The following is a 105162-nucleotide window of genomic DNA, read 5'->3' as shown; positions in this document are numbered from 1 at the left end:
ACCGCGGACTCACAGCTTGCCATCCACCCCTCTCACCCCAGAGCTTATTCCTAGATCTAGACACAAGCGGGCTTGCTCGCGAAAGCGGTGTGTCAGTCGAATTCAATGTGACTGACCCACCGCATTCGCGAGCAAGCCCGCTCCCACATTGGTTTTGTGGTGTTTGTGCTGAATCACAGGCACAAAAAAGCCGTGCCCGGATCACTCCGGGGCACGGCTTTTTTTACTGCGTCTTACTTGTTAACAGCGTCGGTCAGGCCTTTGGCCACAACCAGCTTGATAACTTTCTTGGCAGCGATTTCGATGGCAGCGCCAGTCGAAGGGTTACGGCCGGTACGGGCAGGACGCTCAGTCACTTTCAGTTTGCCGATACCTGGCAGAGTGATTTCGCCGCCGTTTTCCAGCTGATCGGCAACGATTTGGCCCAGTTGGTCCAGAGCGTTACGCGCGGTGGTTTTTGGCGCGTCGATAGCTTCAGCGATGTCGGCGATCAGTTGGTCTTTAGTAAGAGCCATGTAGTGTTCCTTCCCTATCAAATTCATATGGATTGCAGAGTGCAGTGTCAGCCATCGAGCCCGATCTTCTGGATCTGGCACCCTCGGCCAAATAACCACGGGATCGGGGTTATAGATACCGAAATCAGGGTTTGGTTCGACCTGACAAATGCTGAATGCACGCTTAACGCAGTGACTTCGCGTAAGACGGGGCAAAACTAGCACAGAGACGGGGAAATATCCGCCTCTAGCTACCCATTTGGTCAGCTTTATTGCTCTAAAACAGGAAAAAACTGCATAAGCAGCGGTGGTCGGCTGAAAATTGCCCTTCACCCCACCTGCAGGAGCTGCCGAAGGCTGCGATCTTTTGACCTGGACTTAAAAAAGATCGCAGCCTTCGGCAGCTCCTACGAGGGACGCGCTGCGGTACACTTGGCACTTTTTCGGGAGCCTGCCCTGCTCTCTCCAACCAGCCGCTTCAAACAGCCGAGAAGCCCATGCCGATCCGTCATTGCATCGTCCACCTGATCGACAAAAAACCCGACGGCACGCCCGCAGTTCTCCACGCTCGTGATTCGGAACTGGCCGAGTCGAGCGCCATCGAGAACATGCTTGCCGACCTCAACGAGAGCTATAACGCCAAACAAGGCAAGGCGTGGGGTTTCTTCCATGCCGAGTCCGGGGCGCATCCGTTCAGCGGCTGGCTGAAGGAATACCTCGACGGCGGCAAGGATTTCACCGCGTTCAGCCGTGTGGCGGTGGAACACCTGCAAAAACTGATGGAAGAGTCGAACCTCTCTGTGGGCGGCCACGTGCTGTTCGCGCATTATCAGCAGGGCATGACCGATTACCTGGCGATCGCGCTGCTGCACCACAGTGAAGGCGTTGCAGTGACCGATCAGCTGGACGTGACACCGTCCCGCCACCTCGACCTGGGGCAATTGCACCTGGCGGCGCGGATCAACGTCTCCGAGTGGCAGAACAACAAACAGTCCAAGCAGTACATTTCGTTCATCAAAGGCAAGAACGGGAAAAAGGTTTCGGAGTATTTCCGCGACTTCATCGGCTGCCAGGAAGGCGTCGACGGCCCCGGCGAAACCCGCACCCTGCTCAAGGCGTTCAGTGACTTCGTCGAAAGCGAAGACCTGCCGGAAGAGTCCGCCCGAGAGAAAACCAAGACCCTGGTGGATTACGCCAGCAGCCAGGCAAAAATGGGCGAACCCATGGGCCTGGAAGAGCTGTCGGAGCTGATCGACGAAGAACGCCCGAAGGCTTTCTACGATCACATCCGCAATAAAGACTACGGCCTGTCGCCAGAGATCCCGGCAGACAAACGCACCCTGAACCAGTTCCGCCGCTTCACTGGCCGTGCCGAAGGCTTGTCGATCAGCTTCGAAGCGCATCTGCTGGGCTCCAAGATCGAATACGACGAAGAAGCCGGCACGCTGATCATCAAAGGCCTGCCCACTCAGCTGACTGACCAGCTCAAGCGGCGCAACTGATGCTCGGCAGCGTACTGAAGAAATTCCTGCTGATCCTGCTGGTGGTCGTGGTCTATCAGAACTGGGGCAAGATCGAGCGGGTGTTCAACTCCTCGCAGGTGGTGTCCGAGCAGACTCAGGCCAAGGCCAGCGTCGTGCTCTACGCCACTGAATGGTGTGGTTACTGCAAACTGACCCGGCGCTATCTTGATCAGAAAGGCATTCCGTACAAGGAATTCGATATCGAGAAAGATGCCGAGGCGCGCAAGGCGTATGAGGCGTTGGGTGGCGGCGGAATTCCGATTATCGATGTGAACGGAACGTTGATTCGTGGGTATGACCCCGACGCGATCCTCGCAGCCCTGAAGTAATTCATCTGACTCACTCAATCCCTGTGGCGAGGGGGCTTGCCCCGTTGGGTAGCGAAGCGGCCCCAGCATTTCATCATCGAACCGCAGTGACAGGATTTACGACGGCTGCGCAGCCGAACGGGGCAAGCCCCCTCGCCACAACTACAAGTGTGCGTCAGCGTTTTTCGATGCGGAACCCAAACCGCGGAAAGTGCACATGCACCACGCCGCCCCGCTCGTCTTCTCGACGCAGAATCAATTCTTCCCTGCCCGCAAACGACAACTCCCCGGCCACCGGATCGACGCCATAATCGGTCGCGGCAATGACCACCTGCTGACCCGCCTCAAAACCATTCGGTTCATCGAACCGCTCATCCGGCAACGCGGCCGGTGTCGCATTGCGCGCCACTTCCAGCGCCTCTTCGGACGTCATATCGCTGAACGCGCCATGACCGAAGCCCATCACTCGCCCCAACCACGCAGAAACCGCCGGGTAAGCATCCACCAACGGCGCAGTCACCGGCGTCGCCTTGAGGAACCACAGACAATGAGCCAGGGCAAAGTCGGCAATCGACGGATCGCCGAACAGGAAATCACCCTGCTCGCGCTGAAGTTGCTGCTCCAGGCGCCCCATGATCGTCGGCCATTGATGCCGGGCTTGCTCAGCGGACAACCTGGTCGCGCTGCCACCGCTAAATAATCCGGCGCGATCGGCGACGAAGGCCTTGATCGCTTCCGGCGGCATTTTGGCGAAGCGCACGGCGATAGACTCCGGCTGAAACACCAGGCTGACCGCATGCTGGAACACCACCGAATCTGCCCAGGCGGCGAAGGCCGCCGAGATCATTTCCTGACCTTCCGGAAAAAACGCCGGTAAGGCCTTTTCCTGCTCCAGACGACGGGCGATCAGCGCGGTGTCGCAATAAATATCAGCGCCAATCTGCAACACCGGGGTCTTGCGATAGCCGCCAGTCAGGGCCGTCAGATCTGGCTTTGGCATCACCGGCGAAATGTTCACCGAGCGCCAGGACAGGCCCTTGAAGCCCAGCAACAGGCGGGCCTTTTCGGCAAAAAGGGACGTCGGGTAATGATGAAGAATCAACTCTGACATGCTCGGCTCCGCCGCACGGGTAATGAATCCGCAGCTTAGCGCGCAATCCATGAGCATCCCACCCATCTGCCTGATGGGAACTTATCAGTCAGATTGATAAGCCCGCCGCAAAGGTCGAGACCAGGCATTCCTTGGCGCTTTTCTTGAGTTTTTTGATCAGCCGTTCCTGGCGCAGCGCTTCGCTTTTATCGCGACAGGCTTCGGTGTAGACCAATGCCACGGCCGGGCTGGAGAGAAAGAAGCGCGCGCCCTTGCCGCTCTGGTGAGTGGCGAAGCGGCGGACGGGATCGTCGCTGATCCCGCAGTAGAGCGAACCATTGGCCGCGCGAACGAGGTACACGAACCACGGTTTGCTGACCGGCAGCGGTTCGGCGGCAATGACGGAGGATTCGCTCGGCGTGTTCACGTGAAGATCAAGGCTTGAAAGGAAACAAGCCGCGATCTTATCAGCGACTGGCCTGGAATGCCTTCAGCCCCTTCAAGGCCTGAGCGCGTACGGCGTTTCTCACCAGCGGCGTCCAGCCCAGCAACAAGCCTTTGAAGCCCAGTGCCTGTCGTGACCAGGCCCACAGATCGAAGCGGTCGTGGTGCTCGCAGATCTTGCCGTCACGAAACACGAACCGCGCCTGAATGTCGTTGACCACGGTGTTGCCGGTCTGGCTGAACAGGTAAGTCGCCACCCAATGCGCGCTGCCGGTGCGCTCATCGCTGCGCACGTTATCGAACGTCAGGGAAAAGTCCTTGGCGCGGGTGGTGAGCATGCGCCACATGTCACCGGCATCACGACCGCGCAGTTCGCCGAACGCCGGATCGCTGAACACCACATCGTCGGTGTAGCAGGCGCTCATGGCTTCGGCATCCAGCCGCTGAAAGGCTTGATAGAACTGGGTGATCAATGCGCTGTGGGCATCACTCATGTGCAGGCTCCCTGGGTGTGTAAACGGTTTTCGCAAGATTGCCTGCACGATAGTCAACAACGGCACGGAACACTACCGGCATTCGTGACGGGAATACCTTCTGGTGCGCTAATGCACCATGCCGCTGTCACGGGCATACGCGAAAAGATCCACATCCGTGGAAATGCCCAGCCGCTGCATGGCCATGCTTTTCTGTTTGCTGATGGTCGAGACGCTGCGTTTGAAGTAGCCGGCGATTTCGCTGACGGTCATGCCGCTGGCGAGCATTCTGACGACTTCATGTTCTTTGGCCGACAGCGAAGGTGAACCCGATTGAGCCTCGGCATCCGCCTGAACCAGCGCCGCGCGCAGGGATTCGCTGATAAACCGCCGCCCTTCGCTCACCGATTTGATTGCCAGGGGCAGCTCCGTTGCCGATGCGTCCTTGGCAATGATCACCATGACGCCTTGAGCGAAGGCCGCCCTCAGCGTCGTGACGTTGGCAAACATCGTGACCAGAATGATCGAGGTCGACGGGTAGCGACGTCGCAGCGTGCTGAGCATTTTCAGACCGTCTGCCTGTTGGTTGCCTGGCATGCAGAAGTCCGTGACCAACAGATCGCACGGCGTGGTTGAAAGTAGCCTGAACAGGCTGTCCGGGCCATCGGCTTCCCCCACGATCACACATGGTTTGCTCAGGTCGATGAGCATCCGCAAGCCGATACGAACGACCGGATGGTCGTCAGCGATGATTACGCGCATTGTCGGATTTATCCTGTTTGGTGACTGGAATGCGCGAAAAATAGCGCCGTCCGGTGTCGACCACAACGTCCAATCTTGACCGCGTAACCACCTCACCCAATGTATCCGGGGCCCTGTCCTTTCTCCGATAAAACAAAGAGAAGTGCCCTACATTTTTAAGCTACGCAGCCCACACAGAAAGACTACAGACAACAGTCCGAAAACTGACGGCATGGAGCCCGTAACACCCTTTCATACACCAAGCCGACCGTTTTCGTATTAGTTGCATTCCGCCTGGCTACCTCGATCGTTAGATTGCGCCCTGTCTGCAAAGGACAATTTCCGACAACCCTCCTTCAAGGAAGAGCGACACATGAACAAACATTTATCCCTTCTGACGGCTGCGTTGCTGCTGACTGGCGCATCGTCCGCGTTCGCTGCGTCCCAGACTGACCTCAAGGTTACAGGCACCATTACTCCGGTGGCCTGTGAACCGACACTCGCCAACGGCGGCGTCGTTGATTACGCAAAAATATCCTTCAAAGACCTGAATGAGACGACACCTACCGTACTCGGAGTAGAAACCATTCAACTCACAGTGAGCTGCACTGCATCGGCGCAGTTTGCGATCAGCACTATCGATAACCGGCCAGGCACATCATTCGTACCTGCCCAGATGGGACTAGGCCTGATTAACGGGACTGAAAAATTAGGCACCTATCAGCTGGGTTTTAAAAACCCGGTCGCGGACGTTCCAGTGCGCATTATGTCCTCGTATAACGAGGGCGATACTTGGTCAGAGTTTTTCGATGACGGCTCGATGGCAACAAACGACTGGATCGCGTTTGGTAACAACACCAGTGGCACCTGGACACCTGAGTTCGTTGAAAACGTCACAGTGGACATGTGGTTACACACCCAAATCGCCCCAACCAACAGCCTGACCCTCACCGACGAAGTCAAACTCGACGGCAACGCCACCCTGCAAATCAAATACCTGTAACCCGTCACCACTCAACGGGTAACGCCAGTCACCCGGCGTTGCCCGCTCACTCAAAGGACGACTCATCATGGAACGATGCTCCCTTGCTCTATTGGCTCCGCTGTTGCTCGCCAGCGCACCTTCAGCCCTTGCCGCCAGCAGCACCGACCTGAGCGTCACCGGGTTGATCACCCCCAAGTCCTGCACACCCATCCTCTCCAGTGGCGGCATTGTCCACCACGGAAAAGTGACGGTGAAGGATCTGAATCCGGATCAGCCCACACAGCTGGAAACCGGCACGCTGTACCTGTACGTGAACTGTGAAGGCGCCACGATGTTTACCCTGACGACCATCGACAACCGCGAAGGCTCGTCAGCCATCGACCCGCACCACCACGGCCTGGGCGTCATCAACGATGACCAGCACCTGGGCAGCGTGGCGTTTGGCCTGTTCGATGCCATAGCAGACAGCAACCCGGTGAAAACCATCATGTCCAGTAACGACGGGGCCAGCTGGCGAGTGTCGCCCTACCTGGGGCATGCCGGCCTGACCGCGTTTGCAATGCCTACCGACCTGGGCACACCGATCGCCATCAAAGACCTGCACACCCGGCTATCGGCCGTCACCACCATCGTTCGCGCGAATGACCTGACCCTGACCGATGAAGTCCCCATCGACGGGCACGTTACCGTACAGCTCAATTATTGACCGACCGGCCGGCATTGCCGGCCCCTTTTTCCGAACACTCAACGAGACACGTCATGACGATGTTTTTATCCCACACGCGCCATTTTCTGCATGGCGGTATCGCTGCGTTCGCCCTGTTTCTGGCGACCCAGGCCCAGGCTGACGGAATGGTCCCGAACACATCGGTGGTCATCGTCAACGAAGCCGATGGCGAAGCTTCCGTGACAGTGACCAACACCGATGCCAACCTGGCGCTGATGCACGTCACCATCGAAGACATTGCCGAGGACGGCGAAGCCCTGGTGTTTGTGACACCTCCGCTGGCACGCGTCGAAGCCTCGAAAACCCAGTTGGTGCGCTTCATTCTTCAAACCGAAAAACCGTTGCTTACCCAGCGTTTGAAGCGGGTGATCTTCGAAGGTATCCCTGAAGGAAAACCCGCCGCCGAAGCCGGGCATGCCCGTGTCGGCGTGACGGTGCGTCAGAATCTGCCGTTGATTATTCATCCCAAGGGGCTGGCGCCCAACCGCACGCCGTGGACCGACCTGCAATGGTCGCTGCAGGACGGTCAATTGACCGTGCGCAACGACACGCCTTACGTCGTACGCCTGGGCCAGGAAGTGCAATTACTGCCGTCAGCGGGCGGCGCGATATTGCCGAAAACCTACGTGTTGCCCGGTGAGCACATCAGCGTCAAGGCGCCTGAGGGGGCCGCGACGCAAGTGCGTTTTCAACCGGCGACGGTCTATGGTTTCGCGGTGCCGCATTACGAGGCCCCGATCAAATCCTGAACCCCCTGAGAGCGCTCATGAAGGAACAGTGAGCGTCTGTTTCGAGGCCACGGCCCTTCTGCCGTCGCCAAAGGCGTGTCTGAGCCACAGAGAATCGGTCAGCACGCCGGCATAACTCAAGTGAACCCAATGAACACAGTATTGATTTACCGTGATGGCGAAGCCGTGCCCGCTATTCAGACCGCCGCTCGCCCTCACCCTGGGCGGTGGACCACGGTTGCGCTGCTGCTGAGCAATGCGCTGATAGTGGTCGACGCCCACGGTAATGTGCCTGTGCCGGCATCGTTCGACAAAAACACACTGCTTCAGCGCGGCATCGACCCGGCGCTGGCGTCGGTGCTGATGCAAACGCCGCGATTCTCGGCAGGACGGCATCCCGTCACGCTCACAGTCAATGGCCAGAGCCATGGCCGGGTCGACGTCACGTTCGATCGCGAAGGCGCGTTGTGCTTCGATCGCGCCCTGCTCGATGCGGCCAACCTGAATGTGCCGGACCGTCTGCTGGGCGATAGTCAGTGCCACGATTTTCTCGGTCCCTCACCGCAGACCGTCATCGACCCGGATCCGACAAGCCTGGCCCTGTCACTGATCGTGCCCACCGATGCCATACGCCCCACTGCCCGGGATTTTTCGGGTTATCAAACCGGGGGCATCGCCGGTTTGCTCAACTACGACGTCAGCGGTTTGCGCAGCCAGTCCGGCGATCAGAGCAGCCGCTTCGCTTCGGCCAATACCGAAGCAGGTTTCAACGCCGGTGACTGGATCGTGCGCAGCCGTCAGGTGCAGACCTGGCAGGACGACGTTTCGCGCACCACGCACATCGCCGCCTACGCCCAACGCACGTTTGCCAGTCACGAAGCGGTGCTGCAAGCGGGCCAGATCAATCTGTATAACCCGGTGCTGGCCGGCGCGCAGATCACCGGCGTGCAAGTGTTGAATGAGGAAGCGCTGCAGATCGAAGGTCAAGGCGCGGTCATTGAAGGCATCGCCAACAGTCAGGCGCAGGTCGAAGTTCGGCAGAACGGTGCGCTGATCCATTCCACGGTGGTGCCGGCCGGGCCGTTTGCCCTGACCAATGTACGCCGGCTCAGCACCCGCTCCGACGTGGAAGTCACCATCAAGGAAGCCGATGGCAGTGAGCGCAGCTTTACCGTGCCGGCCGCGATGCTCGGCATCGGTTTGCCGGCGCCCGGTTATTCGCTCGCGGCCGGTCAGGTGCGCAGTACCGGTGACGAACAGGGCGGCGATCCTTGGGTGATCAGCGGCGGCTGGAGCGGTGCACTTACGCCGCAACTGTTGCTCAGCGCAGGCCTGACCGGTGCCGCCGATTACCGCGCGGCGGGCGTCAGCGTCGGCCTGCTGCCATCGCCCGTTACCCAGGTTCAAGCCACGCTCACCGGTGCCGCCGCCGGTGGCCGGCAAGCCAGTCAGGGGCTTCAGGCTGACTTGAGCGCATCGCACCGTTTAAGCGAGCAGTGGGCGTTCAATGCCGGCAGTTCTTACCGGACCCTTGGCTACCGTGAACTGCAAGACGCGGTGTTCGACAACACTTCCGATGACAGTAAATCCCGCTACCGCGACCAGCTAAGCGCTGCCTTGTCCTGGTCGCACCCGTGGGTCGGCGCGTTCAGCGGCGGTGTCAGCCGATCGAGCTCGTTCGACGGCCAAAGCAGCAGCCGCGCCCTCGCTTCCTGGGGCACCAACATCGGTGGTGTGTCGATTTCGGCGACGGCGGAATGGCAAGTCAGCGGCGCAAACCGCAACGACGATAGCGTCTACCTGAACCTCAGCATTCCCTTGGGCGAGAACCGCCGGGCACGCACCTGGGTGCGCAGCTCCGCTGGCGAATACCGCAGCGGTGTGGGTTTGAATGAACAGATCAACGATCAACTGGCCTACCGGGTCGGCGTCGAGCACGACACCCGGGACAAGGAAGTGCAGACCACCGCCGGCGTTTCACTGTTGCCGCGCTACACCCAACTGGATTTGAACTACACCCGCGACGATGCCGAACGCTCGAGCTATCAGGCCAGTGCCCGCGGTGGCGTCGTGCTGCATGGCGGCGGCGTGACGCTCTCGCCTTACCCGGTGAGCGACACCTTTGCCCTGCTGTCGGTGGGCGACATGGGCGCCATCAAAGTGTCGACGCCCAGCGGTCCGGTATGGACCGACTGGCAAGGCCAGGCCGTCATCCCGCAGGTGGCGGCTTACGGCCGCAGCGCGGTGGAAGTCGACACCAAAACCCTGCCGCGCAACGCCGACATTCACAACGGGCTGGCGGTGATTTCGGCCGGCCGCGGCGCCGTCGACAGCATCGAGTTCGGCCTCACCCTGACCCGCCGCGCGTTGCTCAAGGCCACCACCGCCAACGGCGCGCCCCTGCCCCGCGGCGCATCGGTGAACACCGAGGATGGCGAGTTCGTCACCCTGGTGCAGGACGGCGGCCTGGTGTTTCTGCCCAACGTCCTCGACGCCCGAGCGCTGTGGATCAGCGCACCGGGGCTGGAGCGCTGCGAACTGCATTTCGAGCTGCCGGCGGACGCCGACACCAACGCGTATTACGAAACCGCCCCCGCCAAGTGCCGAGCCCTTTGAGGATGATGTTCATGAACCTGCCCCGCTATTTGCTACTGCCTCTGGCGCTGAGCGCTTTCACCCCGTTCGCCTGGGCGTCTGCGGATGAATGCCAGTTCAACCTGAGCCAGCCCGTGCTGGATTACGGGCTGATGAACCGGGCGATACGTCCCGACTCGGCCCCCGAACGAAAGCTCGGCGAACGTCAGCTGAGCCTGAGCCTGAGCTGCTCGCAACCCACCGACATGAGCGTGTTTTATCGCGCCATGGCGGCGACGGCCGAACGTTTTCACTTTGCCGAACGTGGCAGCTATCAGGTGCGCGTTCACGACGCGGTGCTGGATGGCCAACCGGTAGAGATCGGCTTGATTGCCGGTGTGGGCCAGCCGCCTGCCGTCACGGCATCGAACCTGATCTGGCGCCCGGCGCACGGCGTCGTTCCGGTGCAGGGCGGGGCGGCGCTGCACGGTCGTACTTTTTCCGCACAAATCGAGCTGACTGCCTGGGTTCAAGAGCAAGGGATGCAGGTACGCGACGCTGTCACCTGGGAGACCACCGGCGTGTTCGACGCCGTCACTGCCGGGCGCACCCGCGAGGCGACCTTGCGCGCCCGCTTCGCGCCAGCGGCCTGCGAACCGGGGCTGTCCAACGGCGGCGTGGTCGCCTTCGGCACCCTGTCGAAAAATGACCTGAGCCCGGACAAAAGCACTCGCCTGCCGCCACGCTCATTGAATCTGAGGGTGGGCTGCGACGCGCCCACTTCGTTCGCGCTGATCATGCACGACAACCGCTCGGGCTCGGCCACCGTCGACAGCGACATTCACTACGGCCTCGGCAAGGACAACCGCAACAACAACATCGGCCTGTATTCGCTGAATGTCGACCCGGCCAGCACCAGCGCCGACGGCCTCGCGCGCCTGCACCTGATCGACTCCACCACCGGCGGCATGGCCTGGAGCACGGCCGGCTCCGTCTCTGTGCCCATCAGCAAAAGCCGCTACCTGGGCTTCACCGACAACCTCGGCATGGCCGGCCCGGCGCTGATCCAGAACCTCAGCACCACGGTGACCGTGGAGGCCGTCATCGCCCCCACCAACAGCCTGGATCTGAGCAGCGCCATCGACCTCGATGGCGCGGGAACGATCGAGATTATTTATCTGTAGCACCCAACCCGATCCTGCTGAATCCGCGGCGTACTTGAGCACCTCGGAGCAGTCAGGACACACGACAATAGAAGTGAGTAGACAATGATGAAAAAGTACTTTGCAGCACTCTCCGCCACCGCGTTGATCAGCATGGCGCCCTATGCGCTGGCGGCGTCGAGCACTGACCTGAGCGTCACCGGCACGATCACACCCAATGCTTGCGAACCGAAATTGTCCGATGGCGGGAACGTGCATCACGGCAAAATTTCGTCGAAGGATTTGAATAAGGACAGAGCAACGAGACTGACAGACAAGACATTGCAACTCACCGTGAATTGCGACTCGGCGATAGCGTTCAGGCTGAAACCAATCGATAACCAGGATGGTTCGGATTCGGATGGGGGCAGTGGATTCGGCCTGGGCCTTATCAATGGCGACGTAAACCAAAAGATCGGCTACATCGACCCAAGGTTCGTGGCGCCACTGGGAGATGGTACTGCCGTAAAGCCCATACACTCTTACAACAATGGCGGCACATGGGGAACCTGGCAAGGGTTGACACCTAGAGCCATCTCTGCATTCGCCGCCGTCGGTGGTCCAAACACTCCAATAGCGATCAAGGATTTCCAAACTGGTTTACTGATAAGGACCTCCATCGCCCGCGCCGACTCACTCGACTTGACTAACGACGTGGCGATCGACGGCTCGGTCACCCTCGAAGTCTTGTACCCATAACACCGTAGCCGACCTTGCCCGGGGTCACGCTTCGGGCAAGGACTGATTCCGCTGACCACCATAGCGAAACCTGTCCCATGAAAAAATTTCCACACGCTCTGACGATGGCGTTCATCGCCCTGACTTCACCGCTCGCCTTCGCCGCATCGAGCACTGACTTGAGCGTTACCGGCACCATCACGCCCCGTGCTTGCACACCGCTGCTGTCCGAGGGCGGGAATGTGGACCATGGCAAAATTTCGTCGAAGGATTTGAATAAGGACAAAGTCACAAAGCTGGCCATCAAGACATTGCAACTCACCGTGAATTGCGACTCGCCAATAGCGTTCAGGTTGAATCCGATCGATAACCAGCTCGGCTCTTCGATAGACACTGGATTTATGTGGGGCCTGGGGAAAATCAATGGGGATCAGAATCTCGGTGGCTATGAGCTACAACTGTCCGCGCCACTGGCGGACGGTGTAAGCGTATATCCTCTGATTTCCTATGATAATGGCAGCACTTGGACCCGCTCTAGCTTCATGGCGCCTTCTGCCATTTCTTCATTCAGCGCCACGTCTGTTCCCGCCATTCCGGTAGCTATCAAGGATCTGGTAACGAACCTCAAGGTATACACCGTCATTGCCCGCGCCGACTCACTCGACCTGACCAACGATGCCGCTATCGACGGCTCGGCCACCCTCGAAGTCTTGTACCCATAACACCTTAGCAGACCTTGCCCGGGGTCACGCTTCGGGCAAGGACTTATTCCGCTGACCCACCATTGCGAATCCTGTCCCATGAAAAAATTTCCACACGCTCTGACGATGGCGTTCATCGTCCTGACTTCACCCCTCGCCTTCGCTGCATCGAGCACTGACCTGAGCGTCACCGGCACGATCACGCCCAACGCGTGTACGCCGACGTTGTCTGACGGGGGCATCGTCAACATCGGGAAGATCTCGGCAAAGGATCTCGACCTAACTTCAAACACCTTGGTGAACACCCAGCCGATGCAACTAAATGTCAATTGCAATGCAGCAAATATGTTTGCGCTGAACGCTATCGACAACAAGGCCGCGACCTCATTGGCCGATAATTGGTTCGGTCTGGGGGAAACCAACGCACTTGAAAAACTGGGTATATTCCGAGCGGTTATCAAAAGCGCTTTGGCGGATGGGGAAACTGTTCAAGCGATCTACTCGCTAGACGGTGGAGCGGTGTGGGGGCGCACAAATCAAATAGGCCCTGGAGAGCTGACATCGGTAGGAGTTAACCACCCCCTTCCCGTTAAAGACCTGACAATGGAACTGGAAATCCAGACCTATATCGCCCGGGCGGACAGCCTGACCCTGACCGACGAGATCACCGTCGACGGTTCTGCAACATTCGAAATGAAGTACTTCTAAATGATGCCGGCTCTCCTTTACAGGAGAGCCGTTTTTTACCTCAAATGAATGAGCGCTCATTAATGAAAAACCACTTCATAACAATTGCAGCTGCAGTACTGATCAGCACAGCCCCATTTGCCTTCGCCGCGTCGAGCACTGACCTGACCGTCAAAGGCACGATCACCCCACTCGCCTGCTCACCGACACTGTCCAACAGCGGCCTCGTCAACTACGGAAAAATCTCCCGGCAAGACCTTAGCGTGGACAAGCGAACACGACTGCGCGACCAGACGCTCGACCTCAGCATCCAGTGCAAAGCGCCCGCGCGCTTCGCTCTGATGATGCACGACAACCGCGATGGCTCGGCCGTCGTCAACAGCGAGATTTACTACGGTCTGAACCACGATGGCAGCGGTAACAAAGTCGGCTTGTACTCATTGAACTTCGATCCGTCCACCACGGTGGTGGACGATCTGCCGCAGGTCTTTCGCACGGACTCCACCACCGGAGGCATAGCCTGGAGTTCATCCAACAGCCGTTCCATTCCGATTGGCGCCAGAAGTTACCTGGGGTTTACCAACGTGGCCGGCAGCAACGCCGGCCCGATTGCCATCCAGAGCCTGACGAGCCGGGTCATCCTTGAAACGGTCATCTCGCCCACTTCCGAACTGGACCTGAGCACCGATGTGCAACTCGACGGCTCGGCAACGCTGGACGTTGTGTATCTGTAGTCAGACCTTTTCGCTGACCACCTGAACGTACAACGAACGCCCGGCGCCGAGGCCGGCGAGGATGGCGCCGAGGCCGATCACGCCGAAGATCCAGCCGATGGCGTTCCAGCCGCCGGTCCAGTCGTGCACGATGCCGACCGCGAACGGCCCCATGGACGCCAGGGTGTAACCGAAGCCCTGGGCCATGCTCGACAGGTTCGCCGCCACGTGCGAATCCCGCGAGCGCAACACGATCAGGGTCAACGCCAGGCTGAACGTACCGCCCTGCCCCAGACCGAGCAGGATCGCCCAGCCCCACAGGCCTTCGATCGGCGCGTAAAGGCAACCGAACAGCCCGCCGAGGGTCAGCGCCATGACGATCACGATCGCCAGGCGCTGATCCTTGCCGCGCGTGGCCAGCCACGGTGCCGCCAGTGAACTGGCCAACTGGATGATCACCGAACCCGACAGGACGAGCCCCGCCTGGGTCGGCGTCAGGCCGCGGCCGATCAGGATCGACGGCAACCAGCCGAACACGATGTAGGCCAGCGATGATTGCAGGCCCATGTACAAGGTCACTTGCCAGGCCAACGGGTCACGCAACAAACCGCGAACACGGTAGGCAACGTTGTGCGCGCCGTGTTTCTGACCGACTTGCGGCAACCAGAAAATCGCCGCCGCCAACGCCGGAATCACCCAGAAGCCGAGGCCCAAGGCCCAGCTTTTGTCGAAGTGTTCACTCAACGGCACGGTCGCGCCCGCCGCCATGGCTGCGCCCAGGCACAGGGCCATGGTGTAGACGCCAGTCATGGTACCTGCGTGTTTGGCGAAGTCGCGTTTGACGATGCCCGGCAACAAGACGCCAATCACCCCGATGCTCGCGCCGGCCAGCACGCTGCCGGCAAACAGGCCGATTTCACCGAATGAACTGCGCAGGATGATTCCGCCCGCCAGCGTCAGAAGAATGCCCAGCACCACCCGTTCGGCGCCGAAACGGCGCGCCAGAATCGGCGCCAGCGGCGCAAACAAGCCAAGGCAAAGCACCGGCAAGGTTGTCAGCAAACCGGCCTGCGCTGCCGACAACCCCAAGGTCTTCGAGATGTCGCTGAGCATCGGCGCCATGCTCGACAGTGCCGGGCGCAGGTTTAGCGCGACCAGAATCAGGCCGAGCAATAACAGCCACGGACGCCGCAGGATCGGGTGACTCTGCTGGACCGCTTCGTCATCGGCCTCGGCATCGATCAGCAGTTCCTCGAGCTCCGCCGTGCGCTTGGCTTCAGTGATGTGACGGTTGCTGCTGGACATGGCGTTCTCGGTTTCAAGGTTCATTGATCAACTGCCTCGACAGGGCTTTGGCCCGTTCCGGGTCGCGTTGCTCGACGGCATCGAGCAGGTCGACGTGCAGGTCGAACACTTCCTGGCGGCGAGGCGTGATGCTCAAGGTCTGGCGCAGTTGTGCGCCGACGACGCTGGAGAAATAGCGATACAACTCGCTGAGGGTCGGGTTGTGCGCGGCGTCCACCAGGCGACGGTGGAACACCAGGTCGCAGGCGATGTAGCTGTCGAGATCGCCGTGATAGTGATCGCCGCTGACGTTGAGCGCTTTGCGTAATTCGATGAGGTCTTCATCGGTCCTGCGCAGGGCGGCAAGGCCGATGGCCTCGACTTCAAGGATGTGCCGTGTTTCCCGCGCCTGTTCGAGGGAGCAGCGGGACAACGCTTTCAAGGTGTCCAGCGGATCGATCACGGCCCGTAAATAGCTGCCGTCACCCTGGCGGATTTCGATCAAACCGGAAAACGCCAACACGCGCATGGCTTCGCGCACGGTGTTGCGGCTGATGCCCAGTTCTGCGGACAACTCAGGCTCGGTGGGCAGGCGTTGGCCGACAGCCCAGACGCCTTCGGTGATGCGCAGGCGCAACTGATCCAGGGCCTGATCGACCAGGGATCGCTTAACTAATGGAGACATTTCTGACATAGGATTCGCCCTTTCATCCAATCATAGGATGAATTTTCTGACATGTTAGTCAGCTTGGCCCGACAAGGCAACGGCCCACACAAACCCTGCAGGCGCCGGCTTGCTGGCGATCACCGTTTCACATTCAACATGGATGGCGGCTGTTTCAACGCCGTCGCCAGCAAGCCGGCTCCTACAGGTGCGCGGTGCGCATCCGCCTTTATGCCCTGACATGCAGGCGCCGGCTTGCTGGCGATCACCGTTTCATATTCAACATGGATGGCGGCTGTTTCAGCGCCATCGCCAGCAAGCCGGCTCCTACAGGTGCGCGGTGCACATCCGCCTTTATGCCCTGACCTGCAGGCGCCGGCTTACTGGCGATCACCGTTTCACATTCAACATGGATGGCGGCTGTTTCAGCGCCATCGCCAGCAAGCCGGCTCCTACAGGTGCGTGGTGCGCATCCGCATTTATGCCCTGACATGTAGGAGCCGGCTTGCTGGCGATGGCGATGGCATCGACACATTCAGAACTGAACTTTGAAAACGCCTCTCACTATTGCGCACTAGCCTTCTGTTTCTTTCAAAACACAGGAGGGCAATGGAGTGCCCGATCTTCCCCACGCCAATCGCTTGCGCGCCGGCCGCTATTCCCAAACCGGCCAAATCTATCTGCTGACGGCTGTCACCTGGAACCGCGCCCCCTTTTTTTACTGACTGGCGGACAGGACGCCTGGTGGTGGAGCGCTTTCGCCAGGCGCATACAGAAGAATGGGTCGATTCCCTTGCCTGGGTGGTGATGCCTGACCATTTTCATTGGCTGGTCGAACTGAAGAACAATTCGTTGTCGGCGTTGGTACTGGCAACCAAATCGCACAGCGCACGGGCGGTAAACGCGCGGTTGGAGCGCAAAGGGATGGTATGGCAGAGAGGTTTCCACGACCGTGCGATTCGCCGTGAAGAGGATCTGCAAGCGGTCGCCCGATACATCGTTGCCAACCCATTGCGTGCAGGGCTTGTCACACGCGTGCACGATTACCCATTGTGGGATGCCAAATGGTTATAACCGGGATCTCGGTGGAGGCTGTTATGCCGCCATCGCCAGCAAGCCGGCTCCTACAGTACACGGTACGCATCCGCAGTCATGTCCTGACATGACCTTGTAGGAGCCGGCTTGCTGGCGATCACCGTTTCACATTCAACATGGATGGCGGCTGTTTCACCGCCATCGCCAGCAAGCCGGCTCCTACGGTACGCGGTACGCATCCGCAGTCATGTCGGCAGGGGGAGGGTTTCATTGGGCAAAAAAAACCCGGAACAGCGTCCGGGTTTATTTCACTGCCTGGCTTCGATCAATGCAGGATCTGGCTCAAGAACAACTTGGTCCGGTCATTCTGCGGATTATCGAAGAAGTCGTTTGGCGCCGCCTGTTCAACGATCTCGCCCTTGTCCATGAAGATCACGCGGTTGGCCACGGTGCGGGCGAAGCCCATTTCGTGGGTCACGCAGAGCATGGTCATGCCGTCTTCGGCCAGGCCGATCATGGTGTCCAGCACCTCTTTCACCATCTCAGGGTCGAGTGCCGAAGTCGGTTCGTCGAACAGCATGATTTTCGGTTTCATGCACAGGGCACGGGCAATCGCCACACGCTGTTGCTGGCCGCCGGACAGTTGCCCCGGGAATTTATGCGCCTGCTCCGGAATGCGTACGCGCTCCAGGTAATGCATGGCGATTTCTTCGGCCTTGCGCTTGGGCATCTTGCGCACCCACATCGGCGCCAGCGTGCAGTTCTGCAGGATGGTCAGGTGCGGGAACAGGTTGAAGTGCTGGAACACCATGCCGACTTCACGACGGACCGATTCGATCTGCTTGAGGTCGTTGGTCAGTTCCACGCCATCGACCACGATGCGGCCTTGCTGGTGTTCTTCCAGACGATTGAGGCAACGGATGGTGGTGGATTTGCCGGAACCCGATGGGCCGCACAGGACGATACGCTCGCCCTGTTTAACGTTCAGGTTGATGTCTTTCAACACGTGGAACTGGCCGTACCACTTGTTCACGCCCTGCATCTGAATAATGCCTTCAGGGCTCACAGGCTTTTTGATTGCTTCGCTCATGACAAAACTCCTAACGCTTGTGGCCTGTATCCAGCTTACGTTCCAAATGCATGGAATAGCGGGACATACCAAAACAGAAAATCCAGAACACCAGGGCCGCGAACACATAGCCTTCAGTGGCCATGCCCAGCCATTTCGGGTCGGCGGCGGCTTGTTTGACGCTGTTGAGCAAGTCGAACAGGCCGATGATGATCACCAGGCTCGTGTCCTTGAACAGCGCAATGAAGGTGTTGACGATGCCAGGGATTACCAGCTTCAGGGCTTGCGGCAGAATCACCAGGCCCATGCTGCGCCAGTAACCGAGGCCCATCGCGGCGGCGGCTTCGTACTGACCTTTCGGGATCGCTTGCAGACCGCCCCGCACCACTTCGGCGACGTAAGCCGACTGGAACAGGATCACGCCGATCAGCGCCCGCAGCAGTTTGTCGAAGTTCATGCCTTCAGGCAGGAACAACGGCAGCATCACCGAGGACATGAACAGCACTGTGATCAACGGCACGCCGCGCCAGAATTCGATGAAGGTCACGCAGACCACTCGAATCGCCGGCATGTTCGAACGACGACCCAGGGCCAGGACAATCCCCAACGGCAACGCACCGGCAATGCCGACAGTGGCGATCACCAGAGTCAGCATCAGGCCGCCCCATTGGCTGGTCGCCACCTGGGTCAGGCCGAAAACGCCGCCATGCAACAGGCACCAGGCAATGATCGGGTACAGCACCAGAAAGCTCAGGCCATACACGGCTTTATGGTGGAAGCGCGAGATGAACAACGGTGCCACGCCGATCACCGCCAGCCACACAGTCAGGTCCACGCGCCAGCGCAGGTCCATCGGGTAGTAGCCGTACATGAACTGGCCAAAGCGCTGCTGGATGAACACCCAGCAGGCGCCTTCCTTGGTGCAATCGGCCTGGCTGGTGCCGACCCAGTTGGCGTCAATGATCGCCCATTCCAGAATCGGCGGAACGATCAGATAAATCAGGTAGAACGCGAACAGCGTCAGCAAGGTGTTGAGCCAGCTGGAGAACATGTTCGCGCGCATCCACGCCATCGGCCCGAAGACTTTGCTCGGTGGCGGCATGTCAGGTTTGAATGTATGAGTACTCATGCGCTTTTCCTTACCGCTCGATCAGCGCAATGCGCTTGTTGTACCAGTTCATCAGCAGGGAAATGCTGATACTGATCGCCAGGTACACGCTCATGGTGATGGCAATGACTTCGATCGCCTGCCCAGTCTGGTTCAGCACCGTACCGGCAAACAACGAGACCATCTCCGGATAACCGATACCGGCCGCCAGCGAAGAGTTTTTCGCCAGGTTCAGGTATTGGCTGGTCAGCGGTGGAATGATCACGCGCAGGGCTTGCGGGATGATCACTTTGCGCAGGGTCGGACCGTTGCGCAGACCCAGCGAGTGTGCCGCTTCGGTCTGGCCGTGGCTGACCGACTTGATGCCCGAACGCACGATCTCGGCGATGAACGCCGCGGTGTACACGGTCAGGGCCAGGGTCAGCGCCAGCAGTTCCGGGATCAGCACCCAGCCACCGACGAAGTTGAAGCCTTGCAGCTTGGGCATTTCCCAGTGCACGGGGGTGCCGATGATCAGAGCGCACAGCGCCGGGATCACAAGGAACAGCGCCAGGCCGACCCAGAACTTGTGGAACGGCACACCGGTCGCTTCGAAGCGTTTGGTGGCCCAGCGGCTCATCAGCACGATCGCGACAATGGCCACGACGATGCTGATCACAAACGGCCAGAAACCGTCCGCCATCAACGCGGCCGGCATGTTCAGGCCGCGGCTGCTGACGAAGAAGGTGTCGCCGAAGTTATGGCTGTTGCGTGGCCCCGGCATGGTCAGGAACACCGCGAAGTACCAGAACAGGATTTGCAGCAGCGGCGGAATGTTGCGGAAGACTTCCACATAAACAGTCGCCAGCTTAGCGATGATCCAGTTCTTCGACAGCCGTGACACGCCGACGATGAACCCGAGGATTGTCGCCAGGATCACGCCGATGAAAGTCACCAGCAGCGTGTTGAGCAGGCCGATGACAAACACCCGGGCATAGCTGTCCGATTCGGTGTAGTCGATCAGGTGTTGAGCGATGCCGAAACCGGCACTGCGCTCCAGAAAGTCGAAACCGGAGGTAATGCCCCGGTGTTGAAGGTTGGTCTGCGTGTTGTCGAACAGGTACCAGCCCATCGAGACCACCGCCACGATGGTGATGATCTGAAATAGCCACGCACGCACTTTGGGATCGCTGAGGCTGAGCCTCTGCTTTGGTGCGCCGATTGAATTTTGCATGAAGTGCCCCGGATGTAATGGAACAGAACATCACCCGGTGGTTGGCCCACCGGGTGATAGAACCATCAGCGCACTGGTGGTGCGTATTGAATGCCGCCGTTGTTCCACAGAGCGTTCAGCCCGCGGTCGATGGCCAGCGGAGTGTCCTTGCCGAGGTTTTTCTCGAACACTTCACCGTAGTTACCGACTTGCTTGACGATCTGCACGACCCAGTCTTTCTTCACTTTCAGGTCTTTGCCGTATTCACCGTCGGTACCCAGCAGACGAGCGACGTCCGGGTTCTTGGTGCCTTTGGCTTCAGCTTCGACGTTTTTCGAAGTGATGCCGGCTTCTTCAGCGTTGAGCATGGCGTAGCCAGTCCAGCGCACGATGGCCAGCCACTCGTCGTCGCCATTACGGACGACCGGGCCCAGAGGCTCCTTGGAGATGGTTTCCGGCAGAACGGTGTAGTCGTTCGGGGTCGCCAGCTTGCTGCGTTGTGCATAGAGCTGGGATTTGTCGGAGGTCAGCACGTCGCAACGACCGGATTCCAGCGACTTGGCGCTTTCGTCGGATGTGTCGAAGGTGATCGGGGTGTATTTCAGACCGTTGCCACGGAAGTAGTCGGAAACGTTCAGCTCGGTGGTGGTACCGGCTTGAATGCAGATGGTGGCGCCGTCGAGCTCTTTGGCGCTTTTCACACCCAGCGTCTTGCTGTTTACCAGGAAACCGATGCCGTCGTAGTAAGTGATGAAACCAGGGAATTTCAGACCCATGCCCGAATCACGGGAGCTGGTCATGGTGGTGTTGCGCGACAGGATGTCGATTTCGCCGGACTGCAGCGCGGTGAAGCGCTCTTTGGCGTTCAACTGACTGAACTTGACCTTGGTCGCGTCGCCGAAGACGGCAGCGGCCACAGCGCGGCAGTAGTCAGCATCGATACCGACGATCTTGCCAGTGGCGTCCGGAACCGAGAAACCAGGCAGGCCATCGCTGACGCCGCACTGTACGAAACCTTTCTTCTGCACTGCATCCAGGGTTGCACCCGCCTGAGCGAACCCGCTGACACCGAGTACTGCGGCTGCAGACACGATCGCCAGGGTGGATTTCAACATCTTCATTCAAACCTCCAGTTTTGCTCTTGTTGTGTCGGAGCTTGAGTCCTGTCGCACCCTTATGAGGCGTAGTCGACCCGTGTTGGCTTTTTTTAGGGTCAACCGACGTAGGACCTGCGCTATGAGTCTAGTAGGAGAAAATCCACATCATGGACCACTCACTTCTCACCAATCGGCCGAACGGGCTGTAGCCCTTTCACGTTCGCGAAGCCCGTAGCGGCCACTGGCGAACATCCATCACCGGATTTTTTTGCTATCCCACTACGAACAATGGCCTGATAGTGTTACCGACAGGCGTGGGATTTTTCATACAGGCTTCCTATAGCAAAGCCCGTACCAGACCGCTCGCCAAAGCGGTTTAGGGACAGGTCAATAGCAAAACTTGTAGCCTTGCGACATCTTCTTAACGGATCAACCAGACGCGCACTCATCTCTCGCACTCAATGAGAGCGCACGCACAAAATTGGAGCAGCCATGACCGAGCCCCTTATCCTTGAACCCGTCAAGCCCGCAGATGCCTGCGTCATCTGGCTGCACGGCCTGGGCGCCGACCGTTACGACTTCCTGCCGGTGGCTGAAGCGTTACAGGAAAGCCTGCTGACCACTCGCTTCGTTCTCCCTCAGGCACCGACCTGTGCCGTCACCATCAACGGTGGCTACGAGATGCCGAGCTGGTACGACATATTGGCCATGAGCCCTGCGCGCGCGATCAATCGCGAGCAGCTGGAAGCGTCGTCGGACCGAATCATTCAATTGATCGAAACGCAGCGAGCTATCGGAATAGACGCCTCGCGGATTTTCCTGGCAGGCTTTTCCCAGGGCGGCGCCGTGGTGTTACACACCGTGTTTCTGAAATGGCAGGGGCCGTTGGGTGGCGTACTTGCCCTTTCTACTTATGCACCGACTTTCAGTGACGAACTGGAGCTTTCGGCCAGCCAGCAACGCATTCCGGTGCTGTCACTGCACGGTCAGTACGATGACGTGGTGCAAAACTCGATGGGACGGACCGCCTACGAGTATCTGAAGCAGCATGGTGTCACCGTGACATGGCAGGAATACCCAATGGGTCACGAAGTGTTACCCGAGGAGATTCGCGACATCGGCGTCTGGCTTGGCGAGCGCTTGCGTTAACGGCTCAGCTGAAAAACAGCCCATTGATCCATCCCCCTACGCCGCGCCCGATTCTTGCATTACACTGGCCGCCGTATATTCCTTAACCAATTGATGAGATGACCGTGCTCAAAGCACTCAAGAAAATGTTCGGTAAAAGCGAGACTGAGCAGCTCGCGCCAGCCTCCAGCGCTCCGTCTCACAGCCCCAGCCACCGCACCGACGGTAATCAGCCTGGCCGGACCGACCCCATAGCGGCACCGAAACACGCGCCGAAGCCTGCACCGGCCACCCCCGCCGTCGAAGCCATTGCCGCTGAAGCGCCGCCCATCGAAGCCGCGAAACCTGCCAAACCGCGTCGCGAGCCCAAGCCAAAAGCGCCGGTCATCCCCTGGAAACTCGAAGATTTCGCCGTCGAACCCCAGGAAGGCAAAACCCGTTTTCACGATTTCAAACTCGCCCCGGAACTGATGCACGCCATCCAGGACCTCGGCTTCCCGTATTGCACGCCGATTCAGGCTCAAGTCCTTGGCTTCACCCTCGCGGGCAAAGATGCCATCGGTCGCGCCCAGACGGGCACCGGCAAAACCGCTGCATTCCTGATTTCGATCATCACCCAGTTGCTGCAAACCCCGCCGCCGAAAGAGCGCTACATGGGCGAGCCACGGGCGCTGATCATCGCGCCGACCCGCGAACTGGTGGTGCAGATCGCCAAGGACGCCGCCGACCTGACCAAGTACACCGGTCTCAATGTCATGACGTTTGTCGGCGGCATGGACTTCGACAAGCAGCTCAAGCATCTCGAAGCACGTCATTGCGACATCCTCGTCGCGACTCCGGGCCGCCTGCTCGACTTCAACCAGCGCGGCGACGTGCACCTGGACATGGTCGAAGTGATGGTCCTGGACGAAGCCGACCGCATGCTCGACATGGGTTTCATCCCGCAAGTGCGTCAGATCATTCGCCAGACACCGCCAAAGAACGAGCGCCAGACGCTGTTGTTCTCCGCGACGTTCACCGAAGACGTGATGAACCTCGCCAAGCAATGGACCACCGACCCGTCGATCGTCGAGATCGAGTCGCAGAACGTGGCCAGCGAAAACGTCGAGCAGCACATTTACGCGGTGGCCGGTGCCGACAAATACAAACTGCTCTACAACCTGGTCAACGACAACGGTTGGGAGCGGGTGATGGTCTTCGCCAACCGCAAGGATGAAGTGCGGCGCATCGAAGAACGCCTGGTACGTGATGGCGTCAACGCCGCGCAACTGTCCGGCGATGTGCCGCAACACAAGCGCATCAAGACGCTTGAAGGCTTTCGCGAAGGCAAGATCCGCGTGCTGGTGGCCACCGATGTCGCCGGTCGCGGCATTCACATCGACGGCATCAGCCACGTGATCAACTTCACCCTGCCGGAAGTCCCGGACGATTACGTGCACCGTATCGGCCGTACCGGACGCGCTGGCGCCGATGGCGTGTCCATCAGTTTTGCCGGGGAAGACGACTCCTACCAGCTGCCGTCCATCGAGGCGCTGCTCGGTCGCAAGATCAGCTGTGAAACGCCACCGACGCATCTGTTGCGGGCGGTTGAGCGCAAGCGTCCGTAACAGCGGGTCGCAATAAAAGAGGCGCAGCCGGCAACGGACTGCGCTTTTTTTTCGCCCCCAAATCACTGTAGGAGCGAGCTTGCTCCTACAAAAGGTGCTTGCGAGAGAAAACTAAAAGTCCATAATAGACAAATTAGTTTACTTCCAGCTCCCGGAGCCGCCCATGTCCAGCACGCCGTTTGTGATCACCCAACCCCAGGCCCGCGAATTGTTGGCGCAGGTCGACGTGCCGCAGATCCTGCGCAAGCTGTTCCGCGACCTGGCCGCCGGGCAGGCAGTGCAACCGGCGCAGCAACTGGTGGAATTTCCCAAGGGTGCCGGCGACTTCATCAACTACCTGGGCGTGCTGGCCGAAGACGGGGTTTACGGGGTCAAGACGTCGCCCTACATCGTGCGCGAACAAGGCCCGCTGGTGACTGCCTGGACCTTATTGATGTCGATGCAGACCGGTCAGCCGCTGTTGCTCTGCGATGCAGGCGAACTGACCACGGCGCGCACCGCCGCGACCACCGCCGTCGCCGTCGATGCCCTTGCCCCGTTGAACGCTCAACGCCTGGCGATCATCGGCAGTGGCAAAGTTGCCCTGGCGCACCTGCATTACGTCAAAGGTTTGCGCGACTGGCAAAGCATCCACCTTTTCTCGCCGAACCTGAGCGAACTCAGCCCTGAGGCCCTGGCCGAGATTAAGCGCCTCGATCCACGCCTGACCCTCGTCGACAGTCGTGAAGCGGCCGTCCATGACGCCGACGTCATCATGCTGTGCACTTCGTCCGCCGGCCCAGTGATCGACCCGACGAGCCTGAGCAAACCGGCGCTGATCACCTCCATCAGCACCAACGCACCACGCGCCCACGAAGTGCCGCCGCAGAGCCTCAATGACATGCAGGTGTTCTGCGACTACCGTCTGACCACTCCGGGATCGGCGGGCGAAATGCTGATTGCCGGCGAGCAACATGGCTGGGACAAGAGCGCGATTGTCGGGGACCTGCCGGACCTGATCAGCGAAAAAGTCCAGCGCCCCGATTACGACCGCCATGTGTTCTTCCGCTCCATCGGCCTGGGCCTGGAAGACATCGCGCTGGCCAATGCCATTTACCAACTACAGCACTAATCCCCCACCCTGTAGGAGCCGGCTTGCTGGCGATGCAGGCGCCGCGGTCTGTCAGACCAACTGCGGCGATGCCATCGCCAGCAAGCCGGCTCCTACAGTAGATCTATATTGCGGCTTACAGGAGACATTCATGAGCCAGGCAGATTTCATCATCATCGGCGGCGGGATTGCCGGCGCTTCCACCGGTTTCTGGCTGTCGCAGCACGCCCGGGTGATTGTGCTCGAACGCGAATCCCATCCGGCCTACCACTCCACCGGACGTTCCGCCGCGCTGTTCACTGCGGCTTATGGCACACCGCAAGTCCGGGCACTGACCCAGGCCAGCCGCGACTTCTTCGACGCCCCGCCCGTCGGTTTCTGCGAACACCCGCTGCTGACCCCGCGTGGCGAGATGACCGTGGACTTCACCGGCGACCCGGTCGAACTGAACAATCAATACCTCAGCGCCAAAGCCACGGTGCCCGAGATGCAACTGCTCAGCGCCGACGAAGCCTGCGCACGCCTGCCGATCCTGCGCCGGGAAAAAGTCCACGGCGCGATCTACGATCCGACCGCCAGCGACATCGACACCGATGCCCTGCACCAGGGTTACCTGCGCGGCATCCGGCGCAACAAAGGTGAAGTGCACACCGACAGCGAAGTCCTGAGCCTGACCCGCGACGGCGAAGGTGTGTGGCAGGTGCGAACCAACGGCCAGACCTTCAGCGCCCCGGTCATCATCAACGCCGCCGGCGCCTGGGCCGACAAGATCGGCGAACTGGCCGGCGCCAGGCCGCTGGGCCTTCAGCCCAAGCGCCGTGCGGCGTTCATCTTCGCCGGGCCGGAGGGCGTGGACATCCACCATTGGCCGATGCTGGTCAGCCTCGACGAGTCGTTCTACATGAAGCCCGACGCCGGCATGTTCCTCGGCTCGCCGGCCAACGCCGACCCGGTGGAACCGCACGACGTGCAGCCCGAAGAACTGGACATCGCCATGGGCATCTACCAGATCGAAGAAGCCACCACCCTGACCATCCGCCGCCCGACCCGCACCTGGGCCGGCCTGCGCAGCTTCGTGGCCGATGGCGACTTGCTGTCCGGTTTCGATCTGCAGGTACCCGGCCTGTTCTGGGTGGCAGCGCAAGGCGGTTACGGCATCCAGACCTCGCCCGCCATGGGCCAGGCCAGCGCCGCACTGGTGCGCGGCGAACCCTTGCCCGAGCCACTCAAGCGCTTCGGCCTGGATGCCGGGATGCTCTCCCCCGCTCGCCTGGGTTGATCCGCGTCCTCAGGTGACGTGTCGACACGATTGCGGCAAACTTCCAGCGCCCTTTTTGCAGGGCGCTGACGCTGCCTGGAGCTCCACTGTATGAACGCACCTGTAAAAGACCCGGCCCTGGACAACTTCCGCGCGATTGCCGATGCCATCGCCACGTTGTTCTTTCCCCACGCCGAGGTGGTGCTGCACGATCTGCGCACACAGAAAGTCGATTACATCGCCAATAACCTGTCGAAACGGGAAGTCGGTGACGACTCCGCGCTGGAAGACATGCTCAGCGATGACATCAGCGAACGGAACATCGGCCCGTACGAAAAACTCAATTGGGATGGTCAGAAGATTCGCAGCCTGAGCAGCGTGCTGCGCGACAGCAACGGTCATCCACTGGCCGTGCTCTGCATCAATCTGAATATTTCGCTGTTCGAAAATGCCAAGGCAGCGCTGGATCTGTTCCTGTCACCGAGCAAGTTGATCCCGCAACCGGATTCACTGTTTCGCGATGACTGGCAGGAGAGAATCAACACCTTCCTCCACGGCTGGCTGCGCGAACGTCAGCTGAGCCTGAACCTGCTGACCCGCGACCACAAACGCGAACTGGTGCTGGCCCTGCACGCCGAAGGCGCCTTCAAAGGCAAAAGCGCCTCCAACTATGTGGCGAACGTGCTGAACATGGGACGGGCGACGGTGTACAAGCATTTGAAGGAATTGAAGGGCTAAAAAACGCCCCTTGGATTGCTTGCGAAACACGCACCTGCAGGAGCCGGCTCGCTGGCGATGGCGACTTCAACATCGCTATCGCCAGCAAGCCGGCTCCTACAATGTCCGTGCAAGTCACACGATGTTGATGCGCCCCGAATCCGTAGGAGCCGGCTTGCTGGCGATGGCGCCCTCAAGGCTTGCGGAGATTGCGCGGACGCCTTCGCAGGCAAGCCTTGCTCCTACGGGTATTGTGTATTTATTCCAGCGCCGATGCCGGGCCGAAGAACTCGTAACGGCTTTGCTTCTCCGGTACACCCAAGGCTTTCAGGTGACGCTTCACCGCTGCCATGAAGCCTTTAGGCCCCAGGAAATACGCATCCAGATCGCGCTGCTGCGGCAGCCACTCGCCCAGTTGCTCCTGACTCAACAACCCGACCTTGTCCGCTGCCGGGCTGACGCCATCATCTTCGTCGTAGCAATAGAAGCGCTTGAGTTGCGGGTGACGCTCGGCCAATCCATCAATCCAGTCGCGGAAGGCGTGGACGCTACCGTTGCGTGCGCAGTGGATAAAATGCACCGGCCGCTTGGTTGCCAGCGCCGCTTCAAGCATGGCCAGTGTCGGGGTGATGCCGACGCCGCCGCTGATCAGCACCAACGGTTTGTCGCTATCGGTCAGGGTGAATTCGCCCGATGGCGGGAACAGCTGAATGCTGGCGCCGACGTGCAGTTGATCATGCAGATGGTTCGAGGCGCGGCCACCGTGTTCACGCTTGACGCTGATGCGGTACTGACCTTTGTTCGCCAGGGCTGACAGCGAATAGTTACGACGAATCTCTTCGCCATCGAGGATCAGTTTCATGCCGATGTACTGGCCGGGTTCGGCGGCGAGGATTGGCCCTTTGTCCGCCGGCTCGAAGTAGAACGAGGTGATTTCCGCACTCTCTTCAACCTTGGCCGCGACGATGAATTCCCGCGCACCGCGCCAGCCGCCCGGCGCCTGTTCTTTCTGGTCATAGATGCTGGTTTCAGCGCCGATCAGGATCTCGGCCAATTGACCGTAAGCCGCGCCCCAGGCACTCATCACTTCCGGCGTGGCAATCTCGTCACCCAACACTTCGGAAATCGCACGCAGCAGGCAGGTGCCGACAATCGGGTAGTGTTCCGGGAGGATTTGCAGGGCCACGTGCTTGTTGATGATCTTGGCCACCAGGTCGCCCAACTGGTCGAGCTGATCGATGTGGCGCGCATACATCAACACGCCGTTGGCCAGGGCGCGGGGTTGATCACCGCTGGCCTGGTGGGCCTGGTTGAACAGCGGGCGGACCTCCGGGTATTCGGAGAGCATCATGCGGTAAAAATGCGTGATCAATGCTTCGCCACCGCTTTCCAGCAACGGCACAGTGGATTTGACGATTGCACGGTCTTGAACGCTAAGCATAAGGTGACTCCTGAGCTACTTGGTTTTCTAACTGATTGCCCTATCCTTATCAGTTTCCGTGCCAACTATTTAATCGTTAAAAATCAATGCCTTATAAACGATCTAGTCATAACGACACAGTCTGACTTATAGTCATCTCGACTACATGGAGTCACTATGACTGCAAAATCGCTGCTTACCACGTTACTGCCTCTGGTCTCGGACCTGTCCCGCGAACTCCCCGAGGGCGAGCGCTATCGGCGCCTGCTCGAAGCCATGCGCGCCCTGCTCCCCTGCGATGCTGCCGCGTTACTGCGCCTCGATGGCGACTGGCTGGTGCCACTGGCCGTCGACGGCTTGAGCACCGACACCCTCGGCCGGCGTTTCAAGGTCAGCGAACACCCGCGCTTCAAAGCGCTGCTCAGCAGCCCCGGCCCGACGCGGTTTGCCGCCGACAGCGACCTGCCCGACCCTTACGACGGGTTGGTCGATGGTCTTCATGAACATCTGGAAGTTCACGACTGCATGGGCTGCCCGCTGTTTATCGACGAGCGCCCGTGGGGTTTGCTGACCCTCGATGCGCTCGACCCGGAGCGTTTCGAACCGATCGAACTGGACGCCCTGCAAGCCTTCGCCAGCCTCGCCGCCGCCACGGTCAATGCCGCCGAGCGCATCGAACGGCTGGCCAATCGTGTCGAGGACGAACATCAGCGTGCCGAGCTTTACCGTCAGGCCAGCGGACAGCAGAACCGCGAGATGATCGGCCAGAGCAAGGCCCACAAACGGCTGGTGGAAGAAATCAGCCTGGTCGGCGGCAGCGACCTGACCGTGTTGATCACAGGGGAAACCGGGGTCGGCAAGGAGCTGGTGGCCCAGGCGATTCACGCCGCCTCGCCGCGGGCCGACAAACCGATCATCAGCCTCAACTGCGCCGCGCTGCCGGACACGCTGGTGGAAAGCGAACTGTTCGGCCACGTGCGCGGCGCCTTTACCGGGGCGACCAGCGACCGCCGAGGCAAGTTCGAACTGGCCAATGGCGGCACGCTGTTTCTCGATGAAGTCGGCGAACTTTCGCTGACCGTGCAGGCCAAGTTACTGCGTGTGCTGCAAAGCGGTCAGCTGCAGCGGCTGGGTTCGGACAAGGAACATCAGGTCGACGTGCGACTCATCGCCGCGACCAATCGCGACCTCGCCGAAGAAGTGCGCAGCGGCCGTTACCGTGCCGATTTCTATCACCGTTTAAGCGTTTACCCGCTGCTGGTGCCGGCCCTGCGGGATCGCGGGCGGGACGTGCTGCTGCTCAGCGGTTTCTTCCTGGAGCAGAACCGCTCGCGCATGGGCCTCAACAGCCTGCGCCTGAACAGTGACGCCCAGGCCGCATTGCTCGCCTATGACTGGCCGGGTAATGTGCGAGAACTGGAGCATTTGATCGGTCGTAGCGCGTTGAAAGCCTTGGGGCACTGCAAGGAACGGCCGAAGATTCTCAGTTTGAGTGCGGCGGATCTGGAGTTGCCCATTGGCGGCGCTGAAGTCGTGGCTGAGCCCGCCGCTGCCGCTGCACCGGCGCTGGTGACCGGGGATTTGCGTGAAGCGACTGAAAGTTACCAACGGCAATTGATCGGCGCATGCCTGGAACGGCACCACAATAACTGGGCGAGCGCGGCGCGAGAGCTAGGCCTGGACAGGGCGAATCTCGGGCGGATGGCCAAAAGACTGGGCATGAAATAAACGCTTTTGTGTAGGAGCCGGCTTGCTGGCGATAGCATCGCCGCGGTCCGTCAGACAAACCGAGGCGATGCCATCGCCAGCAAGCCGGCTCCTACAGGTCGGGAGAGCATTTCGCTGTACATCGGCATTTAGCCTAAAGCCTGCCCCCAACAAGTCGATAACTTGGCATCTATAGCTTTTGGCGACTTTCCATTCGCCCATCACCTTTTTCTACAGAAGGTTTTTATGTCCTCCACCAAAGCCCGCGCAGACTCACTTTCGCTTCTGCTGTTTACCTTGCGCAGTGGCAAGCTGATGGCGATCAACCTGCTCAAAGTCAGTGAAATCATTCCCTGCCCGCCGCTGACCAAGCTGCCCGAGTCGCACCCCCACGTCAAAGGCATCGCCACCCTGCGCGGCGCGTCGTTGTCGGTGATCGACCTCAGCCGCGCCATTGGCGAGCGGCCGCTGGAAGACCCGAACGGCGGCTGCCTGATCGTCACTGACGTCAGCCGTTCCAAGCAGGGCCTGCACGTTCAGGCCGTGAGCAAAATCGTCCATTGCCTGACTACCGACATCCGTCCGCCGCCCTTCGGCTCTGGCGGCGTTCGCTCGTACATCACCGGTGTGACCTCGGTCGACGGTACGCTGGTGCAAGTGCTGGACATCGAAAAAGTCATCCACGGCATCGCTCCCGCACAGATCGAAATGGCCCCGACCGAACTGAGCATGGAAGACGCCGAAGTGCTGGGCAACGCGCGCATCCTGGTGGTCGACGACAGTCAGGTGGCCTTGCAGCAGTCGGTGCACACCCTGCGCAACCTCGGCCTGCAATGCCACACCGCCCGCAGCGCCAAGGAAGCCATCGACTGCCTGCTGGACCTGCAAGGCACGGCCCAGCAAATCAACCTGATCGTCTCGGACATCGAAATGTCCGAGATGGACGGCTACGCCTTCACCCGCACCTTGCGCGAAACCCCGGACTTCTCGCACCTGTATGTGCTGCTGCACACCTCGCTGGACAGCGCGATGAACAGCGAAAAGGCACGTCTTGCCGGCGCCAACGCAGTGTTGACCAAGTTCTCCTCGCCGGAGCTGACCAAGTGCCTGATCGAAGCGGCCAAGGCGGTCGCCGAACAGGGCCATTGAGTGTGACCGAGGCCTTTTGTTTTCTGATGCGGCGCAACCTGGCTGAAGTTGCGCCCGCCATCACCTGGCCTCAGGGAATCGTCCTGCACGATTACCGCCCCGAACTGGCAGAAGCCGTTCATCGCCTGATGGAACTGGGTTACCTGGAAGGTGGCGGTCGCGTGCCGGCGCTGGATACCTGGCAACAGCGATTCGAGACCGATCCCGAGTACGATCCTTCACTGTGTTTCATCGCTCTGGATGCCGACGGCATTGTTGGCGTGTGCCAGTGCTGGACCAGCGCCTACATCAAGAATCTGGTGGTGCACCCGCGCGCCCAGGGTCGGGGGCTGGGTCGGGCATTGCTGCTGCATGCATTCAACGTGTTTCAGCTGCGTCATGAAGGGGTTGTGGATTTGAAGGTGCTGGAAGACAACGTTCGGGCGCAGCGGTTGTATGAAAGTTGCGGGATGTATGTGGTCCGCCGGGAGCCGGTTCCGGCCTGACACACCGCCAGCTCCCACATTCGATCTTTGCGTACAACGAAATCCACTGTGGGAGCGGGCTTGCTCGCGAAGGGGCCGACACATTCAAACTAAAACCCTCAGGCATACTCCAAACCCCGGCCAACCCAACGCCCAAGGATGCCTGAACAATGAAAGCCACTACCCTCACCGTCCTCTGCCTCACTGCCCTCGCCACTCAAGCCCAAGCCTCCACCCCTGAAGCCTGGGCCGCCTTCGACAAAGCCATGCTCGCCAGTTGCATCAAAGCCAGCGGCCTGCAAGACGCCTCGCCCGTCGGCAAAGCCGCACAGTTCGACGACCGTGTCGACTACACCGCCGTGCTCCTGCAAGGCCGCTACCCGCAAAAACACATGAAAGGCCAGCAAGGCACCGAGCTGTGCCTCTACAACAAAAAAAGCAAAACCGCCTACGTGACCGAATGGGACTCCATCCGCGTACCCGCCAAATCCAAGTGAATGGCGCATAACTTGCTTCGAAGCAGACCTTCGCGGTGGCATTCTGTCGCCGTTTCGGACTTAGACAGGCGACTGATCCTTCGATGAATACAGCGTTTTCCTGCGTAGGTTGTGGCAAATGCTGCAATGACCACCACGTGCCCCTGACCCTGACAGAAGCCCGGATGTGGGCGGCCGACGGCGGTCAGGTGATCGTGCTGGTGGAAGGTTTCCTGGGCAATGGCCTGGGGCTGCCGGTGCAGCAACGCGAACATGCCGAACGCCGTTCGGTGGAGGTTCGAAGCGGCGCCTCCGAAGCGTTCGTGGCAATAACGTTCGCGGCCTACAACGTCGGTCCCTGCCGGAATCTTGACGAAGACAACCTCTGCCGCATCTACGAACGCCGGCCGCTGGTGTGCCGTATCTATCCGATGGAAATCAATCCGCACATCCCCCTCAACCCGGCGATCAAGGAATGCCCGCCCGAGTCGTGGGAGAAAGGACCGGACTTGATCCTTGGCGGTGAACTGGTCGATCAGGAACTCGCAGGACTTATCCAGCGCTCCCGTCAGGCAGATCGCGATGACATCCGCGCCAAGGATGCGATTTGCGCGTTGCTGGACATTCGGACTACAGCGCTCAAGGGGGATGGATTCACCGCGTACCTGCCGGACATGAGCGCATTTGCCACGGTCATCGACCACGTGGCGCAACAACCGCTGACGAACGCGAGCAGTGACTGGCAGTTCCACGTGTCCGGCGACGACATCGCCGGGCAAGTGTTGGCGGCCGGCGCAGAAGTGACTACTGAAACACCGCTCAACTACGCGTTCATTTCGTTACGCGCGGCTTAACGGCGCTCTCGCCAGAACTCCTGCGCCAACTGCCGTAAATCCCCCGCCAGCCCCGCCACGTCTTCGGAGTTGGCCTGGCTTTGCCGGCCTTCGCTCACCGTGACTTCGCAGGAGGAGCGAATGCGACTGATGTTGCGGTTGATGTCTTCGCTGACGGTGCTCTGCTCTTCCACCGCCGAGGCGATTTGCAGACTCATTTCGGTAATCTGATTGACCCGCCGACTGATCGCGTCCAGCGCATCCGCGGCGCGCCGGGCCTGTTCGACGCTGTTTTCCACCCGCTCACTGCTTTGCTGCATCACCACCACGGCGTCCCGCGTGCCGTTTTGCAGGGTGCTGATCATGCGCTGAATCTCGTTGGTCGATTGCTGGGTGCGTTGCGCCAGGCCCCGCACTTCGTCGGCCACCACCGCAAAACCGCGCCCGGCATCCCCGGCGCGCGCCGCCTCGATGGCCGCGTTGAGGGCCAGCAGATTGGTTTGCTCGGCAATGCTGCGAATCACTTCCAGCACCCCGGTGATCTCGCTGCTGTGCCCTTCCAGCTGATGAATCACCTCGGTGGCGTGCGCCAATTCCTCGGCCAGACGCAAGACGGCGTGGCGACTCTCACTCACCAGTTGATGACCTTCGCGGGTTTCGCTGCCGGCCAGATCGGCCGCCTGCGAGGCTTGCTGCGCATGGCTGGCAACCTGAGCCACGCTGGCGGACATCTGATGAATCGCCGCCACCTGATCGGTTTCAGCCTGCTGATCCAGCGTGCTGCCGTGACTGCTTTGCAAGTGCTCGACCAGTTCTGCCGCATGCCCGGCCAGACGCTGCGATGCGTCACCGATGCGCCCCACCACTGCGCCGATCTGCGCTTCGAGCATTTGAAAGGCAAACTCGATCTGACCGAACTGATCCCGGCGGCCGGTGTAAATGCCCTGGCTCAACGGGTTGTCGGCAATCTGTCGGGCGCGCTCGGTAAGCGCTGTCAGCGGGCGCAACATCAGCCCGGTTCCAATCGCCGCCAACCCGCTGCCCACGACAAACGCCAGCAGCCCGAACACGGCTGATGACGGGTTGAGCCACACCTCGACGCCCACCACACAGGCCAGCGTCACACTGAACAGCGCCACCACTTTGAGTCCCGGTGCGAGCATGGGCAGGCGTTGCAACAGTGGCACCCGACCGTCGCGAAGGTTTGCGTAAGCTATTTCCGCCGCTTCGATCTGCCGCGCCGAAGGCCGGGTCCGGACCGACTGATACTCCACGGCCTGACCGTTCTGCGTCACCGGCGTGGCATAGGCGCTCACCCAATAGTGATCGCCATTCTTGCAGCGATTTTTCACCAGCCCCATCCAGGAGCGGCCACTTTTGAGGGTCTGCCACATATGCGCGAATGCCGCTGCCGGCATGTCCGGGTGACGCAGCAGGTTGTGCGTCGAACCCAGCAACTCCTCACGGCTGTAGCCGCTGATCCTGATGAAGTCGTCGTTGGCGTAAGTAATCGCGCTGGTCAGATCAGTGGTCGAGAGGATGTTCGCATCAGCCGCAACGTCGACATTACGGCCGGTCACCGGGAGGTTGATCTTCATGGAAAGCGCGCTCGTTGTAGGGAAAGAGTCGGCAGGGCTGCTGACTCTAAGCGCACTGATTCCACAAACGTTGATCTGGCTCAGGATATGAGCACTTAGCCATCATCGCGATTGAAAACCGCGCGGATGGCCAATGGCGAGGGTTGGAAACTCAGCGCTTGCCCATCGAACGACGGGTGCCGGGAGGCGCTGCACCGGGGGTCTTGGTGTGGCCGTTCTTGGCGCCGTTCTTGTACCACGGCTGGCTGGCGGTTTTCGCGGCGGCCAGTTCACCCGGTTTGAACGGGAACTTGAATGCCGGGATCGCGGCTTTGGTTTCGCTGTCTGCGCTGGAGTCGACGCTGTCTGGCAGGTCTGCCTGGTCGTCGCTCAAGGCGTCGGCAACCGGCGGTTGTGTCGGGGAAGTCATGAAAGCTCCGGGTGATGCAATAGAGTCGGGCCCGGTCAGCGAGCCGCGAAAGGCGGCAGTATACCTGTGTCGGGGGCGGCAGGCTTCACACGGTGAGTGAGTCTGTCGGGTTTTGTATTGGCAAGTAGGCCGCCATCGCCAGCAAGCCGGCTCAACACAGGATTGGCGTTCAGCACGACCCATTGTAGGAGCCGGCTTGCTGGCGATGAGGCCAGAACAGACAACACAAACCCCAAACTGACAGCGCCGTCAGTTAGCAGTCACCTTCCTGACCGGCGAACAGGTTTATAAAGGGAGGTATAACCCTGACCAAACTCCGTCCACCCAGCCCTGGCGCCTCACTCGCATGCGAATTCAGAAAAGACCCGCCTCGATCGCCGCCCTTCTGATTGTCCTGGCAGCGTTGGGCGTGTGGTATGCCACCAGACCCGTGACGGCCAAACTCGCCGCGCCTACGGCGATTCCGGTCCGGGTGGTGAACGTCGCCGAAAAAGACGTGCCGCGCTATGTCAGCGGTATCGGCTCGGTGCTGTCTTTGCACAGTGTGGTGGTGCGTCCGCAGATCGACGGCATCCTCACCAAAATTCTGGTGAAAGAGGGCCAATTGGTCAGCAAAGGTGACCTGCTCGCCACCATTGATGACCGCTCGATCCGGGCCAGCCTCGACCAGGCCCGCGCACAACTCGGCGAAAGCCAGGCGCAGCTGCAAGTGGCGCTGGTGAACCTCAAGCGCTACAAATTGCTGAGTGTGGACGACGGCGTGTCCAAGCAGACTTACGACCAGCAACAAGCGCTGGTCAATCAGCTCAAGGCCACTGCCCAGGGCAATCAGGCTTCGATTGATGCTGCGCAAGTGCAGCTTTCCTACACGCAGATTCGCTCCCCGGTCAGCGGTCGCGTCGGTATTCGCACAGTGGACGAAGGCAACTTCCTGCGTATGACCGACGCCCAAGGCTTGTTCACGGTGACCCAGATCGATCCGATCGCCGTGGAGTTTTCCCTGCCGCAGCAAATGCTGCCGACCCTGCAAGGCCTGATCAACGATCCGGAGCACGCTCAGGTGAAGGCCTACATCGGTGCCGACACCGACGGCGAAACCGGCAACCTGCTGGGCGAGGGTCACCTGACCCTGATCGATAACCAGATCAACGCCAACACCGGGACCATCCGCGCCAAGGCCGAATTCAACAACCCAGGGCAGAAACTCTGGCCGGGCCTACTGGTGACGGTAAAGATTCAGACAGCATTGGATAAGAATGCGCTGGTGGTGCCGCCCACGGTCGTACAACGCGGGCTCGATCAACACTTCGTGTACCGGGTCAAAGGCAACAAGGTTGAAACCGTCCAGGTACAGATGGTCCATCAAGGCAGTGGCCAGGACATCATCAAAGGCGTAAATCCGGGCGACGTGCTGGTCAGCGACGGCCAATCGAGGCTCAAACCCGGCTCGACCGTGCAGGTACTGACCGAGCCACCGCAAGTGGTCCAGTCGGAGTCGAAGCCATGAAGGGCCACGGCTCGGTGTCGGCGTGGTGCATCGATCATCCCGTGGCGACGATCCTGCTGACGTTTGCCTTGGTGTTGCTCGGCGTTATCGCCTTCCCACGCCTGCCGATTGCACCGCTGCCGGAAGCCGAATTCCCGACCATCCAGGTCGCCGCACAACTCCCCGGCGCCAGCCCGGAAACCATGGCGTCGTCGGTGGCCACGCCGCTTGAAGTGCAATTCAGCGCCATCCCCGGCGTGACCCAGATGACCTCGAGCAGCGCCCTCGGCTCGACCAACCTGACCCTGCAATTCACCCTCGACAAAAGCATCGACACTGCCGCGCAGGAAGTGCAGGCCGCGATCAACACCGCCGCCGGCAAACTGCCCAAGGACATGCCGAACCTGCCAACGTGGCGCAAGGTCAACCCGGCCGATAGCCCGGTGCTGATTCTCAGCGTCAACTCAAGCCTGATGCCCGGTCCGGAACTCAGCGATCTGGTGGAAACCCTGCTGTCCCGCCAGATCAGTCAGATCGACGGTGTAGGCCAGATCGCCATCACCGGTCAGCAACGTCCGGCCATCCGGGTCCAGGCCTCGGCGGATAAACTCGCCGCCATCGGCCTGACGCTGGCGGACATTCGCCTGGCCATTCAGCAGACCAGTCTCAACCTGGCAAAAGGCGCGTTGTACGGCGAGTCGAGCATCTCGACCCTGTCGACCAACGATCAGTTGTTCCACCCCGACGAATACGGCCAACTCATCGTTTCCTACAAGGACGGTGCACCGGTTCACCTGAAGGATGTGGCCAAAGTCGTCAATGGCTCAGAAGACGCCTACGTCCAGGCCTGGGCAGACGGACAGCCAGGGGTCAACCTGGTGATCTTCCGGCAACCCGGGGCCAATATCGTCGAGACCGTCGACCGGATTCAGGCCGCCCTGCCGACACTGGAAGCCATGTTGCCGGCCTCGGTGCAGGTCAAGGTGCTGATCGACCGAACCCAGACCATCCGCGCCTCGCTGCATGAAGTGGAAATCACCCTGCTGATTGCAATCGCACTGGTGGTCGCGGTGATGGCCCTGTTCCTGCGACAACTGTCGGCGACCTTGATCGTCACCGCGGTGCTCGGTGTGTCGTTGGTCGCCAGTTTCGCCCTGATGTACATCATGGGCTTCAGCCTGAACAACTTGACGCTGGTAGCGATCGTGGTGGCCGTGGGGTTTGTGGTCGACGATGCGATTGTGGTGGTGGAGAACATTCACCGTCACCTGGAGGCCGGTGACGGCATGCGCGAAGCGGCGATCAAGGGCGCCGGCGAGATTGGTTTCACCGTGGTCTCGATCAGTTTCTCACTGGTGGCGGCGTTCATCCCGTTGCTGTTCATGGGCGGCGTGGTCGGACGGCTGTTCAAGGAGTTCGCCCTGACCGCGACGTCGACCATCATGATTTCAGTGGTGGTGTCGCTGACCCTGGCGCCGACGCTTGCGGCGCTGTTCATGCGCGCCCCGGTGCATCACGCCCACAGCAAACCCACGTTCGGCGAACGCTTGCTGGCGTGGTACGAAAAAGGACTGCGTCGCGCCCTCGCCCATCAGAAATTGATGATCGGTGTGTTTGGGTTGTCCCTCGGTCTGGCCATTGCCGGTTACATCTTCATTCCGAAAGGTTTCTTCCCGGTCCAGGACACCGGTTTTGTCCTCGGCACCACCGAAGCGGCCGCCGATATTTCCTACCCCGACATGGTGAAAAAACACCTGGCGATGGCGGAAATCGTCGCGGCAGATCCGGCAGTCGCAGCGTTTTCCCACTCCGTCGGTGTTTCGGGCAGCAACCAGACCATCGCCAACGGCCGCTTCTGGATCTCCCTGAAAAAACGCGGTGACCGCGACGTGTCGGCCAGTCAGTTCATCGACCGGATTCGTCCGCAACTGATGGCAGTGCCGGGCATCGTGCTCTATCTGCGCGCCGGTCAGGACATCAACCTCAGCTCCGGCCCGAGCCGCGCGCAATACCAATACGTGCTCAAGAGCAACGACGGCGCTGCCCTCAGCACCTGGACCCAGCGCCTGACGGAAAAACTGCGCGCCAACCCGGCGTTCCGCGACATTTCCAACGACCTGCAATTGGGCGGCAGCATTACGCACATCAGCATCGACCGCAGCGCCGCCGCGCGTTTCGGCCTGACCGCCAGCGATGTCGACGAAGCGCTGTATGACGCGTTCGGTCAGCGGCAGATCAACGAATTCCAGACCCAGATCAATCAGTACAACGTGATTCTGGAGCTGGACACCCAGCAACGCGGCAAGGCCGAAAGCCTCAACTATTTTTACCTGCGCTCCCCCCTGAGCGGGGAAATGGTGCCGCTGTCGGCACTGGCGAAGTTCGATGCGCCAACGGTCGGCCCGTTGTCCATCGCCCACGACGGCATGTTCCCGGCCGCCAACCTGTCGTTCAACCTGGCCCCCGGTGTGGCGTTGGGCGATGCGGTGATCATGCTCAATCAGGCAAAGGCTGAAATCGGCATGCCGGCGGCCATAAGCGGCAACTTCCAGGGTGCGGCCCAGGCGTTCCAGAGTTCGCTGGCCAGCCAGCCGTGGCTGATTCTGGCGGCGCTGGTGGCGGTGTACATCATTCTCGGCGTGCTCTATGAGAGCTTCGTGCATCCGCTGACCATCATTTCGACGCTGCCATCGGCGGGGCTCGGGGCGGTGATCATGTTGTGGATTTGCGGCCAGGACTTTTCGATCATGGCGCTGATCGGGCTGGTGCTGCTGATCGGGATCGTGAAGAAAAACGGCATCCTGATGATCGACTTCGCCCTCGAAGCCCAGCGCAAAGGTGGCCTGCCACCGGAAGAAGCGATTTACCAGGCCTGTATCACCCGATTCCGGCCGATCATCATGACCACCCTCGCCGCCCTGCTCGGCGCACTGCCACTGATGCTCGGCTACGGCACCGGCGCCGAGTTGCGCCAGCCATTGGGGATTGCGGTGGTCGGCGGCTTGCTGGTGAGCCAGGCGCTGACGCTGTTCACTACTCCGGTCATATACTTGTGGCTTGAGCGGCTTTTCCATCGGCCCAAACCTTCGCCCATGCCGGCGTTGGCGACCACAGACTGAGGCGGGGTCATGCGCGTTCTGATTATCGAAGACGAAGAAAAAACCGCGGATTATCTGCACCGCGGCCTGACGGAACAGGGTTACACCGTGGACCTGGCGCGGGACGGTGTTGAAGGCCTGCACCTGGCGCTGGAAAGCGACTACGCGGTGATCGTCCTCGACGTGATGTTGCCGGGCCTCGACGGCTTCGGCGTACTGCGCGCCTTGCGTGCGCGCAAACAAACCCCGGTGATCATGCTCACTGCCCGCGAGCGTGTCGAAGACCGGATCAAAGGCCTGCGCGATGGCGCCGACGATTACCTCGGCAAACCGTTTTCCTTCCTTGAACTGGTGGCGCGCCTGCAAGCGTTGACCCGTCGTAGCGGCGGCCATGAACCGGTGCAAGTAAGCATCGCCGACCTGTGGATAGATTTGATCAGCCGCAAGGCGACCCGCGCCGGCACGCGACTGGACCTGACCGCCAAGGAGTTCTCGCTGCTCAGCGTGCTGGCGCGCCGGCAAGGTGAAATCCTCTCGAAAACGGCGATTGCGGAAATGGTCTGGGACATCAATTTCGACAGTGACGCCAACGTCGTCGAAGTCGCGATCAAACGCCTGCGCGCCAAGCTCGACGGGCCGTTCGACGAGAAACTGCTGCACACGATCCGAGGCATGGGTTATGTGCTGGAGAGCCGCGGTGTCCAGTAATTCGATTGCGCTGCGCCTCAGTGGGATGTTCACGCTGGTGGCGCTGCTGGTGTTTTTGTTGATCGGCTGGGCGCTGTATCAACAGGTCGACAAGGGCCTGGGCTTGCTGCCCGAAGCCGAACTGGATGCGCGTTACAGCGTGCTCGAATCCACCGTCGGCCGTTACGGCACGCCGGAGCATTGGGTGAAGATCAACAACAAGCTCAAGTTGCTGGGCGAAGAAGACAAGCGCATCAGCTTCTGGATCATCAGCGGCGATCCGCACTATGAATACGGCAACCTGACGCCGCAGATCCGCGCCTTCGCTCAAGGGCCGCTGGGCATGCGCGACTTGCAGTTGCCGGACCAGCCTTACCCGCTGAAAGTGCTGGTCAGCCAGTTTCCGGCCAAGGATCAGCGACCGCCGTTGCGCTTCATGATCGGCATCGACACCGAGACGTTTTTCCAGACCCAGCATCATCTGCTGATTGCCCTGATCAGCCTGGCGATTGTCGGTGTGCTGCTGGCCTCGGCACTCGGTTACTGGGTGGCGCGGATTGGCCTCAAGCCGTTGATCAAGTTGTCTCAGGAGGCCCAGCGACTGGCGCCGCCATTGCGTTCCGGGCGCTTGCGTCTGTCGTCGCTGCCACCGGAACTCAATCAGTTCGTCAACTCGTTCAACTCCACGCTGGAGCGGGTCGAGCAGGCTTACTCGCGGCTTGAGTCGTTCAACGCCGATGTCGCCCACGAATTGCGCTCGCCGCTGACCAACCTGATCGGCCAGACTCAAGTGGCGCTGACGCGTGGGCGCTCGGCCGAGCATTACTTCGAAGTGCTGCAGTCGAACCTCGAAGAGCTGGAGCGGCTGCGTTCGATCATCAACGACATGTTGTTCCTCGCCAGCGCGGATCAGGGCAGCAAGGCGACCAAACTGACGTCCACCTCGCTGGCCGACGAAGTGGCGACGACGCTGGAGTATCTGGATTTCATTCTTGAAGATGCGCAGGTTCAAGTGCAGGTCAGTGGTGATGCGCAGGTGCGGATCGAGATTGCGCATCTGCGTCGGGCGCTGATCAATTTGCTCAGCAACGCGGTGCAACACACCGAGCCCGGTCAGGTGATCCAGGTGCGGATCGAGGTCGAGGAGCATCAGGTCAGCATCGGCGTCGCCAACCCCGGCTCGCCGATTGCCAGCGAGCATTTGCCGCGATTGTTCGAGCGCTTTTATCGGGTCGATGCGTCACGCAGCAACAGTGGCAACAACCACGGCCTGGGGTTGGCGATCGTCAAGGCGATTGCGCTGATGCATGGCGGCGACGTGTTTGTGCGCAGTGACCACGGCATGAATACCTTCGGCATCCACCTCCCGGTCTGATCTTTCGCAAATCTGTAGGAGCCGGCTTGCTGGCGATCGGTCTTAAGTTCTGCGATGTTTTTGAAGACGCCATCGCCAGCAAGCCGGCTCCTACAGGTAGCGATCTTTGCTTATCCCGCAACAGTCCTTTCTTGAATTGGCTCTGTTTCCCGCCGGCCAAGATCCTTATCTTTGCGCCACCAAACAGCACTTGCCAAGCAAGAAGGTTTTAAAGATGTCCAACACTATGGGTATTGCCAGCGCTTTCGTTTTGTCTTCCTTGTTCCTCTCCCCGTTCGCCGTCGCTGAAGAGTCGCAGACCTTCGTCGCGCACAATGCTGCGCGCGCCGCAGCGTATGAAGAGCAACACAGCGAAATGACGGCCAAGGCTCAGGACGCTGCGCAAACCCCTCAAACATCGACCATTCAGGCCCAGCCACGGGTCGAGAAAGATAGCTGATCGCAAAATACCGCTCTGTTTCCCTCGACACTTTCCATCGGCTCTTCCCTTTGAAAAGTTGTCTTCAAAGCCGCTGCTATCAGCGGCTTTTTTTCGTTGCGGGTTAAACACCGTCCGGTTCGTCTTCACTAACAAGAAACATTTTGCACTTCAAGCCTGTGAAGTGCCTGGTTGACCCAAGGAGCTTTACCGCAAGTGCATTTTCCTCTCCGCTTCAGCCCGCTGTTCATTGCAATCGCTGCAACGATGCCCCCCGCCGCCGACGCCGCCGCCGACGAATCCAGCCATGAAGGTTTTGCGGAAGGTTCGAGCCTCAACCTCAATGCCCGTAACTACTACATGAACCGCAACCGTCTGCAGCAGGCGGACGACAACGTCGAATGGGGCCAGGGTTTCCTGGGCATCTTTGAATCGGGTTTCACCCAGGGCACCGTCGGATTCGGCGTTGATGCCCACGCCATGCTCGGGCTCAAGCTCGACGGTGGTGGTGGTACGGATGGCTCGAGCATCCTGCCGATCGGTGATGGCAATGGTAAAGCGCCGGGGTCGTTCTCGACGGCGGGCGGCACGCTGAAAATGCGCGCCTTTGATACCGAACTGAAAGCCGGCGACCTGTTCCTCGCCAATCCGGTAATTGCCGGCGGCGAGACTCGCATGCTGCCGCAGACCTTTCGTGGCGTCAGTGTGACCAACCACAGCTTCGACGGCTTCCTGATCGAAGGTGGCCAAGCGAGCTTCACCAAGCCGTACAACCTGAGCGGTCACACCCGCATCGGCACCTCCTATGGCAGCCTGGCAGACGGTGACGACAGTCAGCACCTGAACTGGGCCGGCGTGGCCTGGAGCGGTTTACCGGGTCTGACCAGCAGCCTGTACGCATCCGAACTCAAGGACATCTGGAACCAGTACTACTACGACCTGGATTACACCTACGCGCTGAACGACCTGGTCAGCCTCAACCCAGGCCTGCACTTCTATCACACGCAAGACACCGGCGATGCGTTGTTGGGCAACATCGACAACAACACCTACAGCCTGCATTTCACCGTCGGCGTGGGCAATCACAGCGTTACCGCGGCGTATCAGCGGGTCAACGGCAACACGCCGTTCGACTACATCAGCCAGGGCGATAGCGTCTTCCTCGACAACTCCCAGCAGTATTCGGACTTCAACGGCCCGAACGAGCGCTCGTGGAAACTCAAGTACGCCTACGACTATGCCAGCCTCGGCCTGTCCGGCCTGACCTCGGCGCTGTCCTACTCCCGGGGCGAACTGAACCTGACCAAAGCCGATCCAGACAGCCGCGGCTACGCCTCGTGGTACAGCGCCGACGGCAAAAATGCCACGCACTGGGAGCGTGACATCGATCTGAAGTACGTGGTTCAGGGCGGCAAGGCCAAGGATCTGTCGGTACGCTTGCAATGGGCCACCAACCGTGGCGGCAAAGGCTACGGCGCGCTGGATCAAGACACCGACGAATACCGGGTGATCGTCGACTACCCGCTGAATGTCTTCTAAGCTTCACTAAGCAAAAGGCCAGCATGTTTTGCTGGCCTTTTTTTTATCCGGCATTTATACAAGCCCTCTGGACGCGACCGGTTTCTGGGACTCTGCCCGATTTTTGTAAGAAAACTTTCATAACGCCTTATTTGCAGAAGTCAGAACCATGAGTGTGAGCAGTGTGAAATCTCAAGATCCGATCGGCTCGACACGATCGGAGCAACTTCTGATTCTCGGCAGTGTGATATTGGTGATTGCGATACTCAGCATCGTGACTTTCCTGTTGATCCGTGAGCGCGCGAGCGCCGAATTGTCCGCCGCTCGCGCCGCCAAAAACATCGTGCAATTGATCGACGCCGACGTGCTGCGCAATGTCGAACTCTATGATATTTCCCTGCTGGGTTTGATCGCGGCCTCCCAGCGAGAAGATCTCAAGAGCGTATCTCCAGCCATTCGCCATATGGCCTATTTCGACCGCGCCACTGCCGCGCCGTACAAGGGCAACATTTTGTTGCTCGACAATAAGGGCGACGTGATCGCCGACTCGGCTTCGGTGGAGCCCAGGCAAGGCAACTACGCCGATCGCGAATACTTTCAGTCTCACGTGAACAACCCGGACCCGGGCATGTTCATCAGCCCCCCCTTTAGAGGCAGGTCGCCCGAACAGGATTGGCGTATCAGTTTCAGTCGACGCCTGAGCGGCCCCCACGGTGAGTTTCTGGGGGTGGCCGAAGCCGCCATGCGCTTGAGTTACTTCGATCAGTTGTTCAACAGTTTGAGCATCGGCCGCGATAGCTCGGTCAATCTGATCAGCAAGAACGGGATTCTCCTGGCCCAGCAACCACGCCTGGCCGAAGAGCTTATCGGCAAGGATTTCAGTAATCGCCCCAATTTCCAACGCATCGTCAAAGAAGGCAACGGCAGCTTCACCAGCATGTCCGACCGATACCGTGACAAGCGTCTGTACACCTTTTCCAAGGTCGGAAATTTGCCGTTGATCGTCATCGTTGCGCTGTCCAGTGATGAAGTTTTTGCGGCCTGGAAGCGCACGGCAGTGGTGGTCAGCTCTGCAACCTTAGCCTTGTGCGCGAGCCTGCTGTGGCTGACGTGGTTGCTACGCCGCGAATTGCGCCGGCGTCACAACGCCGAACACGAACTGGCGCAACTGGCCGCCACCGATGCGTTGACGGGGCTGGCCAACCGCCGAACGCTGGATCAGACCCTGCGCCATGAGTGGTTTCGCGCCCAACGGTCGGGTAAACCGCTGTCGGTGCTGATGATCGATGCCGATCACTTCAAGGCGTTCAATGATCAACATGGCCATCAGGCCGGCGACGATGCGCTACGCGCACTGGCCAAGGTGATCGCCGAGAACGTAAGGCGACCGGCGGATCTGGTCGCCCGGTACGGAGGAGAGGAGTTTTCGGTGATCCTGGCCGAAACGGACAGCGCAGGGGCGCAGCAGATTGCCGAACACATCCGCGTTGCCGTGGAGCAGCTGCCGTTTGTGGCGGGCGTTGAATCGCCGGTTACTGTCAGTATCGGCATCAGCACCTGGACCTCGGCCTCGACCTCGACCACCGATGGCAGCCTTGAGCAGTTGCTGTTTGCGGCGGACAAGGCGCTGTATCAGGCGAAAGAAGGTGGACGGAATCGGGTGGTGGCTGCGCGGTGAGATTTTCGCTGTAGCTGCAGGCCCTATCGCCAGCAAGCCGGCTCCTACACGTCATTCGGCGATCCCCCCTGTAGGAGCCGGCTTGCTGGCGATGACGTCAGAACAAACACCGCATGACTTTCCGGCAGGCATAAAAAAAGGCCACCCGAAGGCAGCCTTTAAAAACTAGAGAGGTTTTTTACTTACACCGCCGCAACCGGACGCATGTAAGAGATCGGTGCAGTGCTGGCGTCTTCGAAAGTCACGACTTCCCAAGCATCTGTCTGCTCAATCAACTTGCGCAGCAGCTGGTTGTTCAATGCATGTCCGGACTTGAAGCCCTTGAACTCACCAATCAGGCTATTGCCCAGCAGGTAGAGGTCACCAATTGCATCGAGGATCTTGTGCTTCACGAATTCGTCTTCATAGCGAAGGCCGTCTTCGTTCAGTACACCATCCGCGTCGACCACAATAGCGTTTTCAACGCTGCCGCCGAGTGCGAGGTTGTGCTTGCGCAGGTACTCGATGTCACTCATGAAACCAAAGGTACGGGCGCGGCTGACTTCTTTTACGAACGAAGTGCTGGAAAAGTCCACGCTTGCACTTTGTGTGCGATTACGGAAAACCGGGTGATCGAAATCGATCTCGAAACTCACCTTGAAACCTTCGAAAGGGACGAAAGTGGCGCGCTTGTCGCCGTCTTCCACTGTCACTTCCCGCAGAATCCGGATGAACTTCTTCGGTGCGTCCTGTTCTTCCAGGCCGGCCGATTGAATCAGGAATACGAAAGGTCCAGCGCTACCATCCATGATCGGGACTTCGGACGCGGAGAGCTCGACGTAGGCGTTATCGATGCCCAGGCCAGCCATGGCCGAGAGCAAGTGCTCCACCGTATCCACTTTGGTGTCACCACTGACCAGCGTGGTCGACATCGTGGTTTCACCAACGTTTTCCGCGCGGGCAGGAATCTGCACCACAGGGTCGAGATCGGCACGACAAAACACAATGCCGGTGTCGATAGGTGCGGGCTTGAGGGTCAGGTATACCTTCTCCCCGGAGTGCAGGCCTACACCTGTGGCACGGATAATATTTTTCAGTGTGCGTTGTTTAATCATGGCTTGGGCCGCTTCAGCGCAAATTGCGAACTGGTATCAACAAAGGCTGGCGATGATAGCAGACCAGACCTTTGCTGAACACCAATCACCTTCATAGCCCTGATACATTCCATTAATCGGCCTGACGACGCAGGAAAGCCGGGATGTCCAGGTAGTCCAGATCATCTTGCGGATTCATCTTCGCGGCAGTTGCAGCACCGGCCTGGGCCTGGTTGCGCATGACGGTCGGACGGTCCAGATCACGGTAGTTAACCGCTGGTGCTTCCTGACGAGCGGGAGCCGATTGTTGCGGCTGCGACGCCATGGAGGTGTGAACGGTGTTGTCGATGACCTTCACAGGCTTCTCGATTTTCGCGCCCAGACCTGTGGCAACCACAGTCACGTGCAGCTCGTCGCGCATGTCCGGATCGATAACGGTACCGACCTTGACCATCGCGTGCTCGGAAGCGAAGGCTTCAATGATGCTACCCACGTCGGAGTACTCACCCAGAGACAGGTCAGGACCGGCGGTGATGTTCACCAGGATGCCGCGTGCACCTTGCAGGTTCACGTCTTCCAGCAACGGGTTGCGAATGGCCGCTTCGGTGGCCTCGCGTGCACGGTTCGGACCGCTGGCGCAGCCAGTGCCCATCATCGCCATGCCCATTTCGCTCATCACGGTACGTACGTCGGCAAAGTCGACGTTGATCATGCCCGGACGCTTGATGATGTCGGAGATACCGCGAACGGCACCGGCCAATACATCGTCAGCCTTGGCGAAAGCCGACAGCAGGCTGGCGTCTTTGCCGAGGATGGTCAGCAGCTTCTCGTTGGGAATGGTGATCAGCGAGTCGACGCTTTCGGACAGCAGACGAATACCTTCGTCGGCGATCTGCATGCGCTTGCGACCTTCGAACGGGAACGGACGGGTCACCACCGCAACGGTGAGGATCCCCATTTCCTTTGCCACTTCAGCAATGATCGGCGCAGCACCGGTACCGGTACCGCCACCCATACCGGTGGTGATGAACACCATGTTCGTGCCCTGCAGGACTTCGGCAATGCGCTCGCGATCTTCGAGAGCGGCCTGACGACCTACTTCAGGGTTGGCGCCAGCGCCGAGACCTTTGGTCACGCCGGTACCCAGTTGCAGGATGGTCCGCGCGCCAATGCTCTTCAGCGCCTGGGCATCAGTGTTGGCGCAGATGAATTCAACGCCTTCAATGTTGCTCTTGACCATGTGATTGACAGCGTTGCCGCCGCCTCCGCCAACACCGATAACTTTAATGACCGGGCTTGCGGGGATGTTGTCTACGAGTTCGAACATTTTCCCTCTCCTTTGATTCTCTAGTTTTTTCGCCTACTGCCTGTATCTACAACGGTGCTGCGGTAATTCTTAGAAGTTGCCTTGCACCCAACTCTTGATGCGATCGATCAAAGCGGCTTTCGGCTCTTCATTGCTGTAGCTGTCGCGGCTGCTGATACCCGAGAACGAAATCCCGTCGGACTGCTTTTGCAGGCCGTACATCAACAGGCCAACGCCGGTGGAATAAATCGGGTTGCGCACCACATCGTCCAGCCCCTTGACGCCATGGGGCACGCCCAGGCGGACCGGCATGTGGAAGATCTCTTCGGCCAGTTCGACCGCGCCTTCCATCTTCGAAGTACCACCGGTCAGCACGATGCCGGCCGGGATCAGGTCTTCGTAACCGCTGCGACGCAGCTCGGCCTGGATCAGCGTGAACAGCTCGTCGTAACGCGGCTCGACCACTTCGGCCAGGGCCTGGCGGGACAGCTCGCGCGGCGGACGGTCACCAACGCTTGGCACCTTGATGGTTTCACCGGCACCGGCCAGTTTGGCCAGGGCGCAGGCGTAGCGAATCTTGATTTCTTCGGCGTACTGGGTCGGGGTGCGCAACGCCATGGCGATGTCGTTGGTCACCTGATCGCCCGCAATCGGGATCACCGCGGTGTGACGGATCGCGCCTTCGGTGAAGATCGCGATGTCGGTGGTGCCGCCGCCGATGTCGACCAGGCACACGCCCAGCTCTTTCTCGTCGTCGGTCAATACCGAGTAGGCCGAGGCCAGTTGCTCGAGAATGATGTCGTCGATTTCCAGACCGCAGCGACGCACGCATTTTTCAATGTTCTGTGCGGCGTTGACGGCGCAGGTGACCACGTGGACCTTGGCTTCCAGACGTACGCCGGACATGCCCAGGGGTTCACGAACGCCTTCCTGGTTATCGATCACGTAATCCTGCGGCAGGGTGTGCAACACGCGCTGGTCAGCCGGGATCGCCACGGCCTGGGCCGCGTCAAGCACACGTTCGAGGTCGGCGGAGCTGACTTCGCGATCACGAATCGCCACGATGCCGTGGGAGTTCAGGCTGCGGATGTGATTGCCCGCCACGCCGACGAACGCCGAGTGGATCCGGCAACCGGCCATCAGCTGCGCTTCTTCGATGGCGCGCTGGATCGACTGCACGGTGGACTCGATGTTCACCACCACGCCTTTCTTCAGGCCGCGGGACGGATGAGTGCCGATCCCGACGATTTCCAGCGTGCCGTCGTCCGAAACCTCGCCTACCAGCGCCACCACCTTGGAGGTGCCGATATCGAGACCGACGATCATTTTGCCGCTTTGCACGTTTGCCATGGGTCCTGCCTCTTCTTAATTCTTCGCGACAGCGGGTTGGGCTGTCGTGGGCGCTACAGGTTCCCGCCAGCCAACAGCGAGGCCGTTGGCGTAGCGCAGATCGATGCGCGCAATGTTCGTAATCTGTTCTTTAAGCGTCTTGTCGTAGATGGCAATGAAACGGCGCATCTTTTCCACCAGGTTGCCGCGGCCCAGCAGCAGTTCGATCCCCGGGCCCGAGCTGCCGGCGCCGGTGGTCAGGAACCAGCTGCCCCGTTCACGCAACTCCAGGCGTGCAATCGAGAAGCCCAGCGGCCTGAGCATCTGGCTCAGCACCTGGTATTGCTGCATCACTTGCTGCTGAGCCCGTTGTGGGCCGAACAGCTGTGGCAAGTGTTCGTAGTTCGCCAGCTCACGCGGGGTGAACGCCTGACCCTGGTTGTTCAACAGCGACTCATCGCCCCAACGGGCCACCGGCAGTTGTTCTTCCAGGCGGATCACCACTTGATCCGGCCACACCCGACGCACTTCGGCGTGGGCAATCCATGGCATCTGTTCCAGCTCGGTGCGCATGCTCGCCAGGTCGACGGTGAAGAAGCTCGACGCCACGTACGGGGCGATCCGCTGCTGCACCGCTTGTTGGCTGATGTAACTCAGGTCGCCCTGCACCGCGACCTTGGTGATCGGCCGGTCGGCGTATGGCAACAAACGCTGCGCGCCTTCGTAAGTACCGAACCCCACCGCCACCAGCATCACCGGCCAGAACAAGGCTTTGAGAAAACCAAAATTGGCTTTCGGCAGGCGCGCGGACATCGGCTCTTTGGCCACCATTCGGCTGGCACCCCGCGGCACCGGCTTGCGGCCGGGGACGGGTGGGGGCTGATGTCTGAGCTGTGCGCCTTGCATGGTCTTAACCTCGCGCCTCGATGCTGGCTGCCAGAATCGCCAGAACCAGCTGCTGGAAATCCAGACCGGCAGCACGGGCCGCCATCGGCACCAGACTGTGATCGGTCATGCCCGGTGCGGTGTTGACTTCGAGGAACCAGAACTGCCCGTCGGCATCCTGCATCACGTCTGCCCTGCCCCAACCGGTGATACCCAGCGCCTCACAGGCTTTCGCCGTGAGGTCCATCAGTTCTTGTTCCTTGTTGCTGTCCAGGCCACACGGAATCCGGTACTGGGTATCGGAGGCCACGTACTTGGCGTCGTAGTCGTAGAAACTGTGCGTCGTGCCCAGGGCAATCGGTGGCAACACCTGGTCACGCAGGGTGGCGATGGTGAACTCCGGACCTTGAATCCATTGCTCGACCAACACTTGCGAATCGTAGGTACTGGCCGCTTTCCACGCGTCGATCAACTCCGGCGCGGACGTCACTTTGGCCATCCCGATACTTGAACCTTCATGGGCCGGTTTGACGATCAAAGGGAAGCCCAGTTCCGTCGCCGCCGAAATACAATCGGCCTCGGAACTCAATACCGCGTGGCGTGGCGTCGGAATACCGAGGCTGTGCCAGACCTGTTTGGTGCGCAGCTTGTCCATGGCCAGTGCCGAGGCCAGAATGCCGCTGCCGGTGTACGGAATGCCCAGGCATTCCAGCAGGCCTTGCATGCTGCCGTCTTCACCGCCACGACCGTGGAGAATGATGAAGGCGCGGTCGATTTTTCCGTTGAGCAAACGCTGCAACAGGTCATCGCCCACGTCGAGGCCGAACGCATCCACACCGGCACTTAGCAGCGCTTCGAGAACCGCGTTACCCGACTTCAGGGACACCTCACGCTCGGCACTCTTGCCGCCGAACAGCACGGCGACGCGGCCGAAATCTTTCGGCGCGATCGTGGAGACGAGGTTGGCGTAAGCAGCAGTCATTTCAACTTCCCCACGCTTGGCGCGGCAACCGCGCCAGCGAACAACGGACTCTTCAACAGTTTCGGTGCAAGACCGCCGATATCACCGGCGCCCTGACACAGCAGGATGTCGCCGGCACGCAGCAGCGGCTTGACCACCGGCGCGAGGTCGACACCACGCTCGATGTAGATCGGGTCGAGCTGGCCACGCTGACGGATGCTGTTGCACAGCTTGCGGCTGTCGGCGCCCGGAATCGGTTCTTCGCCCGCCGGGTACACTTCCATCAGCAACAGGACATTGGCGTCGGCCAGTACATTGACGAAATCGTCGTACAGGTCGCGGGTGCGGCTGTAACGGTGCGGCTGGTAAACCATCACCAGACGGCGCTCCGGCCAGCCACCGCGCACGGCCTTGATCACGGCGGCAACTTCGGTCGGGTGGTGACCGTAATCGTCGACCAGCATCACACTGCCGTCTTCGACCGGCAGTTCGCCATAGACCTGGAAGCGTCGGCCGACACCCTGGAACCCGGACAGGCCCTGGACGATGGCTTCGTCGCTGACGCCTTCGTCAGTGGCGATGCAAATGGTGGCCAGCGCGTTCAGCACGTTGTGGTTGCCCGGCATGTTCACCGAGACGTCCAGCGGCTCGCGGTCAGGACGCAGCACGGTGAAGAAGGTCTGCATGCCCTGCTGGCGCACATTGATCGCGCGCACATCGCAGTCGTCGCCGAAGCCGTAAGTAACGGCCGGACGTTTCACCTGAGGCAGAATTTCACGCACCACCGGGTCGTCCAGGCACACCACCGCCAGACCGTAGAACGGCAGGTTGTGCAGGAACTCGACGAAGGTTTTCTTCAGCTTGTTGAAGTCCCCGTCGTAGGTCGCCATGTGGTCGGCGTCGATGTTGGTGACCACGGCCACCAGCGGCTGCAGGTGCAGGAAACTGGCGTCGCTTTCATCGGCTTCGGCGATCAGGTAACGGCTGGTGCCGAGCTGGGCATTGGTACCCGCTGCATTCAGACGACCACCGATGACGAACGTCGGGTCGAGGCCACCGGCGGCGAACACCGAAGCGATCAGGCTGGTGGTGGTGGTTTTGCCGTGCGTACCGGCGACGGCGATGCCGTGGCGATAGCGCATCAGCTCGGCCAGCATCTCGGCACGCGGCACCACCGGGATACGGCGCTCCAGTGCGGTGGCGACTTCCGGGTTGGAGGTGTTCACGGCGCTCGACACCACCAGCACGTCGGCGGCAGCAGCGTTTTCGGCGCGGTGGCCGATGAAGATTTGAGCACCGAACGATTCAAGACGCTCGGTCACCGGCGAAGCTTTCAGGTCGGAACCGGACACTTCATAGCCCAGGTTCAGCAACACTTCAGCGATCCCGCACATACCCACACCGCCGATACCGACGAAGTGGATGCGGCGGATGCGGCGCATTTCCGGTTGTGGCATGGCTTTCTGATTCTCAACCATGGGCCACCTCCAGGCAGGTATCGACCACGTTACGGGTCGCATCGGGTTTGGCCAGGCGGCGTGCCGCAGTGGCCATGTCGGTGAGTCGTTGTGGTTGCATCAGGACCTCTGTCAGGCGTGCGGCTAGATCCGCTGCGCCAGTCGTTCTTTGCGGCATCAGGAAGGCAGCGCCTTCACGGGCCAAATAATCGGCGTTGCGGGTCTGGTGATCGTCGATCGCGTGGGGCAAAGGCACCAGCATCGAGGGCAGACCGGCGGCGGCCAGTTCACTGATGGTCAGCGCACCTGCGCGACATACCACCAGGTCAGCCCAGCCATAGGCGTGGGCCATGTCTTTGATGAAAGGCTGCACTTGCGCCTCGACGCCAGCCGCGCGATAGCGCTCTGCAGTCACTTCATCGTGGTTTTTGCCGGCCTGATGGAACACTTCCGGGCGCAGGTCGGGGGCGACGTGCGACAGGGCTTCAGGCAGCAACTTGTTCAACGGTTCTGCGCCCAGGCTTCCGCCCAGGATCAGCAAACGCGCCTTGCGACCCGCCAGGGCTGGTCGCGGTGTATCGAGGAACAGCTCGGTGCGCACCGGATTACCGGTGGTCCGTCGGCTGTCCGACAGGGTAAAGGTGTCGGGGAACGCTTCACAGACTCGGGCGGCCAACGGCACCAGCAACCGATTGGCGGTACCGGCCACGGCGTTCTGTTCGTGAACGATCACCGGCACGCCGGCCAGTTTCGCTGCAACGCCGCCGGGACCGGTCACATAACCACCGAAGCCGACCACGCACACCGGCTGCAGCTGGCGAATGATCGCCCGCGCCTGCCAGACGGATTTGAGCAACATCAGCGGCGCCTTGAGCAGGGACAATTTGCCCTTGCCGCGCAGACCGCTGGCATTGATCCGATGCAGCTCGATACCGGCCAGTGGCACCAGATCGTTCTCGATGCCACGCGGCGTCCCGAGCCAATGCACGGTGTAACCGCGCGCCTGAAATTCGCGAGCGCAGGCCAGCGCCGGGAACACGTGGCCACCGGTGCCGCCCGCCATGATCAAAACGTTAGCGCCCATGGGTCGACTCCTCGGCGAAGTCACTCTCATGAAACTCCATCTCTTCGCTGCCCAGGTGGGTTCGACTCTCCCACTCAATGCGCAGCAACAAGCCGAGACAGGCACAGCAGATCACCAACGAACTGCCGCCATAACTGAGGAACGGCAAGGTCAGGCCCTTGGTCGGGAGCAGGCCGACATTCACCCCGATGTTGATCAGGAACTGACCAATCCACAGGAACGACAGGCCATACGCGATGTAAGCGGCAAAGAACTGTTTGGCCTTCTCGGCCCAATAACCGATGTACATGCCGCGAATACAGACGAAGACGAGCAGCGCGACCGTGCACAAGGAACCCACGGCGCCCAGTTCTTCGGCCAGGACCGAAAACACGAAGTCGGTGTGGGCTTCCGGCAGGTAGAACTGTTTCTGCACACTGTTGCCCAGGCCAACGCCCAGCCATTCGCCGCGACCAAACGCGATCAACGCCTGCGACAATTGATAACCGGCACCGAACTGGTCAGCCCACGGATCGGCAAAGTTGGTCAGGCGCGCCATTCGATACGGCTGCACTTGAATCAACAACACCACCGCCGCGACCGCCAGAACCACCATCAAGGAAAAACGGAACAGCCCGACCCCGCCGAGGAACAGCATCGCCGCCGCCGCGCCCATCATTACGACGGTGGCACCGAAGTCCGGCTCCATCAGCAACAGGCCCGCCATCGGCAGCAGCACGATGAACGGCTTGAAGAAGCCCATCCAGCTTTCCCGCACTTCTTTCTGGCGACGCACCAGATAACCGGCGAGGTAGATCACCACGAACACCTTGGCGATCTCGGAAGGCTGAACGTTGAAGAAACTGAAACCGATCCAGCGCATCGAACCGTTCACTTCACGGCCGATCCCCGGAATGATCACCATCACCAGCAAACCGAACGCACCAATCAGCATCAGCCAGCCCAGGCGTTGCCAGGTGGCGATCGGAATCATCATGGTGACGATGCAGGCACCCAGGCCCAGCACCACGTAGATCAAATGGCGAATCATGTAGTACAGGGCACTGCCCGACTGCACGGCCCCCACTTCGGTCGAGGCAGACGCAATCATCACCAGCCCGAGGCCGAGCAATGCCAGGCAACCGGCGAGCATCGGGAAATCGAGGTCGATACCGCGCCCGGTAATCAGCGGCGAAGGATACGGCTTGATGATGTTGAGCAGGCTCATGCCAGATCCTCCACGGCGCGGACGAACTGGTGACCACGGTCTTCGTAATTCTTGAACATGTCGAAACTGGCGCAGGCCGGCGACAACAGCACCACGTCGCCCGGTTGCGCAACGGCGCGGCATTGTTCCACCGCTTCGACCAGCGAACCGACGCGGATCAGCGGCACGGCGTCGCCAATGGCCTCGCCGATCTTGTCGGAGTCGCGGCCCATCAGGATCACGGCGCGGCAGTTGGCCGCCACCGGATCACGCAGATCATTGAACTCGGCACCCTTGCCGTCGCCACCGGCGATCAGCACGACCTTGCCGTCGATGTCCGCGCCCAGGCCTTCGATGGCAGCCAGTGCGGCGCCAACGTTGGTGGCTTTGGAATCGTTGTAATAGCCCACGCCATCGAGGTCACGAACCCACTGGCAGCGATGCTCGAGCCCGGCGAACGTGCGCAGGCTCGACAGCATGGCGTCGAACGGCAGGCCGACCGCGTGGCCCAGGGCCAATGCCGCCAGGGCGTTGGACTGGTTGTGGGCACCGCGAATTTTCAACTCGCGCACTGGCATCAGGTTCTGGAATTCGAAGGCCAGGTATTTCTCGCCGTCCTCTTCCCGGATACCAAACGCTTTGAAATCGGGTTTGCTCAAACCGAAGGTCCAGCAAGGCTGGCCTTCACCCATCAACGGACGACTCAGGGCATCCTGACGGTTGACCACGAACTGCTTGGCGCCACGGAAGATCCGGTGCTTGGCCAGGTGATAGGCCGGCAGACCGCTATAGCGGTCCATGTGGTCTTCACTGACGTTGAGCACGGTCGCCACTTCGGCGTTGAGCTGGTCGGTGGTTTCGAGCTGAAAGCTCGACAGTTCCATCACGTACAGCTCGACGTCGTCGCGAAGCAGATCCAGCGCCGGAGTGCCAAGGTTGCCGCCGACGGCGACGCGCTTCCCCGCCGCAGCCGCCATCTCGCCCACCAGGGTGGTCACGGTGCTCTTCGCGTTGGAACCGCTGATGGCGACAATCGGCGCCCTCGCGTTACGCGCGAAGAGCTCGATGTCGCCGGACAATTTCACGCCACGGGCAGCAGCGGCCTGCAAGGCCGGGGTCGCCAGCGCCAGGCCGGGGCTCACGTAGAGCTCGTCGGCACGGCACAGGAATTCGACGTCCAGCTCGCCACAACGCACTTCCACGTGCGGATAGTCACGCTTGAGCGTGGCCAGTTCCGGTGGATTTTCCCGCGTATCGGCCACGGCAAACGACGTGCCCCGGTTCGCCAGGAAGCGAACCAGGGACATGCCGCTCTTGCCGAGGCCGACAACGATGCGGAAGTGGTCAGAAGCGATCAGAGACACGAATTTCTACCTCAGCTTCAGGGTGGCAAGGCCAACCAGCACGAGAATTACGGTGATGATCCAGAAACGGACAATCACGCGCGGCTCGGGCCAGCCCTTGAGTTCAAAGTGGTGGTGAATCGGCGCCATGCGGAACACGCGGCGACCGGTCAGCTTGAAGGAAGCCACCTGAATGACGACCGACAGGGTTTCCATCACGAACACACCGCCCATGATGAACAGGACGATTTCCTGACGGACGATCACCGCGATGGTGCCCAGGGCTGCGCCCAGCGCCAGTGCGCCGACGTCGCCCATGAAGACTTGTGCCGGATAGGTGTTGAACCAGAGGAAACCAAGGCCCGCACCGATCAGCGCACCACAGAACACAATCAGCTCACCGGCGCCCGGTACGTACGGGATCAGCAGGTATTCAGCGAATTTCACGTTACCCGACAGGTAGCAGAAAATACCCAGGCCACCGCCAACCATTACGGTCGGCATGATCGCCAGGCCGTCGAGGCCGTCGGTCAGGTTGACCGCGTTGCTCGAGCCGACGATCACGAAATAGGTCAGGACGATGAAGCCGGCACCCAGCGGAATGCTGTAGTCCTTGAGCATCGGCAGGATCAGGGTGGTTTCCACCGGCGTCGCAGCGGTCATATAAAGGAAGATCGCCGCGCCGAGGCCGAACACCGACTGCCAGAAGTACTTCCAGCGGCTCGGCAGGCCTTTGGAGTTTTTCTCGATCACCTTGCGATAGTCATCGACCCAGCCGATGGCGCCGAACAGCAACGTGACCAGCAACACGGTCCACACATAGCGGTTGCTCAGGTCAGCCCAAAGCAAAGTGCTGACACCGATGGACGACAGGATCAGCGCACCACCCATGGTCGGCGTGCCGGATTTGGACAAGTGCGATTGCGGACCGTCGTTACGAACGGACTGACCGATCTGACGGTTCTGCAACGTGCGGATCATCCACGGGCCGTAGCACAGCGACAGGACCAGCGCGGTCAGCACACCGAGAATCCCGCGCAGGGTCAGGTACTGGAAGACCGCGAAGCCTTTGTAGAACTGTTGCAGGTACTCCGCTAACAGCAGCAGCATCAATGTTTCTCCAGGCTGGAGCCGCACAAAGCGGCGACGATGTTTTCCATCGCAGCGCTACGCGAGCCCTTGATCAAAATGGTGGTGTTTGTGTCTTGTTCGGCGCCGAGAGCCTTGATCAGTTCAGCTTGGGTACTGAAGTGAAAAGCCTGCTCGCCGAAAGCCTTCACGGCGTGGGTCATCATCGGCCCGACGGCGTAAAGCGCAGAAACCTTGCCACGGGCGTACTCGCCCACGTCGCGGTGCCCCTGCTCCGCCCAATCGCCCAACTCGCCGATATCCCCGAGCACCAGAACGGTGCGGCCGGAAAAGCCGGCGAGTATATCAACGGCAGCGCACATGGAGGTGGGGTTCGCGTTGTAAGTGTCATCGATCACGCGCATGCCATTGGTGGCCAGTTGCGCAACGGTGCGGCCCTTGACTGGCTGCACCGCGCCGAGGCCGGTGGCGATGCCGAACAGCGACACGCCCAAGGCATGTGCGGCAGCGGCGGCGGTCATGGCATTGGCAACGTTATGGGTGCCGAGCAGGTTCAGTTGAACGCGCTGCACGCCGTCAGGGCTGTGCAGGTTGAATGCCGGGCAACCGCGAGCGTCGCGGTCCAGATCACTGGCGTAGAAGTCGGCGCTGACGTTGCTCAGGGCAAAGGTCAGGACTTTGCGACCGGCGGCGCGGGTCTTCCAGATCCCGAATGCCTTGTCGTCGAGATTGAGCACAGCGACGCCATCGGCCGCCAGCCCTTCAATAATTTCGCCCTTGGCTTCAACGATTTTTTCCGGCCCGCCGAATTCGCCGACGTGGGCAGTTCCGGCATTGTTGAGTACGGCCACATGAGGTTTGGTCATGCCGACGGTGTAGGCGATTTCGCCAAGGCGTGAAGCACCCAGTTCGATCACGGCCGCGGTGTGTTCCGGCGCGAGTTCGAGCAAGGTCAGCGGCACGCCGAGGTCATTGTTCAGGTTGCCACGGGTCGCCAGCACCGGACCGCGGGTGCGCAGGATGCTCGCGAGCATTTCCTTGACCGTGGTCTTGCCGCTGGAACCGGTGATGGCCGCCACCGGATGGGTAAACGCCGCACGATTCATCGCGCCCAGTTGACCCAGTGCCTGACGGGTGTCCTTGACCAGCAATTGCGGCAGCGTGCTGTCGGCGACTTCGCGTTCGACCAGAGCACCGACGGCGCCTTTGTTGGCGACGTCGTTCAAATAATCATGACCGTCGAAGCGCGGACCGGTCAGGGCAATAAACAGCTGGCCCGGCTTGATCGCACGGCTGTCGATGCTGACGCCATCGAACGTTGCATCGGCGACGATCAATCGGCCATTCAGCGCGCCGGTCAGCTCGCTCAGTTTCAGGTTCTTAAGCATGGGCCACCTCCCACGCGGTCAACGCGTGATCCGCTTCGACCAGATCAGAGAAGTCGTGGCGCTGGCCGTTGATTTCCTGATAGTCCTCGTGACCTTTACCGGCCAGGACAATCACGTCATCCGCCGAAGCGCTGGCGATCAATTGGGCAATCGCCTGACCACGGCCAGCGACGAAGGTAACTTTGTCCACATCGGTGAAACCGGCGCGGATGTCGTCGAAGATCACGGCCGGGTCTTCGGTACGCGGGTTGTCATCGGTCACCAGCACGCCATCGGCCAGACGCTCGACCACTTCAGCCATCAGCGGACGCTTGCCGCGATCGCGATCACCGCCGCAACCGAACAGGCACAGCAAGCGGCCTTTGGCGTGCGGACGCAGGGCCATCAATACTTTTTCCAGCGCATCCGGGGTGTGGGCGTAATCGACCACCACCAACGGCTGGGTGCCACCGCCCAGGCGCTGCATGCGTCCAGCGGGGCCTTCGAGTTTTGGCAAGACCTTGAGGATTTCGTCCAGCGCATAGTCCAGACCGAGCAAGGCGCCGACCGCCGCCAATACGTTGCTCAGGTTGAAACGACCGAGCAAGGTGCTGCGCAGATGGTGTTCACCCTGCGGTGTAACCAATGTGGCGCGCACGCCTTCATCGTCGAACTGCGCTTCGCGGCAAAACAGGTAGGCGCTGCTGTCGAGCAGGCTGTAGGTGATCAAGCGCGATTCGCGTTTTTCGGCGGCCAGTTGCCGGCCGAAATCGTCGTCGAGGTTAACCACCCGGCATTTCAGGTCGTTCCAGGCAAACAACCTGGCCTTGGCTTCGCCGTAGGCCTCCATGGTGCCGTGGTAATCCAGATGATCACGGGACAAATTGGTCATCACCGCCACATCAAATGCCAACGCGGTGACACGCCCCTGATCCAGACCGTGGGACGACACTTCCATGGCCACAGCTTTGGCGCCGGCCTTTTTCAGGTCAGCCAGGGTCGCTTGCACCGCGATCGGGTTCGGCGTGGTGTGCAGGCCGCTTTCCAGCGCGCCGTAGAAACCGGAACCCAATGTGCCGACGATGCCACAGTGTTGACCGAGTAGATCCAGCGCTTGCGCAACCAGCTGGGTCACACTGGTTTTGCCGTTGGTGCCGGTCACGCCGATCAGATTCAGGTGGCGGCTCGGGTCGCCGTAAAAACGCCCGGCGATGTCCGACAGCTGCGCCGCCAGGCCTTTGACCGGAATCATCGGCACATCGGTGATCGGCAATACGGTTGCGCCTTCAACTTCATAAGCCACGGCCGCCGCACCGCGCTGCAAGGCGTCGGTGATGTGCGCGCGGCCGTCGAACTTGCCGCCGGGGACGGCAAGAAACAGGTCGCCTGCCCGCACGTTGCGGCTGTCCAGTGCCAATTCACGGATCAACAGATCGCGGCCGGCGTGGGCGAAAATCTTGTTCAGACTCAGAGACATCAGCCGCGCCCTCCATTGGCTTTCAGCGGAACGACCGGTGTTGCGTTGGCCTGTTGAACGGGTGGCAGGTTGTCCGGCGTAACGTTCATCAGGCGCAAGGTCCCGGACATCACTTTGCTGAACACCGGTGCCGATACCAGGCCACCGAAGTAACCGGCCTTGGTCGGTTCATCGATCACCACCACGATGGCGTAACGCGGATCGCTCATCGGGCCGAAGCCGGCGAACAGCGAGCGGTAGGAATTCTCGGCGTAGCCTTTGGTGCCGACCGACGTTTTACGTGCGGTACCGGACTTGCCGCCGACGTGATACGCCGGCACCTGTGCACGGAATACACCGCGCGGGGCCTCGATCACTTGTTGCAGCATGGTCTGCATGGTTTTCGCGACCGCTTCCGGCAGCACTTGCGTGGTTTGCGGCGCCTTGTCGGTCTTGATCAGGGTCAGTGGCGCGAGGCGACCGTTGTTGGCCAGGGCCGAGAAGGCGTGGACCAACTGGATCGCAGTCACGGAAATACCGTAGCCGTAGGACAGCGTCGCGGTTTCAGCCTTGCGCCATTCGCGGTAGTTCGGCAGGTTGCCGACGCGCTCACCCGGGAAGCCGAGGCCCGTGTCTTGGCCGAGGCCGACTTTCTGTGCCAGACGGAAGATGGTTTCGCCGCCGATATCGAACGCGACCTTGCTCATGCCGACGTTACTGGAATTGATCAGGATGCCGGTCAGGTCAAGCACCGGGCCTTCGGACTTGGAAACGTCCTTGATGGTGTATTTGCCAATCTGCAAGGTGCCCGGGTACACCTCGACGGTGTCGGTCGGTTTCCAGCGGCCGGTTTCAATCGCGGCGCTCATGGAGATGGCTTTCATCGTCGAACCCGGCTCGAACACGTCGATCATCGCGCGGTTACGCATCATCGCCGGCTGCAGGTTGCGACGGTTGTTCGGGTTGTAGGTCGGCTGGTTGACCATGGCGAGGATCTCGCCGGTCTTCACGTCCATGATCACCAGGCTGCCAGCCTTGGCGCCGTTCTCGATGATCGCGTTGCGCAGCTCGCGGTTGGCCAGGTATTGCAGACGCAGGTCAATGGACAACGCCAAGGGCTTGCCGGCCTTGGCGTTTTTGGTCACCTGAACATCTTTGATAAGTCGACCGCGCCGGTCCTTGATGACCTGCCGCTTGCCGGCGACCCCGGCGAGCCATTCGTCATAAGCCAGCTCGACACCTTCGCGACCGTGGTCATCGATGTCGGTAAAGCCGACCATGTGTGCCGTCACTTCGCCAGCCGGGTAGAAACGGCGGAATTCTTCGATGCCGTAAACGCCCGGCACTTTAAGATCGAGCACAGACTGGCCTTGCTCAGGCGTCAGCCCGCGCACCAGATAAATGAATTCTTTGTTGGCCTGGGCTTCGAGACGTTCGGCCAGGGCTTTTGGATCCTGCCCCAACGCGGCCGCCAGTGCGGGCCACTTCTCTTTGGCCTGCTGCATTTCCTTGGCGTTGGCCCACAGGGTGGTAACCGGCGTACTGACGGCCAAAGGCTCGCCATTACGGTCGGTAATCAGACCACGGTGAGCCGGAATCGGGATGTGACGAACGCTGCGCGCGTCGCCCTGGCCTTTCAGGAAGGCACGGTCGACCACTTGCAGGTCAATGATGCGCCAGCAGATCGCCGCGACCATGACGCCAAGCAAACCTACAACCAGGCGAAACCGCCATGGGAACAGTGCGCCTTCGAGTTTCATCATGGCGCCACCATCTGCACGTCAGCCGCGCCAGGGATGTGCATCTTCAACTGTTCGGTGGCCAGGACTTCGATACGGCTGTGGGCGGTCCAGGTGCTCTGCTCGAGAATCAACCGGCCCCATTCCGCCTGCGCCTTGTCGCGCACGCTCAACTCGTTGTACAGCGAGTTCAACAGCTGACGGTTCCAGTGGGCGCTGTACGACACGCCGATGGCCGACACGAGCACGCCAACGAACAGCAGCAGCATGAAAAAGCTTCCGCCGGGCAGTGGCTTGGCGAAAAGCTTGCTCACCGCAGCTTCTCCGCGACGCGCATGACGGCGCTACGGGAACGTGGGTTGGCTTTGAGTTCGGCCTCGGAGGCGGACTGCGCTTTGCCATGGACTTTGATTTTCGGTTCAAAGGCGACGTGACGTACCGGCAGGTTGCGCGGCAGGTTGTCGGCTTCGCCTTTCACCAGTTTGCGCATGAACAGTTTGACGATGCGGTCTTCCAGCGAATGGAAGCTGATGACCACCAGACGGCCGCCGATTTCCAGGCATTCCAGCGCGGCTTCGAGACCGGCTTCCAGATCGCCCAGTTCATTGTTGACGTGGATACGCAGGCCCTGGAACGCACGGGTCGCCGGGTTCTTGCCCTTTTCCCACGCCGGGTTGGCGACTTTCAGGACTTCAGCCAGGTCGCCGGTGCGCTCGAACGGCTTGATGTCGCGACGCTCGGCCACGGCACGGGCCATGCGGCCGGAGAAACGCTCTTCGCCGTATTCCTTGAACACCCGGGCGATTTCTTCCACCGGTGCGGTGTTGACGAATTCGGCAGCGCTGATCCCGCGGGACGGGTCCATGCGCATGTCCAGCGGACCATCGTTGAGGAAACTGAAGCCGCGCTCAGGGTCGTCGAGTTGCGGCGAGGACACGCCCAGATCGAGCAAAACGCCGCTGACCTTGCCGGCCAGACCGCGTTCGGCGACTTCCGAACCGAGCTCGGCAAAGCTGCGCTGCACAACGACAAAGCGGCCGTCTTCGGCCGCTAGCGTCTGCCCGGTGGCAATCGCTTGAGGATCCTTGTCGAATCCGAGCAACCGCCCCTCGGGACCGAGCTGGCTGAGGATCAACCGGCTGTGCCCGCCGCGCCCGAACGTGCCGTCCAGATAGCAGCCATCAGGACGTACGGCGAGAGCCTCGACGGCTTCGTCAAGCAGTACGGTGATGTGGTTAAAGCCGCTATCAATAGTCACAGGATCAAATCACGCAGTTCATCAGGCATGGCGCCCGGTTGTTGAATAGCAGCCAGGTCAGCGGCAGAAACCGCATCCCAGGCATCCTCGTCCCACAATTGGAACTTGTTCAGTTGGCCTACCAGCATCGCGCGCTTGTCCAATCGGGCATATTCACGAAGACGCGGTGGAACCAGAAAACGACCACTGCCATCGAGCTCGAGGTCGACGGCATTACCAATCAGCAAACGTTGCAGGCGGCGGTTCTCTTCGCGAAGCGAAGGCAGTGCGCGCAGTTTGGTTTCAATAATTTCCCACTCATCGAGGGGGTAAACACACAAACACGGATCAACGGCATCAATTGTGACGATTAACTGCCCGGAACTACGCGAAACGAGCTCGTCACGGTACCGGCTCGGCATAGCGAGACGGCCCTTTGCGTCGAGACTGATAGCGTTAGCTCCGCGAAACACGACAGCGTTTCTCCAAATATTAGCGTTTTACGTTCAAAAAACCCACTTCATGCCACTTTCCGCCACTTGCGCACACTATAGGAATGCGGCCACCGCACCGTCAAGGCGCGGATTAAAGGAAAACCCTTACAGAACTGAGATTTAGGAGCGTATTAGGAGGGGTAACGAGAATCTGGCGGATGAATCTGTCCAATAACTTGAATGAGCACTGAAGGCTGCGTTCAGAAGTTAAAGTAATTTGTTAAGAGTAAGATTTTTTCGGTATTACAAAAGAGGATATGCGATGGATTGTGCAAGGAGGGAAACTGCCATTACGAGCGCCCTGCTCAATTATTCAAACAGGGAGGGAAAAAGGTGGAGAGTCGATCTGTAAGCCGGGTTCTGTCTTGAACAGTCATTCGTCTACGATGGCCATCACTGGACATCTTTAGCAACCTACCCGGTCCCAGCGCGGGCCACGCCTTGGGACCCTATTTGGTCTTGCTCCAAGTGGGGTTTACCTAGCCACGAACTGTTGCCAGACGTGCGGTGCGCTCTTACCGCACCTTTTCACCCTTACCGGCGCCGAAGCGCTTAGGCGGTTATTTTCTGTGGCACTTTCCGTAGGCTCACGCCTCCCAGGCATTACCTGGCACTTCGCCCTATGGAGCCCGGACTTTCCTCCCCCCCCTAATTTTCATAGAGGGCAGCGACTGTCCGATCGACTCTCCGCCGCGAAGGTTAACGGCAGAGCGGCCGAAGAACAAGTGATAAACGCCTGCGGCCACTCCAGCACGTCGGGTTTTACTCGCCCTTCTGTTTATCCAGCGCGACCTGATACAGAACATTCTTGCGCTCGCCGGTAATTTGCGCCGCCAATGCCGCGGCGCGCTTGAGCGGCATCTCTTCGAGCAACAGGTTGAGGATGCGCATGGCTTCACTGCTGACGGCGTCCTCGGTTTCGGGGGCCGACCAACCCGCGACCAACACCACGCACTCACCGCGCTGCTGATTGCTGTCCGACTCGACGAACTCGCGCAGCTCGGCCAATGGCAAGCCTTTCAGGGTTTCGAAGGTTTTGGTCAGCTCCCGCGCCAGCAACGCCGGACGCTCGCCACCAAAGACCAGCTCCATGTCCTGCAGGCATTCAAGGATACGGTGCGGGGCTTCGTAGAAAATCAGCGTGCGCGGCTCTTCTTTGACCAGCTCAAGACGAGCACGACGACCGACAGCCTTGGCCGGCAGGAAGCCTTCGAAGATAAAACGATCCGACGGCAGCCCCGCCGCCGACAGCGCCGCAATCAATGCACAGGCACCAGGAACCGGCACCACGTTGATTCCCGCCGCACGAGCCTGACGCACCAGGTGATAACCCGGATCGGAAATCAGCGGTGTTCCGGCATCGGAGATCAGCGCCACATCGTCGCCGGCGAGCAGACGGGTAATAAAGCGGCTACCTTCATCCCGCTCGTTGTGTTCATGGCAGGCTGCCAGCGGCGTGGGGATGCCGAAGTGCTGCATCAATCGCTGGGAGTGACGCGTGTCTTCGGCGGCAATCAATGCCACTTCGCGCAGGATCTTCAGCGCACGCGCACTGATGTCGTCCAGGTTGCCGATGGGCGTCGCCACCACATAAAGCGAGCCAGCAGCGGAATTCAAAGCACCTGGAGCAGTCAAAGCGCACACCTCATGATCGGTAAAAGCCGCCATTGTAGCGCGTAGCGATGGTTTCGATACGCGCAAGCAAGCCCGGTTTTTTCAGCCATTTGTGCGGCACAGCAACATTTGTACGAGCTAAATTGATCGATTCACGCCAGCAACATCGCGCCCCGGCCAGTGCTTGGGTACAATTCCACGCTAATTTGATCGAGTATCAGGAACACTACATGATCGCTTGCCTGCGGCTGTTCACTGCCCTCTGCCTCGCTGCCTTGCTGGCGGCTTGCGCCAGCTCGCCCTCTTCCAGCCTTGGCGAACTTCCACGGACCCCGGATGCCAGCATCGAGCAACTGCTCGATCAGGCCGCCAAAAGCAAAACGCCGGAGCAAGCTGCGCTGCTTCGCCTGAGTGCGGCAGACCTGGCTTATCGCCAGGGCAATGCCGGCCAGTCCGCGCAAATCCTGCAACAAGTGCCGGTCGAACAACTCAAGCCTGGCCAACAGGTATTTGCCAGCACCCTGGCGGCCGAACTGGCCATGGTGCGCAATCAACCGAAAGCAGCGCTGACTGCCTTGAGCCACCCAAGCCTGCAGCGCCTGGGCGAATTGCCTGTCGAACAACAGGTTCGCACCGGCACCGTGCATGCACGCGCCCTTGAAGCCGACGGCCAGACCCTCGCCGCCGCACGGGAGCGTATTTTCATCGCTCCGATGCTCAGCGGTGAAGCGGCAGGCAAAAACCACGAAGCGATCTGGATCCTGATCGCCTCGCTGCCAACCGATCAACTGCAGCCGACCGCCAACGACGACCTCGGTGGCTGGATGGGCCTGGCGCTGGCCGTGAAAACCGCTGGCACCCTGGAGCAGCAGCAAGCCGCGATCGACAACTGGCGCGCCCAAAACCCTAAACACCCGGCCGCCATCCAACTGCCGCTGCCACTGACCAAGCTCAAGGAACTGGCCAGCCAGCCCGTGAGCAAGATCGCCCTGCTGCTACCGCAAGACGGCCCGCTGGCATCGGTCGGCAAAGCGCTTCGCGAAGGTTTCATGGCGGCTCATTACCAGGCCCAACAAGCCGGCCAGAAGCCGCCAGCCATCGAGTTCTATGACAGCTCGCGCCTGACCTCCCTCGACGAGTTCTATCGCAAGGCTCAGGCCGATGGCGTGCAACTGGTCGTCGGACCGCTGGAGAAGCCGCTGGTCAAACAGCTCAGCGCTCGTCCGCAACTGCCGATCACGACCCTCGCGCTGAATTACAGCGAAGGGGAACAAGGCCCGGCGCAGCTGTTCCAGTTCGGTCTTGCCGCTGAAGACGAAGCCCGCGAAGTGTCCCGCCGCGCTCGCGCTGACGGCCTGCATCGCGCCGCCATCATGGTGCCGAAAGGCGAATGGGGCGATCGCGTACTGAGAGCGTTCAGCCAGGATTGGCAAGCCAACGGCGGCAGCATCGTTGCCACCGAGCGTGTAGATCAGCCGGTGCAACTGGCCCAGCAGATTGCCGACATGTTCCAGCTGCGCCAGAGCGAAGGCCGCGCCAAGAGCCTGCAAAGCACTGTTGGCTCGCAGGTAGCCGCCCAGCCGTCGCGCCGCCAGGACATCGAGTTCATCTTCCTGGCGGCAACCCCTCAGCAAGCCCAGCAGATCAAGCCGACCCTGAACTTCCAGTACGCCGGTGATGTGCCGGTTTACGCCACGTCCCACGTGTTCAGTGCCAGCGGCGACGTCAACCAGTACAACGACATGAACGGCATTCGCTTCTGCGAAACCCCATGGTTGCTGGACGCCACTGACCCGCTGCGCAAACAAGTGACCGCACAATGGCCACAAGCCGGTGGCAGCCTGGGTCGCCTGTATGCAATGGGCGTCGACGCCTATCGCCTGGCTCCACGCCTGGGGCAACTCAAGGCGCTGCCGGACAGCCGCATCGAAGGTCAATCGGGCAGCCTGGGCATGACTCAGAACCAACGCGTAGTGCGTCAGTTGCCGTGGGCCCAGTTCGTCAGTGGCCAGGTTCAACGCCTGCCGGACACCCCACGCTGATGCCTGACAGGTCACGCCAGCAAAGCGGTAAAGATGCCGAGCGCCATGCGCTCGAGCATCTTCAGCAACAAGGTCTGCGCCTGCTGGCGCAGAACTGGTTATGTAAACGCGGCGAGCTTGATCTGGTCATGCTTGATGGCGATACAGTAGTATTCGTTGAAGTTCGCTACAGAAAAAACACTCAATGGGGTGGCGCGCTCGATAGCATCGATGAGCGCAAACGGCAGAAACTGATTTTTGCCGCGCAGTATTTTCTTCAGCGCGAGTCGTGTTGGGCCAATTCCCCTTGCCGTTTCGACGTGGTCGCCATCGACAGCAACCACGATCAGTTGAACTGGCTGCAGAATGCCTTCGACAGCTGATCGCGTGCGTCCCGAAGCGGACACTTTCACCCAACAATTTTGCTCTTTGCTTTGCGGGCTGCACATTCATGTGCCGAGTAGCCGCGCTAATTAAGGTCACACAGATGGACATGCAATCCCGAATTCGCCAGCTTTTTCAGGCCAGTATCGATACCAAGCAAATGGCGATGGACGTACTTGCACCGCACATCGAGCAAGCCAGCCAAGTGATGGTCAACGCCCTGCTCAACGAGGGCAAAATGCTTTCCTGCGGTAACGGCGGCTCTGCCGGCGACGCCCAGCATTTCTCGTCCGAGCTGCTCAACCGCTTCGAACGCGAGCGCCCGAGCCTGCCAGCCATCGCGTTGACCACCGACAGCTCGACGATCACCTCGATCGCCAACGACTACAGCTACAACGAAATATTCTCCAAGCAAATCCGCGCGCTCGGCCAGCCGGGCGACGTATTGCTGGCGATTTCCACCAGCGGCAACTCGGCAAACATAATTCAAGCGATCCAGGCCGCACATGATCGCGAAATGATTGTCGTAGCATTGACCGGTCGCGATGGCGGCGGCATGGCGTCGCTGCTATTGCCCGAAGACGTCGAGATTCGCGTACCGGCCAACGTCACCGCACGTATTCAGGAAGTCCACCTGCTGGCGATCCATTGCCTTTGCGACTTGATCGACAGCCAACTGTTCGGGAGTGAAGAATGACCCCTAATCGCCTAGGCCTTCTGGCCTTGACCCTGTGCCTTGGCATCAGCGGCTGCACCTCGGTGGTTAACGCCAGCCGTGAAGCGCCGATCGATGATGACCGCGGCACGCGCACCTTAGGCAGCAAGATCGACGACTCTCTGATCGACACCAAGGTCGGCGTGAACATCGCCAAGGCCGATCCGGCCCTGGACAACGACTCGCACATCGTCGTCACCAGCTTCAATGGTGTCGTACTGCTCGCCGGCCAAACCCCACGCGCAGATCTCAAGGCCAAGGCCGAACAGGCCGCCGCCGTCCAGCGCGTGAAGACGGTGCACAACGAACTGCAGGTGCTGCCACCTTCCGGCTTCCTTGCCCGCCAGAACGACACCTGGCTGACCTCCAAGATCAAGACCCAGATGCTCACCGACCCGAACATCCCGGGCTCGCGCATCAAGGTTGTCACCGAGAACGGCATCGTTTACCTGCTGGGCCTGCTGACCAAGCAGGAAGCCGCCCAGGCGACGAACCTGGTGCAAGGGGTTTCCGGTGTGCAGAAGATTGTGAAGCTGTTTGAGTACATTGACTGACCCTCCCGGCGATGGCGATTTTGAAATCGCCATCGCCCCATAGGAGCCGGCTTGCTGGCGATAGCGTCTTCCGGATCACCATCGCCAGCAAGCCAGCTCCTACAGTAATAAAAAAGGCGATCCTTTCGGATCGCCTTTTTTATTACTTCACCACTTTCAAACTGGGTCGACCGCTTGGGCGCGGCGGTTCACTGTCCGGTGGCGGAAGATCATCATCCGGCTCGATCTCTTCCTCGTCCTCCATGGGCGACTCCAGATCGAACACCATGCCCTGGCCATTCTCCCGGGCGTAGATACCCAGGATCGATGCAATAGGCACGTACAGGGTGTGCGGCACGCCACCGAAGCGGCCTTCGAAGCTGACCGCTTCGTTGTCCATGTGCAAATGACGCACGGCGGCCGGCGATACGTTCAGGACAATCTGTCCATCACTGGCGAAACCCTGTGGCACCTGCACCGACGGATACTCGGAATTGACCAGCATGTGCGGGGTGCAATCGTTGTCCACAATCCACTCGTAGAGCGCGCGGACCAGATAAGGTCGACTGGAGTTCATAGCGGCTCCTTAAGCCTTAGCGCATATCGCGTTCGACACCAGACAGACTCGCCTGGAAAGCCTCACGCGCAAACGAGCGCTCCATATAATCAAGCAGCGGCTTGGCAGGCCGCGGCAGTTCAATACCCAGAATCGGCAAGCGCCAGAGTATTGGCAGTAGGCAGCAATCCACCAGACTTTGTTCCTCACTGAGGAAAAACGGCTTGTCGGCAAACAACGGCGACACGCCTGTCAGGCTTTCGCGCAGCTCTTTACGAGCCACCACGCGGGCTGCTTCCTTGGTCCGCGAATCCAGGATCAGATCCACCAGACCACACCAGTCACGCTGAATACGATGAATCAGCAGACGGCTGTTGGCACGCGCCACTGGATAAACCGGCAGCAGAGGCGGATGCGGGTAACGCTCATCCAGATATTCCATCACCACGGTCGACTCCCACAACGCCAGGTCACGATCGACCAGGGTGGGCAGGCTTCCGTAAGGGTTCACTTCAATCAGTTTAGGCGGCTGGCGGCCAGCTTCCACGTAAATGATCTCGGCGCTGACACCCTTCTCTGCAAGTACGATGCGCACTCGGTGGGAATAGTGGTCGGCGGGGTCGGAGTAACAGGCCAACCGATTGGTCACGCCCATGGCGGTCCTCCTCGCTTGTTGAAATTATCGGAAGCGGAAAAACGAGCGCGCCCAGAGGGCGCCTCCCGTAACGCCTGGATGACCAGGCTCGTTACACCTTCAGAGACGCCCTTGGGCGCGCGCGATTAACAGCAATTGCTTGAAACTTTATCAGTGCACATCTTTCCAGTATTCGCGCTTGAGCAAGTAGGCGAATACGAAGAAGAACGCCAGATACAGCAAGACGTAGGTACCAATGCGCTGATGCTGCAGCTTAACCGGGTTAGCCGAGTAAGCCAGGAAGGTTACCAGATTCTTGACCTTCTCATCGAACTGCTCTTCGGTCAGAGCACCACTCTTCGGCACGATGGTCAGCTGATCGCACGCTTCATGAGTCAGCGCGGTACCGGTCAGCGGATCATATTGCTTCTTGCCGTCTTCGACGATCTGCACCTGTTTGCAACCTACGACCTGACGACCTTGCAGGCCCGCCAGGACGTTCGGCATGCCCACGTTCGGGAAGACCTTGTTGTTCACGCCCCAGGGACGCGACGGATCTTCGTAGAACGACTTCAGGTAACCATAGAGCCAGTCCGTACCACGAACACGAGCCACCAGGGTCAGGTCAGGTGGCGCGGCACCGAACCAGGTCTTGGCGTCAGCCGGCTGCATGCCGATGTTCATGTGGTCGCCAATCTTGGCGCCAGTGAACACCAGCTTCGACAGCATCAGATCGTGAGGAATGCCCAGATCATCGGCAACACGCTCGTAGCGCTGGAACTTGGCACTGTGGCAGCCCATGCAGTAGTTGGCGAACGTACGCGCGCCATCCTGCATGGCAGCCTTGTCGGAAACGTCGATGTCGACCTTTTCCAATTCAGGAGCACCAGCTGTCGACGCGAACGAGAACACAGGCATGGCAGCAAGAATCAGTACAGCAAATAGTTTTTTCATCAGCCAGTCACCCTTTCCGGAACCGGTTTGGTCTTCTCGAGCCTGGTGTAGAACGGCATCAGAATGAAGTAGGCGAAGTACAGGAAGGTACATACCTGCGACAGCAACGTACGGCCTGGAGTCGGCGCCAAAACACCCAGCACGCCCAGAATCACGAACGAAATGCAGAACACCCAGAGCCAGATCTTGCTCAACCAGCCCTTGTAGCGCATCGACTTGACCGGACTACGGTCCAGCCATGGCAGGACGAACAGCACAGCGATGGCCGCACCCATGGCGATAACGCCCAGGAGCTTGTCCGGAACCGCCCGCAGAATCGCGTAGAACGGGGTGAAGTACCAAACCGGAGCGATGTGCTCTGGCGTCTTGAACGCGTTCGCCACTTCAAAGTTCGGCTTCTCGAGGAAGTAGCCGCCCATTTCAGGGAAGAAGAACACGATCGAACAGAAGATGAACAGGAACACCACCACACCGACGATATCTTTCACGGTGTAGTACGGGTGGAAGGCAATGCCGTCCAGCGGTACGCCGTTTTCGTCTTTGTATTTCTTGATGTCCACGCCATCCGGGTTGTTCGAGCCGACTTCGTGCAGCGCCAGAACGTGCAACACCACCAGACCGAGAATCACGATCGGCAGGGCAACCACGTGCAAGGCGAAGAAGCGGTTCAGGGTAATACCGGAAATCAGGTAGTCACCACGAATCCACTGGGTCAGGTCGTTGCCGATGACCGGGATCGCACCGAACAGCGAGATGATCACCTGGGCACCCCAGTAGGACATCTGGCCCCATGGCAGCAGGTAACCCATGAAGGCTTCCGCCATCAGCGCCAGGTAGATCAGCATGCCGAAGACCCACACCAGCTCACGCGGCTTCTGGTACGAACCGTAGAGCAAGCCACGGAACATGTGCAGATAGACCACGATGAAGAACGCCGAAGCGCCGGTGGAGTGCAGCAGACGCAGGATCGAGCCGTACTCGACGTCACGCATGATGTATTCGACGGAGGCGAATGCTTCTTCCGCCGACGGGGTGTAGCTCATGGTCAGCCAGACACCGGTGACGATCTGGTTAACCAGAACGAGCAGCGCCAGGGAACCAAAGAAATAGAAGAAGTTGAAGTTCTTCGGGGCGTAGTACTTGCTGAGATGGTCTTCCCACATTTTGGTCGCGGGAAAGCGCGCATCAACCCAATCCATGAACTTGCTCATCACGCTTTCTCCGTATCGACGCCAATGACAATGATGTCATCGGTCTCATAGGAATGCGGGGGAACTGGCAGGTTCAAAGGCGCAGGTTGCGACTTGTAGACGCGGCCAGCCAAATCGTAGTGGGAACCGTGGCAAGGGCAGAAATAACCACCTACCCAATCCTTGCCCAGATCCGCAGGCGCCACTTCTGGACGGAAGGTCGGCGAGCAACCGAGGTGTGTGCAGATACCGATCAGCAGCAGAACCTCTGGCTTGATCGAACGCGTTTCCGGGTCGACATAAGTCGGTTGAGTCGAGTTCTTGGAGGTCGGGTCAGACAGCTGGCCCTCGATCTTTTTCAGATTCCCCAGGATTTCCGAAGTACGGCGGACAATGAACACCGGCTGGCCGCGCCACTCAGCAATCATCTGCTGGCCTGGCTCGATTTTGCTGACATTCACTTTCACCGGTGCACCTGCGGCTTTCGCCTTGGCACTGGGAAACCATGACCCCACGAACGGGACCGCAGCCCCCACCGCTCCTGCAGCACCCACCACGGATGTGGCTGCTACCAAGAAGCGACGCCGGCCTGCATTCACGCCGTCATTGCTCATTCAGTCCTCTCCCATCAGCTTTGTGGCCTGTTAAATCAGGCATCTACTAAGTAAAACTATGTACTTATAAAAATTTTGCCGAATGGTAATGAAAAGCCCCAATCCTGACAAGGTAATTACCGAAGGGCTCCACTGCCAAGCCTTGCAGTATAGGGGCTCTACGGCTGTGGCAAGTTGTCACAGAGCAATTCTTTGATAAATAGCGCCCATAAAAAAACGCCCAGCTTCGCGAGGAAACTGGGCGTTCTTTTTGAACGCGAAAGCGAATTAACGCTTCGAGTACTGCGGACGCTTACGCGCTTTACGCAGACCGACTTTCTTACGTTCAACTTCACGTGCGTCACGGGTTACGAAGCCGGCTTTGCGCAGAGCACCGCGCAGAGTTTCGTCGTAGTCCATCAGAGCGCGAGTGATACCGTGGCGGATTGCGCCAGCTTGACCACTTACACCACCGCCGATCACGGTGACGTAGATGTCGAACTTCTCGACAGTCTCAGTCAATTCCAGCGGCTGACGAACTACCATGCGGGCAGTTTCGCGGCCGAAGAAATTATCCAGCGAACGGTTGTTGATGGAGATGTTACCAGTGCCCGGACGCAGGAAAACGCGTGCGGTTGCGGTCTTGCGACGGCCAGTGCCGTAATTTTGAGTCGCCGACATAATGAACTATTCCGTTAAAACTTCAGTTCTTGGGGCTGCTGAGCAGTATGAGGGTGTACAGCGCCCGCATAGACTTTCAGCTTACGATACATGTCGCGACCCAGCGGGTTCTTAGGCAGCATGCCTTTGACCGCGGTCTCGATCACGCGCTCAGGGGCTTTAGCGATCAGCTTTTCGAAGTTGATCGACTTGATGCCGCCCGGGAAACCGGAGTGGGAGTAGTAGATTTTGTCGGTGGTTTTAGCACCGGTTACACGAATCTGCTCGGCATTGATAACGACGATGTAATCGCCGGTGTCAACGTGAGGAGTGTACTCAGCTTTATGCTTGCCACGCAGACGGCTCGCGATTTCGGTGGCCAGACGACCCAGGGTCTGACCTGCAGCGTCGACGACAAACCAGTCGCGCTGTACTGTTTCCGGTTTAGCAGTAAAAGTTTTCATTCTTTATAGCCTCAGGGGCCGCCCTGTAAATTAGACGGCGGATCTTACTGAATAGTGCGTACTTTGACAAGTCAAAGGCAGCCGGATACAGACGCTTTCGGGGGCTCGGGTCGGCGCGTCCGTTCAACGGCAAGATTCTTCGGCGGCGGCGCATCACTTCCACTGCAGAAAGAGGTGCGCAATTATGCAGATTGCGAAAAATATTTCAACCTGCTTTTATGATTGTTTTGCCCAAGGAGCTCTTGATGGACTATCGCCAGCTAGGCCGAACCGATCTGAACGTGAGCGCCATCTGCCTCGGAACCATGACCTGGGGCGAGCAAAACAGCGAGGCTGAAGCCTTCGCACAGATTGAACGGGCCAAAAGCGCCGGGATCAATTTCATTGACACCGCCGAGATGTACCCGGTGCCGCCGAAGGCCGATACCTATGCCACCACCGAGCGCTACATCGGCAATTACTTCAAAAGCCATGGCGATCGTGCCGACTGGATCCTGGCCAGCAAGATCGCCGGCCCCGGCAACACCATCGACTACATCCGCGACAAAAACCTGCGCCACAACCGCCAGCACATCACCGAAGCGGTGGATGCGAGCCTCAAGCGCCTGCAAACCGATTACATCGATCTCTATCAGTTGCACTGGCCGGAGCGCAGCACCAACTTCTTCGGTCAACTGGGTTACAAACACAAGATCGAAGCCAACCTGACGCCACTCGAGGACACCCTCGAAGCACTGGACGAACAGGTCAAAGCCGGCAAGATCCGCCACATCGGCCTGTCCAACGAAACGCCGTGGGGCACCATGCGTTTCCTGGCGCTGGCTGAAGCCCGTGGCTGGCCGCGCGCTGTATCGATCCAGAACCCGTACAACCTGCTCAACCGAAGCTTCGAAGTCGGCCTGGCGGAAATCGCCATCCGCGAACAGTGCGGCCTGCTCGCCTATTCGCCGCTGGCGTTCGGTTTCCTGTCGGGCAAGTACGAAGGTGGCGCGCGTCCGCCGAAGGGGCGCCTGAGTCTCTACAGCCGCTTCAGCCGCTATTTCAACCCACAGTCGGAAGCGGCATGCAGCCGTTATGTGGCGCTGGCCCGTGAGCATGGCCTGGATCCGGCGCAAATGGCGCTGGCGTTCGTGACGCAGCAGCCGTTCGTGACCAGTAACATCATCGGTGCGACGACGCTGGAACAACTGGACAGCAACATTGCCAGCTTCGAGCTGAAACTTTCCGATGAAGTGCTGGCGGGGATTGAGGCGATTCACAAAGATCACCCGAATCCGGCGCCTTGACCCGCACTTGCAGGAGCTGGCTTGCTGGCGATTGGGACAACGCGGTATACAGCGAAACCGCGCCGTTTCTATCGCCAGCAAGCCGGTTCCTACAGTGATCTGGCAATGATCTCCTTCATGATTTCATTGGTACCGGCATAAATCCGCTGCACCCGCGCATCCGCCCACGCACGGGCGATCGGGTATTCCCACATGAACCCGTAACCGCCGTGCAACTGCACGCACTCGTCGAGCACCTTGCACTGCAAGTCCGTGCCCCAATACTTGGCCATCGCCGCCGTCGGCACATCGAGTTTGCCTTGCAGGTGCAATTCCAGGCAGCGATCGACGAAAACCCGGCCAATCTGAATTTCAGTCGCCATTTCCGCCAGCTTGAAGCGGGTGTTCTGGAAATCGGCAATCGCCTTGCCGAACGCCTTGCGCTCGCGTGTGTACTCCAGCGTCCATTGCAGCGCAGCCTCAGCCGATGCCAGTCCGCCAACAGCGACCGTCAGACGCTCCTGCGGCAATTCCTGCATCAGATATGCAAAACCCATCCCGGCCTGCCCCAGCAGGTTTTCCTTCGGCACACGAACATCCTGGAAGAACAGCTCCGAGGTGTCCTGCGCCTTCATGCCGACTTTTTCCAGGCGCTTGCCCTTGGCGAAGCCAGGCGTGTTCGCCTCGACCAGAAACAGACTGGTGCCCTTTGCGCCCGCCTTCGGATCGGTCTTGGCCACGACAATCACCAGGTCAGCGAGATAGCCGTTGGTGATAAAAGTCTTCGAACCGTTGATCACGTATTCGTCGCCATCGAGCACCGCGGTGGTTTTCACCCCTTGCAGGTCGGACCCCGCGCCCGGCTCGGTCATGGCAATCGCAGTGACCATCTCGCCAGACACCAGTTTCGGCAGGTATTTGTGTTTCAGCGTTTCACTGCCGTAATGCAGGATGTACGGCGCAACAATGTCGGAATGAAGGGAAAAACCAATGCCGGTCAGCCCCAGACGTCCCACCTCTTCGATCACCACCGCGCTGTAGAGAAAGTCTGCCCCCAGCCCACCGTATTCCTCCGGCAGGTGCGAACAGAGCATCCCCGCCTCCCCCGCCTTGTTCCAGAGCTGGCGGTCGATATAGCCTTGCTTCTCCCATTGAGCATGAAACGGCACGGCCTCTTTTTCGAGGAACGTTCGCACGCTGTCGCGAAAAAGTTCGTGCTCGGGGCTGAACAAGGTTCTGGGGATCATGCGGCACCTGTCGTTATTGTTAGAAGGAATTGACCTTCAGAGACTAAGCCCCGCATCCGATACAGGACACTGGACACATCCGACAAAAAATAAGACGATCCAGCCGTCTGGTGACCACTTTCCCCTATAAGAATAAAGTTGAATTATGTCTAACCAAGTCTCCACGCCCCTGCGGCGCGTCAGCATCCTGGCTATCGACCGGGTTTTCGCTTCCACCCTCATGCAAGCCAAGGATTTCTTTCACCTGGCCAGCCTGCGCTACGGCAAACAACTGGGCCAGGGCCTGACACCGGCGTTCGAAACGCGGCTGGTCAGCCCCGACGGCAAATCGGTGAACAGCTTCAGCGATGTGATCATGCCGGTGGACGGCGGCCTGGAAAACGCTGACGTCATCATCCTCCCGGCGTTCTGGGACGATTTCGAAACCCTTTGCCAACGTTACCCGCAGGTCCTGCCGTGGCTGCGCCAGCAACATGCGCGCGGCGCGGTACTCTGCGGTGAGGCCACGGGGGTGTTCTGGCTCGCCGAAGCCGAGCTGCTCGATGGCAAGGAAGCGACCACCTACTGGCGCTTCTTCAACGCCTTTGCCGAACGATTTCCGAAGGTTCACCTCAATCAGGACAAGCACCTGACCGACGCCGACAACCTGTATTGCGCCGGCGGCACGACCTCGGCGTGCGATCTCTACATCTACCTGATCGAGCGCTTCTGCGGCGCCAACGTGGCCCAGGCCGTGGCCCGCGACATTCTCTATGAAGTGCAGCGCAGCTATTCACCGGGACGCATCGGTTTCGGCGGGCAGAAGCTGCACCAGGACGTGATCATCCTGCAGATCCAGCACTGGCTCGAAGAGCATTTCGCCGACAAGTTCCGCTTCGAAGACGTGGCGCGCGAGCACGGCATGAGCATCCGCAACTTCATGCGCCGATTCCAGACCGCCACCGGCGACAAGCCGCTGCATTACCTGCAACGCCTGCGCATTGAAACGGCAAAGGGCTTGCTGTCCGGCAGTCGCAAAAGCATCAAGACCATCAGTTATGAAGTCGGATATGACGATGCTAGCTTCTTCGCGCGACTGTTCCGCCAGCACACGGAATTGTCGCCGAACCAGTATCGGCAGCAGTTTCAGCAAGCGGCGTAGGGTTTAGAGCCCAACACAAATCAAAATGTGGGAGCGGGCTTGCTCGCGAAGGCGGCGTGTCAGTCGACAAAAAATGTTGTATGTCAGTCCGCTTTCGCGAGCAAGCCCGCTCCCACATTGGTTCTTCAGCGCACAAAAAAGGGCCTGCAAATGCAGGCCCTTTTTTTATTTTCCGAATCGTCCTACGGCTTATGCGCCCGGGACAGGAATTCGTGTGACTGCATTTCCAGCAAACGGCTGAGGGTGCGCTGGAACTCGAAGTTCAGGCGACCGCCGGTGTAGAGGTCTTTGAGTTCGACTTCAGCGGAAATGATCAGCTTGACGTTACGGTCGTAGAACTCGTCGACCATGTTGATAAAGCGTCGGGCGATGTCGTCAGTGGTGACGCTCATCTGCTCGACACCGCTGAGCAGCACGGCGTGGAAGATCTTGCCCAGTTCGATGTAATCGTTCTGGCTGCGTGGGCCGTCGCAGAGTTCGCGGAAGTCGAACCAGGCCACGTCATCGCAGGTGCGCAACGCACGGATTTCGCGGTTCTCGATCATCAGCACATCGTTTTCGATGGCCGCCGTGCATTCCGGCGTCAGGGCGCGGAAGCTCTTGCGCAAGCTTTCGTGGGACGCTTCGTCGAGCGGGAAGTGGAACAGTTCCGCTTGCTCGAGGTGACGCAGACGGTAATCGACGCCACTGTCGACGTTGACGATCTCGGTGCTCTGCTTGATCAGCGCGATGGCCGGCAGGAAGCGTGCGCGTTGCAGGCCGTCCTTGTACAGGCCGTCCGGCACGATGTTCGAGGTGGCGACCAGGGTCACGCCGTTTTTGAACAGCTCTTCCATCAACGTACCGAGGATCATCGCGTCGGTGATGTCGGAGACGAAGAATTCATCGAAACAGATCACTCGCGACTCGTCGGAAAACCGCTTGGCGATGATGGTCAGCGGGTTTTTCTCACCGCCGAGCGTCTTCATCTCTTCGTGCACGCGCTTCATGAAGCGGTGGAAGTGAGTGCGGGTCTTTTCCTTGAACGGCAGCGCTTCGAAGAAGGTATCGACCAGGTAGGTCTTGCCGCGGCCTACGCCACCCCAGAAATACAGGCCCTTGACCGGCGCCTGTTCTTTCTTGCCAAACAGCTTGCCGAGCAGGCCCGGTTTGTTCTGCGAGGCTGCGACCAGATCGTCGTACAGGCGCTGCAAATGGCGCACGGCTGTTTCCTGCGCGGCGTCATGGAAGAATTCCGGGCGTTTCAGATCAGCTTGATATCGTTCTAGGGGCGTCATAATTCGTTAGCAAGGCAACAAAAACGGGCCGTCACTGTAGCGACGGCCCGTGGGAATGGCAATCGGCCCTTGGTCGGACCGAGCCGTTGATTATTCCTGAACCGGCGTCAGCGCAATCCGCAGGGCGTCGATGGCGACATCGCGAGCAGCACTGTCGGCGAAGGCCGGGCTATCGGCAACGCACTCGCCTTCCAGCCAGACACTGAAGCTCAAGTCTTCGCTGCGCACGTCCAATGGCTGGCCCACTTGCAGTTGCTTGCTCACCTGACCGGCGGTTTTACCGTCGGCGAAGTTGCGCGAAAGCAACAATTGCTCGCCATCGGCCGCCAGCAGACGGAAACGGAAGCTGCCGTCGTCTTCACGGAAGCTGACGAAGCGTGCGGCTTTCGCGGCTTTCTTCTTCGTGGTCGCCGCGACCTGGGTCTGAGCAACAAAAGAACGCAGGCCCACCGCTTCACGCAGTTCGTTGAGGAACGGCGTCGCCACGGCACGGGCCTTTTTGGCACCGATTTGCAGGATGTCTTCCAGGTCCGCCGGACGTTCGATCAGTTGGTGATAACGCTCGCGGGACTCGCCCAACTCGCTGTCGAGCAGCTGGAACAGGCGATTCTTCGCCTCGCCCCAACCCAGGCCCTGCAACAGTTCGCTGCGGAATTCGTCGGACTGCGCCGGGGTGGCGAAGGCCTGGAACAGGGTGAACAGGTGTGAGTTGTCCGGATCTTTCGCTTCGCCCGGTGCACGGGAGTCGGTGACGATCCGCGAGATGGCGTCTTTCATTTCTTTGGCGCTGCTGAACAACGGGATGGTGTTGTCGTAGCTCTTCGACATCTTGCGACCGTCGAGGCCTGGCAGCGTGGCGACGCTTTCTTCGATCAGCGCCTCGGGCATGGTGAAGAATTCTTTGCCCTGTCCAAACAGATGGTTGAAACGCTGACCGATGTCGCGGGCCATTTCCACGTGCTGGATCTGGTCCCGACCGACCGGCACCTTGTGCGCGTTGAACATCAGAATGTCCGCGGCCATCAGCACCGGGTAGCTGTAGAGGCCCATGGTGATGCCGGCATCCGGGTCTTCGCCGGCTTCGACGTTCTTGTCCACCGAGGCCTTGTAGGCGTGGGCGCGGTTGAGCAAGCCCTTGGCGGCAACGCAGGTCAGCAGCCAGGTCAGCTCGGGGATTTCCGGGATGTCGGACTGGCGATAGAACGTCACGCGGTCCACATCCAGGCCACCGGCCAGCCAGGTCGCGGCGATTTCCAGACGCGAGCGCTGGATGCGCAGCGGGTCATCGCATTTGATCAGGGCGTGGTAGTCGGCCAGGAAGTAGAACGAATCGGCATTGCTGTCGCGACTGGCAAGGATCGCCGGGCGGATGGCGCCGGCGTAGTTGCCCAGGTGCGGCGTGCCGGTGGTGGTGATGCCGGTGAGGATACGGGTACGAGTCGTCATGGGTAATCGCTTGTCAGACTGCAATCAATTCGAAAGACGCGGCAGGATCAGATCCTTGAGATCAGTCAGCTTGCCATGAAAAAAGTGTCCGCATTCTGCCACTTTCAGCAGCTCATGGGGACGCTCGAGTTTCGAGGACCAGTCGTAGACGGCTTGCGGGTCGATGACTTCGTCGGTTTCCGGTTGGATCAGGGTCAGCTCGCCTTGCTGCGGCAGGGGGTCTTGATCGCCGAGGCGCATCACCGCTGGCGCGACCATGAACAAATGCTTGAGCCGTTCGCCCTTCGCTTCCAGGCGCCCGCCGAGACTGGCTGCAACAAAACCGCCGAAGGAAAAACCGAACAGCGTCAGCGGCAAGTCCGGATGCTTCGACCGCAGCCATGCGGCCGCCGCCTGAGCATCGTCGACTTCGCCGGTGCCCATGTCGTGCGAGCCTTCGCTGGCACCGACGCCACGGTAATTGAAACGCAAGGTAACCAAACCGGCATCGCGCGCGGTGCGCTGCAGGGTCGAGACCACTTTGTTGAGCATGGTGCCGCCCTGCACCGGGTTCGGGTGGCAGATCAGCGCGATGCCGCGAGGCGCTTCATTGTTCAGGTAAAGAGCTTCCAGTTGACCGACCGGGCCGTCAATCACTACAGGGGTTTCGCGCATAAGCAAGGAAGGAACTCCGTGACCTCGAATCGGGTCGACTCGTCTAGCAAATTGTCTGTGCCGATGTATTGCGAGTGAATCGCGGTATACAGCGCAGGTTCGAGCCGTTAACGTAAAGCAAAGCCGTTTATAGAGGAAGGACTCGTGGAACACTCGCTCTTAGTTTGGTTGTTGCCGACTCTTGCCCTGGTTGTGGGTGTCGCCATTGGTTTCCTGATCGCTCGCCTGGTGCCGAACGCCGCGCCGAGCAGCACACAACGTCAGCTGGATGACATTCAGGAACGTTTCGACAGTTATCAGAACGAGGTGGTCACCCACTTCAACAGCACTGCAAACCTGGTCAAGAAACTGACTCAGAGCTATCAGGAAGTGCAGGATCATCTCGCCGAGGGTGCCAACCGTCTGGCCCTGGACGAGCAGACCCGCCAACGCCTGCTGGCCTCGCTGCACGCCGACGCAGCCGCCGCCCCACGGGAGCGCCTGACGCCACCGCGCAATCAGGAACCGCCTCGCGACTACGCTCCAAAAGCCCCGAACGCGCCGGGCATGCTCGATGAGCATTACGGCCTGAAGAAGTAATCAGGTTTCGCGCGACATGAAAAAGCCCCCGGATGAGTGATTGTCCGGGGGCTTTTTTATTACTGATCCAATATCTCTGGTGCTGATTCGGGCCTCTTCGCGAGCAAGCCCGCTCCCACAGGGTTCTGCTCATACACAAATCCCTGTGGGAGCGGGCTTGCTCGCGAAGAGGCCCGAATGGGCGAAACAAAAAAACCGCCCGATCTGTTGAGAATCGGGCGGTTTTTTTTACGCCTGGGGTTCAGTCAGACGATTATGGATACTGCTGAACAGTGCCCTGCTGCTGCCCACCATACTGCTGACCCGGAATCGCTTTCAGGTTGACCTCAACCCGACGGTTCTGCGCCCGGCCATTGACATCAGCGTTGCTGGCAACCGGGTTATCCGGCCCCGCACCGCGCGCCGACAGGTTGGCACCACTAACACCTTGGGAAGTCAGGTAAGTCGCCACGCTCTGGGCGCGACGCTGGGACAGGTCCATGTTGTGCTGACGGCTGCCCGTGCTGTCGGTGTAGCCGACGATCTCGATCTGGTTCTGGTTGAACTCCTTGAGCGAGCCTGCCAGGTTGTTCAGCGGCTGATAGAAGCTTGGAGCGATGTTCGCCGAATCGGTGGCGAACGTGATGTTGCCCGGCATGATCAGTTTGATCTGATCGCCCTGGCGCTGCACTTCTACGCCGGTATTGGCCATGCTGGCACGCAGCTTTTTCTCTTGCTGGTCGGCGTAGTAACCGTAACCGGCAGCGGAAGCACCCACCACGGCAGCACCGATCAGCGCCCCCTTGCCACGGTTGTTGTGATCAATCGCGGCACCGGCGAGTGCGCCGGCCAAAGCACCGAGGCCACCGTATTTCGCGGTTTTGCTCATGCCCGTGGAACCACCATCGGCCTGGCCCTGGTTGTCGTAAGGATTAGGCGAGGCGCAGCCAGACAGCAAGGCGACAGCCGTAGCGACAATAATCAAACGCTGCTTGGTGAACATGAAGAGCTCCTACTTTCTGCATTCTATGGTGCAACGGAACAAGGCATCGGCCTTTGCGGGCGTTGGATCATTTCGGGAGGCGAAAATTCCATCGGTAACCGTCAAGCCCGAACAAAAGGGTTGTCACGCATTTCATCGCCCAGGCGCGTATCCGGCCCGTGCCCGGTCACCACTGTCGCCTCCTCATCAAGGGTATACAGCCGTTGCTTGATCGAACGCACGATGGTCGCCTGATCGCCACCCCACAAATCCGTGCGCCCCACTCCGCGACGAAACAGCGTGTCACCGGCAATCAGCAGCTTAGCCTCTGAAAACCAGAAGCTCATGGAACCTGGCGTATGACCGGGCGTGTGCAATGCCACGCCGCAGCCGCAGGCCAGTTCTTCATCATCGGCCAACCAGCGATCGGGGGATGGAACCGGGGTATAAGGCACACCGAACATCTGGCATTGCATCTCCAGATTGTCCCAGAGGAACTGATCTTCCTTGTGCAGATGCAAAGTCGCGCCGGTTTTTTCCTTCAACTGACCGGAGGCCAGGAAATGATCCAGGTGCGCGTGGGTATGAATGATGCTGACCACCTTCAGGCCCAAGGCGTCGAGCCGAGCCAGGATCAGCTCGTGATTGCCGCCCGGATCGACCACGATGGCCTTTTTCGTGACCGGATCGCCGATGATCGTGCAGTTGCACTGCAAAGGGCCTACAGGGAAGGTTTCGCGTATAAGCTTATATTTTGCGGCTTCCATAGGTGTTCCTATATAATTATTGGCACAATTTTGTCACACCGAGAATAAAAATGGCGACACTTCGAAAGCGTGGCCCGGCTCAGTGGCAGGTTCAGGTCAGACGAAAAGGATGGCCCCTGCAAACCAAGACATTCAATACCCAGGCCGAAGCAAAGACATGGGCGACCATGATCGAGCGCGAGATGGACGCGGGCGCGTTCGTCAGCCGAAATGAGGCCGAATCCACCTCATTCTCTACGGCTCTGGAGACGTATGCTAGCGAAGTGACTAGCAAGAAGAGGAGCAGTGCCTCGGAACTCTCTCGGATTCAGGCCATGCAGCGACATCCGCTAGCCCTGAGATCGCTGGCCAGCATTCGTGGTGCCGATCTGGCCAGCTACCGTGATAGTCGGCTCATCGCGGCGACTTCGCGGGCGTCTGATGCTTTGTCGTATTTCATCGAGCGTGCTAAAGCAGTACCAGGAACCTGCCGTCGCACTCGACCAAGAGGCTGTCGATCAGCGAGTGTGTTATCGGGCAATACACCCTCACGTCCCCTTCCGGGACCTGCTGCCAGATCGCATGTGGACAACGTACGCAGACAGTCTGAGGGAGCTCGCCCTGCAGGGCGTTTAATGTTGCCGAGCGGGCGGGAGAAGGCTTCTTCGTTTGCTGCGTCACCGGCGCCGGCGGCGCGGTCAAATTGGCCGAGGCTGCCGGCGACTCGATGGCCTGCGGCGCCGGCTCGGGATTCGGGTCGGGAAACTCCATCGGCGGCGGCGACAGGTCGTCCATCAACGCGGGGGTATCGGCCGAGGCCGGCAAGGGTGGCAGGTCGGACAGGATCAATTCGGACATAGCGGGCCTCCTGAGGCTCAGGCTTGATCAGTTTCAGCTTCGTGGTGAATAAGGCGGTCTTCATTTCCTGGAGTGTTTCGCAAAGGTCGCGGCGCTGCTCTGTGGGAATGGATGAGCCGGGGTTTGTCCATCGCGCAACTTCTGCACCTGGAGCGGGGTTTTCTGCAGCTACAACGGCAACGCGGCGGGCATCAGCCGGCCAGGTATGTTCGTCGATGCGAAGGTCGACGATTTCAGCGCCGAAGGCCTTGGCGTGCTCGATCTCAACCTCTAGGCGACATACCAAGCCTGCAGAGAAGCGTAGGATGACGGCAGGTAGTAAGACTGCATAACAGTCATGCCCTGCGCTTTGTGGCCGGTCATCGCATAGCCGTGCTGCAGCGACTCGTATTCACTGGCATTGATCTTGACCGTCCTCCCATCGTCCCGGGTGATCGTGAACAGAATGTCCTTGATCCGCTCACCGTCGACTTCGCGGGCGACTCGCTCGATACCCAGCACGGAGCCAAGGTCCCCGTTGTAGATCGGTTCGTTCTGAGAGTCCTTGGCCGTTTTGCGCAAAAGCAGGCGGTCACCAATCGCAACCTGGATCGTGAATCGCTCGCCGGGCAGCACCTCGGTTTCGATGCTTACGCTGCCTACAGCACTCAATTCACCACGAGCGAATCGGGCATCACGAATTTTGTCGTTGAGCGCCCGTACCTGTTCGTTCGTATCAGCGAGGACAAGAATCTGGGACCAGTCCAACTCACGGACAACGCTATCCTTCCCTGGCAGGCCAGCTTTCATGTCGGCGAAAACATCGCCAACCAACTCGTCAGCTTCGTTCACGCCGTCAGCGAAAACCTTGAGCTGCTCATCGCGCTGCATGTGGCGGATCGCATCGCTCACCTTGCCTTCATAAAGGGCCTGAGCAGTAGGCCTGAACTGGTCGACTTGACGGGCGATCGTTTCGATCTTGGCGCAGCGATCCCCAACAGCGTCGTGCAGAAGGCCGAACAATGCGGCGGTCTCCACTGCGTCATGCTGGTTTCTATCACCAACGCAGATCAGGCGGGCGCCTGCCTGGTGACAAGCCACCACCAGATTATGCATCTGGTAGGTGTCCAGCATGCCGGCTTCGTCGCACACGACGATATCGCCGTGTCCGATGAGATCCTGCTGTTTGAAATGCTGCCCAGCCTGCTGCGCGGCAAGCGCGTTCTGGTGCTTGATCAGTAGTGAATGGACAGTCTGGGCCTGAATACCGGTCGACTTAGCCAGCTCCGTTGCCTGCTTGTTTGCAGGCGCAACGCCAATTACACGGCGCCCCGGCGCCTTGAAAACTTCGGCGTATACGCGGAAGGTCGGCGCCAGAGTGGAAGACTTACCAACGCCAGCGGCCCCCTTAAAGAATGTGTACTGACCTGGCCCAGTCAGATCGTAGGCAGCTTGGCGCTGCTCCTGAGTGAGCCGAAAAGGCTTTTCGCCTGGCTTCTGGGTCGCCTGTTTTTCCTTCTCATAGTCGTCAATCACCTGGTCAACAAAGGCACGGTCAACATTCCAACTCGGATCATCGAGACCAGCATGCACCGCCTTTACGCAGTCGGCTTCAAGGGTGAAGAGCTCCTTCGTCGTGTAACGCTTTGGCGGCATGCGGCCGTTTTCGTCCGGCTGCTGGGGAATTTCGATGAGGCCGAGTTGTTTGTAAATCTCCGACTTAGTTGCTTCGATTTCTTCAAGGCCAGTCACCTCAATGTTGTTTTCTCCGTACTGCTTGAAGGAACCAGACAGCTTGTCCAGGTTAAATTGGGCAGCAGGAGACAGTTCGGTCGAGCCATTAGCGAACGTGATCGCACCAGGCATCACCAGCTTGATGTCATCGCCGTGACGCTGTACGTCGATGCCAGTACCAGCAGTGGCTTTACGCAGTTCCGCCTCTTGGCGGTCGGCATAGACGCCGTAACCAGCGCCGGCCAGGCCACCGACACCGGCGCCGATGAGTGCGCCCTTGCCGCGGTTGTCTTTATTGATCAGCGCACCTGCGGCGGCTCCTGCGATAGTGCCGATGGAGCCCCAGGTCAGGGTCTGGTTGCGGGATCCATCCTGATCCTGCAACCCAGTACCAGCGCAGCCAGTGAGAGAGAGGAGAATGCTGTTAAACAGCACGGAGGTAATTACTTTTTGCATGTCGAGGCCTCTAATTGTTAGTCGTAGAATGGAGAAAGTGCGTCCGAGCCAGTTGATAGAGTCAACCGGATATATACGAATAACAGCGAGCACCCGACCGGGCTATTTTAGTTTTTGCCTCCCTACCCCTATCGCTGCTCGGGGGTAGTTCGGTACACAACCATTAACTGCTACTTACTTCCTAGGCATAATTATCTACCAGCACTACCGCACATACAAGCAGCAAGCTAACAGCATCCTCATAATAAATATATATCACAAAACTAAAAGCCATATATAATTAACAACAATAAATAGCCGCTGCAGACCAACGATGAAAACTTTCGAAAGAGACAGCTCGCTCGATCTAATTAAGTGGATTGCACTATTTACAATGATCATTGATCACACCTGGTTTGTGCTACCAAATGAAATCCAAGAAAATCTGTCCTGGATGCGGGTTATCGGTCGACTTGCATACCCTTTATTCTGCCTCGCGATTGCGGCAAATGTTGTCCGGCAGCCAATCAGCTATCCAGTCGGATTGAAATATCTGAGTGGGATATTACTATTCGCCATCCTGAGCCAATGGCCGTATTCGAGATATTTCGATAATGGGCATTTAAACATTCTGTTCGTCATAGCACTTGGGCTAGTTATCGCTCAGGCGATGCATCATCGAACTCCCGGACTGATCTTATGCGGGATCCTCTCCCTGTTGATCACAATCACGCTCCGTCCGGTACTGAGCTATGGCGTAGCTGGAGTGTTGTTACCTACTGCACTGGTAATCGCGCTTCAGGCACGGAAGCTAGAGATTAAAATCGTAAGTTGGTCCCTATCCGCTCTCCTCGCCGCTATCGCAAATGTCGGCAGCTCGATTTTGCTGTTGCCTGATCGGCCCACGATGGATCATGCGGTAATCATCGCAGCCGCATTGGCACCAGTGCTCGGACTGACTCTGCTGCAGGTCCAGGTGCCACCGTTACGCTCCGTCAAAGGATGGCTCTACCCAGTTTATCCGATCCACTTACTACTTCTCAGCTCCCTATCAATATCGTTCTGATGCCACCTAGCAAGCGCTTGGACCTTGAGGCTTCACTAAATCGCGCGGTATCTCTTCGCCCTTCGCCTGCCACTCCACAGCCTCCAGGATGCGTGTCGATGCTTGAACTCACTTCCTTCCCTTCCGGGGCCTCTCAAGCGCCTCAGGCGCTTGATCAAAGATTTGGCATGCCGTCTCGCTGGCGCGCAGATACCCCGACGATAAGCACTCCTATCGGTCGAGGGTGAAGGCCTCACCAGGAATGCCAATCAAAAAGAAGGGGTCAGCATTTCAAGGTCGCGGTCGATTCCCAGAAAAAGCCGAAGGGCAGTGTCCGAAAGAAGTCCGGAACCGGCCCAAAACGTGATGAGAGGAAAGTCGGGGGCCAGAAACGGCGAATCCCTCTCTAGGAGGGATTCTCAGCCGTCGATTGCATGCGTTCGACGGGACAGGTCGTTCTTGCGTCGCGCTGGGCGAACTGCTTTCGCAGTAACGGGGTGCGATCCTTTCGGATCCCTGTAACCACCCAGGGGTACACGACTAAGTCGCAAGCTAATTATGCAAGGATCTACAAGCGCCCAAAAGGCCCATTGATCATTTTTGTTCATCCTGCTTCACGCTGAATATTGGCCCTTGCCTTGCTCAAAGCTCGCAGCCACGGACTTCAACTCATTGGCCAGGGTCGCTGGCCTAGTCGGCTCACACAGCGCCTCAACCTGACAGGCCGCACGCTTAGCGTACGATTTTATCCAAATTCTGTTGGCTCCTCCTATCGCGAGCTTCGCTACGGCAAGACTGCCCATGGGGCATCACGACGAACATTTCCCCTGTCGAATTCCTCTACCTGAGTCGTAATGCATCCAAGGCTAGATGTTAGAATCATGTTAAAAGCATGTTAGGCAGCTCGAACGCTTCTAGAGCCCCCGTTCTGCGGGCCTTCCAGATATCGCCCCGCGCAGATACCCCGATGATGAGCGCAGATACCCCGAAGGAGCGCGCAGATACCCCGAAGCACTCTGCGCAGATACCCCGATGCCTGTGGATAAATCTCAGGATCGCCGTTTACTTCTCGCGTGGGCGATTCTTGTCCAACTTACGACTTCGTCCTTGATACCCCAGCGCTCGATAATTCCAACACCTTCCAACTCGTTTAGAGCTGGCGGCAAAGCCCTGGTCTTGAAGTCTCGGGCACGCCCACGGGAACCACTCCACCTACGAAGCGACTCCCAAGCGACCCTGTGTACCCCGATAGAATGCCCTGAAATATAGTTTTGCAGATATTTGGCAAGTGGACTCTTAAGACGCAACCGGATCTCCATATCAATAAATGCAAGGTAACTATTTGCAAAGAGTGAAACAATCATAGGATCAATCATTATCCAATAATTATTTTCCTGCCCCCATTTTAACTTATCAATCAATCGAAATGTCTCTCCGCTACTATTAGCATCAACAAAAATAGTGGCGCTCGCCAATCGCTCAATTGACTCATGCAGGCGACAATAACTCTCTGCAGATAGATCACTGCCTCTGCCTATAGCCCGCAAAAAAGCAGCTCGCTCAAAATACACCGGCTCACCTATTGACAGTCCTTGAGCCAATTGAACCGCATGAAGAAAAACATCATTATCATACATGTCGAGTTCTTCTCCTGACATTCGCACTCGATAATCTGATCGACCTTCAAGCACCTCGCTTCTTAATATTCGGCGCTCTCCTTTCTTTATATTGGAAAACAATCCGGTCCTAGTCCATTGCGTCGGCATTGCGGATGCTAGCGAAGGAAATAAAGGAAACTGCTCTTGAATGCATACTTCCTCAACACATGCCCTCGTAAGCTCGCCCTGCAACTGTGATTTAAAGCTGTCACGCTCGCTTGCCTCACGAAGACGCCGTTCCAGAATTACTTGGATCTTTGAAATGTTATTTTGAGTTACCTTTTCCTGCGATTGGGACTCATGCATATCGAGCCCCTACAACAGAACTTCGAACAAATTGTTCTGATTTGCGAGGACGCCCAGGTTTTCGTTTAACCATAGGGTCTACGAGCTCAATCGTATCGAGTTGAACAACATGCCGTTGCAGCCAGCATTCAACATCCTCTTGTCGCCAGAGAAGTCGCTTTGCACCGGGAATTCGGCAAACAGGCGGTAATCGAGAAGGATTTTTCGAGTGCTGGTTTTTGATAGTGCCGGCGGTGCGGCCTAAGATTTGAGCCAAGTCATCAACGGTAAGAAGCTTTGCGAGAGACACAATGACATCCTCCCCCAATCCGGTTACGCCGGATCGGGATTGGATGGGTTCGCGGCAGCGCTGATAATTGACCGCTTGGGGCTGCTGGCTCAGCACATCAAGCGGGATCTATTCATACGCAGGGTTGTGCCCTCAGCTTCTTCTCGCTCTCCTCCGCACCTCACCGTTTGAAATCCGACCCCATCGTAGTCGGCGGCTGGTGACATCAGGCGATTGCCCTCAGGCATCCTTTCTTCCACGCCGGCTACTTCCGCTTTTCGCCTGCGTGGCACTGGACCAAGGCACCTTGCGACTCATCATCAATGCATCACAGCGCCAACTGCTATGCATCTAGAGACCAAGGCCATTTTCGGACCTTGCCAGTACGATTGCCCTCAGCTTAATCATCATCAGTAATCAACTCAACCACCCTGGCACACTTTTGTCACACTCAGGTTGTGACTAAGGATGATTACGGATGATCGCCGATGATCACGAAAGCGCTTACCACCCTTGTATCAATGGGGCTATAGCCGTGAAAGCCCGGAGGGAGAGGTCCGCAGTAAAGCTATATTTTGCAGTTGCACTGCAACGGGCCGACGGGGAAGGTTTCGCGGATGAGGGTCGGTTGTTGGGACATCGGGGCATGCTCGATAAACAGGGACGGGGGATTTTCGCACACATTGGCATCCCGCCCTCCACCACCATGTGTGTCGACAAACGACGTCAGCCCAAAACACCCAACGCCTTCGCCCGAGCCACCGCCTGCGTGCGCCGCTCAACCCCGAGCTTGCTGTTGATGTGGCTGGCATGGGTTTTAACGGTGTGCAGGGAAATGAACAGCTGATCGCTGATTTCCTGATTGGAGCAGCCTTGGGCAATGAGTTTCAGAACCGACAGTTCGCGGGAGCTGAGCTGTTCGCAGGCTTGTGAGGGCTCCGGGGCAATGCGCGCGGCGGCAAGGGGGAGCCGTTCTGAAAGGCTCTGCGAAACCACGGCTTTCGCGCAGTTCTGCAACTGCTCGCGAAGCCAGTCGGGGTGTTTGCTCAGCAAGCCATCAAAAGGCTGCAGCGCGCCGCCGCTGGCCGCTTCCAGGGACTGAGCGAAGGCCTGCCGGGCTTCAGGCTCACGGTTATGCGCAAGCAGCAGTTCGGTTTTCTGTGTCAGGGCCATCACACTGAGTAATTGCCGACCGGTTTGCTGACCATGCTCGAGCAACGCATTCAATCGTCCCTCGGCCAGCATCGGCTGCGCCTGAATGACCTCCAGCAAGGCCTGTTGCAATTCGATATGCAGCGGCAGTTGCGGATGGAACTCCGGTGGGGCGGCCGGCTGTTCGCCGTTGTAGGTCTGGCCCAGCCGCGCCAGCCAGGCTTCCGCCAGATCGGTACGCCCCTGAGCCAGCCAGAGCTCGCATTTGACCAGGGTGATCATCGCCAGATAGTAGATCGGCGGTACGTCCCAGATGTGCATCAGCCGTTCGGCTTCGGCGAGTTCGGCAAACGCCTTGGCATATTCGCCGCTGCTGCCTTCGAGCCTGGCGATCACGCAATGGCCGATCAGAACGCTGATATCGCGACAGGCGCGGGCTTCAGTCAACCCCGCCTGCAAGCGCAGCCGCGCCGTCTGCGGTTGCAGACGCAGGGCCAGCAGGAACCCCTCGTACAAGGTCAGCCGGGCGCGTACGGCATAGAGCCGTTGCGACGACAATCCTTGCAGGCGTTGCAGCCCCTGGTGGACTTCATCCAGCGAACGCAGGATCTCCCCTCGCGCCTGCAATACCCGGGCTCGATCGTAATGGGCCAACGCTTCGAACAATGGATTGCCCACCCGTTGCGCCAGCTCCAGAGAATCACGGTTCAGACCGCGGGCCCGCCATAAGTCGCCGTCGGCAATGGCCAGGTTGGACAGGGTTGAAAGGCACATCAGGCGCTGGCCGTAACGCTTGGACGGAAGACTCTCCAGCGCTTCGGTGCAATACAGCAGCGTCAACTCGCGATTGCCGCGACCTCGGGCGATGATGCCGCTCAAGGCCAGCCATTGCGCCAGCATGGACTTCTGCGCGGTGGCCGATGGCGCCGGCAGGAAGCGGCTCAGGTGACTGGCCAGCTCCTCGGCGGCATCCAGTTGACAGGCCAGCCCCAGCGCCCAGCTGTAGAGCACGATCAAACGGGGCGTGCTGATCAACAGGCTGTCGGGCAAATCCATTTTCCAGCGCAGCAACATGCCGACATTCTGTTCTGCCAGCAGTTGTTCTTCGGAAAGGTTCTGTACCAGATTGGCCGCCACGTCCAGATGCCCGGCGCGCAACGCCTGCTCTACCGCTTCATCGAGCAGGCCCTGGGCATTGAACCAGCGACAGGCGCGCAGGTGCAGGCTGGCCGCCGGCACCATTGCCTGACGGGTAGGCCGGGTGCGCAGCAGGTCGGAAAACAGATGGTGATAACGATACCAGTGACCGTGTTCGTCCAGCGGCACCAGGAACACTTGATGCGCGAGCAGAAAACCCAGGATCTCGGCACTGTCATGCGCCTCGCGGACAGCGTCGCACAGCTCGCTGCAAAAACGCTCCTGAGGCGCTGTGTCATACAGAAATGACTGCACCTCGGCGGGCAGACAATCGATGACCTCTTCGAGCAGGTAATCGCGAATCAGCCCTTCCCCGCCATGCAAGGACTGGGGCAATGCGCCTTCGGAGCCGGCTTCGGAAGCCGCCAGTAACCAGAAACGCAAGCCAGCGACCCAGCCCTCGCTGCGCTGGATCAGGCTCTCCAGCGCTTCGCCGCGCAAGGACGTGCTGTGTCGGTCGAGCAGGGTCAAGGCTTCGTCGTGGGTCAGACGCAGATCCTGCTCATGCAACTCGAGCAATTGCCGTGACAGGCGCAGGCGTGCCAGATGCCAGTCCGGACGCTGGCGACTGGTGACCATCACCAGCAAGCCGTCAGGAAGATGATTGAGGAAAAATTGCAGGCAACGATCGAGCACCGGGCCCTGGGCCAGATGGTAGTCATCGAGTACCAGCAGCAGTGGCGCCGTCGGCAACAAATGCACGGCCAACTCGTCGAGCAAACCGTCCAGCCATTCTTCGAAGGCAAACGGCTGATGCCGCTGACGCATTTTCAACAGGCCCAGGGACTGCCTGCCCAACTGCGGAAAAAAGTCCTGGAGGCCTTCGAGCAACCGTTCTAGAAAACGCCCGGGATCGTTATCTCGCGGACTCAACCCCAGCCACAGGCTTTGCCAGTGAGCTGGCAGCCCCTGGCAGAACTCGACTGCCAGCGAACTCTTGCCGAACCCCGCCGGTGCGCTGACCAGCAACAGCCTGCCACCGAGGCCGGCACTCAGGCGTTCGCACAAACGAGGTCGCAGCACGTGCCCGTCAGGCAGCGGTGGCCGAAAGAAACGACCGTCCAGTGTCGCGACGGCAGCGCTTGCAGGGCCCGGGAGTGGGGACAAATCAGTCATGGCCGGCTCTTGTTTGAAATGCTGTTGGCGGCGTTGCAGATGTCCGCAGCCTAGCGGTAAACGAAGAGGTATTGAAGGTTATTGCTACAAATGGCTACAAAAAGTCTACGTGCAAAAAAAAGCCCCGAACCAGTCGGGGCTTTTTTCGAGGATGCGGCCTCTGTTCAGTTCAGGTTAACGAACCCCGGCCTGACGCAATGCCGCCGGAGTGAAGTCGCTGGTGGTGGCAGTGAAACCGAAGTTATATGCCGACTTCTCTTCGTTCTTCATACCCAGTGCCAGGTAACGGCCAGACTGCAGGTCGTACAGGGTTTCCAGGGTGTACCACGGCACTTGAACGTTGTAGTAGTTCTGGGCGTGAGCTTCGGCTACACGCCAGAGTTGATTGCGACCGTCGTAGTGATCGATCACCGCCGCTTGCCAGGTGTCTTCGTCGATGTAGAAGTCACGCTTGGCGTAGATGTGACGCTGACCTTCCTTCAGGGTTGCGACCACGTGCCAGACCCGACGCAGCTCGTAACGAGCCAGGTCCTGGTTGATGTGACCGGCCTTGATAATGTCGGCGTACTTCAGCTTCGGATCGTCGAGCTTGTAGCTGTCGGAGGCGATGTACATCTCTTTCTTGCCTTCGAGTTTCCAGTCGTAGCGATCCGGCGCACCGTTGTACATGTCCAGGTTATCGGAGGTACGCAGGCCGTCCGCTGCGGTACCCGGCCCGTCATAGGACACTTGCGGCGCACGACGCACACGACGCTGACCGGCGTTGTAGACCCACGCCGAACGTGGTTCCGCCACCTGGTCGAGGGTTTCGTGCACCAGCAGCACACCACCGGCCAGACGTGCCGGCGCGGTCACTTCCTGCTTGAAGTAGAACAGGATGTTGCCCGGGTTTGCCGGATCGAAATCTTTCATCTTGTCGCGGAATACGAACTGGTCCTGGAAGTACACCAGGCTGAACGAGCCGTTCGGTTGCGGGGTGGCCTGGGTCACCAGACGGGTCACGCTGCCACCGCGATAGCGAGTGATGTGGTTCCAGATCACCTCGACACCGCTCTTTGGAATCGGGAACGGTACGGCTGTCTCGAAGTTTTTCAGCCCGTTGCCGCCGGATACCAGCTCCGTGGCAGTGGCGTTTTTCTTGATGGCAGCGAACACGTCATCCGGCACGGTCGCGCCGCGATGGGACGGGTAGACCGGCATCTTGAAGGTTTCCGGGTAGCGCTTGAACATCGCGTACTGGCCCGGAGCAAGCTTGTCCTTGTACTGGTCGACGTTCTGCGCCGTGATGGTGAACAGCGGCTTTTCACTGGCGTACGGGTCGGACAGGAAACCCTTGCTGTCGACAGCGCCAGCGTTTTTCGGCAACGGCTTCCAGGCCGGAATCGAACCGTCGGCATTGCCGGCCATCTCGGCGCCCATCGGCGTCAGGCTCTTGCCCAGCTTGTCCGCTTCGGCCGCAGGGACCGCTGCCATGACGCTGGTCGCCAGCAGCGTTAGCCCCAGAAATCCAGCGTGGAACAGACTCTTTGTTGTTTTCATAGGTGTGTTCGTCCTGAAAATGCAGTGCTTAGAAGTTCACGCCGAAGCTGAGCGCAACGAAGTCGCGGTCATCCACGGTGGTGTACTTGCCGTCAAAGAAGTTGGTGTAGGCCAGGGACGCGGTGTAGGTGTTCTGGTACTCGGCATCGAGACCCAGGCTGACCGCTTTGCGACCTTCCTCGAAGTTGCCGCCAGGGCCTGGCGAGTAACCGCTCACGTCATGGGACCAGGCAATGTTCGGCTTGAGGTTCACACCGGCGAATACGCTGTTGTAGTCCCAGATGGCACGAGCGCGATAACCCCAGGAGTCTGTCGTGGTGAAGCCATCGTTTTCACAGTAGCGATTGACGTTGTTTTGCGGTCCGGCTGCTCCCAGGGTGCTGGCGTTCAATGCCTGGCACTGACCGCCCGGCAATGGGCCCGGGCCGTAGCTGGGGTCACGACCGTAACGCGCTTTCGACGTGCTTTCCAGGCCACCGACGTGAGTCCAGCCCACCTCGCCTACTACCGTCAGGCGCTCGGCACCCATCACTTGGTCGAAGAAGTGCGTGAAGGTTGTCTGCAGCTGGCTCACTTCCTTGCGGCGGTAGCCATGCTGATCTTCTCCTGGACGACCTTGCAGCACGGAAACGTTAGGGTTCAGTGGCGTCAGGCCGGAAAAGAGGATGTCGGTGGTGTTGAGCTGTACCGGTGCGTTCGGACGGTAGCTGAATTCACCACTCCACGCAGTACCGGTAGGCAATGTGGTGGAGAAGCTCAGGCCATAAAGACGAATATCTTCCGGGTACTCGACGAAGTAGCTGGAGTTGGCCGCTACCACCAATGGCAGGGTCTGCGCCGCCAGCCCGTTCGGGCCACCCACGATGCCACCCACAGCGCCCGGCGGAATGCCCGCGCCAATCAGTGCGCCGCCCAGTGCACCACCCAGTGCCTGAGCGTTATAAGCGCTCGCAGGAGCACCCTTGCCACTGAAAATCGGCGCACGGCTGTGGTAGTTCATGAAATAGGCACCGAATTCGGTGTCCAGCGGCTCGAACATGTACTTGAAGGACACGCCGAACTGGCCGCTGTCACGCGCATCGCGGTCCGGACCACGCTTGACAATGGCGCCTTCGTCCGGGTTACCCCAGCTCACGCCCCTGGCAGCCAGCGTATTGATGACAGCGTTACGCGCCCCGGGCGGCAATGCCCCCAGTGAGCTGTTGATCCCGTTACGGGTCCGCAGCACGGCCAGGTTATTGTCGCAGCCATCCGAAATCACGTCCGGTTGCGAGAAGAACGTGCCGCAGTTGTCGGTAACGGTCTGGTCCCATTCCAGTTGATAGAACGCTTCGGTCGAGAGGTTCTCGGTCAGGCTCTGGGACACGTAGAACATGTTGACCGGGATCAGGCCTTCCTTGATCTCGGCACCTGGACGGCGAAACGCGGACACGTCGATCGGGTTGATCGAGTTGATGCCGCCGCCGATGAAGGTACTTTCACCCCAGCTCACTACCTGCTTGCCCAGACGCACGGAACCCGGCTGATCGGCAATCGAGTAGTTGTGGTAGACGAAGGCGTCGAGGATCTGCGCGCCGGAGGACTTGGCGCCTTCCTTGCGGTTGCTGTCGCTGATGTCCTTGAACGGACGGTCTTCATCCTTGAGTTCGAAGTCATACCAGTATTTGCCCCGGACGAAAACGCCGGTGTCGCCATATTTCAATTCAAGATCATGGATGCCTTTGAAGATCTTCGAGAAGGTTTCCCCGCTCTTGAAGTTCAAGTGACCGTCATCAGAGGTCTGGGACAGGCCGCGACCGCCGTTGTTGACGCCGATGAGATTCTTGTTGGCGCTCTCGGTAGACCAACTGGCACCAATCGACAGGGATGAGTCGAACTGACCTTCGATTTCACCAACGTTGAAACTGACGCCGAATGCGGGCCCGGCGAGCGAAGAGGCAAGACTGACTGCCAGGGGCAGTTTAGCCCGGCGCCAGAACTGGTTTACTGATGTCATCGACGCTACTCCATGTGCATTATTGTTATGGCAGTGAGTACTTTTAAAAACGCTGTGGTTGACCGGGAGCCAAAGCTTCCCGAAGTCACTCCAAAGTTGCATCGCCCCGTTTTGTGCGTGTGCCCCGTTCTTAAAAATCCTTGAGCGGACTATAGCCAGCAGGTAGTACTGCTTGATCCCTCTAAAGTGTGATTTGCAGCTGCCAGCCACTCTGGAACAGTCCTTTCGCCAGACCGACACCTGTCGGCACGGGAAGGATGGCTGAAAATTCGGATTTGACAAGCCAAGCGCTTGCTTGGTGGGGCTGGCGTGCCTTTTCGGGCACGCCGGAAGACGCTTAAAGCGTCGAGAGGAAGGTGCTGTTGTTGGCTTGCCACTCGGTGATGTCGACGCGAATGCGCTTCTTGTCGAGCTTGCCGACGCTGGTCTTGGGAATTTCAGTAACAAGGGCGATCTGGCTCGGGATGGCCCACTTGCTCAGGTGCCCCAACTCCACAAACGGCTTGAGGTGTTCCTTGAGTTCTTTCGCCCCGATTGCATGGCCTTCGCGGATCACCAGCAAGGCAAACGGGCGCTCGCCCCACTGCGGATCGGCAATGCCCACCACTGCTACTTCGCGTACCGCTGCGTGGCGACTGATCAAATCTTCGAGGTCCAGGGAGGAAATCCATTCGCCGCCGGTCTTGATCACGTCCTTGATCCGGTCGCGAATATCGATCACGCCCATGCTGTCCAGCGTTGCCACGTCTCCGGTGTGCAGCCAGCCGCCGGCCCAGAGCTCGGCGCCCTTCTGCGGCTCATTGAAATAACCTTCGGTGAGCCACGGCGCGCGCAGCACCAGCTCGCCCTGGGTCTCGCCATCGGCGGGCAGGAAGTTGCCGTCGGTGTCGACGATCGCCGCCTCCACCAAGGGCCCCGGTACACCGGCCTTGATTCGATACGTGGTGCGTTCGTCTTCGGTACCGGCCATCAACTCATCGTTGAGGTGCGCACACGAGACCAGCGGCCCGGTTTCCGACATGCCGTAAGCGGCGGTCAGCTGAATGCCCTTGGCCTTGGCGGCGTCGTACAACGCACGATTCAACGCACTGCCGCCGATCACGATTTTCCAGCCAGCGAAATCCGTGCCTTGCGCAGCCTTGGCGTTGAGGACCATTTGCAGGATGGTCGGAACGCAGTGCGAAAAGGTGACCTTTTCCTTGCGCCACAGCTCCACCAGGTATTCCGGATCGTAGCGCCCCGGATAAACCTGCTTGAGCCCGAGCATCGTCGCCACATACGGCAACCCCCAGGCATGCACATGGAACATCGGGGTGATCGGCATGTACACGTCGTTGGTGCCCAGCAGCCGCACGCTGTCGATAGCGCCCATGATGGTCGACACGCCCATGGTGTGCAGCACCAGTTGCCGGTGGGTGAAATACACACCCTTGGGATTGCCGGTGGTGCCGGTGGTGTAGAACGTGGTGGCGACCGAATTCTCGTCGAAGTCCTGGAAGTCGTACTGCGTGCTCGCGGCCGCCAGCAATTGCTCGTACTCGCCGACGAGGTTCGGCAAGTCGGCGGTTTTTTCCGGGAGATCGGTCAGCAGCAGGGTTCTCTCGACGGTGGTCAGGTGCCCGGCAATCGCGTTGTACAACCCCACGAACTCACTGTTGACCAGCACGAAGCGGTCCTCGGCGTGGTTCATGGTGTAGAGGATCTGTTCCGGCGACAGGCGCACGTTGATGGTGTGGATCACCGCGCCGATCATCGGGATGGCAAACATGCATTCCAGATAACGATGGCTGTCCCAGTCCATCACCGCCACGGTATCGCCGGCCTTGACGCCGGCTGCCGTCAGTACGTTGGCCAGGCGTGCGACCCGTTCGATCAGGGTCGGATAGGTGTAGCGCAACTGATCGCGGTAGATGATCTCGCGGGTTTTCTCATAGCGCGCGCCAGACATCAGCAGCCGTTTGATCAGCAATGGATACTGGTAAGCGCCTTCGGCTGGGGGGATAACGCGAGTCTGCAACATAAGAATCCCTTTTCTGACTGCACGGTCGTGACTGAAAGTAAGCACTCTAGTGCCCTTCCATGACAACCAAATCAGCCGAAGGAATGATTTGCAACATTCAGCAAATGCTAGCGTTGCGCCAGCATCGAACCGCAATCCAGACCTGTAGGAGCCGGCTTGCTGGCGATAGAAACGCCAAGGTCTATCTGACAGACCGCGGCGATGTCATCGCCAGCAAACCGGCTCCTACAAAGATCAATGCATTTCTGTGAACGCGAGCTTCACGCCGATGGCGATCAGCACCGCGCCCATGGTCCGGTCGAACCAGTGGCCCATGCGGGCGAAACCGGCGCGCACGCGTTGCTGACTGAACAGCATCGCCACCAGGCAGAACCAGACGGCGGTTGCCACGGCGAGGTAAATCCCGTAACCCGCCTGCACGGCCAGCGGTGTGTGCGGATTGATCACCACGGTGAACAACGACAGGAAGAACAGTGTGGCTTTGGGGTTCAGACCGTTGGTCACGAAACCCGAGGTGAAGGCGCCGCGAGCCGTGCGCTCGCCGGCTTCCTTGTGCAGGTCATCAGCCACCGGTTTGGCCGGTTGTGCACGCAGGGCCTTGAAGCCGATGTACAACAGGTAAGCGGCGGCCGCCCATTTCAAGGCGTTGAACAGCATGATCGACTGGGACACGATCAGGCCGATGCCGAGCAGCGAATAACCGACATGCAGGAAAATCGCCGTGCCGACGCCCAGCGCGGTCCACGTGCCGGCGCGACGACCGTGGGTCACACTCTCACGCACCACCACGGCAAAGTCCGGGCCGGGGCTGGCCACGGCCAGCAAATGGATGAGGGCAACGGTCAAGAACTCTGTCCAGTACATGAAGGCTCCTTTGGGGCTGAACGGTCGAATTGAAACTTACAGGCTGACATCCCCCCTGTGGGAGCGGGCTTGCTCGCGAAAGCGGTGTGTCAGTTAACAATGATGCTGGCTGACGCATCGCTTTCGCGAGCAAGCCCGCTCCCACAGGTTCGGCGCCTGGCCTGGCTATGAGTAACCATTTGTTTCTATCTGGTAGGCTCGGCAGATTACGCCTTCAATTCAATGCACAAAAGGTACAGTTGATGACGAACCCTCGCCGCGCCGTTTTCCTCGACCATCCCTCGCTGGACCTCGGCGATCTGGACCTCAGTCCATTGCGTGATTGCTTCGACGATTTGCAGCTGTTCGCGCAGACCATGCCCGAACAGGTCATCGACCGTCTCAAAGGCGCGACCGTCGCCATCAGTAACAAAATCCTGATCGACGCCGCAGCCATTGCCGCCAGCCCCGAGCTGAAGCTGATCCTGATCACCGCCACCGGCACCAACAACGTCGATCTCGCTGCCGCCCGCGCCCACGGCGTTACCGTCTGCAACTGCCAGGGTTACGGCACGCCGTCGGTGGCGCAGCACACGATCATGTTGCTGCTCAACCTGGCGACGCGCCTAGCCGATTATCAGAAAGCGGTCGGCGAAGGTCGCTGGCAGCAAGCGAAACAGTTCTGCCTGCTGGACTACCCGATCGTCGAACTGGAAGGCAAAACCCTCGGCTTGCTCGGTCACGGCGAGCTGGGTGGCGCGGTCGCACGGCTGGCCGAAGCCTTCGGCATGCGCGTGTTGCTCGGGCAGATTCCGGGGCGCCCTGCCCGGCCGGATCGTTTGCCGCTAAATGAATTGCTGCCGCAGATTGATGCACTGACCCTGCACTGCCCGTTAAACGAACACACTCGTCACTTCATCGGCGCCCGGGAACTGGCGTCGATGAAACCGGGTGCTTTCGTGGTCAACACCGCCCGTGGTGGCTTGATCGACGAACAGGCGCTGGCCGATGCCTTGCGCAACGGCCACCTGGGCGGGGCCGCCACCGACGTGCTGAGCGTCGAACCGCCAACCGCCGGCAACCCGCTACTCGCCGCCGACATTCCACGTTTGATCGTCACACCGCACAACGCCTGGGGCAGTCGCGAGGCGCGGCAGCGGATCGTTGGCCAATTGACCGAAAACGCTCAGGGATACTTCAGCGGTAAGGCACTGCGGGTCGTCAGTTGATAAACTGCGGCACTTTTTCTCACAGGAGCAGAGTATGGATCCGCGCAGTGAAGTACTGCTTCGTCAGGCCGAGTTATTCCAGGGTTCGGTGTTGCTGGCCGGTTTGCCCGCCGATGATTTGCTCGGGCGCCTGCCCGACGCCCATGGCTGGTGCTGGCACGCCGGCGACCAGACTGCGCTGGACGCTCGTTTCTCCGAGCGCAGCCACTTCGGCGTGACCGCGCCCGAGCGCGAGTTCGACACTGCGGTGGTGTTTCTGCCCAAGTCCAAGGACCTTACCGACTACATCCTCAACGCCCTCGCCTCACGCCTGGCCGGTCGCGAGCTGTATCTGGTGGGTGAAAAACGCAGCGGTATCGAAGGCGCAGCCAAACAACTGAACCCGTTCGGCAAACCACGCAAGCTCGACAGCGCGCGTCACTGCCAGCTCTGGCAGGTCACAGTGGCCGATGCGCCAGCGGCCAAATCGTTGGAAAGCCTGGCTCAGACCTATGAGTTGCCGCTGGCCGAAGGTCCGCTGAAAGTCATCAGCCTGCCGGGCGTGTTCAGCCACGGTCGCCTGGATCGCGGCAGTGCGTTGCTGCTGGAGCATCTCGACAAATTGCCAAGCGGCCATTTACTGGATTTCGGCTGTGGCGCGGGTGTATTGGGTGCAGCGGTCAAGCGTCGTTATCCGCACAATCAGGTCACGCTGCTCGACGTGGATGCGTTTGCCGCCGCCAGCAGTCGCTTGACCCTGGCTGCCAACGGTCTGGAAGCCGAGGTGATTACCGGTGATGGCATCGATGCGGCGCCGATGGGTTTGAGTGCGATCCTGAGCAATCCGCCGTTCCATGTCGGTGTACACACCGACTATTTCGCTACCGAGAACTTGCTGCGAAAAGCGGCCAAACATCTGAAAAACGGTGGCGAACTGCGCCTGGTTGCGAACAGTTTCCTGAAGTATCAGCCACTGATCGAAGAGCACCTTGGCGTGTGTGCGATCAAGGCTGAAGGACAGGGCTTCAGAATTTATCGAGCCAAGCGCGGTTAGAAATTTGTTCTTGCCCAATCGGATTTGGCTAGGCAGAATCCGCTCCGTCCTAGGGGAGTAGTCTCCCACGAGCGCCATGCTCGTCCGGCATACGTCAACATACTTGGTCCTCAGACCATGGCGTATGCGACCCAAGCGTCCGCATCAGACGGATCGCCAGGGTTTGACAAGACCTATGACACGAACACCTTACCCGGGGCGGGAAGGCTGTACGTGTCATAGCCGTGTCGACCCGCCCCTTAGGAAAACCCTGATGCTGGATTCACTTCTCGTTCCCACCGCAATCGTTGCCTTGGCCGAAATCGGCGACAAGACGCAACTGCTCGCGCTCATTCTCGCTGCCCGCTTTCGCAAACCATGGCCGATCATCGCCGGCATCGTCGCCGCCACCTTGGCCAACCACGCTGCAGCCGGTGCGGTAGGCGCCTGGGTCGGAAGTTTCTTCTCGGATGCGATGTTGCACTGGATTCTCGCCGCGAGCTTCACCGCGACGGCGTTGTGGACCCTGGTGCCGGACAAGATGGATGAGGATGAAGCCAGCACCGCCCGCAAGTTCGGGCCGTTCCTGACGACGCTGATTGCGTTCTTCCTCGCGGAAATCGGCGACAAGACTCAGATCGCGACCGTGATGCTTGCCGCGCAATATCCGGAATTGTGGCTGGTGATCATCGGCACCACCTTGGGCATGTTGATTGCCAACGTGCCAGTGGTGTTGGCAGGTAACTTTGCGGCGGACAAACTGCCCCTGACGTTGATCCGTCGCCTGGCGGCTTCGGCGTTCTTCATCCTGGCGATTGTCGCGGTGTACAAGGCGATGCAGAGCAGTGGGTGGGTTTAAAGCGGTAAGTCAGTAACTCCGCGTAATCGTTCATCGCGGGCAAGCCCGCTCCCACAGGTTTTCGGTCGATCACATCATTTGTGTACGGCACAAAATTTGTGGGAGCGGGCTTGCCCGCGAAGGCGTCAGCGGATTCAACGCATACCTATCAGGATTTAGGCGCTTTCTCGTACAGAGGCATCACCTTCGGAATCGCCGCCTGCAACGCCGCTGTCCGGCTACTCGAAGACGGGTGCGTACTGAGGAATTCCGGCGGTGCGCCTTCATCCGCCTTGCTCATTTTGTCCCACAAGGTCAGTGCTGCATTCGGGTTGAAACCGGCGCGAGCCGCCAGCTCCAGACCGATCAGGTCTGCCTCGTTTTCATTGGTGCGGCTATTAGGCAAGGTCATCAACAGATTCACGCCGTTATTCCCGACCGCCACAATCGATGCCGGCGCGCCTGCCGCAATCGCCACTTCCTTGGCGATACTCCAACCATGGGATTTGGATAACGCCTCACGACCGTGCTCACGCAAGGCATGGGCGATTTCATGACCCATTACCGCGGCCAACTCGTCGTCGGTCAGTTTTAGCTTATCAATCAAACCGGTGAACACAATCACTTTCCCGCCAGGACCGCAGTTGGCGTTGAGGTCATCACTCTTGATCAGGTTTACCTCCCATTTCCATTGCGCGGCATCCGGGCGAAACGTCGGCGCCTGGGCGATCAGTCGATCGGCAATCGCCTGAACACGTTTGGCCTCAGCACTGGTTTTGTCGAGGATGTTTTTGCTGCTCGCGTCGCCCAGAGTCTGCTGGTAGTCCTGCGCATACGCTTGATTGACCTGCTCACTCGAGAGCAACGTGGTCATCCTTTGCTGGCGAACGACGCCGACCTCACCCGCGCTGGTCGTGTTTACGGTTTCGCAGCCATTGAGCAACAGCGCCGAGCCCAACATGCACGCAACCAGAGACTTGTTCATCAAGACACTCCCTTTAATCCGCCACCCGATCGAGAGACGGTAGTATCAAAAAATTCATACTGCACTGACTGCCTGACTGCACAAAGGTTCGGTACCTGCCTGATAGCGACATCCACCACTCCAAAATTGCCATTTCACCCTGCCTCGCTCATGGCCCTCGAACCCCCTGCCGATACAGCACCGCAGATGTCCTCTTGCGTGCGGAGCACCTATGAAATTCAAGTCGATTCAGTTTTCCGTGGCGGCCCTCGCCGGTGCCATCGTTCTCAGCGTAGTCGCCGCGCTGGTGCTATACGCCCTGTTTTCCGGTGCCCGGACCCAAGAAATGGTTCAAGAGCGGACCCAGACGCAATTCGAGCAAGTCATCGAACAGCGCCTGACGTCCCTGGCGCAAACCCAGGTCAGCCAGATCCAGCGCGAACTTGAAGCGCCCCTGCTGATTGCCGGCGGACTGGTGCGGGTCAACGCCCTGATCGGCACGCCGGGTGCAGACGGCCAACCACAGTTGAGCCTGAGCCGTGAGCAATTGATCAGCCTGATCAAGGAAAACGTCGCCAAAAACCCGAAAATCCTCGGCACTTACATCGGCTGGGAAAAAGACGCACTCGACCACAACGATGCGGCCTACGTCGGCACCAAGGTGGTAGGGATCGACGCCAGCAACGGCCGCTTCCTGCCATGGTGGTTCCGCAACGAAGACGGCACGCTGGGCCTGGACAAACTGGTGGACGTCGACGACCAGAAAACCCTGTCCACCGGCGTGCGCGCCAGCGAGTACTACCTGTGCTCGAAAGAAACCAAAAAATCCTGTGTGATCGATCCGGCGCCCTACAAGGTCGGCGACAAGATCGTCATGCTCGCCTCCTTTATCGAACCGATCATGCTCGACGGCGCCTTCCAGGGCATCGTCGGCGCCGACCTGTCGGTGAACTTCATCCAGGAAATGCTCCTGGGCGCGAACCAGAAGCTGTACAACGGCTCGGGTGTCATGGCGCTGATCGGCGGCAACGGCCGGATCGTGGCCTACACCAAAGACCCGAGCAAATTCGGCGAGAAGGTCAGCGACATCCTCGACAGCCAACAGATCGCCAACATGGCCAATCTCAAGCGCGGCGAAGTCACTTACACCGTCGACAAGGCCCAAGGCCGGATCGAATTGTATCTGCCATTCGGCATCGGCCAGACCGACGCGCGCTGGACCCTGATGCTGCAACTGCCGCTTAACGCAGTGATGGCCGACCTGCAAAAACTCCAGGCCGACCTCGACACACAGCGCAAATCCGACACCTTCGGCATGGCCATGGTAGGCCTGCTGATTGCCGGCATCGGCTTGCTGGTAATCTGGCTGGTGGGCCATGGCATTGCCCGGCCGCTTAAACAGATGGTCGCCATGCTCGACGACATTGCCAAAGGCGAAGGCGACCTGACGCGCCGCCTGACCAGTGATCGCGCCGACGAATTGGGCTCGATCGCCAAAGGCTTCAATACCTTCCTCGCCAAGTTGCAGGCGATGATCACTCAGGTCGTGACGTCGGTGCAGAGCGTCAGCGATTCGTCGGAACACACCGCTGACATCGCCATTCGCACCAATATTGGCGTGCAGAAACAAATGGTCGAGATCGATCAGGTTGCCACGGCGGTGCATGAAATGACCGCCACGGCCCAAGACGTGGCGCGCA

At 59.5% G+C, this 105162-nt stretch carries 93 protein-coding genes, 1 other RNA gene, 4 pseudogenes and 1 riboswitch (1 of these 99 running past the window's edge); of the genes and pseudogenes, 42 read left to right on the top strand and 56 right to left on the bottom strand.

Annotation, left to right across the window (positions count from 1 at the left end):
• Positions 1 to 233 precede the first annotated feature (233 nt).
• Entirely contained in the window at positions 234 to 515 is a 282-nt protein-coding gene (locus FBY04_RS20755; protein WP_007905514.1) for an HU family DNA-binding protein, read from the bottom strand.
• 476 nt (positions 516 to 991) lie between these two features.
• Between FBY04_RS20755 and yejK the strand changes: the two genes are divergently transcribed.
• Positions 992 to 1996, top strand: a complete 1005-nt coding sequence (yejK, locus tag FBY04_RS20750) for a nucleoid-associated protein YejK (RefSeq protein ID WP_008026670.1) — start codon at positions 992 to 994, stop codon at positions 1994 to 1996.
• A complete protein-coding gene (locus FBY04_RS20745; RefSeq protein WP_145316636.1) occupies positions 1996 to 2346 on the top strand; it encodes a glutaredoxin family protein in 351 nt (116 codons plus the stop codon). The genes yejK and FBY04_RS20745 overlap by 1 nt, the downstream gene beginning before the upstream one ends.
• Before the next feature lie 154 nt (positions 2347 to 2500).
• On the opposite strand, the gene FBY04_RS20740 is transcribed toward FBY04_RS20745, so the two are convergent.
• The 4 genes from FBY04_RS20740 to FBY04_RS20725 form a co-directional block, all read right to left on the bottom strand.
• Entirely contained in the window at positions 2501 to 3436 is a 936-nt protein-coding gene (locus FBY04_RS20740) for a glutathione S-transferase family protein (RefSeq protein WP_145316634.1), read from the bottom strand.
• 88 nt (positions 3437 to 3524) lie between these two features.
• On the bottom strand, positions 3525 to 3842 hold the full coding sequence (locus FBY04_RS20735) for a GIY-YIG nuclease family protein (RefSeq protein ID WP_145316632.1): 318 nt from the start codon (positions 3840 to 3842) through the stop codon (positions 3525 to 3527).
• Positions 3843 to 3882: 40 nt separating this feature from the next.
• Positions 3883 to 4353 carry a nuclear transport factor 2 family protein gene (locus FBY04_RS20730; protein WP_084323709.1) on the bottom strand — a complete coding sequence of 157 codons (471 nt, stop codon included), beginning with the start codon at positions 4351 to 4353 and terminating at the stop codon, positions 3883 to 3885.
• A gap of 108 nt (positions 4354 to 4461) precedes the next feature.
• Positions 4462 to 5094: a response regulator transcription factor gene (locus FBY04_RS20725; RefSeq protein ID WP_145316630.1), complete on the bottom strand. Its 633-nt coding sequence runs from the start codon at positions 5092 to 5094 to the stop codon at positions 4462 to 4464.
• A 352-nt stretch (positions 5095 to 5446) separates the two neighbouring features.
• Between FBY04_RS20725 and FBY04_RS20720 the strand changes: the two genes are divergently transcribed.
• The 9 genes from FBY04_RS20720 (at position 5447) to FBY04_RS20680 (ending at position 14089) form a co-directional block, all read left to right on the top strand.
• Positions 5447 to 6076, top strand: a complete 630-nt coding sequence (locus FBY04_RS20720) for a DUF1120 domain-containing protein (protein ID WP_145316628.1) — start codon at positions 5447 to 5449, stop codon at positions 6074 to 6076.
• Positions 6077 to 6143: 67 nt separating this feature from the next.
• Entirely contained in the window at positions 6144 to 6764 is a 621-nt protein-coding gene (locus FBY04_RS20715; protein WP_145316626.1) for a DUF1120 domain-containing protein, read from the top strand.
• 53 nt (positions 6765 to 6817) lie between these two features.
• Positions 6818 to 7534, top strand: coding sequence for a fimbria/pilus chaperone family protein (locus FBY04_RS20710; protein ID WP_145316624.1), 717 nt, complete (start codon positions 6818 to 6820; stop codon positions 7532 to 7534).
• Positions 7535 to 7663: 129 nt separating this feature from the next.
• Entirely contained in the window at positions 7664 to 10129 is a 2466-nt protein-coding gene (locus FBY04_RS20705; RefSeq protein ID WP_145316622.1) for a fimbria/pilus outer membrane usher protein, read from the top strand.
• Positions 10130 to 10140: 11 nt separating this feature from the next.
• Entirely contained in the window at positions 10141 to 11271 is a 1131-nt protein-coding gene (locus tag FBY04_RS20700; protein ID WP_145316620.1) for a DUF1120 domain-containing protein, read from the top strand.
• Between the two features lie 84 nt (positions 11272 to 11355).
• Positions 11356 to 11988 (top strand): DUF1120 domain-containing protein, encoded by a 633-nt coding sequence (locus tag FBY04_RS20695; protein WP_145316618.1) that lies wholly within the window; start codon positions 11356 to 11358, stop codon positions 11986 to 11988.
• Between the two features lie 77 nt (positions 11989 to 12065).
• Entirely contained in the window at positions 12066 to 12689 is a 624-nt protein-coding gene (locus FBY04_RS20690; protein ID WP_145316616.1) for a DUF1120 domain-containing protein, read from the top strand.
• A 78-nt stretch (positions 12690 to 12767) separates the two neighbouring features.
• Positions 12768 to 13376, top strand: a complete 609-nt coding sequence (locus tag FBY04_RS20685) for a DUF1120 domain-containing protein (RefSeq protein ID WP_145316614.1) — start codon at positions 12768 to 12770, stop codon at positions 13374 to 13376.
• 62 nt (positions 13377 to 13438) lie between these two features.
• Complete coding sequence (locus tag FBY04_RS20680) at positions 13439 to 14089, top strand: DUF1120 domain-containing protein (protein WP_145316612.1); 651 nt, start codon at positions 13439 to 13441, stop codon at positions 14087 to 14089.
• On the opposite strand, the gene FBY04_RS20675 is transcribed toward FBY04_RS20680, so the two are convergent.
• A complete protein-coding gene (locus tag FBY04_RS20675) occupies positions 14090 to 15397 on the bottom strand; it encodes a CynX/NimT family MFS transporter (RefSeq protein ID WP_084323721.1) in 1308 nt (435 codons plus the stop codon). It abuts the gene before it with no gap.
• Positions 15387 to 16046, bottom strand: coding sequence for a FadR/GntR family transcriptional regulator (locus FBY04_RS20670; protein WP_084323722.1), 660 nt, complete (start codon positions 16044 to 16046; stop codon positions 15387 to 15389). The genes FBY04_RS20675 and FBY04_RS20670 overlap by 11 nt, the downstream gene beginning before the upstream one ends.
• A gap of 584 nt (positions 16047 to 16630) precedes the next feature.
• Here FBY04_RS20670 and FBY04_RS20665 point away from each other — a divergent pair.
• Positions 16631 to 17090 (top strand): annotated as a pseudogene (locus FBY04_RS20665) (transposase).
• 286 nt (positions 17091 to 17376) lie between these two features.
• Here FBY04_RS20665 and FBY04_RS20660 read toward each other — a convergent pair.
• The 4 genes from FBY04_RS20660 to FBY04_RS20645 all read right to left on the bottom strand — a co-directional run bounded on the left by FBY04_RS20660 (position 17377) and on the right by FBY04_RS20645 (position 21541).
• On the bottom strand, positions 17377 to 18141 hold the full coding sequence (locus FBY04_RS20660; protein WP_074879996.1) for an amino acid ABC transporter ATP-binding protein: 765 nt from the start codon (positions 18139 to 18141) through the stop codon (positions 17377 to 17379).
• 10 nt (positions 18142 to 18151) lie between these two features.
• Positions 18152 to 19249, bottom strand: a complete 1098-nt coding sequence (locus FBY04_RS20655; protein ID WP_084320500.1) for an amino acid ABC transporter permease — start codon at positions 19247 to 19249, stop codon at positions 18152 to 18154.
• A 10-nt stretch (positions 19250 to 19259) separates the two neighbouring features.
• Positions 19260 to 20441, bottom strand: coding sequence for an amino acid ABC transporter permease (locus tag FBY04_RS20650; RefSeq protein WP_084320499.1), 1182 nt, complete (start codon positions 20439 to 20441; stop codon positions 19260 to 19262).
• Between the two features lie 65 nt (positions 20442 to 20506).
• Positions 20507 to 21541, bottom strand: a complete 1035-nt coding sequence (locus tag FBY04_RS20645) for an amino acid ABC transporter substrate-binding protein (protein ID WP_084320498.1) — start codon at positions 21539 to 21541, stop codon at positions 20507 to 20509.
• A gap of 468 nt (positions 21542 to 22009) precedes the next feature.
• On the opposite strand from FBY04_RS20645, the gene FBY04_RS20640 reads away from it, so the two are divergent.
• The 5 genes from FBY04_RS20640 (at position 22010) to FBY04_RS20620 (ending at position 27338) form a co-directional block, all read left to right on the top strand.
• Positions 22010 to 22666, top strand: a complete 657-nt coding sequence (locus FBY04_RS20640) for an alpha/beta hydrolase (protein ID WP_084320497.1) — start codon at positions 22010 to 22012, stop codon at positions 22664 to 22666.
• Between the two features lie 98 nt (positions 22667 to 22764).
• A complete protein-coding gene (gene rhlB / locus FBY04_RS20635; RefSeq protein WP_145316610.1) occupies positions 22765 to 24252 on the top strand; it encodes an ATP-dependent RNA helicase RhlB in 1488 nt (495 codons plus the stop codon).
• Between the two features lie 163 nt (positions 24253 to 24415).
• On the top strand, positions 24416 to 25363 hold the full coding sequence (locus FBY04_RS20630; protein WP_084320495.1) for an ornithine cyclodeaminase family protein: 948 nt from the start codon (positions 24416 to 24418) through the stop codon (positions 25361 to 25363).
• Positions 25364 to 25493: 130 nt separating this feature from the next.
• The gene (locus FBY04_RS20625; RefSeq protein ID WP_145316608.1) at positions 25494 to 26621 is read left to right on the top strand and encodes an FAD-binding oxidoreductase; all 1128 of its coding nucleotides are present in this window, start codon (positions 25494 to 25496) and stop codon (positions 26619 to 26621) included.
• 90 nt (positions 26622 to 26711) lie between these two features.
• A complete protein-coding gene (locus FBY04_RS20620; protein WP_084320493.1) occupies positions 26712 to 27338 on the top strand; it encodes a transcriptional regulator in 627 nt (208 codons plus the stop codon).
• Positions 27339 to 27576: 238 nt separating this feature from the next.
• On the opposite strand, the gene hmpA is transcribed toward FBY04_RS20620, so the two are convergent.
• The gene (gene hmpA, locus FBY04_RS20610; protein ID WP_145316604.1) at positions 27577 to 28758 is read right to left on the bottom strand and encodes an NO-inducible flavohemoprotein; all 1182 of its coding nucleotides are present in this window, start codon (positions 28756 to 28758) and stop codon (positions 27577 to 27579) included.
• A 156-nt stretch (positions 28759 to 28914) separates the two neighbouring features.
• Between hmpA and norR the strand changes: the two genes are divergently transcribed.
• The 5 genes from norR (at position 28915) to FBY04_RS20585 (ending at position 33387) form a co-directional block, all read left to right on the top strand.
• The gene (gene norR, locus FBY04_RS20605) at positions 28915 to 30465 is read left to right on the top strand and encodes a nitric oxide reductase transcriptional regulator NorR (RefSeq protein ID WP_084320491.1); all 1551 of its coding nucleotides are present in this window, start codon (positions 28915 to 28917) and stop codon (positions 30463 to 30465) included.
• 225 nt (positions 30466 to 30690) lie between these two features.
• Complete coding sequence (locus FBY04_RS20600) at positions 30691 to 31593, top strand: chemotaxis protein CheV (RefSeq protein WP_145316602.1); 903 nt, start codon at positions 30691 to 30693, stop codon at positions 31591 to 31593.
• A 26-nt stretch (positions 31594 to 31619) separates the two neighbouring features.
• Positions 31620 to 32078 carry an N-acetyltransferase gene (locus FBY04_RS20595; RefSeq protein ID WP_145316640.1) on the top strand — a complete coding sequence of 153 codons (459 nt, stop codon included), beginning with the start codon at positions 31620 to 31622 and terminating at the stop codon, positions 32076 to 32078.
• Between the two features lie 149 nt (positions 32079 to 32227).
• Positions 32228 to 32554 carry a hypothetical protein gene (locus FBY04_RS20590; protein WP_145316600.1) on the top strand — a complete coding sequence of 109 codons (327 nt, stop codon included), beginning with the start codon at positions 32228 to 32230 and terminating at the stop codon, positions 32552 to 32554.
• A gap of 83 nt (positions 32555 to 32637) precedes the next feature.
• On the top strand, positions 32638 to 33387 hold the full coding sequence (locus FBY04_RS20585; protein ID WP_145316598.1) for a YkgJ family cysteine cluster protein: 750 nt from the start codon (positions 32638 to 32640) through the stop codon (positions 33385 to 33387).
• Here FBY04_RS20585 and FBY04_RS20580 read toward each other — a convergent pair.
• From FBY04_RS20580 to FBY04_RS20575, 3 genes and pseudogenes are all read right to left on the bottom strand, one after another.
• Positions 33384 to 34436, bottom strand: coding sequence for a methyl-accepting chemotaxis protein (locus tag FBY04_RS20580; protein ID WP_371927837.1), 1053 nt, complete (start codon positions 34434 to 34436; stop codon positions 33384 to 33386). The genes FBY04_RS20585 and FBY04_RS20580 overlap by 4 nt on opposite strands.
• 246 nt (positions 34437 to 34682) lie before the next feature.
• A pseudogene (locus FBY04_RS33305) lies at positions 34683 to 34964 on the bottom strand (PAS domain-containing protein); the annotation flags it as partial.
• A gap of 151 nt (positions 34965 to 35115) precedes the next feature.
• Positions 35116 to 35373: a hypothetical protein gene (locus tag FBY04_RS20575; protein ID WP_008026610.1), complete on the bottom strand. Its 258-nt coding sequence runs from the start codon at positions 35371 to 35373 to the stop codon at positions 35116 to 35118.
• Positions 35374 to 35719: 346 nt separating this feature from the next.
• Between FBY04_RS20575 and FBY04_RS20570 the strand changes: the two genes are divergently transcribed.
• The 7 genes from FBY04_RS20570 to FBY04_RS20540 all read left to right on the top strand — a co-directional run bounded on the left by FBY04_RS20570 (position 35720) and on the right by FBY04_RS20540 (position 45633).
• Positions 35720 to 36880, top strand: coding sequence for an efflux RND transporter periplasmic adaptor subunit (locus tag FBY04_RS20570; RefSeq protein WP_145316594.1), 1161 nt, complete (start codon positions 35720 to 35722; stop codon positions 36878 to 36880).
• Positions 36877 to 39978: a multidrug efflux RND transporter permease subunit gene (locus tag FBY04_RS20565; protein WP_145316592.1), complete on the top strand. Its 3102-nt coding sequence runs from the start codon at positions 36877 to 36879 to the stop codon at positions 39976 to 39978. Before FBY04_RS20570 ends, FBY04_RS20565 begins: the two co-directional genes overlap by 4 nt.
• Before the next feature lie 9 nt (positions 39979 to 39987).
• Positions 39988 to 40665, top strand: coding sequence for a heavy metal response regulator transcription factor (locus FBY04_RS20560; protein ID WP_007916978.1), 678 nt, complete (start codon positions 39988 to 39990; stop codon positions 40663 to 40665).
• Positions 40655 to 42019 (top strand): heavy metal sensor histidine kinase, encoded by a 1365-nt coding sequence (locus FBY04_RS20555; RefSeq protein ID WP_145316590.1) that lies wholly within the window; start codon positions 40655 to 40657, stop codon positions 42017 to 42019. The genes FBY04_RS20560 and FBY04_RS20555 overlap by 11 nt, the downstream gene beginning before the upstream one ends.
• A gap of 214 nt (positions 42020 to 42233) precedes the next feature.
• Positions 42234 to 42458 carry a hypothetical protein gene (locus tag FBY04_RS20550; protein WP_084320503.1) on the top strand — a complete coding sequence of 75 codons (225 nt, stop codon included), beginning with the start codon at positions 42234 to 42236 and terminating at the stop codon, positions 42456 to 42458.
• A 246-nt stretch (positions 42459 to 42704) separates the two neighbouring features.
• Positions 42705 to 43976: an OprD family porin gene (locus FBY04_RS20545; RefSeq protein ID WP_371927836.1), complete on the top strand. Its 1272-nt coding sequence runs from the start codon at positions 42705 to 42707 to the stop codon at positions 43974 to 43976.
• Positions 43977 to 44124: 148 nt separating this feature from the next.
• Positions 44125 to 45633 (top strand): sensor domain-containing diguanylate cyclase, encoded by a 1509-nt coding sequence (locus tag FBY04_RS20540; RefSeq protein ID WP_145316586.1) that lies wholly within the window; start codon positions 44125 to 44127, stop codon positions 45631 to 45633.
• A 182-nt stretch (positions 45634 to 45815) separates the two neighbouring features.
• On the opposite strand, the gene lpxC is transcribed toward FBY04_RS20540, so the two are convergent.
• From lpxC to rsmI, 18 genes are all read right to left on the bottom strand, one after another.
• Entirely contained in the window at positions 45816 to 46727 is a 912-nt protein-coding gene (gene lpxC / locus FBY04_RS20535) for a UDP-3-O-acyl-N-acetylglucosamine deacetylase (RefSeq protein ID WP_017340679.1), read from the bottom strand.
• Positions 46728 to 46839: 112 nt separating this feature from the next.
• Positions 46840 to 48033 (bottom strand): cell division protein FtsZ, encoded by a 1194-nt coding sequence (gene ftsZ, locus FBY04_RS20530; RefSeq protein ID WP_017340680.1) that lies wholly within the window; start codon positions 48031 to 48033, stop codon positions 46840 to 46842.
• A gap of 69 nt (positions 48034 to 48102) precedes the next feature.
• A complete protein-coding gene (gene ftsA / locus FBY04_RS20525; protein WP_017340681.1) occupies positions 48103 to 49362 on the bottom strand; it encodes a cell division protein FtsA in 1260 nt (419 codons plus the stop codon).
• Positions 49363 to 49377: 15 nt separating this feature from the next.
• A complete protein-coding gene (locus FBY04_RS20520) occupies positions 49378 to 50247 on the bottom strand; it encodes a cell division protein FtsQ/DivIB (protein ID WP_145316584.1) in 870 nt (289 codons plus the stop codon).
• Between the two features lie 4 nt (positions 50248 to 50251).
• Entirely contained in the window at positions 50252 to 51208 is a 957-nt protein-coding gene (locus tag FBY04_RS20515) for a D-alanine--D-alanine ligase (protein WP_145316582.1), read from the bottom strand.
• Positions 51205 to 52665, bottom strand: a complete 1461-nt coding sequence (gene murC / locus FBY04_RS20510; RefSeq protein WP_084320479.1) for a UDP-N-acetylmuramate--L-alanine ligase — start codon at positions 52663 to 52665, stop codon at positions 51205 to 51207. Before murC ends, FBY04_RS20515 begins: the two co-directional genes overlap by 4 nt.
• Positions 52658 to 53728, bottom strand: a complete 1071-nt coding sequence (gene murG / locus FBY04_RS20505) for an undecaprenyldiphospho-muramoylpentapeptide beta-N-acetylglucosaminyltransferase (RefSeq protein WP_084320478.1) — start codon at positions 53726 to 53728, stop codon at positions 52658 to 52660. Before murG ends, murC begins: the two co-directional genes overlap by 8 nt.
• Positions 53718 to 54935, bottom strand: a complete 1218-nt coding sequence (ftsW, locus tag FBY04_RS20500; RefSeq protein WP_145316580.1) for a putative lipid II flippase FtsW — start codon at positions 54933 to 54935, stop codon at positions 53718 to 53720. Before ftsW ends, murG begins: the two co-directional genes overlap by 11 nt.
• Positions 54932 to 56278 carry a UDP-N-acetylmuramoyl-L-alanine--D-glutamate ligase gene (gene murD / locus FBY04_RS20495; RefSeq protein ID WP_145316577.1) on the bottom strand — a complete coding sequence of 449 codons (1347 nt, stop codon included), beginning with the start codon at positions 56276 to 56278 and terminating at the stop codon, positions 54932 to 54934. The genes ftsW and murD overlap by 4 nt, the downstream gene beginning before the upstream one ends.
• A 6-nt stretch (positions 56279 to 56284) precedes the next feature.
• Entirely contained in the window at positions 56285 to 57367 is a 1083-nt protein-coding gene (gene mraY / locus FBY04_RS20490) for a phospho-N-acetylmuramoyl-pentapeptide-transferase (RefSeq protein ID WP_008037292.1), read from the bottom strand.
• Complete coding sequence (gene murF, locus FBY04_RS20485) at positions 57367 to 58734, bottom strand: UDP-N-acetylmuramoyl-tripeptide--D-alanyl-D-alanine ligase (protein ID WP_145316575.1); 1368 nt, start codon at positions 58732 to 58734, stop codon at positions 57367 to 57369. The genes mraY and murF overlap by 1 nt, the downstream gene beginning before the upstream one ends.
• Positions 58727 to 60190: a UDP-N-acetylmuramoyl-L-alanyl-D-glutamate--2,6-diaminopimelate ligase gene (locus FBY04_RS20480; protein ID WP_145316573.1), complete on the bottom strand. Its 1464-nt coding sequence runs from the start codon at positions 60188 to 60190 to the stop codon at positions 58727 to 58729. Before FBY04_RS20480 ends, murF begins: the two co-directional genes overlap by 8 nt.
• Positions 60190 to 61929, bottom strand: a complete 1740-nt coding sequence (locus FBY04_RS20475; RefSeq protein WP_178118303.1) for a penicillin-binding protein 2 — start codon at positions 61927 to 61929, stop codon at positions 60190 to 60192. The genes FBY04_RS20480 and FBY04_RS20475 overlap by 1 nt, the downstream gene beginning before the upstream one ends.
• Positions 61929 to 62222 (bottom strand): cell division protein FtsL, encoded by a 294-nt coding sequence (gene ftsL, locus FBY04_RS20470; protein WP_032828607.1) that lies wholly within the window; start codon positions 62220 to 62222, stop codon positions 61929 to 61931. The genes FBY04_RS20475 and ftsL overlap by 1 nt, the downstream gene beginning before the upstream one ends.
• On the bottom strand, positions 62219 to 63166 hold the full coding sequence (gene rsmH, locus FBY04_RS20465) for a 16S rRNA (cytosine(1402)-N(4))-methyltransferase RsmH (RefSeq protein WP_084320472.1): 948 nt from the start codon (positions 63164 to 63166) through the stop codon (positions 62219 to 62221). Before rsmH ends, ftsL begins: the two co-directional genes overlap by 4 nt.
• Entirely contained in the window at positions 63163 to 63618 is a 456-nt protein-coding gene (mraZ, locus tag FBY04_RS20460) for a division/cell wall cluster transcriptional repressor MraZ (protein ID WP_008025967.1), read from the bottom strand. Before mraZ ends, rsmH begins: the two co-directional genes overlap by 4 nt.
• A 354-nt stretch (positions 63619 to 63972) precedes the next feature.
• Positions 63973 to 64326: RNase P RNA component class A (gene rnpB, locus FBY04_RS20455), an RNA gene on the bottom strand.
• 75 nt (positions 64327 to 64401) lie between these two features.
• Positions 64402 to 65307, bottom strand: coding sequence for a 16S rRNA (cytidine(1402)-2'-O)-methyltransferase (gene rsmI / locus FBY04_RS20450; protein ID WP_161990822.1), 906 nt, complete (start codon positions 65305 to 65307; stop codon positions 64402 to 64404).
• Between the two features lie 176 nt (positions 65308 to 65483).
• Between rsmI and FBY04_RS20445 the strand changes: the two genes are divergently transcribed.
• From FBY04_RS20445 to FBY04_RS20430, 4 genes are all read left to right on the top strand, one after another.
• Positions 65484 to 67295: a penicillin-binding protein activator gene (locus FBY04_RS20445; protein WP_145316569.1), complete on the top strand. Its 1812-nt coding sequence runs from the start codon at positions 65484 to 65486 to the stop codon at positions 67293 to 67295.
• Positions 67295 to 67657, top strand: coding sequence for a YraN family protein (locus tag FBY04_RS20440; protein WP_084320470.1), 363 nt, complete (start codon positions 67295 to 67297; stop codon positions 67655 to 67657). Before FBY04_RS20445 ends, FBY04_RS20440 begins: the two co-directional genes overlap by 1 nt.
• A 104-nt stretch (positions 67658 to 67761) precedes the next feature.
• Complete coding sequence (locus FBY04_RS20435; protein WP_008025961.1) at positions 67762 to 68355, top strand: phosphoheptose isomerase; 594 nt, start codon at positions 67762 to 67764, stop codon at positions 68353 to 68355.
• A complete protein-coding gene (locus FBY04_RS20430) occupies positions 68352 to 68927 on the top strand; it encodes a BON domain-containing protein (protein WP_145316567.1) in 576 nt (191 codons plus the stop codon). The genes FBY04_RS20435 and FBY04_RS20430 overlap by 4 nt, the downstream gene beginning before the upstream one ends.
• Before the next feature lie 142 nt (positions 68928 to 69069).
• Here the strand turns inward: FBY04_RS20430 and FBY04_RS20425 are convergent, their stop codons facing one another.
• From FBY04_RS20425 to rplM, 7 genes are all read right to left on the bottom strand, one after another.
• A complete protein-coding gene (locus FBY04_RS20425) occupies positions 69070 to 69483 on the bottom strand; it encodes a ClpXP protease specificity-enhancing factor (RefSeq protein ID WP_008037283.1) in 414 nt (137 codons plus the stop codon).
• Positions 69484 to 69499: 16 nt separating this feature from the next.
• The gene (locus tag FBY04_RS20420; protein WP_007905304.1) at positions 69500 to 70117 is read right to left on the bottom strand and encodes a glutathione S-transferase N-terminal domain-containing protein; all 618 of its coding nucleotides are present in this window, start codon (positions 70115 to 70117) and stop codon (positions 69500 to 69502) included.
• Positions 70118 to 70267: 150 nt separating this feature from the next.
• Positions 70268 to 71050 carry a cytochrome c1 gene (locus tag FBY04_RS20415; RefSeq protein WP_084320469.1) on the bottom strand — a complete coding sequence of 261 codons (783 nt, stop codon included), beginning with the start codon at positions 71048 to 71050 and terminating at the stop codon, positions 70268 to 70270.
• Entirely contained in the window at positions 71050 to 72261 is a 1212-nt protein-coding gene (locus tag FBY04_RS20410; RefSeq protein WP_007943720.1) for a cytochrome bc complex cytochrome b subunit, read from the bottom strand. The genes FBY04_RS20415 and FBY04_RS20410 overlap by 1 nt, the downstream gene beginning before the upstream one ends.
• Entirely contained in the window at positions 72261 to 72854 is a 594-nt protein-coding gene (gene petA, locus FBY04_RS20405) for a ubiquinol-cytochrome c reductase iron-sulfur subunit (protein ID WP_084320468.1), read from the bottom strand. Before petA ends, FBY04_RS20410 begins: the two co-directional genes overlap by 1 nt.
• A 267-nt stretch (positions 72855 to 73121) precedes the next feature.
• Positions 73122 to 73514, bottom strand: coding sequence for a 30S ribosomal protein S9 (gene rpsI, locus FBY04_RS20400; protein WP_003205364.1), 393 nt, complete (start codon positions 73512 to 73514; stop codon positions 73122 to 73124).
• A gap of 14 nt (positions 73515 to 73528) precedes the next feature.
• Complete coding sequence (gene rplM, locus FBY04_RS20395) at positions 73529 to 73957, bottom strand: 50S ribosomal protein L13 (protein ID WP_007905295.1); 429 nt, start codon at positions 73955 to 73957, stop codon at positions 73529 to 73531.
• A gap of 245 nt (positions 73958 to 74202) precedes the next feature.
• Here rplM and FBY04_RS20390 point away from each other — a divergent pair, with 245 nt between their 5' ends.
• On the top strand, positions 74203 to 75243 hold the full coding sequence (locus FBY04_RS20390; protein ID WP_145316565.1) for an NADP(H)-dependent aldo-keto reductase: 1041 nt from the start codon (positions 74203 to 74205) through the stop codon (positions 75241 to 75243).
• An 89-nt stretch (positions 75244 to 75332) separates the two neighbouring features.
• Here FBY04_RS20390 and FBY04_RS20385 read toward each other — a convergent pair whose 3' ends face one another.
• Entirely contained in the window at positions 75333 to 76469 is a 1137-nt protein-coding gene (locus FBY04_RS20385; RefSeq protein WP_084320466.1) for an acyl-CoA dehydrogenase family protein, read from the bottom strand.
• A gap of 244 nt (positions 76470 to 76713) precedes the next feature.
• Between FBY04_RS20385 and FBY04_RS20380 the strand changes: the two genes are divergently transcribed.
• Entirely contained in the window at positions 76714 to 77610 is an 897-nt protein-coding gene (locus tag FBY04_RS20380) for a GlxA family transcriptional regulator (protein ID WP_178118302.1), read from the top strand.
• 182 nt (positions 77611 to 77792) lie between these two features.
• Here the strand turns inward: FBY04_RS20380 and zapE are convergent, their stop codons facing one another.
• The 3 genes from zapE to FBY04_RS20365 all read right to left on the bottom strand — a co-directional run bounded on the left by zapE (position 77793) and on the right by FBY04_RS20365 (position 80987).
• Positions 77793 to 78887 (bottom strand): cell division protein ZapE, encoded by a 1095-nt coding sequence (gene zapE / locus FBY04_RS20375; RefSeq protein WP_145316561.1) that lies wholly within the window; start codon positions 78885 to 78887, stop codon positions 77793 to 77795.
• A 90-nt stretch (positions 78888 to 78977) separates the two neighbouring features.
• Complete coding sequence (locus FBY04_RS20370) at positions 78978 to 80333, bottom strand: tryptophan--tRNA ligase (RefSeq protein WP_145316559.1); 1356 nt, start codon at positions 80331 to 80333, stop codon at positions 78978 to 78980.
• Positions 80334 to 80357: 24 nt separating this feature from the next.
• Positions 80358 to 80987: an alpha/beta hydrolase gene (locus tag FBY04_RS20365; protein WP_084320458.1), complete on the bottom strand. Its 630-nt coding sequence runs from the start codon at positions 80985 to 80987 to the stop codon at positions 80358 to 80360.
• A 144-nt stretch (positions 80988 to 81131) separates the two neighbouring features.
• On the opposite strand from FBY04_RS20365, the gene FBY04_RS20360 reads away from it, so the two are divergent.
• Positions 81132 to 81566: a YhcB family protein gene (locus FBY04_RS20360; RefSeq protein WP_008025941.1), complete on the top strand. Its 435-nt coding sequence runs from the start codon at positions 81132 to 81134 to the stop codon at positions 81564 to 81566.
• A 253-nt stretch (positions 81567 to 81819) separates the two neighbouring features.
• Here FBY04_RS20360 and FBY04_RS20355 read toward each other — a convergent pair whose 3' ends face one another.
• The 4 genes from FBY04_RS20355 to FBY04_RS20340 all read right to left on the bottom strand — a co-directional run bounded on the left by FBY04_RS20355 (position 81820) and on the right by FBY04_RS20340 (position 86300).
• Positions 81820 to 82548 (bottom strand): OmpA family protein, encoded by a 729-nt coding sequence (locus tag FBY04_RS20355; RefSeq protein WP_145316557.1) that lies wholly within the window; start codon positions 82546 to 82548, stop codon positions 81820 to 81822.
• A 101-nt stretch (positions 82549 to 82649) separates the two neighbouring features.
• On the bottom strand, positions 82650 to 83294 hold the full coding sequence (locus FBY04_RS20350) for an MBL fold metallo-hydrolase (RefSeq protein WP_145316555.1): 645 nt from the start codon (positions 83292 to 83294) through the stop codon (positions 82650 to 82652).
• A 447-nt stretch (positions 83295 to 83741) separates the two neighbouring features.
• A complete protein-coding gene (locus tag FBY04_RS32400; RefSeq protein ID WP_178118301.1) occupies positions 83742 to 84131 on the bottom strand; it encodes a hypothetical protein in 390 nt (129 codons plus the stop codon).
• 270 nt (positions 84132 to 84401) lie between these two features.
• Positions 84402 to 86300 carry an AAA family ATPase gene (locus FBY04_RS20340; protein WP_145316553.1) on the bottom strand — a complete coding sequence of 633 codons (1899 nt, stop codon included), beginning with the start codon at positions 86298 to 86300 and terminating at the stop codon, positions 84402 to 84404.
• 313 nt (positions 86301 to 86613) lie between these two features.
• On the opposite strand from FBY04_RS20340, the gene FBY04_RS20335 reads away from it, so the two are divergent.
• On the top strand, positions 86614 to 87345 hold the full coding sequence (locus FBY04_RS20335; RefSeq protein ID WP_145316551.1) for a TraX family protein: 732 nt from the start codon (positions 86614 to 86616) through the stop codon (positions 87343 to 87345).
• 1028 nt (positions 87346 to 88373) lie between these two features.
• Here the strand turns inward: FBY04_RS20335 and trfA are convergent.
• The 7 genes and pseudogenes from trfA to FBY04_RS20300 all read right to left on the bottom strand — a co-directional run bounded on the left by trfA (position 88374) and on the right by FBY04_RS20300 (position 99440).
• Positions 88374 to 89288, bottom strand: coding sequence for a plasmid replication initiator TrfA (trfA, locus tag FBY04_RS20330; protein ID WP_145316549.1), 915 nt, complete (start codon positions 89286 to 89288; stop codon positions 88374 to 88376).
• 839 nt (positions 89289 to 90127) lie between these two features.
• A pseudogene (locus tag FBY04_RS20325) lies at positions 90128 to 90196 on the bottom strand (MBL fold metallo-hydrolase); the annotation flags it as partial.
• Positions 90197 to 90282: 86 nt separating this feature from the next.
• Positions 90283 to 93021 (bottom strand): LuxR C-terminal-related transcriptional regulator, encoded by a 2739-nt coding sequence (locus FBY04_RS20320; protein WP_084320455.1) that lies wholly within the window; start codon positions 93019 to 93021, stop codon positions 90283 to 90285.
• A 174-nt stretch (positions 93022 to 93195) separates the two neighbouring features.
• Positions 93196 to 94560, bottom strand: a complete 1365-nt coding sequence (locus FBY04_RS20315) for a DUF1329 domain-containing protein (RefSeq protein ID WP_084320454.1) — start codon at positions 94558 to 94560, stop codon at positions 93196 to 93198.
• 28 nt (positions 94561 to 94588) lie between these two features.
• On the bottom strand, positions 94589 to 96556 hold the full coding sequence (locus FBY04_RS20310; protein WP_145316546.1) for a DUF1302 domain-containing protein: 1968 nt from the start codon (positions 96554 to 96556) through the stop codon (positions 94589 to 94591).
• Between the two features lie 337 nt (positions 96557 to 96893).
• On the bottom strand, positions 96894 to 98576 hold the full coding sequence (locus FBY04_RS20305; protein WP_145316544.1) for a fatty acid--CoA ligase: 1683 nt from the start codon (positions 98574 to 98576) through the stop codon (positions 96894 to 96896).
• 234 nt (positions 98577 to 98810) lie between these two features.
• On the bottom strand, positions 98811 to 99440 hold the full coding sequence (locus FBY04_RS20300) for a LysE family translocator (RefSeq protein WP_084320451.1): 630 nt from the start codon (positions 99438 to 99440) through the stop codon (positions 98811 to 98813).
• Positions 99441 to 99682: 242 nt separating this feature from the next.
• Here FBY04_RS20300 and FBY04_RS20295 point away from each other — a divergent pair, with 242 nt between their 5' ends.
• From FBY04_RS20295 to FBY04_RS20285, 3 genes are all read left to right on the top strand, one after another.
• On the top strand, positions 99683 to 100648 hold the full coding sequence (locus tag FBY04_RS20295; protein WP_084320450.1) for a 2-hydroxyacid dehydrogenase: 966 nt from the start codon (positions 99683 to 99685) through the stop codon (positions 100646 to 100648).
• A 34-nt stretch (positions 100649 to 100682) separates the two neighbouring features.
• Positions 100683 to 101681: a class I SAM-dependent methyltransferase gene (locus FBY04_RS20290; RefSeq protein ID WP_145316542.1), complete on the top strand. Its 999-nt coding sequence runs from the start codon at positions 100683 to 100685 to the stop codon at positions 101679 to 101681.
• Positions 101682 to 101721: 40 nt separating this feature from the next.
• Positions 101722 to 101845, top strand: a riboswitch (yybP-ykoY riboswitch).
• Positions 101846 to 101934: 89 nt separating this feature from the next.
• A complete protein-coding gene (locus FBY04_RS20285; protein WP_145316540.1) occupies positions 101935 to 102519 on the top strand; it encodes a TMEM165/GDT1 family protein in 585 nt (194 codons plus the stop codon).
• Between the two features lie 148 nt (positions 102520 to 102667).
• On the opposite strand, the gene FBY04_RS20280 is transcribed toward FBY04_RS20285, so the two are convergent.
• The gene (locus tag FBY04_RS20280) at positions 102668 to 103483 is read right to left on the bottom strand and encodes a M48 family metallopeptidase (protein WP_145316538.1); all 816 of its coding nucleotides are present in this window, start codon (positions 103481 to 103483) and stop codon (positions 102668 to 102670) included.
• 211 nt (positions 103484 to 103694) lie between these two features.
• On the opposite strand from FBY04_RS20280, the pseudogene FBY04_RS33300 reads away from it, so the two are divergent.
• Together FBY04_RS33300 and FBY04_RS33295 are read left to right on the top strand one after the other, a co-directional pair.
• Positions 103695 to 104981, top strand: a pseudogene (locus tag FBY04_RS33300) (HAMP domain-containing protein); the annotation flags it as partial.
• A 12-nt stretch (positions 104982 to 104993) separates the two neighbouring features.
• Positions 104994 to 105162: the beginning of a methyl-accepting chemotaxis protein gene (locus FBY04_RS33295; protein WP_371927835.1), read on the top strand. Its footprint extends 674 nt past the window's final position; 169 of the gene's 843 nt are visible here — the first part of the coding sequence; it begins with the start codon at positions 104994 to 104996; the stop codon falls past the right edge of the window.

Origin of the sequence: Pseudomonas sp. SJZ080, assembly GCF_007828295.1 — a bacterium.
GTDB classification, from domain to species: Bacteria; Pseudomonadota; Gammaproteobacteria; order Pseudomonadales; family Pseudomonadaceae; genus Aquipseudomonas; species Aquipseudomonas migulae_A.
This window is presented reverse-complemented; position numbering and strand designations above follow the sequence as displayed.

What these genes read in the sequence shown, in the direction of transcription:
- FBY04_RS20755 (WP_007905514.1), bottom strand. Translation starts at nt 515, where the DNA reads ATGGCTCTTACTAAAGACCAACTGATCGCCGACATCGCTGAAGCTATC.
- yejK (WP_008026670.1), top strand. Translation starts at nt 992, where the DNA reads ATGCCGATCCGTCATTGCATCGTCCACCTGATCGACAAAAAACCCGAC.
- FBY04_RS20745 (WP_145316636.1), top strand. Translation starts at nt 1,996, where the DNA reads ATGCTCGGCAGCGTACTGAAGAAATTCCTGCTGATCCTGCTGGTGGTC.
- FBY04_RS20740 (WP_145316634.1), bottom strand. Translation starts at nt 3,436, where the DNA reads ATGTCAGAGTTGATTCTTCATCATTACCCGACGTCCCTTTTTGCCGAA.
- FBY04_RS20730 (WP_084323709.1), bottom strand. Translation starts at nt 4,353, where the DNA reads ATGAGTGATGCCCACAGCGCATTGATCACCCAGTTCTATCAAGCCTTT.
- FBY04_RS20725 (WP_145316630.1), bottom strand. Translation starts at nt 5,094, where the DNA reads ATGCGCGTAATCATCGCTGACGACCATCCGGTCGTTCGTATCGGCTTG.
- FBY04_RS20720 (WP_145316628.1), top strand. Translation starts at nt 5,447, where the DNA reads ATGAACAAACATTTATCCCTTCTGACGGCTGCGTTGCTGCTGACTGGC.
- FBY04_RS20715 (WP_145316626.1), top strand. Translation starts at nt 6,144, where the DNA reads ATGGAACGATGCTCCCTTGCTCTATTGGCTCCGCTGTTGCTCGCCAGC.
- FBY04_RS20710 (WP_145316624.1), top strand. Translation starts at nt 6,818, where the DNA reads ATGACGATGTTTTTATCCCACACGCGCCATTTTCTGCATGGCGGTATC.
- FBY04_RS20705 (WP_145316622.1), top strand. Translation starts at nt 7,664, where the DNA reads ATGAACACAGTATTGATTTACCGTGATGGCGAAGCCGTGCCCGCTATT.
- FBY04_RS20700 (WP_145316620.1), top strand. Translation starts at nt 10,141, where the DNA reads ATGAACCTGCCCCGCTATTTGCTACTGCCTCTGGCGCTGAGCGCTTTC.
- FBY04_RS20695 (WP_145316618.1), top strand. Translation starts at nt 11,356, where the DNA reads ATGATGAAAAAGTACTTTGCAGCACTCTCCGCCACCGCGTTGATCAGC.
- FBY04_RS20690 (WP_145316616.1), top strand. Translation starts at nt 12,066, where the DNA reads ATGAAAAAATTTCCACACGCTCTGACGATGGCGTTCATCGCCCTGACT.
- FBY04_RS20685 (WP_145316614.1), top strand. Translation starts at nt 12,768, where the DNA reads ATGAAAAAATTTCCACACGCTCTGACGATGGCGTTCATCGTCCTGACT.
- FBY04_RS20680 (WP_145316612.1), top strand. Translation starts at nt 13,439, where the DNA reads ATGAAAAACCACTTCATAACAATTGCAGCTGCAGTACTGATCAGCACA.
- FBY04_RS20675 (WP_084323721.1), bottom strand. Translation starts at nt 15,397, where the DNA reads ATGAACCTTGAAACCGAGAACGCCATGTCCAGCAGCAACCGTCACATC.
- FBY04_RS20670 (WP_084323722.1), bottom strand. Translation starts at nt 16,046, where the DNA reads ATGTCAGAAATGTCTCCATTAGTTAAGCGATCCCTGGTCGATCAGGCC.
- FBY04_RS20660 (WP_074879996.1), bottom strand. Translation starts at nt 18,141, where the DNA reads ATGAGCGAAGCAATCAAAAAGCCTGTGAGCCCTGAAGGCATTATTCAG.
- FBY04_RS20655 (WP_084320500.1), bottom strand. Translation starts at nt 19,249, where the DNA reads ATGAGTACTCATACATTCAAACCTGACATGCCGCCACCGAGCAAAGTC.
- FBY04_RS20650 (WP_084320499.1), bottom strand. Translation starts at nt 20,441, where the DNA reads ATGCAAAATTCAATCGGCGCACCAAAGCAGAGGCTCAGCCTCAGCGAT.
- FBY04_RS20645 (WP_084320498.1), bottom strand. Translation starts at nt 21,541, where the DNA reads ATGAAGATGTTGAAATCCACCCTGGCGATCGTGTCTGCAGCCGCAGTA.
- FBY04_RS20640 (WP_084320497.1), top strand. Translation starts at nt 22,010, where the DNA reads ATGACCGAGCCCCTTATCCTTGAACCCGTCAAGCCCGCAGATGCCTGC.
- rhlB (WP_145316610.1), top strand. Translation starts at nt 22,765, where the DNA reads ATGACCGTGCTCAAAGCACTCAAGAAAATGTTCGGTAAAAGCGAGACT.
- FBY04_RS20630 (WP_084320495.1), top strand. Translation starts at nt 24,416, where the DNA reads ATGTCCAGCACGCCGTTTGTGATCACCCAACCCCAGGCCCGCGAATTG.
- FBY04_RS20625 (WP_145316608.1), top strand. Translation starts at nt 25,494, where the DNA reads ATGAGCCAGGCAGATTTCATCATCATCGGCGGCGGGATTGCCGGCGCT.
- FBY04_RS20620 (WP_084320493.1), top strand. Translation starts at nt 26,712, where the DNA reads ATGAACGCACCTGTAAAAGACCCGGCCCTGGACAACTTCCGCGCGATT.
- hmpA (WP_145316604.1), bottom strand. Translation starts at nt 28,758, where the DNA reads ATGCTTAGCGTTCAAGACCGTGCAATCGTCAAATCCACTGTGCCGTTG.
- norR (WP_084320491.1), top strand. Translation starts at nt 28,915, where the DNA reads ATGACTGCAAAATCGCTGCTTACCACGTTACTGCCTCTGGTCTCGGAC.
- FBY04_RS20600 (WP_145316602.1), top strand. Translation starts at nt 30,691, where the DNA reads ATGTCCTCCACCAAAGCCCGCGCAGACTCACTTTCGCTTCTGCTGTTT.
- FBY04_RS20595 (WP_145316640.1), top strand. Translation starts at nt 31,620, where the DNA reads ATGCGGCGCAACCTGGCTGAAGTTGCGCCCGCCATCACCTGGCCTCAG.
- FBY04_RS20590 (WP_145316600.1), top strand. Translation starts at nt 32,228, where the DNA reads ATGAAAGCCACTACCCTCACCGTCCTCTGCCTCACTGCCCTCGCCACT.
- FBY04_RS20585 (WP_145316598.1), top strand. Translation starts at nt 32,638, where the DNA reads ATGAATACAGCGTTTTCCTGCGTAGGTTGTGGCAAATGCTGCAATGAC.
- FBY04_RS20575 (WP_008026610.1), bottom strand. Translation starts at nt 35,373, where the DNA reads ATGACTTCCCCGACACAACCGCCGGTTGCCGACGCCTTGAGCGACGAC.
- FBY04_RS20570 (WP_145316594.1), top strand. Translation starts at nt 35,720, where the DNA reads ATGCGAATTCAGAAAAGACCCGCCTCGATCGCCGCCCTTCTGATTGTC.
- FBY04_RS20565 (WP_145316592.1), top strand. Translation starts at nt 36,877, where the DNA reads ATGAAGGGCCACGGCTCGGTGTCGGCGTGGTGCATCGATCATCCCGTG.
- FBY04_RS20560 (WP_007916978.1), top strand. Translation starts at nt 39,988, where the DNA reads ATGCGCGTTCTGATTATCGAAGACGAAGAAAAAACCGCGGATTATCTG.
- FBY04_RS20550 (WP_084320503.1), top strand. Translation starts at nt 42,234, where the DNA reads ATGTCCAACACTATGGGTATTGCCAGCGCTTTCGTTTTGTCTTCCTTG.
- FBY04_RS20545 (WP_371927836.1), top strand. Translation starts at nt 42,705, where the DNA reads ATGCCCCCCGCCGCCGACGCCGCCGCCGACGAATCCAGCCATGAAGGT.
- FBY04_RS20540 (WP_145316586.1), top strand. Translation starts at nt 44,125, where the DNA reads ATGAGTGTGAGCAGTGTGAAATCTCAAGATCCGATCGGCTCGACACGA.
- lpxC (WP_017340679.1), bottom strand. Translation starts at nt 46,727, where the DNA reads ATGATTAAACAACGCACACTGAAAAATATTATCCGTGCCACAGGTGTA.
- ftsZ (WP_017340680.1), bottom strand. Translation starts at nt 48,033, where the DNA reads ATGTTCGAACTCGTAGACAACATCCCCGCAAGCCCGGTCATTAAAGTT.
- ftsA (WP_017340681.1), bottom strand. Translation starts at nt 49,362, where the DNA reads ATGGCAAACGTGCAAAGCGGCAAAATGATCGTCGGTCTCGATATCGGC.
- FBY04_RS20520 (WP_145316584.1), bottom strand. Translation starts at nt 50,247, where the DNA reads ATGCAAGGCGCACAGCTCAGACATCAGCCCCCACCCGTCCCCGGCCGC.
- FBY04_RS20515 (WP_145316582.1), bottom strand. Translation starts at nt 51,208, where the DNA reads ATGACTGCTGCTTACGCCAACCTCGTCTCCACGATCGCGCCGAAAGAT.
- murC (WP_084320479.1), bottom strand. Translation starts at nt 52,665, where the DNA reads ATGGTTGAGAATCAGAAAGCCATGCCACAACCGGAAATGCGCCGCATC.
- murG (WP_084320478.1), bottom strand. Translation starts at nt 53,728, where the DNA reads ATGGGCGCTAACGTTTTGATCATGGCGGGCGGCACCGGTGGCCACGTG.
- ftsW (WP_145316580.1), bottom strand. Translation starts at nt 54,935, where the DNA reads ATGAGCCTGCTCAACATCATCAAGCCGTATCCTTCGCCGCTGATTACC.
- mraY (WP_008037292.1), bottom strand. Translation starts at nt 57,367, where the DNA reads ATGCTGCTGCTGTTAGCGGAGTACCTGCAACAGTTCTACAAAGGCTTC.
- murF (WP_145316575.1), bottom strand. Translation starts at nt 58,734, where the DNA reads ATGCTTAAGAACCTGAAACTGAGCGAGCTGACCGGCGCGCTGAATGGC.
- FBY04_RS20480 (WP_145316573.1), bottom strand. Translation starts at nt 60,190, where the DNA reads ATGTCTCTGAGTCTGAACAAGATTTTCGCCCACGCCGGCCGCGATCTG.
- FBY04_RS20475 (WP_178118303.1), bottom strand. Translation starts at nt 61,929, where the DNA reads ATGAAACTCGAAGGCGCACTGTTCCCATGGCGGTTTCGCCTGGTTGTA.
- rsmI (WP_161990822.1), bottom strand. Translation starts at nt 65,307, where the DNA reads ATGGCGGCTTTTACCGATCATGAGGTGTGCGCTTTGACTGCTCCAGGT.
- FBY04_RS20445 (WP_145316569.1), top strand. Translation starts at nt 65,484, where the DNA reads ATGATCGCTTGCCTGCGGCTGTTCACTGCCCTCTGCCTCGCTGCCTTG.
- FBY04_RS20440 (WP_084320470.1), top strand. Translation starts at nt 67,295, where the DNA reads ATGCCTGACAGGTCACGCCAGCAAAGCGGTAAAGATGCCGAGCGCCAT.
- FBY04_RS20435 (WP_008025961.1), top strand. Translation starts at nt 67,762, where the DNA reads ATGGACATGCAATCCCGAATTCGCCAGCTTTTTCAGGCCAGTATCGAT.
- FBY04_RS20430 (WP_145316567.1), top strand. Translation starts at nt 68,352, where the DNA reads ATGACCCCTAATCGCCTAGGCCTTCTGGCCTTGACCCTGTGCCTTGGC.
- FBY04_RS20425 (WP_008037283.1), bottom strand. Translation starts at nt 69,483, where the DNA reads ATGAACTCCAGTCGACCTTATCTGGTCCGCGCGCTCTACGAGTGGATT.
- FBY04_RS20420 (WP_007905304.1), bottom strand. Translation starts at nt 70,117, where the DNA reads ATGGGCGTGACCAATCGGTTGGCCTGTTACTCCGACCCCGCCGACCAC.
- FBY04_RS20415 (WP_084320469.1), bottom strand. Translation starts at nt 71,050, where the DNA reads ATGAAAAAACTATTTGCTGTACTGATTCTTGCTGCCATGCCTGTGTTC.
- FBY04_RS20410 (WP_007943720.1), bottom strand. Translation starts at nt 72,261, where the DNA reads ATGAGCAAGTTCATGGATTGGGTTGATGCGCGCTTTCCCGCGACCAAA.
- petA (WP_084320468.1), bottom strand. Translation starts at nt 72,854, where the DNA reads ATGAGCAATGACGGCGTGAATGCAGGCCGGCGTCGCTTCTTGGTAGCA.
- rpsI (WP_003205364.1), bottom strand. Translation starts at nt 73,514, where the DNA reads ATGTCGGCGACTCAAAATTACGGCACTGGCCGTCGCAAGACCGCAACC.
- rplM (WP_007905295.1), bottom strand. Translation starts at nt 73,957, where the DNA reads ATGAAAACTTTTACTGCTAAACCGGAAACAGTACAGCGCGACTGGTTT.
- FBY04_RS20390 (WP_145316565.1), top strand. Translation starts at nt 74,203, where the DNA reads ATGGACTATCGCCAGCTAGGCCGAACCGATCTGAACGTGAGCGCCATC.
- FBY04_RS20385 (WP_084320466.1), bottom strand. Translation starts at nt 76,469, where the DNA reads ATGATCCCCAGAACCTTGTTCAGCCCCGAGCACGAACTTTTTCGCGAC.
- zapE (WP_145316561.1), bottom strand. Translation starts at nt 78,887, where the DNA reads ATGACGCCCCTAGAACGATATCAAGCTGATCTGAAACGCCCGGAATTC.
- FBY04_RS20370 (WP_145316559.1), bottom strand. Translation starts at nt 80,333, where the DNA reads ATGACGACTCGTACCCGTATCCTCACCGGCATCACCACCACCGGCACG.
- FBY04_RS20365 (WP_084320458.1), bottom strand. Translation starts at nt 80,987, where the DNA reads ATGCGCGAAACCCCTGTAGTGATTGACGGCCCGGTCGGTCAACTGGAA.
- FBY04_RS20355 (WP_145316557.1), bottom strand. Translation starts at nt 82,548, where the DNA reads ATGTTCACCAAGCAGCGTTTGATTATTGTCGCTACGGCTGTCGCCTTG.
- FBY04_RS20350 (WP_145316555.1), bottom strand. Translation starts at nt 83,294, where the DNA reads ATGGAAGCCGCAAAATATAAGCTTATACGCGAAACCTTCCCTGTAGGC.
- FBY04_RS32400 (WP_178118301.1), bottom strand. Translation starts at nt 84,131, where the DNA reads ATGTCCGAATTGATCCTGTCCGACCTGCCACCCTTGCCGGCCTCGGCC.
- FBY04_RS20340 (WP_145316553.1), bottom strand. Translation starts at nt 86,300, where the DNA reads ATGCAAAAAGTAATTACCTCCGTGCTGTTTAACAGCATTCTCCTCTCT.
- FBY04_RS20335 (WP_145316551.1), top strand. Translation starts at nt 86,614, where the DNA reads ATGAAAACTTTCGAAAGAGACAGCTCGCTCGATCTAATTAAGTGGATT.
- trfA (WP_145316549.1), bottom strand. Translation starts at nt 89,288, where the DNA reads ATGCATGAGTCCCAATCGCAGGAAAAGGTAACTCAAAATAACATTTCA.
- FBY04_RS20320 (WP_084320455.1), bottom strand. Translation starts at nt 93,021, where the DNA reads ATGACTGATTTGTCCCCACTCCCGGGCCCTGCAAGCGCTGCCGTCGCG.
- FBY04_RS20315 (WP_084320454.1), bottom strand. Translation starts at nt 94,560, where the DNA reads ATGAAAACAACAAAGAGTCTGTTCCACGCTGGATTTCTGGGGCTAACG.
- FBY04_RS20310 (WP_145316546.1), bottom strand. Translation starts at nt 96,556, where the DNA reads ATGACATCAGTAAACCAGTTCTGGCGCCGGGCTAAACTGCCCCTGGCA.
- FBY04_RS20305 (WP_145316544.1), bottom strand. Translation starts at nt 98,576, where the DNA reads ATGTTGCAGACTCGCGTTATCCCCCCAGCCGAAGGCGCTTACCAGTAT.
- FBY04_RS20300 (WP_084320451.1), bottom strand. Translation starts at nt 99,440, where the DNA reads ATGTACTGGACAGAGTTCTTGACCGTTGCCCTCATCCATTTGCTGGCC.
- FBY04_RS20295 (WP_084320450.1), top strand. Translation starts at nt 99,683, where the DNA reads ATGACGAACCCTCGCCGCGCCGTTTTCCTCGACCATCCCTCGCTGGAC.
- FBY04_RS20290 (WP_145316542.1), top strand. Translation starts at nt 100,683, where the DNA reads ATGGATCCGCGCAGTGAAGTACTGCTTCGTCAGGCCGAGTTATTCCAG.
- FBY04_RS20285 (WP_145316540.1), top strand. Translation starts at nt 101,935, where the DNA reads ATGCTGGATTCACTTCTCGTTCCCACCGCAATCGTTGCCTTGGCCGAA.
- FBY04_RS20280 (WP_145316538.1), bottom strand. Translation starts at nt 103,483, where the DNA reads ATGAACAAGTCTCTGGTTGCGTGCATGTTGGGCTCGGCGCTGTTGCTC.